The organism is Serratia quinivorans, from assembly GCF_946227985.1.
In the GTDB taxonomy this organism is placed as follows: domain Bacteria; phylum Pseudomonadota; class Gammaproteobacteria; order Enterobacterales; family Enterobacteriaceae; genus Serratia; species Serratia quinivorans_A.
On the sequence record NZ_CAMKGL010000006.1, the window covers coordinates 114623 to 229965 of the forward strand.

Annotated in this window: 107 protein-coding genes, 1 tRNA gene and 1 CRISPR repeat array (3 of these 109 only partly in view); of the genes, 53 read left to right on the forward strand and 55 right to left on the reverse strand. The window is 53.6% G+C overall.

Annotated features, from left to right (window positions below):
- Positions 1-10 carry the end of an HlyD family secretion protein gene (locus OCH02_RS16360; RefSeq protein WP_261432087.1) on the forward strand. It extends 962 nt beyond the left edge of the window, so the window shows 10 of its 972 coding nt (coding positions 963-972); the start codon falls outside the window, past its left edge; the stop codon is at positions 8-10.
- Positions 1-1146, forward strand: partial view of an ABC transporter permease gene (locus tag OCH02_RS16365; protein WP_261432088.1) — the 3' portion only. It extends 9 nt beyond the left edge of the window; only the last 1146 of its 1155 coding nucleotides appear in the window; the start codon falls outside the window, past its left edge; it ends in the stop codon at positions 1144-1146. The genes OCH02_RS16360 and OCH02_RS16365 overlap by 19 nt, the downstream gene beginning before the upstream one ends.
- Complete coding sequence (locus tag OCH02_RS16370; RefSeq protein ID WP_261432089.1) at positions 1143-2282, forward strand: ABC transporter permease; 1140 nt, start codon at positions 1143-1145, stop codon at positions 2280-2282. The genes OCH02_RS16365 and OCH02_RS16370 overlap by 4 nt, the downstream gene beginning before the upstream one ends.
- 399 nt (positions 2283-2681) lie before the next feature.
- Positions 2682-3080, forward strand: a complete 399-nt coding sequence (locus tag OCH02_RS25500) for a DUF2778 domain-containing protein (RefSeq protein WP_410001263.1) — start codon at positions 2682-2684, stop codon at positions 3078-3080.
- Between the two features lie 598 nt (positions 3081-3678).
- Here the strand turns inward: OCH02_RS25500 and OCH02_RS16375 are convergent.
- Together OCH02_RS16375 and OCH02_RS16380 are read right to left on the reverse strand one after the other, a co-directional pair.
- On the reverse strand, positions 3679-4557 hold the full coding sequence (locus OCH02_RS16375; RefSeq protein WP_261432090.1) for a U32 family peptidase: 879 nt from the start codon (positions 4555-4557) through the stop codon (positions 3679-3681).
- Positions 4558-4568: 11 nt separating this feature from the next.
- A complete protein-coding gene (locus OCH02_RS16380) occupies positions 4569-5564 on the reverse strand; it encodes a peptidase U32 family protein (protein WP_261092220.1) in 996 nt (331 codons plus the stop codon).
- Between the two features lie 222 nt (positions 5565-5786).
- Here OCH02_RS16380 and OCH02_RS16385 point away from each other — a divergent pair, with 222 nt between their 5' ends.
- Together OCH02_RS16385 and OCH02_RS16390 are read left to right on the forward strand one after the other, a co-directional pair.
- Positions 5787-6308, forward strand: coding sequence for an SCP2 domain-containing protein (locus OCH02_RS16385; RefSeq protein WP_261432091.1), 522 nt, complete (start codon positions 5787-5789; stop codon positions 6306-6308).
- Positions 6302-6805: a GNAT family N-acetyltransferase gene (locus OCH02_RS16390; protein WP_261432092.1), complete on the forward strand. Its 504-nt coding sequence runs from the start codon at positions 6302-6304 to the stop codon at positions 6803-6805. The genes OCH02_RS16385 and OCH02_RS16390 overlap by 7 nt, the downstream gene beginning before the upstream one ends.
- Here OCH02_RS16390 and OCH02_RS16395 read toward each other — a convergent pair.
- Positions 6792-7097, reverse strand: a complete 306-nt coding sequence (locus tag OCH02_RS16395; RefSeq protein WP_261432093.1) for a GIY-YIG nuclease family protein — start codon at positions 7095-7097, stop codon at positions 6792-6794. The genes OCH02_RS16390 and OCH02_RS16395 overlap by 14 nt on opposite strands.
- 562 nt (positions 7098-7659) lie before the next feature.
- Here OCH02_RS16395 and OCH02_RS16400 point away from each other — a divergent pair.
- The 8 genes from OCH02_RS16400 to cas6f all read left to right on the forward strand — a co-directional run bounded on the left by OCH02_RS16400 (position 7660) and on the right by cas6f (position 16882).
- The gene (locus tag OCH02_RS16400; protein ID WP_261432094.1) at positions 7660-7971 is read left to right on the forward strand and encodes a type II toxin-antitoxin system HigB family toxin; all 312 of its coding nucleotides are present in this window, start codon (positions 7660-7662) and stop codon (positions 7969-7971) included.
- On the forward strand, positions 7968-8411 hold the full coding sequence (locus OCH02_RS16405) for a type II toxin-antitoxin system HigA family antitoxin (protein WP_261432095.1): 444 nt from the start codon (positions 7968-7970) through the stop codon (positions 8409-8411). Before OCH02_RS16400 ends, OCH02_RS16405 begins: the two co-directional genes overlap by 4 nt.
- Positions 8412-8763: 352 nt before the next feature.
- On the forward strand, positions 8764-9744 hold the full coding sequence (cas1f, locus tag OCH02_RS16410; protein WP_261432096.1) for a type I-F CRISPR-associated endonuclease Cas1f: 981 nt from the start codon (positions 8764-8766) through the stop codon (positions 9742-9744).
- Positions 9741-12998: a type I-F CRISPR-associated helicase Cas3f gene (cas3f, locus tag OCH02_RS16415; protein WP_261432097.1), complete on the forward strand. Its 3258-nt coding sequence runs from the start codon at positions 9741-9743 to the stop codon at positions 12996-12998. Before cas1f ends, cas3f begins: the two co-directional genes overlap by 4 nt.
- A gap of 29 nt (positions 12999-13027) precedes the next feature.
- Positions 13028-14392 carry a type I-F CRISPR-associated protein Csy1 gene (gene csy1 / locus OCH02_RS16420; protein ID WP_261432099.1) on the forward strand — a complete coding sequence of 455 codons (1365 nt, stop codon included), beginning with the start codon at positions 13028-13030 and terminating at the stop codon, positions 14390-14392.
- Complete coding sequence (gene csy2, locus OCH02_RS16425) at positions 14380-15303, forward strand: type I-F CRISPR-associated protein Csy2 (protein WP_261432100.1); 924 nt, start codon at positions 14380-14382, stop codon at positions 15301-15303. The genes csy1 and csy2 overlap by 13 nt, the downstream gene beginning before the upstream one ends.
- Positions 15304-15315: 12 nt before the next feature.
- Entirely contained in the window at positions 15316-16317 is a 1002-nt protein-coding gene (gene csy3 / locus OCH02_RS16430; RefSeq protein WP_261432202.1) for a type I-F CRISPR-associated protein Csy3, read from the forward strand.
- A gap of 10 nt (positions 16318-16327) precedes the next feature.
- Complete coding sequence (gene cas6f, locus OCH02_RS16435) at positions 16328-16882, forward strand: type I-F CRISPR-associated endoribonuclease Cas6/Csy4 (RefSeq protein WP_261432101.1); 555 nt, start codon at positions 16328-16330, stop codon at positions 16880-16882.
- Between the two features lie 130 nt (positions 16883-17012).
- A CRISPR array of direct repeats spans positions 17013-19141; the repeat unit is 28 nt; unit sequence GTTCACTGCCGTACAGGCAGCTTAGAAA.
- 97 nt (positions 19142-19238) lie between these two features.
- Here cas6f and potE read toward each other — a convergent pair.
- From potE to speFL, 3 genes are all read right to left on the reverse strand, one after another.
- Positions 19239-20564 carry a putrescine-ornithine antiporter gene (gene potE, locus OCH02_RS16440; protein ID WP_261432102.1) on the reverse strand — a complete coding sequence of 442 codons (1326 nt, stop codon included), beginning with the start codon at positions 20562-20564 and terminating at the stop codon, positions 19239-19241.
- A gap of 63 nt (positions 20565-20627) precedes the next feature.
- Positions 20628-22790 (reverse strand): ornithine decarboxylase SpeF, encoded by a 2163-nt coding sequence (speF, locus tag OCH02_RS16445; RefSeq protein ID WP_261432103.1) that lies wholly within the window; start codon positions 22788-22790, stop codon positions 20628-20630.
- 277 nt (positions 22791-23067) lie between these two features.
- Positions 23068-23172, reverse strand: coding sequence for a leader peptide SpeFL (speFL, locus tag OCH02_RS16450; RefSeq protein ID WP_261432104.1), 105 nt, complete (start codon positions 23170-23172; stop codon positions 23068-23070).
- A 431-nt stretch (positions 23173-23603) separates the two neighbouring features.
- Here speFL and OCH02_RS16455 point away from each other — a divergent pair, with 431 nt between their 5' ends.
- On the forward strand, positions 23604-24038 hold the full coding sequence (locus OCH02_RS16455; protein ID WP_261432105.1) for a YhbP family protein: 435 nt from the start codon (positions 23604-23606) through the stop codon (positions 24036-24038).
- Between the two features lie 245 nt (positions 24039-24283).
- The gene (locus tag OCH02_RS16460; protein WP_261432106.1) at positions 24284-24922 is read left to right on the forward strand and encodes an NAD(P)H-binding protein; all 639 of its coding nucleotides are present in this window, start codon (positions 24284-24286) and stop codon (positions 24920-24922) included.
- Here the strand turns inward: OCH02_RS16460 and phnP are convergent.
- The 11 genes from phnP to phnF all read right to left on the reverse strand — a co-directional run bounded on the left by phnP (position 24873) and on the right by phnF (position 33311).
- The gene (gene phnP / locus OCH02_RS16465) at positions 24873-25655 is read right to left on the reverse strand and encodes a phosphonate metabolism protein PhnP (protein ID WP_261432107.1); all 783 of its coding nucleotides are present in this window, start codon (positions 25653-25655) and stop codon (positions 24873-24875) included. The genes OCH02_RS16460 and phnP overlap by 50 nt on opposite strands.
- Before the next feature lie 150 nt (positions 25656-25805).
- Positions 25806-26408 (reverse strand): DapH/DapD/GlmU-related protein, encoded by a 603-nt coding sequence (locus OCH02_RS16470; protein ID WP_261432108.1) that lies wholly within the window; start codon positions 26406-26408, stop codon positions 25806-25808.
- Entirely contained in the window at positions 26405-26974 is a 570-nt protein-coding gene (phnN, locus tag OCH02_RS16475) for a ribose 1,5-bisphosphokinase (protein ID WP_261432109.1), read from the reverse strand. The genes OCH02_RS16470 and phnN overlap by 4 nt, the downstream gene beginning before the upstream one ends.
- Positions 26974-28110 (reverse strand): alpha-D-ribose 1-methylphosphonate 5-triphosphate diphosphatase, encoded by a 1137-nt coding sequence (phnM, locus tag OCH02_RS16480; protein WP_261432111.1) that lies wholly within the window; start codon positions 28108-28110, stop codon positions 26974-26976. The genes phnN and phnM overlap by 1 nt, the downstream gene beginning before the upstream one ends.
- Positions 28110-28814 (reverse strand): phosphonate C-P lyase system protein PhnL, encoded by a 705-nt coding sequence (gene phnL, locus OCH02_RS16485; RefSeq protein WP_012004974.1) that lies wholly within the window; start codon positions 28812-28814, stop codon positions 28110-28112. The genes phnM and phnL overlap by 1 nt, the downstream gene beginning before the upstream one ends.
- Positions 28815-28830: 16 nt before the next feature.
- Entirely contained in the window at positions 28831-29619 is a 789-nt protein-coding gene (gene phnK / locus OCH02_RS16490) for a phosphonate C-P lyase system protein PhnK (RefSeq protein WP_129939647.1), read from the reverse strand.
- Positions 29619-30479, reverse strand: a complete 861-nt coding sequence (locus OCH02_RS16495; RefSeq protein ID WP_017891399.1) for an alpha-D-ribose 1-methylphosphonate 5-phosphate C-P-lyase PhnJ — start codon at positions 30477-30479, stop codon at positions 29619-29621. Before OCH02_RS16495 ends, phnK begins: the two co-directional genes overlap by 1 nt.
- On the reverse strand, positions 30472-31557 hold the full coding sequence (locus OCH02_RS16500) for a carbon-phosphorus lyase complex subunit PhnI (RefSeq protein ID WP_261432112.1): 1086 nt from the start codon (positions 31555-31557) through the stop codon (positions 30472-30474). The genes OCH02_RS16495 and OCH02_RS16500 overlap by 8 nt, the downstream gene beginning before the upstream one ends.
- Positions 31557-32138, reverse strand: coding sequence for a phosphonate C-P lyase system protein PhnH (phnH, locus tag OCH02_RS16505; protein ID WP_261432114.1), 582 nt, complete (start codon positions 32136-32138; stop codon positions 31557-31559). The genes OCH02_RS16500 and phnH overlap by 1 nt, the downstream gene beginning before the upstream one ends.
- Before the next feature lie 3 nt (positions 32139-32141).
- Positions 32142-32585 (reverse strand): phosphonate C-P lyase system protein PhnG, encoded by a 444-nt coding sequence (phnG, locus tag OCH02_RS16510; RefSeq protein ID WP_261432117.1) that lies wholly within the window; start codon positions 32583-32585, stop codon positions 32142-32144.
- Positions 32586-33311: a phosphonate metabolism transcriptional regulator PhnF gene (gene phnF / locus OCH02_RS16515; RefSeq protein ID WP_261432203.1), complete on the reverse strand. Its 726-nt coding sequence runs from the start codon at positions 33309-33311 to the stop codon at positions 32586-32588.
- Between the two features lie 226 nt (positions 33312-33537).
- Here phnF and OCH02_RS16520 point away from each other — a divergent pair, with 226 nt between their 5' ends.
- Positions 33538-34596: a permease gene (locus OCH02_RS16520; RefSeq protein ID WP_261432119.1), complete on the forward strand. Its 1059-nt coding sequence runs from the start codon at positions 33538-33540 to the stop codon at positions 34594-34596.
- Between the two features lie 71 nt (positions 34597-34667).
- On the opposite strand, the gene nrdG is transcribed toward OCH02_RS16520, so the two are convergent.
- The 3 genes from nrdG to OCH02_RS16535 form a co-directional block, all read right to left on the reverse strand.
- Positions 34668-35132, reverse strand: a complete 465-nt coding sequence (gene nrdG / locus OCH02_RS16525) for an anaerobic ribonucleoside-triphosphate reductase-activating protein (RefSeq protein WP_261432120.1) — start codon at positions 35130-35132, stop codon at positions 34668-34670.
- A gap of 60 nt (positions 35133-35192) precedes the next feature.
- Positions 35193-37331: an anaerobic ribonucleoside-triphosphate reductase gene (gene nrdD / locus OCH02_RS16530; protein ID WP_261432122.1), complete on the reverse strand. Its 2139-nt coding sequence runs from the start codon at positions 37329-37331 to the stop codon at positions 35193-35195.
- A 272-nt stretch (positions 37332-37603) separates the two neighbouring features.
- Positions 37604-38512: a LysR family transcriptional regulator gene (locus OCH02_RS16535; protein WP_261432123.1), complete on the reverse strand. Its 909-nt coding sequence runs from the start codon at positions 38510-38512 to the stop codon at positions 37604-37606.
- A 104-nt stretch (positions 38513-38616) separates the two neighbouring features.
- On the opposite strand from OCH02_RS16535, the gene OCH02_RS16540 reads away from it, so the two are divergent.
- Complete coding sequence (locus OCH02_RS16540) at positions 38617-39141, forward strand: NAD(P)H-dependent oxidoreductase (protein WP_261432125.1); 525 nt, start codon at positions 38617-38619, stop codon at positions 39139-39141.
- A gap of 27 nt (positions 39142-39168) precedes the next feature.
- Here OCH02_RS16540 and treC read toward each other — a convergent pair whose 3' ends face one another.
- Together treC and treB are read right to left on the reverse strand one after the other, a co-directional pair.
- The gene (gene treC / locus OCH02_RS16545) at positions 39169-40833 is read right to left on the reverse strand and encodes an alpha,alpha-phosphotrehalase (protein ID WP_261432126.1); all 1665 of its coding nucleotides are present in this window, start codon (positions 40831-40833) and stop codon (positions 39169-39171) included.
- 45 nt (positions 40834-40878) lie between these two features.
- On the reverse strand, positions 40879-42294 hold the full coding sequence (gene treB, locus OCH02_RS16550; protein ID WP_135314897.1) for a PTS trehalose transporter subunit IIBC: 1416 nt from the start codon (positions 42292-42294) through the stop codon (positions 40879-40881).
- Positions 42295-42612: 318 nt separating this feature from the next.
- Here treB and OCH02_RS16555 point away from each other — a divergent pair, with 318 nt between their 5' ends.
- Positions 42613-43029 (forward strand): Exc2 family lipoprotein, encoded by a 417-nt coding sequence (locus OCH02_RS16555; protein WP_261432127.1) that lies wholly within the window; start codon positions 42613-42615, stop codon positions 43027-43029.
- A 95-nt stretch (positions 43030-43124) separates the two neighbouring features.
- Here OCH02_RS16555 and OCH02_RS16560 read toward each other — a convergent pair whose 3' ends face one another.
- The 4 genes from OCH02_RS16560 to treR all read right to left on the reverse strand — a co-directional run bounded on the left by OCH02_RS16560 (position 43125) and on the right by treR (position 47841).
- Entirely contained in the window at positions 43125-43388 is a 264-nt protein-coding gene (locus tag OCH02_RS16560; RefSeq protein WP_261432128.1) for a colicin immunity domain-containing protein, read from the reverse strand.
- Positions 43385-45376, reverse strand: a complete 1992-nt coding sequence (locus OCH02_RS16565; RefSeq protein WP_261432129.1) for an S-type pyocin domain-containing protein — start codon at positions 45374-45376, stop codon at positions 43385-43387. Before OCH02_RS16565 ends, OCH02_RS16560 begins: the two co-directional genes overlap by 4 nt.
- Positions 45377-45459: 83 nt before the next feature.
- Entirely contained in the window at positions 45460-46596 is a 1137-nt protein-coding gene (locus OCH02_RS16570) for a tail fiber domain-containing protein (protein ID WP_261432130.1), read from the reverse strand.
- A 297-nt stretch (positions 46597-46893) separates the two neighbouring features.
- Positions 46894-47841, reverse strand: coding sequence for a trehalose operon repressor TreR (gene treR / locus OCH02_RS16575; protein ID WP_261432131.1), 948 nt, complete (start codon positions 47839-47841; stop codon positions 46894-46896).
- 475 nt (positions 47842-48316) lie between these two features.
- Between treR and mgtA the strand changes: the two genes are divergently transcribed.
- Complete coding sequence (mgtA, locus tag OCH02_RS16580) at positions 48317-51025, forward strand: magnesium-translocating P-type ATPase (protein WP_261432132.1); 2709 nt, start codon at positions 48317-48319, stop codon at positions 51023-51025.
- Between the two features lie 62 nt (positions 51026-51087).
- Here mgtA and OCH02_RS16585 read toward each other — a convergent pair whose 3' ends face one another.
- From OCH02_RS16585 to OCH02_RS16610, 6 genes are all read right to left on the reverse strand, one after another.
- On the reverse strand, positions 51088-51564 hold the full coding sequence (locus tag OCH02_RS16585) for a hypothetical protein (protein ID WP_261432133.1): 477 nt from the start codon (positions 51562-51564) through the stop codon (positions 51088-51090).
- A 41-nt stretch (positions 51565-51605) separates the two neighbouring features.
- On the reverse strand, positions 51606-51884 hold the full coding sequence (locus OCH02_RS16590) for a hypothetical protein (RefSeq protein WP_315899228.1): 279 nt from the start codon (positions 51882-51884) through the stop codon (positions 51606-51608).
- A 291-nt stretch (positions 51885-52175) separates the two neighbouring features.
- Positions 52176-52904 carry a proteasome-type protease gene (locus OCH02_RS16595; RefSeq protein ID WP_261432134.1) on the reverse strand — a complete coding sequence of 243 codons (729 nt, stop codon included), beginning with the start codon at positions 52902-52904 and terminating at the stop codon, positions 52176-52178.
- 75 nt (positions 52905-52979) lie between these two features.
- Positions 52980-53774 (reverse strand): transglutaminase N-terminal domain-containing protein, encoded by a 795-nt coding sequence (locus tag OCH02_RS16600; RefSeq protein WP_012004996.1) that lies wholly within the window; start codon positions 53772-53774, stop codon positions 52980-52982.
- The gene (locus OCH02_RS16605) at positions 53771-54700 is read right to left on the reverse strand and encodes an alpha-E domain-containing protein (protein WP_012004997.1); all 930 of its coding nucleotides are present in this window, start codon (positions 54698-54700) and stop codon (positions 53771-53773) included. Before OCH02_RS16605 ends, OCH02_RS16600 begins: the two co-directional genes overlap by 4 nt.
- Positions 54694-56130 carry a circularly permuted type 2 ATP-grasp protein gene (locus tag OCH02_RS16610; RefSeq protein WP_261432135.1) on the reverse strand — a complete coding sequence of 479 codons (1437 nt, stop codon included), beginning with the start codon at positions 56128-56130 and terminating at the stop codon, positions 54694-54696. Before OCH02_RS16610 ends, OCH02_RS16605 begins: the two co-directional genes overlap by 7 nt.
- Before the next feature lie 281 nt (positions 56131-56411).
- Here OCH02_RS16610 and OCH02_RS16615 point away from each other — a divergent pair, with 281 nt between their 5' ends.
- Both OCH02_RS16615 and OCH02_RS16620 read left to right on the forward strand, forming a co-directional pair.
- Entirely contained in the window at positions 56412-57050 is a 639-nt protein-coding gene (locus OCH02_RS16615; protein WP_261432137.1) for a hypothetical protein, read from the forward strand.
- 8 nt (positions 57051-57058) lie between these two features.
- A complete protein-coding gene (locus OCH02_RS16620; protein ID WP_261432138.1) occupies positions 57059-57325 on the forward strand; it encodes a hypothetical protein in 267 nt (88 codons plus the stop codon).
- Positions 57326-57402: 77 nt separating this feature from the next.
- On the opposite strand, the gene OCH02_RS16625 is transcribed toward OCH02_RS16620, so the two are convergent.
- The 8 genes from OCH02_RS16625 to OCH02_RS16660 form a co-directional block, all read right to left on the reverse strand.
- Entirely contained in the window at positions 57403-60384 is a 2982-nt protein-coding gene (locus OCH02_RS16625) for an amino acid adenylation domain-containing protein (protein ID WP_261432139.1), read from the reverse strand.
- 214 nt (positions 60385-60598) lie between these two features.
- Entirely contained in the window at positions 60599-60985 is a 387-nt protein-coding gene (gene ridA, locus OCH02_RS16630; protein ID WP_012004999.1) for a 2-iminobutanoate/2-iminopropanoate deaminase, read from the reverse strand.
- Between the two features lie 98 nt (positions 60986-61083).
- Positions 61084-61548, reverse strand: coding sequence for an aspartate carbamoyltransferase regulatory subunit (gene pyrI / locus OCH02_RS16635; RefSeq protein WP_012005000.1), 465 nt, complete (start codon positions 61546-61548; stop codon positions 61084-61086).
- 12 nt (positions 61549-61560) lie between these two features.
- Positions 61561-62496 (reverse strand): aspartate carbamoyltransferase, encoded by a 936-nt coding sequence (pyrB, locus tag OCH02_RS16640; RefSeq protein ID WP_261432140.1) that lies wholly within the window; start codon positions 62494-62496, stop codon positions 61561-61563.
- A gap of 303 nt (positions 62497-62799) precedes the next feature.
- The gene (locus OCH02_RS16645; RefSeq protein WP_261432141.1) at positions 62800-63804 is read right to left on the reverse strand and encodes a FecCD family ABC transporter permease; all 1005 of its coding nucleotides are present in this window, start codon (positions 63802-63804) and stop codon (positions 62800-62802) included.
- On the reverse strand, positions 63804-64760 hold the full coding sequence (locus OCH02_RS16650) for an ABC transporter substrate-binding protein (RefSeq protein WP_261432142.1): 957 nt from the start codon (positions 64758-64760) through the stop codon (positions 63804-63806). Before OCH02_RS16650 ends, OCH02_RS16645 begins: the two co-directional genes overlap by 1 nt.
- Before the next feature lie 121 nt (positions 64761-64881).
- Positions 64882-65679 (reverse strand): ABC transporter ATP-binding protein, encoded by a 798-nt coding sequence (locus tag OCH02_RS16655; RefSeq protein ID WP_261432143.1) that lies wholly within the window; start codon positions 65677-65679, stop codon positions 64882-64884.
- A gap of 19 nt (positions 65680-65698) precedes the next feature.
- Positions 65699-66940 (reverse strand): amino acid deaminase, encoded by a 1242-nt coding sequence (locus tag OCH02_RS16660; protein ID WP_261432145.1) that lies wholly within the window; start codon positions 66938-66940, stop codon positions 65699-65701.
- Between the two features lie 192 nt (positions 66941-67132).
- Between OCH02_RS16660 and OCH02_RS16665 the strand changes: the two genes are divergently transcribed.
- The 6 genes from OCH02_RS16665 to OCH02_RS16690 all read left to right on the forward strand — a co-directional run bounded on the left by OCH02_RS16665 (position 67133) and on the right by OCH02_RS16690 (position 73047).
- Entirely contained in the window at positions 67133-67996 is an 864-nt protein-coding gene (locus tag OCH02_RS16665; protein WP_261432146.1) for a MurR/RpiR family transcriptional regulator, read from the forward strand.
- Positions 67997-68035: 39 nt separating this feature from the next.
- The gene (locus tag OCH02_RS16670) at positions 68036-69475 is read left to right on the forward strand and encodes an N-acyl-D-amino-acid deacylase family protein (RefSeq protein WP_261432147.1); all 1440 of its coding nucleotides are present in this window, start codon (positions 68036-68038) and stop codon (positions 69473-69475) included.
- Between the two features lie 17 nt (positions 69476-69492).
- Positions 69493-69891 (forward strand): RidA family protein, encoded by a 399-nt coding sequence (locus tag OCH02_RS16675; RefSeq protein WP_112347961.1) that lies wholly within the window; start codon positions 69493-69495, stop codon positions 69889-69891.
- A 137-nt stretch (positions 69892-70028) separates the two neighbouring features.
- On the forward strand, positions 70029-71519 hold the full coding sequence (locus OCH02_RS16680) for a sodium:solute symporter family protein (protein WP_261432148.1): 1491 nt from the start codon (positions 70029-70031) through the stop codon (positions 71517-71519).
- 15 nt (positions 71520-71534) lie between these two features.
- A complete protein-coding gene (locus OCH02_RS16685) occupies positions 71535-72446 on the forward strand; it encodes a 2-dehydro-3-deoxygalactonokinase (protein ID WP_261432149.1) in 912 nt (303 codons plus the stop codon).
- Positions 72433-73047 carry a 2-dehydro-3-deoxy-6-phosphogalactonate aldolase gene (locus OCH02_RS16690; RefSeq protein ID WP_261432150.1) on the forward strand — a complete coding sequence of 205 codons (615 nt, stop codon included), beginning with the start codon at positions 72433-72435 and terminating at the stop codon, positions 73045-73047. Before OCH02_RS16685 ends, OCH02_RS16690 begins: the two co-directional genes overlap by 14 nt.
- Positions 73048-73065: 18 nt before the next feature.
- Here the strand turns inward: OCH02_RS16690 and OCH02_RS16695 are convergent, their stop codons facing one another.
- Positions 73066-74634: an ABC transporter substrate-binding protein gene (locus tag OCH02_RS16695; RefSeq protein ID WP_261432151.1), complete on the reverse strand. Its 1569-nt coding sequence runs from the start codon at positions 74632-74634 to the stop codon at positions 73066-73068.
- Positions 74635-74845: 211 nt separating this feature from the next.
- Positions 74846-75865 carry an ornithine carbamoyltransferase gene (gene argF / locus OCH02_RS16700; RefSeq protein WP_261432153.1) on the reverse strand — a complete coding sequence of 340 codons (1020 nt, stop codon included), beginning with the start codon at positions 75863-75865 and terminating at the stop codon, positions 74846-74848.
- Positions 75866-76028: 163 nt separating this feature from the next.
- Between argF and rraB the strand changes: the two genes are divergently transcribed.
- Both rraB and miaE read left to right on the forward strand, forming a co-directional pair.
- Complete coding sequence (gene rraB, locus OCH02_RS16705) at positions 76029-76457, forward strand: ribonuclease E inhibitor RraB (protein WP_012005011.1); 429 nt, start codon at positions 76029-76031, stop codon at positions 76455-76457.
- Between the two features lie 55 nt (positions 76458-76512).
- A complete protein-coding gene (gene miaE, locus OCH02_RS16710) occupies positions 76513-77277 on the forward strand; it encodes a tRNA isopentenyl-2-thiomethyl-A-37 hydroxylase MiaE (protein WP_012005012.1) in 765 nt (254 codons plus the stop codon).
- A 21-nt stretch (positions 77278-77298) separates the two neighbouring features.
- Here the strand turns inward: miaE and OCH02_RS16715 are convergent, their stop codons facing one another.
- Positions 77299-78906 (reverse strand): GMC family oxidoreductase, encoded by a 1608-nt coding sequence (locus OCH02_RS16715; RefSeq protein ID WP_261432154.1) that lies wholly within the window; start codon positions 78904-78906, stop codon positions 77299-77301.
- Positions 78907-79258: 352 nt separating this feature from the next.
- Between OCH02_RS16715 and OCH02_RS16720 the strand changes: the two genes are divergently transcribed.
- Positions 79259-80263 (forward strand): acyltransferase family protein, encoded by a 1005-nt coding sequence (locus OCH02_RS16720; RefSeq protein ID WP_261432156.1) that lies wholly within the window; start codon positions 79259-79261, stop codon positions 80261-80263.
- Between the two features lie 47 nt (positions 80264-80310).
- Here the strand turns inward: OCH02_RS16720 and OCH02_RS16725 are convergent, their stop codons facing one another.
- The 4 genes from OCH02_RS16725 to pepA form a co-directional block, all read right to left on the reverse strand.
- Positions 80311-80814, reverse strand: coding sequence for a GNAT family N-acetyltransferase (locus OCH02_RS16725; RefSeq protein ID WP_261132217.1), 504 nt, complete (start codon positions 80812-80814; stop codon positions 80311-80313).
- A 196-nt stretch (positions 80815-81010) separates the two neighbouring features.
- Positions 81011-83887 (reverse strand): valine--tRNA ligase, encoded by a 2877-nt coding sequence (locus OCH02_RS16730; RefSeq protein WP_261432157.1) that lies wholly within the window; start codon positions 83885-83887, stop codon positions 81011-81013.
- Between the two features lie 13 nt (positions 83888-83900).
- Positions 83901-84350: a DNA polymerase III subunit chi gene (locus OCH02_RS16735; protein ID WP_261432158.1), complete on the reverse strand. Its 450-nt coding sequence runs from the start codon at positions 84348-84350 to the stop codon at positions 83901-83903.
- A gap of 84 nt (positions 84351-84434) precedes the next feature.
- On the reverse strand, positions 84435-85946 hold the full coding sequence (gene pepA / locus OCH02_RS16740; protein ID WP_037424420.1) for a leucyl aminopeptidase: 1512 nt from the start codon (positions 85944-85946) through the stop codon (positions 84435-84437).
- A 280-nt stretch (positions 85947-86226) separates the two neighbouring features.
- Between pepA and lptF the strand changes: the two genes are divergently transcribed.
- A complete protein-coding gene (lptF, locus tag OCH02_RS16745; RefSeq protein WP_261432159.1) occupies positions 86227-87321 on the forward strand; it encodes an LPS export ABC transporter permease LptF in 1095 nt (364 codons plus the stop codon).
- Positions 87321-88391, forward strand: coding sequence for an LPS export ABC transporter permease LptG (gene lptG, locus OCH02_RS16750; RefSeq protein WP_135314927.1), 1071 nt, complete (start codon positions 87321-87323; stop codon positions 88389-88391). Before lptF ends, lptG begins: the two co-directional genes overlap by 1 nt.
- Positions 88392-88457: 66 nt before the next feature.
- Here the strand turns inward: lptG and OCH02_RS16755 are convergent, their stop codons facing one another.
- From OCH02_RS16755 to OCH02_RS16765, 3 genes are read right to left on the reverse strand one after another with little or no spacing between them, the layout of a single operon-like run.
- Entirely contained in the window at positions 88458-89846 is a 1389-nt protein-coding gene (locus OCH02_RS16755; RefSeq protein WP_261432160.1) for a GntP family permease, read from the reverse strand.
- On the reverse strand, positions 89846-90811 hold the full coding sequence (gene denD, locus OCH02_RS16760) for a D-erythronate dehydrogenase (protein ID WP_261432161.1): 966 nt from the start codon (positions 90809-90811) through the stop codon (positions 89846-89848). Before denD ends, OCH02_RS16755 begins: the two co-directional genes overlap by 1 nt.
- Before the next feature lie 45 nt (positions 90812-90856).
- On the reverse strand, positions 90857-91624 hold the full coding sequence (locus OCH02_RS16765; RefSeq protein ID WP_261432162.1) for a DeoR/GlpR family DNA-binding transcription regulator: 768 nt from the start codon (positions 91622-91624) through the stop codon (positions 90857-90859).
- 434 nt (positions 91625-92058) lie between these two features.
- Between OCH02_RS16765 and OCH02_RS16770 the strand changes: the two genes are divergently transcribed.
- The 7 genes from OCH02_RS16770 to OCH02_RS16800 all read left to right on the forward strand — a co-directional run bounded on the left by OCH02_RS16770 (position 92059) and on the right by OCH02_RS16800 (position 101264).
- A tRNA-Leu gene (locus OCH02_RS16770) sits at positions 92059-92143 on the forward strand.
- A gap of 186 nt (positions 92144-92329) precedes the next feature.
- On the forward strand, positions 92330-93586 hold the full coding sequence (locus OCH02_RS16775; protein ID WP_261432163.1) for a tyrosine-type recombinase/integrase: 1257 nt from the start codon (positions 92330-92332) through the stop codon (positions 93584-93586).
- Between the two features lie 250 nt (positions 93587-93836).
- Complete coding sequence (locus OCH02_RS16780) at positions 93837-94847, forward strand: DUF4917 family protein (protein WP_261432164.1); 1011 nt, start codon at positions 93837-93839, stop codon at positions 94845-94847.
- Positions 94848-94890: 43 nt separating this feature from the next.
- On the forward strand, positions 94891-95466 hold the full coding sequence (locus OCH02_RS16785) for a restriction endonuclease subunit S (protein ID WP_261161778.1): 576 nt from the start codon (positions 94891-94893) through the stop codon (positions 95464-95466).
- A gap of 20 nt (positions 95467-95486) precedes the next feature.
- Complete coding sequence (locus OCH02_RS16790) at positions 95487-97094, forward strand: type I restriction-modification system subunit M (RefSeq protein WP_315899229.1); 1608 nt, start codon at positions 95487-95489, stop codon at positions 97092-97094.
- Positions 97091-98290 (forward strand): restriction endonuclease subunit S, encoded by a 1200-nt coding sequence (locus OCH02_RS16795; RefSeq protein WP_261432166.1) that lies wholly within the window; start codon positions 97091-97093, stop codon positions 98288-98290. Before OCH02_RS16790 ends, OCH02_RS16795 begins: the two co-directional genes overlap by 4 nt.
- Positions 98291-98348: 58 nt before the next feature.
- Positions 98349-101264 (forward strand): type I restriction endonuclease subunit R, encoded by a 2916-nt coding sequence (locus OCH02_RS16800; protein ID WP_261432168.1) that lies wholly within the window; start codon positions 98349-98351, stop codon positions 101262-101264.
- Between the two features lie 67 nt (positions 101265-101331).
- Here OCH02_RS16800 and OCH02_RS16805 read toward each other — a convergent pair whose 3' ends face one another.
- Together OCH02_RS16805 and OCH02_RS16810 are read right to left on the reverse strand one after the other, a co-directional pair.
- Positions 101332-102444 (reverse strand): helix-turn-helix domain-containing protein, encoded by a 1113-nt coding sequence (locus tag OCH02_RS16805; protein ID WP_261432169.1) that lies wholly within the window; start codon positions 102442-102444, stop codon positions 101332-101334.
- 9 nt (positions 102445-102453) lie between these two features.
- Positions 102454-103173 carry a hypothetical protein gene (locus OCH02_RS16810; protein ID WP_261432170.1) on the reverse strand — a complete coding sequence of 240 codons (720 nt, stop codon included), beginning with the start codon at positions 103171-103173 and terminating at the stop codon, positions 102454-102456.
- Positions 103174-103411: 238 nt separating this feature from the next.
- On the opposite strand from OCH02_RS16810, the gene OCH02_RS16815 reads away from it, so the two are divergent.
- The gene (locus OCH02_RS16815; RefSeq protein ID WP_261432171.1) at positions 103412-104404 is read left to right on the forward strand and encodes a toll/interleukin-1 receptor domain-containing protein; all 993 of its coding nucleotides are present in this window, start codon (positions 103412-103414) and stop codon (positions 104402-104404) included.
- Between the two features lie 75 nt (positions 104405-104479).
- The gene (locus OCH02_RS16820; protein ID WP_261432172.1) at positions 104480-104788 is read left to right on the forward strand and encodes a hypothetical protein; all 309 of its coding nucleotides are present in this window, start codon (positions 104480-104482) and stop codon (positions 104786-104788) included.
- A 477-nt stretch (positions 104789-105265) separates the two neighbouring features.
- On the opposite strand, the gene OCH02_RS16825 is transcribed toward OCH02_RS16820, so the two are convergent.
- The 3 genes from OCH02_RS16825 to OCH02_RS16835 form a co-directional block, all read right to left on the reverse strand.
- Positions 105266-105922, reverse strand: coding sequence for an inovirus Gp2 family protein (locus tag OCH02_RS16825; protein WP_261432205.1), 657 nt, complete (start codon positions 105920-105922; stop codon positions 105266-105268).
- A gap of 388 nt (positions 105923-106310) precedes the next feature.
- Positions 106311-106907 carry a hypothetical protein gene (locus OCH02_RS16830; RefSeq protein ID WP_261432173.1) on the reverse strand — a complete coding sequence of 199 codons (597 nt, stop codon included), beginning with the start codon at positions 106905-106907 and terminating at the stop codon, positions 106311-106313.
- Positions 106908-107003: 96 nt separating this feature from the next.
- Complete coding sequence (locus OCH02_RS16835; protein WP_033853003.1) at positions 107004-107210, reverse strand: helix-turn-helix transcriptional regulator; 207 nt, start codon at positions 107208-107210, stop codon at positions 107004-107006.
- Positions 107211-107859: 649 nt separating this feature from the next.
- On the opposite strand from OCH02_RS16835, the gene OCH02_RS16840 reads away from it, so the two are divergent.
- The 11 genes from OCH02_RS16840 to OCH02_RS16890 all read left to right on the forward strand — a co-directional run.
- Positions 107860-108810: a hypothetical protein gene (locus tag OCH02_RS16840; protein ID WP_261432176.1), complete on the forward strand. Its 951-nt coding sequence runs from the start codon at positions 107860-107862 to the stop codon at positions 108808-108810.
- A gap of 133 nt (positions 108811-108943) precedes the next feature.
- Complete coding sequence (locus OCH02_RS16845) at positions 108944-109819, forward strand: GTPase family protein (RefSeq protein WP_261432177.1); 876 nt, start codon at positions 108944-108946, stop codon at positions 109817-109819.
- Between the two features lie 212 nt (positions 109820-110031).
- A complete protein-coding gene (locus OCH02_RS16850) occupies positions 110032-110733 on the forward strand; it encodes a helix-turn-helix transcriptional regulator (RefSeq protein ID WP_050116774.1) in 702 nt (233 codons plus the stop codon).
- Between the two features lie 5 nt (positions 110734-110738).
- On the forward strand, positions 110739-111371 hold the full coding sequence (locus OCH02_RS16855) for a hypothetical protein (RefSeq protein ID WP_033853260.1): 633 nt from the start codon (positions 110739-110741) through the stop codon (positions 111369-111371).
- Positions 111372-111496: 125 nt separating this feature from the next.
- The gene (locus OCH02_RS16860; RefSeq protein WP_050116830.1) at positions 111497-111949 is read left to right on the forward strand and encodes an IrmA family protein; all 453 of its coding nucleotides are present in this window, start codon (positions 111497-111499) and stop codon (positions 111947-111949) included.
- Between the two features lie 119 nt (positions 111950-112068).
- Complete coding sequence (locus tag OCH02_RS16865) at positions 112069-112890, forward strand: DUF932 domain-containing protein (RefSeq protein WP_261432181.1); 822 nt, start codon at positions 112069-112071, stop codon at positions 112888-112890.
- A gap of 70 nt (positions 112891-112960) precedes the next feature.
- A complete protein-coding gene (gene radC, locus OCH02_RS16870; protein WP_050116777.1) occupies positions 112961-113431 on the forward strand; it encodes a RadC family protein in 471 nt (156 codons plus the stop codon).
- Positions 113432-113443: 12 nt separating this feature from the next.
- Positions 113444-113767, forward strand: a complete 324-nt coding sequence (locus tag OCH02_RS16875) for a type IV toxin-antitoxin system YeeU family antitoxin (RefSeq protein ID WP_261432184.1) — start codon at positions 113444-113446, stop codon at positions 113765-113767.
- A 35-nt stretch (positions 113768-113802) separates the two neighbouring features.
- A complete protein-coding gene (locus OCH02_RS16880) occupies positions 113803-114123 on the forward strand; it encodes a TA system toxin CbtA family protein (protein ID WP_050116779.1) in 321 nt (106 codons plus the stop codon).
- A gap of 113 nt (positions 114124-114236) precedes the next feature.
- On the forward strand, positions 114237-115070 hold the full coding sequence (locus OCH02_RS16885; protein WP_033852203.1) for a DUF4942 domain-containing protein: 834 nt from the start codon (positions 114237-114239) through the stop codon (positions 115068-115070).
- Positions 115071-115165: 95 nt separating this feature from the next.
- Positions 115166-115343, forward strand: the 5' portion of a protein-coding gene (locus OCH02_RS16890; RefSeq protein WP_004155191.1) for a CopG family ribbon-helix-helix protein. Its footprint extends 71 nt past the window's final position; only the first 178 of its 249 coding nucleotides appear in the window; the start codon lies at positions 115166-115168; its stop codon lies off the right edge, out of view.

Genomic DNA, 115343 nt, shown 5'->3' on the forward strand with positions numbered 1-115343 from the left:
GAAAGAGTAAGGGCCGGTTGGCGCTGCTTCAGTCACGCGTTTGACAACGAGTGCCGCGTCGCCTTCCGCAGTCCGGTAATACACTGGCTGAGCTGGATTTTCCCGCTGATGCTGTTTGGTCTGGTCAGCAGCAACTTTTCGGAAGGGACCTTGCTGGATCTGCCGGTGTCGGTGGTGGATAACGATCACAGCTCGTTGTCCAAATCGCTGACGCGTCGACTGGATGCCGGCTCTCATGCTCACGTCGAGCTGTATGACGGCGGGCTGAATGAATCGCTGTATCGTCTGCGTAGCGCGCAGGATTACGCGCTGTTGTACGTACCGCCGGACTTTGAAGCCAATGCGCTGGCGGGCAAGCAGCCGAGCGTCGTGATGTATTACAACGCATTGTTCTACGGCGCCGGGCTGTATTCCACTCAGGATTTCAGCGGGCTGATGACCGAAATCAATGCCAACTACCGCAGCATTATCGCCGCCGAGATGGGCAAGACGCTGCCGCCGTTGGCGAACGTGACGCTGTCGTACGGCAGTCTATTCAACGCCAGCGGCAGTTATATTTATTATCAGCAGTTTGCCGCGACTATCCATTTGCTGCAGCTGTTTGTGGTGACCTGCATGATCTACGTGTTGGCGCGCAGCAAATCGCTGTTGAAGGCCCGGCCATTCAGCCTGGCACTGTTGGGTAAATTGGCACCATATACCCTGTGTTTCACCAGCCTGCTGATGGTTGAAATTGCCGCGCTGGTGGGCATTTTTGACGCCCGCGTCAGCGGCAATCCGTTGTTTATGCTGATGATAGCCTTCTTCTACGTGATGGCGGCGCAGAGCATCGGCCTGCTGCTGTTTACCTTTACCAGCAGCATTATCACCGCCTACAGCCTGATCGCCATCCTGGTCAGTATTGCGCTGACCTTCTCGGGTATGGCGGTACCGGAACTGTCGATGCCGTTGCCGGCGCGAATTATCTCCAATATCGAACCCTTAACCCATGCGCTGTACGCGATGTTTGACGTATTCCTGCGGCAGGTGCCGGCCAGCGCCATCTTCAGCGTTTGCGCATTACTGTCCGTCTACCCGTTGGTGACGGCATTCCTGGTGCGTAACCGGCTGTTGCCGCGGCTGCTGAAGGAAGGGGGCGCGGGATGAAAATCTACTGGCAAACCTTCGTCCGGGTGCTGCTTGGCATGCTGGAGAGGCCGATGTGGCTGATGCTGATCCTGTCGCTGTGCGTCATGAGCATGGTCTATGCCAACCGGACGGTGTGGGATCTGCCGGTCGGCGTGATTGATCAGGACCACAGCACCGCCAGCCGCCAATTGATCCGCCAACTGGACGCTACCTCTAAAATATCCATCGTGACTTACGACAGTCTTGAACAGGCGAAGCTCGATCTCGGCTGGCGCAAGCTGTTCGCGGTGATCATCATGCCGGTGGATCTGGAGAAGAAGATCCTGAGCGGCCAAAATATCGTGGTGCCGGTCTATGGCGATGCCACCAACCGGCTGGCCAATGGCCAGATCCAGCAGGACGTGGTCGCGGCCTATCAGCAACTGCTGAACCAGTACAACAACGGCTTACTGCTGCGCAGCGGTTTCAGCGAACGTCAGGCGCAGGTGATCCTGACGCCCACACAGGGGCAAACGCTGGACGTGTTCAACCCGGGCATCAGCTTTGCGGCGATCATCTTCCCCGGCTTGCTGGTGATGTTGTTGCAGCACTCGTTATTGATTGCCTGCGTTCGCGTCAGCATTGCCATGAAGAGTATTCCCGGCGGCAAGCCACCGTTGGCGGCCCATTTGGGCGGGCTGACGGCGCTGCTACCGATCTGGCTATTCCTGTCTATCGTGCTGTTTGTTCTTTGGCCATGGGTGTTGGGCTATCGTCAGACGGCGGGTATTGCAGAAATTTTGCTGCTGACCTTCCCGTTCCTGTTGGCGGTACTGGGGTTGGGCAAGCTGGTCACCGAATGCCTGCGCAGCGTAGAGATGATTTACCTGACGCTGGCGTTTATCACCACGCCGATATTCTACCTCTCCGGTACCATCTGGCCGCTGCAGGCGATGCCGGCCTGGGTGCGGGCGATTTCCTACTGTATTCCCTCCACCTGGGCCACCAAGGCCATTGCCGGGGTGAACCAAATGGGTCTGTCGCTCAATGAAGTCTGGGGCGACGTAGTGATGCTGCTGGTGTTGGGGATTATTTACACCCTGCTGGGTGTCGGGGTGGGCTTCATGCGTAACAGTGTGGCGCTGCGCAGCCTGCTCCGCAAGCGGAGTGCATAGCGCGGGGGGAGTCTCGTCGCAATAGCAGCGTTTTTCGGTGAATTTGGATTTTTGCAAATGCGTGGTTTTTTATTTATTAAGCATCAAATGATTAGGTTTTTTCAAAATGGCCTAATTGTTGGTGAAATTTTATAGTCTTAAAAAATAAAATTAATTCAGTTAGATAGTTTTAGAGTGTTCCCCGCGCCAGCGGGGATAGAGATAAACGGCAACAATGGGTTGTGCCAACACGCTTGTCTGACTACAGTTTGTCGATTATTCATCCAGCAGTTATACAGGGAGCACCATGATTCACGGACGATTCAAGTTAAATCGAGATACCGTTACTTTGTTAGAGTGCGGAGCAAACGGAAACTATCCCGCGTTCTCCGGCAACGACAAATACACCAATCAACCGGGATGCACACACACAGGCCGAATGACGGCGCGCTACCTGCCGGGCGCTACTGGATTGTTGACCGACCGGAGGGTGGCATTGGTTCACAATCGCTCACTTGGGCGAAAGACTTTGTTAACCGTACCGACCACACAACATGGTTCGCGCTGTACCGTGATGATCACCGCATTGATGATATCACCTGGATCAATAGCGTTAAGCGCGGGCAATTTCGCTTACACCCGATCGGGCCGGCCAGACTTTCTCTGGGCTGTATCACCTTATATAACTTCGAGGATTTTGTACGGCTCCGGCAGAGATTTCTCAGAACTTCACGAGTTGGGGTTCCAAGGACGAATAAAAAACTGATGGCTTATGGTTCCATCGATGTGAGCGGCTATGAGAGGCGTTGCACCGTATGAGAAAGCTAGTGGCCGTCGTGGCCTTTGTTGTGTTTATGGCCATCTTGCCAAATGTGATCCAGTCTCAGCTGCTGTTAACAAACAGCATGGCGATTAAGATGGCCCACCAGTCCACAGAGTGGGGCCTCAGTGACCCGGAAACCCTATCAACGGCCTATCTGCTAATTAACTATGCTGCGATTGCAGTCGTTGCCACCTGCTCGTTTTGCGCCTGGTTCCCGGAAAATGTTCCCCGCGTTAGCGGGGATAGATCCTAAAAATAGTGCTACAGGTGAGGAGCATGCAGAGCGCCGACACGTCGTGAATCCATCCATGGATGGCTCGTATCACACGTCCATGCGCTCAACGGTCGGCTAACCTCCGTTTCAAGCTTGGGCTGATGACAACCATGCAGTTGCTTTATCACCCGGTATTAATCGCTGCTTCCCCAAGAGAACATTTAGCGAATGCGGCTATTTCTATGGGGTTAGGTGTCAGAAGCTTTGGCCTGATGTACGGGAGTTTTTATCATTGGTACAACGGAAAGTAATGCTATTTAACATGAACAAATAAGATGCCGGCAGCGGAAAATTTACCTGCATCCCTTTGATTTATCTCGCTACGGCACCAACTCCAGCCCGGCAACCCGCCGCCAGTAACCGTTGCAGTCGGCCTGATCGGTGAGCGTTAACGGTTGAGTACCTTGTTCATTGGCGCGGAAGCGCTCGACCAGTGCCAGCGTCTCGGTACCCTGTGGTGAAAGACGCACAATGTCCACCAACCCCTGCATGCTGGTCAACTCGTTGCCCAGGTTGTAGCAGTAGCCGCTCATGGTCTGAATGCCGTTAAGCACAAACACCTGCTGCTGTTCTTGCGAACGCATCACTCGCCCCTGCGGGTATTTGATGCAGCAGGTTTCGCATTCGTCTTTGGCGCGGTCTTCCGAACGTGCGGTGAAGCAGCGCGCCGAATAGGCCAGTGGCAGGTGACCGTAGCTCAAGACTTCCACTTCAAACTGCTGGCGGAAACCCAGTTCGTCGCACTGCTCCAGCAGTTTGGCCAGCCAGTCGCGGGAAAGCTCGACCGGCATGCACCAGCGCGTCATGCCCTGGCGGTGCAGCAGGCGCAGGGTGTAGGCGTTGTAGCAATTCAGCGCATGACCGGCAACAAACGGCAGGCTGCGCTCGGCCGCCATGTTCACGGTGCCCAGATCGTTGGCTTCAATCAGGAATTCCCCGTTTTCCACATAGCGCTTCAGTTCGTTCAGTTCGGACGGTGCCTGCAGCAGTGCCAGGGTGGAGAGCACCACCTGTTTGCCGCTGCGGGCAATCTCTTGCGCCAGCGCCAGCCAGTCGCCGACCTTCATCTCGCGCCGCTTGGTGCAGACGCTTTCACCGAGGTAAATAATCTCCGCGCTGCTGCTTACCGCCTGCCGGTAGAACTCTTCGACCTCGGTTTTCGGCCAATAATACTGCACCGGGCCTAATGCGTATTTCATATTCCCTCCTGCTACTGCCATTTACGGTGATAAGCACCGAGCGTGGTTTGAGTGCCTTCTGACACCGCACCCAGGGCTTCCATCCAGCCCGCGTCGGCCTGATAGGCGGCCGGGTCTGCCTGGCAGCGATCGATGGCCTGGCGCCAAACGCGGGCCACCTGGCTCACGTAGGCCGGGCTGCGCTGGCGACCTTCAATCTTCACTGAAGCGATATTGGCAGCCAGCAGTTCCGGCAGCAGTTCCAGCGTATTGAGGCTGGTAGGTTCTTCCAGCGCGTGGTAGCGCACGTCATCGACCAGATAGCGGCCTTTGCACAGCGTTGGGTAACCGGCATTTTCATCGTCGCGATAACGGTCGATCAGCACGCCATTCAGGCGTGACTCCATGCCCTGCGCGGTTTGCTGCCAGCGTACATAGCGTGCCGGTGAACAGGCTCCAACGGTATTGGGGGACTCACCGGTCAGATAAGAGGAGAGGTAGCAGCGCCCCTCGGCCATAATGCACAGGCTGCCGAAGGCGAAGACTTCCAGCGGCACCGGGCTGGTACGTGCCAACTGCTTGACCTGGTGCATCGACAACACGCGCGGCAGCACTACCCGGCTGACATCGAAATGGCGCTGGTAGAAGCGGATCGCTTCTTCGTTGGTGGCGGACGCCTGCACCGAGACGTGGCGCTCCAACTGCGGGTAACGTTCGGCGGCGTATTCCAGCATCGCCAAATCAGCCAGGATCAGCACGTCAGCCCCCAGTTGTGCCGCCATATCTACCGCGCGTTGCCAGCGGACATAGCCGTCAGGGTGGGCGAAGGTGTTGATGGCGATATGCAGTTTGCGGTTATGGCGATGCACATACTCGACCGCTTCCTGCAGCTTTTTCTCGGTAAAGTTGAGGCCGGCAAAGTGGCGGGCGTTGGTATCATCTTTCAGGCCGATATACACGGCGTCGGCACCGTTATCCACCGCAGCCTTCAGGGCCGGCAGATTACCGGCGGGACAAAGCAGCTCCATAGATTTATCCTGACTCAAAGGGTTGCCGGTGACCCTTTCAACCGGCAAACGCTAATCGGGAGGCAATTTTAGTGAAAGCGTACTTAACAGGTTTTGATTTGAGGCAGCTTCTGGCGTATTGATAAAGCTGGCGGTGAAATACACTATTTGTTGATATAGAGCGCGGCAGCCGCACATCGCTGTGGCAAAATAGCGTATCTGTGTTGAAAGGAGTGAACGACAGTGTTGGAACAATTAAGAGCGCGCATTGTGCGCCAGGGGCCGTCGTTGCTGCGTGTACCGCTAAAATTCACGCCGTTTGCCCTGCAGCGTCAGCTTCTGGAACAGGTACTGGGCTGGCAATTTCGTCAGGCGCTGGCAGATGGCGATTTGGCGTTTCTCGAATCGCGCTGGTTGAAGATCGAAGTTCGCGATCTGGCGCTACACTGGTTTATGACGGTAGAAAACGACAAACTGGTTGTCAGCCAACACGCCGAAGCTGATGTCAGCTTCAGCGGCGACGCCAACGATCTGATTCTGATCGCAGCGCGTAAGCAAGATCCCGATACGCTGTTCTTTCAGCGTCGGCTGCAGATTGAAGGGGACACCGAATTGGGCCTGTATGTAAAAAATCTGATGGACGCCATCGAGCTGGAAGCCATGCCTGCGCCGTTGCGCATTGGCCTGCTGCAACTGGCCGAATTTGTGGAAGCAGGGCTGCAGGAGGGCACGGTGCAAACTTCCCGTGTGCCGGCAACATGTTAATCCGCGTGGAAATTCCGGTAGATGCGGCGGGCATTGATGCCCTGCTGCGTCGCGCCTTTGGGCGAGATGATGAAGCCGATCTGGTGCAGCAACTGCGCGAAGACGGCCTGCTGACGCTGGGCATTGTCGCCACCGATGACGAAGGCGGCGTGGTGGGTTATGCCGCGTTCAGCCCGGTGGACGTGGCCGGTGAGGATCGCCAATGGGTCGGTCTGGCACCGCTGGCGGTGGACGAAAGTCTGCGTCGCCAGGGGCTGGGCGAAAAGCTGATATACGAAGGGCTGGATGCGCTGAACGAGTTCAGCTATGCCGCGGTAGTGGTGCTGGGTGAACCGGCTTACTACGGGCGCTTTGGCTTTAAACCGGCCGCTGACTATGGTCTGCAGTGCCGCTGGCCAGAGACTGAGGCCGCGTTCCAGGTTTACCCACTGGCGGAAGATGCATTGGTTGATGTTAGCGGGGCGGTGGAATACTCCGCGCCGTTTAACCGGCTTTAACCGCAACCTCCGGCAGTAAATAATCCAACGAAAGAGGCGGGTGACTCACCAGCCTCTCTTTTTGCGTTTTACTCAGTTGCTTGACCCGGTATTCCAGCCTCAGCGCTTTTGAGCGATCCCCCGCCTGACAGTGAAACGCCAGCACCAGTTGGCCTTTCCCCCGTAGCGCCTTGGCCCCTTTGCCAGCCTGATGCTGCGCCAGCCGCCGCGCCACGTTGGTAGTAATGCCGGTATACAGCATGCCGCTGGGCATGCGCAGCATGTAGAGATGCCAGACACTGGTGTTGGTCATATAAGTTCCCGCAAAGAATTGAGCATTACTATAGGCAACCCGGCCCCATCGCTGAACCCTTTTCTTTGTGGGTTGATTTAATCTATTGATTTTAAATGTTTTTAATTGAATATGGGAAAAAGCCTTTTTGAGCCAATCGTGAAGTTACTCTTCAACAATCAGTTAATTAGCGCTAATCTCCAACGGTTCACTGCCGTACAGGCAGCTTAGAAAATTACCTGCAGCGGGTGTGAACTTAAAAGTTTGTTCACTGCCGTACAGGCAGCTTAGAAAGGCAGCGGAATATTCGCCATTTCCCTGGGAAAGTTCACTGCCGTACAGGCAGCTTAGAAAGAACAGAAATGTTCCTCTGTATTGGTGTTGGCGTTCACTGCCGTACAGGCAGCTAAAGCGGTGCGGATATTCAACGCGTTATTGCTCCCAAACAAACGGCTACGTAAAGCGTGAGAGAAATGAAGGTGAAAACGTGTACGGTGTGGGAAAATATTGGTTTTCAACTTGAAAACAATCCCGTCAGAGGCTACATTGTTTTCAAGATGAATACATAGGCGAAGGATTCGCGGTGCATGTGATCAGTAGACAGCCCTTTAACGAGGCTGCCGGAAAATACCCTAATAGCGCATTGGCGCTTCTGGATTTGATGCGGGTTCTGGAAAAAAGGACCTTCAACAGCCCGGATGAAATGAAAAGAGCGATCCCGTCACTGGATAACTTCAAGTACCGTAAAAAGTGGTGGGTTATCGATGTGTCCGGCAATACGTTGCGACTTATGGCCTTCATTGACTTTGAAAAGCAAAAGGTTTTTGTAAAGCACATTGGGACTCATGCCGAATACGACAAGTTAACAAAGTATTATAGGGAGCATAAAGAATGACTGTTGCCACTCATATTGACGCCGACAGTGCCGAAGGCATGATCGCGACATTTGCCAACGCGGTGAAATGCATTCCTCTGATGACGGGCAATAAAAGCGAGGCTGAATATAAAAAAGCTCTTGAGTTGATTGAATATCTTGTCGATCACGACGAGTTGAGCAACCCGCTTTTTGAACCGCTTGCGGCCAAAATTGCAGAATATGAAAACAGTGCTCCGGAATTTGAGGCGTTTAACCGTCGCTTGGCGGAGATCCCCACCGGGATCGCCGCGTTGCGTACCCTGATGGATCAGCAGGGTTTAAAAGCCGCAGATCTGGAAGAGGAGTTGGGGTCTAAAAGCAATGTCAGCAACATTCTCAACGGTCGCCGCTCATTGACTGTGCAGCACATCAAGGCGCTGTCGACGCGTTTTGATGTCCCTGCTGATTTGTTTATTTGATGGGGAGGGCGGGTTCCTGGTGACCTGCCTGACCAAACCCTAATGATTGAAATCACGAGGCGGTGCCTGTGGCGCCGTTTCTGTTCCCATTCGTCCAGTCTGGAATTTCCTTTTTCGCTGCCCTGTTCCTTAGCGGGTATGTTGCCGAAATATCGTTCCTGAGTCTCTGTTCTAAGCCAATCAAGAACCAGGGTTACAGGCAGCATAATTCTCCATCAATAATGATATTTTGTCGGTTGGTAACGGTTTTTCCATGTTGGGTATGATAAAAGCGTAACTTGTTCAGTTAGTTGGCGATTCATTCGCTCTATTGACCAATTTCGAATCATTTAAATTATGGATAATTCAAGACATGAATGACTCATTCTCGCCGTCCGATTTAAAAACAATCTTGCATTCCAAAAGAGCCAATCTTTATTACCTGCAATATTGCCGTGTTTTAGTCAATGGCGGGCGAGTTGAGTATGTTACTGATGAAGGGAAGCAGTCTCTTTATTGGAATATCCCCATTGCCAATACTTCAGTTGTCATGCTCGGGACCGGCACTTCAATCACTCAAGCCGCAATGCGCGAGTTTGCCAAAGCGGGAGTCTTGGTTGGCTTCTGTGGTGGTGCAGGCACACCTTTATATGCGGGCAATGAAGTGGAAGTCGCCGTTTCTTGGTTATGCTCACAAAGCGAATATCGGCCAACAGAATATTTGCAACATTGGGTGAGCTTCTGGTTTGACGATAACCAGCGCTTAGCTGCGGCGATAGCTTTTCAACGTGTACGCATCGAACAAATCAAAAAACACTGGTTAAACGCCAGAATGGAACGGGAAACCGGTTTTGCCGTAGACGAAAACCGTTTGTCGGCCTTGCTGGATAAATATGAAAATAATCTGGCAGCATGCCGTAATAGTACCGACTTGCTCGCGCAAGAAGCGGTGATGACCAAAGCCTTATATAAGCTGGCTGCCACGGCGGTGGGGTACGGTGATTTTACCCGTGCCAAACGCGGTGGTGGTGTAGATATAGCAAATCGTTTTCTGGATCACGGTAATTATCTGGCCTACGGTTTGGCGGCCGTAGCAACCTGGGTGATTGGGTTGCCACATGGGCTGGCGGTACTGCATGGTAAAACGCGTCGCGGTGGCCTGGTGTTTGACGCCGCAGATCTGATCAAAGACGCGTTGGTATTGCCGCAGGCGTTTATTGCCGCGATGCAGGGAGAAGAGGAGCAAGAGTTCCGCCAGCGCTGCATTAATGGATTTCAAAGGGCAGATGCCCTGGATGTCATGATTGAGGCATTGCAAACGACGGCTCAGCAACTAAGTCAGGTGGGGCGGTGAATATTCTTTTGGTGGCTCAGTGTAATAAACGTGCCTTAACAGAAACTCGTCGAATATTAGATCAATTTGCTGAACGTAAGGGTGAACGCACCTGGCAAACTGCCATCACCTACGAAGGTTTGAAGACCTTGCGTAAACTGCTACGTAAAAGCGCCCGGCGTAATACGGCGGTGGCTTGCCATTGGATTAAAGGGGCGAACCAAACGGAATTACTTTGGATCGTCGGCAATCAACGTCGTTTTAATACCGAAGGCGCGGTGCCCACTAATACCACTGAACGTGATATTTTGAAAAGCCACAGTGAAAACCAGTGGCACAATCTGGAAAGTATTAGCTTACTGGCGGCAATTGCGGGTCTATTCCATGATTTTGGCAAGGCTAACCAGTTATTCCAGAACGGTTTACGTGGTGTGAGCAAAAGCTTCCAGCCCTATCGTCATGAGTGGGTCTCATTGCGGCTGTTTTGTGCCTGGGTAGGTAAACGAAACGACAAGGAGTGGCTCGCAGCCCTGGCAATGATTGAGGCGTGCGATGAAGAACTGATGCTGGAAAGCCTGGTCAAAGATGCCATCGATGAGTCTATAAATCCTTTCATATCATTGCCTCCTCTGGCAACTACCATTGCCTGGTTGATCGTTTCCCATCACCGTTTACCGGCCTACCCAACGCGTGTTGAAGGGAATCCACCCGAATTGACGGCAATCGACACTTGGTTGACACAGCAACTCACCGCTGATTGGAACTCGACTAACCACCAGATTGAATGCTGGACACCAGATGAGCGCGGTGCGGTATGGGTTTTCCCTCAAGGCACACCGATGCGCAGTATTATCTGGCGGGAAAAAGCGCATAAGTTTGCTCAACGAGCGTTGCAACAATCGTCATTGATGGATTTTGGCGTATTGGAGCAGCGTTTCACCAGCCATATGGCACGTCTGGTGCTGATGTTGGCGGACCATCACTACTCATCCTTACCACCAACGGTGGGCTGGCAAGATACCGGGTATCGGGTATATGCCAATACCGACCGCCAAACCGGTGAATTGAAGCAGCAACTGGACGAGCACAATATCGGCGTAGGGCAAAATGCACTATTGCTGGGACGTAGCTTACCGCATATCCGAGCCACGCTACCGGCTATTACGCGCCATAAAGGGTTTAAACAGCGCAGTAAAACCGAAAAGTTTCGTTGGCAGGATAAAGCTTACGATCTCACGTATGCAGTGCGTGAACGTTCGGCTAAACAGGGTTTCTTTGGCGTTAATATGGCCTCCACCGGTTGTGGCAAAACCTTTGCCAACGCGCGCATTATGTATGGCTTGGCCGATGAGAAGGCAGGTTGCCGTTTTTCTGTGGCATTAGGGCTACGAACCTTAACGCTGCAAACCGGCGATGCGCTTAAAGCTAAACTCACTCTGGAGGAAGACGATCTGGCGGTGTTGGTTGGCTCTGCGGCGGTGCGGCAATTACATCAACTCAACAATGATAAATTGGAGCGGCGCGGCACCGGCAGCGCTTCGGCAGATGAGCTGTTCGCGGAGCATCATTATGTCAGTTATGGTGGCAGTCTGGATGATGGGCGTTTAAGCCGTTGGCTACAAGATAGCGACAAATTGCACAAATTACTGAGTGCACCGGTATTGGTGACTACTATCGATCATCTGATTGGTGCGACGGAGGGTGTGCGCGGTGGTAAGCAAATAGCGCCGATGCTGCGTTTATTGACCGCCGATTTAGTGCTGGATGAGCCAGATGATTTTGATATTGCCGATCTTCCTGCGCTATGCCGAGTGGTCAATTGGGCGGGAATGTTGGGGGCCCGCGTTTTACTTTCTTCTGCAACCCTACCGCCTGCGCTGGTTCAGGCTCTGTTCAATGCTTATAAATCCGGGCGAGCAGATTATCAACAAGGGTGTGGCCTGCCGGGCACAAAATTGAATGTCTGCTGCGCCTGGTTTGATGAGCATGATGCCGTGCAACATGATATTCAGGATGCCAAAGGCTTTAAGGCGGCGCATGAGGCCTTTGTTGGCAGGCGAGTGGAGAAATTGCAGAATGTGCCAGTGCTGCGTCGTGCACAGTTGGTAGCGGTTCAACCGACTGGCCTGCATGAAAGCGCGGTATTGGATAGCGTCTCGGAAACGCTATTCGCGTCGATGCAACAATTGCACTCACTCCATCATCAAATGCACCCAACGGGTAAAACCGTCTCGTTGGGGTTGATCCGTATGGCCAATATCAATCCGCTAGTGGCAGTAGCACAGCGATTATTAAATACGGCTGCGCCTGACAATACCCGCATCCATTATTGCGTTTACCACAGCCAGCATCCGTTGGCGATGCGTTCGTATATAGAACAGCGGTTGGACGAAACTTTGACGCGTTATTCTGAACCCGCACTGTGGCAAATGGCGGAGATTGATCGTGCACTGACTGATTTTCCGCAGCAGCACCATCTGTTTGTGGTGCTGGCCACCTCGGTTGCCGAAGTGGGGCGCGATCACGATTACGATTGGGCGATTGCCGAACCGAGCTCAATGCGCTCGCTGATCCAATTGGCCGGACGTATTCAACGCCATCGGCAGCAACCCTGCGAGCATCCGAATCTGCATATTCTGCAAAAGAACGTTAAGGCGCTGAAAGGCAACCAACCGGCTTATTGTCGACCGGGGTTTGAATCGACGTTCTATCAGCTCCAGCTACTGAGTCATGATCTGACGGAAATATTACCGCCTGAACAATATAAAGTGATCAGTGCGATCCCACGAGTTCAGGAGGCATTGGTACTAAAGCCGCACCATAATCTGGTCGATCTTGAACATGCCTGCCTGCGAACGGTTTTACAGGGACGAAAGCAGCTTGATAAATACTACGCCGCGCTTTGGTGGCGTAAACAGGCAACCTGGTGCGGTGAACAACAGCGTTTGACGCCATTTCGCCAGTCCACCGAGGAGGAACCACACTACCTGTGGATAGCGGACGAAGGGGATTCGCCGTGCTTTAAATTCCCGGATATCGCGCCAGGCCAATGGAAAACCAGCGATAATTTCCGTCAGGTTAAAGTGAACTTCGCTGCAGGTGTAGGTGCCTGGCTAACCGCAGACTATGGCGCTATTTACCAAGGGTTGGCCGAAAAGCTGGATATGGAACTGACAGAGGTTAGCCAGAAGTTTGGTGAAATCAATCTGAGGAAAGATGAGGCCGATCAGTGGCGTTTCCACCCGCTGCTAGGGGTGTTTGGCGCACTCGAATAGAATGGAATAACGATGCAATAAGGAGGCGTATGAGTAAGAACGGATTTAGCCAGTTGATCGTCGAATATATCGCCAGTCGCAAACAGCCCAAACTGGAAGCACTGGAAAAGGATTTTGCGAAAAGGCTGACGGGGCTGACTGAGGCTGAAGAGATCGCTGTTGCGAAGCAAACAGCCTTAGAACAGCGGCAAGAATTAGAGAAAAATTATACCCCACGCCATTGGCTGACCGATGCAGCCAGCCGTGCAGGGCAAATCAGTCTTGTCACTCACGCCCTAAAATTTACCCACAGCGATGCCAAAGGCAGCAGTATTTTTGCTGCGAATGGCGAGTCGCTCGCTACAGACCGGCTTTCGAGTGCGAGCTTACCTCAACAGGCTATCGACGCCGTGGGCAATGCCGCTGCGCTGGATGTGGCGAAGTTGCTGCAACTGGAAGATGAAGGCGAATCGCTGATTGCGTGTTTGAGTCGTGGCGATAGTACCCCTTTAGCGGCGTTTGCCGAAAACCCAGAGCAACTGGAGCTGTGGGTGGCGGGCTTCAAACAGGTGTTAGCGAATAAAAACCTCTCTTCCCATACCTTGGCTAAACAGCTTTACTTCCCGGTTGCCCCGAATGAATACCATCTGCTTAGCCCGTTATTCTCCTCCTCGTTGGCACAGGCGATGCACCAGCGCATCAGCGATGTGCGCTTTAGCGATACCGCCAAAGAGAGCTATCAGGCTCTAAAGGCCGGTGAGTGGTACCCGGAACCGCGGGTGATCTACCCCAAAACCGCAGTGCTGAATATGGGGGGTACCAAGCCACAGAATATTTCCTACCTCAACAGCGTACGCGGTGGCCGCGTTTGGTTGCTGCCGTGTTCTGCGCCAGTGTGGTTAACCGTCAGCAAGCTGCCGTTAAACCAGCATTCTATTTTCCAGGAGCGGAAAGCGTTCTCCGCGTTGGCAAGGGATGCGGTATGGCAACTAAAACAGTATCTGCGTGATGTTAACAAGTCTTCAGGGAACAATGTAGAGATCCGTCAGCAGCGTAGTGCTTACGTCGATGAGGTTATCGATATTCTGTTTAGTTATGTGGCCGGCATTCAAAACCGGCAAGAATGGCAATGCTGGAGCCAGCGTGAGGCGTGCCAACTTTCCCGCGCACAACAACTGTGGCTCGATCCCTGGCGGATGAAGCAGGATGAGGATTTCCGCTTTGAACGTGAAGGCGGTGGCTGGAAAAAGGAAATTGCTCTGGATTTCGGCGTTTGGCTCAATCACCAGCTAAAAAGCGAAGAGATGAAATTCAGTGAAGTTGAACGGCGCGAATGGTCGACTGCCCCCTTGTTTAAACGTCGCCTGCGTGAATTTGAAGCAGAGTTTAAGGGAGATTTTTCATGGGAGCTTTGATCGTACTGCGTCACGTACGGGTTGAGAGCGCCAATGCCATCGCTGGCCTAACTTATGGTTTCCCGGCAATCACCCATTTTCTCGGCTATACCCATGCGCTATCCCGCAAGTTGCAGCAGAGCCACGGTTTGACCCTGACTGGTTGCGGCGTCATTTGTCATCAGTATCAGCTTCATGCTCATTCCTCCGGACGTGATTATGCTTTTGCGTTAACACGTAATCCCTTGACCAAAGAGGCTAAAACGGCGGCGTTCAATGAAGAAGGCCGGATGCATATGACAGTATCCTTGTTGCTCGAGTGTCATGGAGCCATCGCTAATGGTGATGAGGGCGCCAGAGCGCTGGAAAAATATCTCGCCGATCTGTGCCCAGCTCAGCGTTTGGCTGGTGGTGTGATTACCGACATCGGTACGATCAAAGTTATGGGCACCCCTGAAAAACCAGAAGATTTGCGCAGGTTGATGCGTCGTTTGCTGCCCGGTTTTGCTTTGCTCGATCGCAGCGAGCTGTTGGCCAACCATTATCAAACGCTGCAAGAGAGCAACCCGCAGGCCGAACTGCTGGATGCCTGGCTGGATTTTGCCGCAGTAAAATATCAACCCGCCAGCGAGCAAGAGCCCCAATGGAATTATGTGCCGAAACCGGCTTCGGGTTATTTGGTACCGATGCAAACCGGCTATCGGGGGATCTCTTCGCTATATGCACCGGGTGAGGTAGCAAAAACGCGCGATCCTTCAACACCTTTCCGTTTCGCCGAGCCGGTTTACGGCATTGGCGAGTGGCGCAGCTTGCACCGTATTACCGAACTGAATCAGTTGTTATGGCAATACCATCATCAAGGCGATGACTACCTATGTCGCAGTGCCGTACCTGCCGTGATGGAAACTTACGAATTTAACGATGAAGAATAATTTAAAGGATTAATAAATATGGCTACTGTAAAGACCGCTTCTGTATTGGCATTTGAGCGTAAATTGGCAAACTCGGACGCCATCATGTACGCCGGTAATTGGCAACAACCTGAATGGACGCCGATTGCTATTCAGGAAAAAGCGGTGCGCGGCACCATTTCTAACCGTTTGAAAAATGCTGTCGCTAGCGATCCCACTAAATTGGATGCCGAAATTCAAAAACCTAATTTGCAACGGGTGGATGTAGCGGCATTGCCGTTTGACGCCGATACCTTGAAAGTGAGTTTTACCCTGCGTGTATTGGGTAATTTGGCACAGCCATCGGTATGTAACGATCAGGATTACCAGGCTGAATTAGCTAATGTGATTCAGGGGTATATCAAGGAGCAGGGGTTTAAAGAACTGGCCGGGCGCTATGCTGAAAACCTGGCGAACGGGCGTTTCTTGTGGCGCAACCGTGTCGGCGCAGACGAAATTGCTATTACCGTTAAAGGCAAAGAGAAAACCTGGCAATTTAACGCTACCGATTACAATTTGCGTGAGTTTAGCCAACCGAATAAGGCACTGGCTGAACTGGCCAAGGAAATTGAGCAGGGCTTGTCAGGGGAAAGTTTCTCTTTCTTCAGCGTCGATGCTGAAGTGCGTTTGGGCAAAGGACAGGAAATTTTCCCTTCGCAAGAATTGGTATTGGACAGTAACAGTAAGAAAAGCAAGGTGTTATATCAGGTCGATGATATTGCCGCCATGCACTCACAGAAAATTGGTAATGCACTGCGCACCATCGATAGCTGGTATCCCGAAGCGGAAACGTTGGGATTGGGACCGATCGCGGTGGAACCTTATGGTTCTGTGACCAGCCGTGGGCAAGCCTACCGCCAGCCAAAGCAGAAAATGGATTTCTACACTTTGCTGGATAATTGGGTCACTAAAGGCAAAGTCCCCGATGTGGCGCAACAGCACTATGTGATGGCGATTTTAATCCGCGGCGGTGTGTTTGGCGAGAAGGGTGAATAAGGGGGCTTACATGGATCATTATCAGGATATTCGCGTATTGCCCGATCCTGAGTTCAGCGAACCCATGTTGATGGCTGCGCTATTCGCCAAGCTGCATCGGGCTTTGGCTGCCTATGCTCAGGGGAATATCGGCGTCAGCTTCCCAGGCATGCAGCGTACGCCAGGTGCCGTTTTACGGTTGCACGGTAGCGGTAAGGCGCTGACGGAACTTCAGGAAAGCGGCTGGCTGAAAGGGTTGCGCGACTATACCGGCGTAGATCCCATCCAGGCCGTGCCGACCGGAGCTCAATACCGAACGGTCAGCCGGGTTCAGGTCAAGAGCAGTGCAGAGCGCCTGCGAAGGAGAGCGGTCAACAAAGGTTGGTTGACTGAGGAACAGGCCAGAGAAAAGATCCCGATGGCCAATGAACAACGCTCTTCACTTGCATTTATTGCGTTGAAAAGCCTCTCTTCGGGGCAAAGTTTTCGTCTGTTTTTAAAGCAGGGAGAACTGCGGAAAACGCCGGTGGAAGGAAAGTTCAGTTTCTATGGCTTAAGCCCATCAGCCACGGTGCCATGGTTCTGACCCTTTTTTTTGGGGTTGAGATAACTGATTGATTTTATTATTTTTTCCCCATGTCGGAAAAATTAGGGTTAAAGCGTGAAATAACCAATATTTTCTTTAAGAGTCAGTTGGTTACTGGTTTATTTTTACAGTTCACTGCCGTACAGGCAGCTTAGAAAATCAGTGCCACGCAGTCGGTCAGCGCTTCCTTGTTCACTGCCGTACAGGCAGCTTAGAAAACCGACCTTGCCATCTTTCGCAGGCCACAGCTGTTCACTGCCGTACAGGCAGCTTAGAAAAAGGTGCCGGGCAAGGCTCTGGGCGGCTCTGAGTTCACTGCCGTACAGGCAGCTTAGAAATGTACGGCGATGAAGTCTTTTGGATACCCAAAGTTCACTGCCGTACAGGCAGCTTAGAAAGTGGTCAGCCACTGGGCGGGCAAGGGCTATGAGTTCACTGCCGTACAGGCAGCTTAGAAATCATGGTAAAAAGAGAAGCGGGCTAACGGTTTGTTCACTGCCGTACAGGCAGCTTAGAAATCGGAGTCCTGTCAATAACTGTGGGTTGGTCGGTTCACTGCCGTACAGGCAGCTTAGAAAGGCATCAGCGGCAGCGCGTACAGCTTCCACGCGTTCACTGCCGTACAGGCAGCTTAGAAAACACACTTGAAGCCAGCGGCGCGAACGCAATCGTTCACTGCCGTACAGGCAGCTTAGAAAGAAGTGATGTTGCTGAATGAATCAGACAGCGAGTTCACTGCCGTACAGGCAGCTTAGAAATGTGCATACAATACCGGTAATGGGCTGGATATGTTCACTGCCGTACAGGCAGCTTAGAAATAAAACCATCATGGCACCCCCGGCAGCTAAGGGTTCACTGCCGTACAGGCAGCTTAGAAAATTTGTGTCGTAATACGCAACACACTGCCACTGTTCACTGCCGTACAGGCAGCTTAGAAAAATGTCATCGATACCGACAAGCGGTAGCGGTAGTTCACTGCCGTACAGGCAGCTTAGAAATAGAAATATCGACGCCTTGAAGCGCAGTTTAGGTTCACTGCCGTACAGGCAGCTTAGAAAGACATCTGTAGTTACGGCAACTCAAATTGAGCGTTCACTGCCGTACAGGCAGCTTAGAAATCTTCAGCAATGCGGAACCGGGGAAACCACCGAGTTCACTGCCGTACAGGCAGCTTAGAAATCTAATTCTCGTTGCAGAAAGCCGACCGCATCGTTCACTGCCGTACAGGCAGCTTAGAAAATCAGGAAGCGTCCCAGCAACAACATGGGTGTGTTCACTGCCGTACAGGCAGCTTAGAAAAACATCCTCCAGTTTGCAGAGCAATTCGAATTGTTCACTGCCGTACAGGCAGCTTAGAAACAGTAGAGCGTGAGCTTGGCCTGCGTATAGCCGTTCACTGCCGTACAGGCAGCTTAGAAATAATATCGTCTGAAATACCCCCGACTTCTTACGTTCACTGCCGTACAGGCAGCTTAGAAATAAGTGACGAGATAGCATTGCCACACCGTATTGTTCACTGCCGTACAGGCAGCTTAGAAATGCAGGCTCAGCTTGGCCATGGGGATTACGCCGTTCACTGCCGTACAGGCAGCTTAGAAACTATTCCTCCGATGCTTAATCACTGTATGCATGTTCACTGCCGTACAGGCAGCTTAGAAAAAGCGTACCACCACTTTTATGTCTTCAGGTATGTTCACTGCCGTACAGGCAGCTTAGAAAGTCGCGCTGTACTTGTTGCGCAGCCGGTCGATGTTCACTGCCGTACAGGCAGCTTAGAAATGATTGGACTTGCTCCACCACCAGCCCTTTTCGTTCACTGCCGTACAGGCAGCTTAGAAAATTACCAGGCCTCCGCAGGGTCATGCATTGCGGTTCACTGCCGTACAGGCAGCTTAGAAAGCATTCCACTTCTGAGCAGGCGCAGTACAGATGTTCACTGCCGTACAGGCAGCTTAGAAAATGAACTGAAGATCATCAACTGGGTTACCGACGTTCACTGCCGTACAGGCAGCTTAGAAAACGCAGGAACACTCTGAAAGATATGGGGAAGTGTTCACTGCCGTACAGGCAGCTTAGAAATTCGACATAGCGCTGAACCTTCACATATTTGCGTTCACTGCCGTACAGGCAGCTTAGAAATGCGATGAGCAATTGCTTAGCCTGCTGGCGTAGTTCACTGCCGTACAGGCAGTTTAGAAAAACTCGAAAATTGGCTTAGCGATGGGAATAAAGTTCACTGCCGCACAGGCAGCGTAGGAAAGCCGTTCTGGACAAGGATATGCAGCAACGTTGGTGGCCAGGGACGGAATATGATGGCATGTTCTCCAGCGTAATCCCATCCCCGGCGCTCAAGGTGTTACTGCGGTGAGCCTTTTTTCCCCGCCATTTCAAAACGCGGTGAAACCATACCGTACAGCGTCCAGCCGAGGAAGGTGGCGATAGCGCCCCACATCATCGCTTCCTCACCGGAACTGTAGAGGGCGTAGAAACTGTACAGTGCGCCAATGCCGGCAATGATGTTGGCAATTCGCGCTTTTTTCTCCGGTACTTTCGCCACTTTCTGAATAATGATCAGCGCTGCCATCGACAGAATGTAAGGGATGATATTGGTCACCACCGCCAGATTCACCAGCACGTTGAACTGTTTATTCAGCGACGGGCTGATGGTCATCAAAGACAGCACGCTCTGGATCACGACGATGGTCAGCATGCCTTTGACTGGTGCGTCGGCCTTGCTGAGCTTGGAGAAGATTTTCGGGAAGAAGCCGCTGTCGGCTGAGGATTTGAACACCTGGGCGATAGTGAACTGCCAGCCCAGCAGTGAGCCGACGCAGGACATGATCATCAGGGCCATGATGATCTTGCCGACCGTTGGGTTGAACATGTGGGAAAACGCCAGCCCAAATGGCGCGGTTGAGTTGGCCAGGTCCATATTCGGCACGATACCGGCAATGACGTTGGTTGAAACGATATAGATGACTGCCGCGCTGAGGGTACCGCCCAAAACGGCGATCGGCACGTTACGTTCCGGGTTTTCCACCACATCGGTATTGGCGCAGGCGGACTCCAGGCCCAGGAATGCCCACAGCGTCATGGAGATAGAAGCGCCGATGGCTTCAAAGGTCGGTACCGAGTGCGGATTCCAGGCGGCAATATAGGCGCTGCCGCTGAACCAGTGCCAGCCGATGATCGAGATCCCCACTACCGGGATAATCACGCCCCAGACGGTGATGCCGCTGATTTTCCCGGTCAGGCGCGCTCCGCCGAAGTTGGCGACGGTAGCCAGCCATAACACGCCAATGGTGGCGATACAGATCCCCAGCGGCGACAGGTTGGCGCCAAACAGCTCGGTGCCGTAACCGACGGCGGAAATGGCGATGGCGATATTGGCGATCAGCAACGACACCCCGTAGGTGTAGTTCGCCATGAAATTGCCCGATTTACCGAAAGCGTATTCGGCATATCCGCCCATACCACCGGATTTGCGGCTGAACATGCCGCATTTGGCGAAGGCGTAGGCCAGCGCCATCGAGCCCACGGCGGTAACCAGCCAGGAAACGATAGAAATAGTACCCACTTCGGCCAACTTGGTGGGCAGCATAATTATGCCGGATCCCATCATGTTTACCGCCGTCAGGATCGTTAGCTGCACGACCCCCATTTTATTATTGGACTTACTCATGATCATTCTCTCTTTTATAATGCGATCCGGGCGGTGAATAAAATTCACCGCCTTGTAAGGTGATTAATTTTTCATTACATAACCGTAAGCGCGGTTCCAGCCATCTTCATCCTGTTGGATATACACGCCCTGTAATTCCGGTGCGAAGCCGGGCAATAAGTTAATGCCTTCTTCTAATGCCAGGAAATAACGCTGCGCAGCACCGCCCCACACTTCCCCTGGCACGACGCACAATACGCCTGGGGGATAAGGCAAGGCACCTTCGGCGGCAATTCTGCCTTCGGCTTTCGCCAGAGAGACCAATTCCACATTACCGCGTACAAATTCGGTGTTGGCGTCTTGCGGATTCATTGCTACACGAGGGAAATAACTCTTCCTGAACATTTCTTTTTGCAGTTCTTTAACGTCGTAGCTGACATAAAGGTCGTGCATTTCCTGGCAGAGTTGGCGCAGGGTATAATTTTCATAGCGCTGCTGATTGTTTTTATAAACGGCAGGCAAGACTTCACTAATTAAAGAATCTTGCTCAATATGTTTTTCAAAGCGGGCAATCAACGCCACCAAATGCTGCATTTTGGCGATGTCTTCGGCCGGCGTCAGCAGGAACAGGATCGAATTGAGGTCGCATTTCTCCGGCACTATGCCGTTTTCACGCAGATAGTTGGCCAGAATGGTCGCCGGAATACCGAAATCGCTGTAGTTACCGCTTGCCGTATCAATGCCCGGCGTGGTGAGCAACAGTTTGCAAGGGTCGACAAAATACTGCGATTGGGCATAGCCTTCAAAGGCATGCCATTTCTCACCGGGAACGAAGTTGAAGAAGCGCAAATCGTTGGCCATGGTTTCGGTGTCAAAGGATTGCCAGGCTTTGCCCTCGATTTGGTCCGGCACAAAGGGTTTGATTAAGCTGCAGGTCTCCAGCAGCATTTTGCGCGCCTCAATGCCTACGCGAACACATTCTTTCCACAGGCGTCGGCCGCTTTTGCCCTCATGCATTTTGGCGTTAACGTCCAGTGCGGCGAACAGTGGGTAAAACGGGCTGGTGGAAGCGTGCAACATAAAGGCATTGTTAAAGCGTTTGTGGTTGCAATAGCGATCTTGTCCCTTGATATGTTTGTCTTTCTTATGGATCTGCGAGGTCTGCGAGAAGCCGGCCTGCTGCTTGTGGACGGATTGGGTCACAATGATCCCAGGGTCGTTTTCGTTAAGCTCAAGCAGCAACGGAGAGCAGTCTTTCATCATTGGGATGAATTGCTCATAGCCGACCCAGGCCGAGTCAAACAGGATGTAATCGCACAGATGGCCAATTTTATCGACTACCTGACGGGCGTTATAAATGGTGCCGTCATAGGTGCCCAACTGAATGATCGCCAGGCGGAAAGGTCTGGCTTCATTGGCGCGGTCCGGCGCGACCTCGCGGATCTGCTGGCGTAAGTAGCGTTCTTCAAAGCAGTGCGCGTCAATGCCGCCGATAAAGCCAAACGGGTTGCGGGCGGTTTCCAGATACACCGGGGTTGCCCCCGCCTGGATCAGCGCGCCATGGTGATTGGATTTATGGTTATTGCGGTCGAACAGCACCAGGTCACCGCGCGTCAGCAGGGCGTTGGTTGCCACCTTGTTTGAGGCAGAGGTGCCGTTGAGAACGAAATAGGTTTTATCGGCGTTAAACACTTTGGCGGCATGTTGCTGCGCTGCGCAGGGTGCGCCTTCATGGATCAATAAATCACCCAGTTTGACGTCCGCGTTGCACATATCGGAACGGAAAAGGGTTTCGCCAAAGAAGTCAAAAAACTGACGCCCGGCCGGATGCTTACGGAAGAATTCGCCCCCCTGATGCCCAGGACATGCAAAGGTGGCGTTGCCCATTTCGACGTACTGGGTCAGCGTATTAAAGAAAGGTGGCAGCAGTTCGCTTTCATATTTTACTGCCGCCGCTTCCAACTGCTTGCCATAGAACTGAGTGTTCTTGCCACAGAGTTCGAATACGCCATGCAGGGCAGGCAGTATGGCGTTGTCCAGCTCTTCTTCGCAGCAAACCGCCACGAACAACGGGATATTCAGGCCGATCTCTTCGAGGTGTGCCACCATACCTTGCGTGACGTCTTCCACCGACAATACGATGGCGGCAATATCATTAAAATCACTCTGGTGTACATCGACAACTTCGCGAGTGGTTTCAAAGCAACTTAATGTTTTGCTATTAGCGGCAATTTTTAATTTATTCATTTTAATCATTCTTCAGGCAAAGGCATCCCGCCGACAGGTTAATAACCCTATCGCTAATGCCCTCACTAAAATAAAGGCGTGAGAAGAACGCAGTCATGCTTAACAGCAGGCCTGAGTTCATTCGGATTTTTGTTTTATGTCGTGTGTACTATAAACAGTAATTTACTTCTGCTATTTCACGGAAAAATCAAATAGAAATCCGTCCTGATATATCAGGGGAAATAGTTCAGGCGTAATAGTGACAGGCTGTTTTGAGTAACAACGAGAGAGGTGAGGGTTATCTGAAGTTAAAGAAGGCAAAGCTAAAGCAGCTACGATGAGACATCATCATAATATGGGTTGTGCGTCTTATATGCGCCATTTTTCGATTGTTGTTTTCCATTTCTAATCCACCTTATGGAGTGAAAAGATGGCGTTATTTTAACGTGCTTCAAAGTTAAATATGTGACATCAATCACGTAATGTGGGTTATTGATAAATAATTATTCACTTGTTATGCAGTGATGTGCATAAAAATGAATAATGGTGCTTTTTAGATATGTAAAGGGTTTGATAAAAAACCAGCGAATTGAGCGCTGAATTTTTTCTGTGTTGGGCTGACAACAAAAAAGAGCATTTAAACTGTTCGCATAACACCCAGATAAAGCCAATTTGTTTTTTATATGTTATAAACTCATTTATTCACTAATTGAATATAAATTCAATCTATTTGGTTGGTTAATCATCTTCGTAAAGTGGTGGCATTATCGTTATTTGTGACCGACCTCAACAACGCAGGTAAGATGACGCGAGCAAAGGGAAGGAGAATTGACGTTGAACACGACCGAAGAGCAGCAACAAATTGCGCATTTCCTCAGCAAACAACATGTGCTGACACTGTGCGCCGGCAATGGCCTGGACATGTGGTGTGCCAACTGTTTTTACGTCTTTGATGCCGGGCTGATGGCGCTGTGGCTAATGACCGAAACCCATACTCGCCACGGCGAGTTGATGCTGCAAAATAGCCGGGTGGTTGGCACTATAGCGCCAAAGCCGAAGACCATCGCGTTGATCCGCGGCGTGCAGTATCGCGCCGAAGCGGTGATGTTGAGCGGTGATGAAGAGCGGCTGGCACGGGCGCGCTACTGCAAGCGTTTCCCGATAGCCAAAGTGATGAAAGCGCCGGTATGGCAACTGAGTCTGCAGGAAGTGAAAATGACCGACAACACCCTCGGCTTCGGCACGAAACTGCATTGGACGCGGACCTGACGCAATAAACTCTAGCCTATAGCTTTCAAGTTGCAGCTAGGCGGCCAGCTCGCTCATCCCCAGGCGCTTACTCGAGTAAGTAACTGGGGTGAGCGACAAATCTGTCGGGAGCAGATTTGAACGCTGCTTGCAGCGGCCCTGAAAGGGCAAGGACCATGGATGGGCCTTGTAAGCAGGTAACAACGCTGCAACTTGAAAGATGACGGGTATATACTTTTCATAGAGATCATTCGGCGGGAGGGTATATGGCACGGGTATTTATGGTAGGGGCTACCGGATTGGTGGGGCGCGAACTGTTGCGCCTGCTGCAGGCCGATCCGCAGGTCACGGCGATCGTGGCACCAACGCGTAAGCCACTGCCGGCGCATGAAAAATTGGATAACCCGGTGGGGGATGATCTGTTTGCGCTACTGACCGAACAGGAGCAGCCGGTCGATATGGTGTTCTGTTGTCTGGGCACCACGCGGCGTGAGGCGGGCAGCGACGCCAATTTCCACTACGTCGATTACACCCTGGTGGTGGAAAGTGCGTTGACGGGGCGTCGTCTGGGGGCGCAGCACTGTCTGGCGGTCAGTGCGCTGGGTGCCAGCAGGCGTTCGACTTTCCTTTACAACCGGACCAAGGGTGAAATGGAACAGGCGCTGCGTGAGCAGGACTGGCCGCGCCTGACGCTGGTGCGGCCATCAATGTTGATGGGCGAACGCGCTTCACCACGCTTACTGGAGCGCCTGAGCGCACCCTTGTTCAAATTGTTGCCCGGAAAATGGCGGGCAGTTGCCGCCAAAGACGTGGCGCAGACTCTGTTGGAGCAGGCGTTCAGCCCTGGTCAGGGTGTTAAGGTGCTGGAATCCGATCGGCTGCATTGTTACCGCAGTGCACGCTGAGATTATCAAACGCCAGCTCCAGACCCGGTGGCAGTTCGTTGTCCATCAGCCACAAATCGAGATGATGGCTGATGTGTGTCAGCAGGGTGCGGCCCGGTTGCAAGCGTTGTTGGGTTTCCCGTGCGCGGGTCAGATCGTTGTGATTGCGCGGAGCCTGCGGCTGGGGCGGCAGGCTGCAGTCGAGCACCATTAAATCCAATGTTACTGCACGCAGAAAAGCCTCGGTATCCGGCGGTAAACCGACGGTATCGGTCAGATAGGCCAGAGATTTGCCCGCGGCCTGGATCAGGTAACCCAGCGTGAGTTTCGAATGTTGCAGCGGCAGCGGGGTGATGTGGAGCCCGCCCAGTTCAACCGTTTCGAAGGGGGTAAACGGCGGCTGAAACGCCAGAATGCCCGGGTGCTTGAATAAATCGTCGCAGCCCTGTTCATCGGCCGGGCCATACACCGGAATAAAATTTCCGCAGCCCCAGCGTAAAGGAAATAACCCCTGTACATGATCCATGTGGTAATGTGTCAGTAAAAAACGTTGAATTTCCCCCGCCGAAAAACGCCGTTCCAACGACGGTAACCCCGCATCCAGCAAGGTCGTTTCCCCCTGAAATTCAAGCATTGCGCTGCAGGCTCTGCGCCGGAATGCAGGCTCGCGCCGCGCCCGCTGACAGACCAGACAATCACAGCCGAACGCCGGGATCTGCTGGGCACCGCCGGTGCCGAGAAACGTCAATTGCATGAGTTGCTCCTTTACCCTTCGCCTTTCACGCCGCAGCGTTGTTGGCTGCATACGTGCACCTCAGTCACTTACTTGAGTAAGCTCTTGAGGATTCACGCATTTGCCGCCTAGCTGCAACGCGAAATTCATTGGGTAAGATTAATAAGGGTCTTAAAGATACTTCTCCGCAAAGGCGTTGATATCACTGAAATCCGTCAATCGCTCCTGCAATGTCTGATGATCCCAGTGCCACCACTGGCTGCGTTCAATACGTTCAATCAGTGCGTCGTCAAACCGCATGCCGATCTTTTTGGCCGCCACGCCGGCGACAATCTCATAAGGGGCCACATCCTTGGTCACCACCGCCGCGCTGCCGATCACCGCGCCGTTGCCGATGCTGACGCCGGGCATCACGATGGCGTTATGGCCGATCCACACGTCGTGGCCGATGGTTACGTGGTGTTCGCGCCGCCAGTCGAAGAAGGCCTCATCATCTTCCCCCAGGTCGTACTCCGAAGCGCGATAGGTGAAATGGTGCTGGGCGATGCGTTGGTAGGTGGGGTGGTTGCCGGGATTAATGCGTGCGTAAGAGGCGATCGACACGAATTTGCCGATGGTGGCGTAAAAAATCTGGTTATGTCCGGCGGTGTACGAATAGTCGCCCATTTCGACTTCTTCGAGGATCGCATCGTCGGCCAAATGAACATACTGGCCGAGGCGGCTACGGTTAAGCGTCACGTTGTCGCCGATTTTCGGCTGCGCCAAGTCACTCATGGCATGGCATCCTGTGGTTGTTTGGTTGAGGCGGGCAGCAGCGCCAACAGCGCTGCCAGGGTGTCATCAAGATTGCCGTCGTTATCCAGTCGGCAGCAACTGGTGGGCAACTGTTGCTGATATTCCGCCGCCCGCGCCAGCCGCTGCGCTATCTGATCGGCGTTTTCACGCCCGCGGTTTTGCAGGCGTTGGCGCAAAATATCGCTGCTGACCTGCAGGCACACCGGCAGCAGTTGTGCGCCATAGCGTTGCTGTGCCTGTGTCAGGTGGGCACGCGAGCCGTTGACCACCACATCGATCCCCTGCAGTAACCACAGATCCACCTCGATGCCAAAGGCGTAATGGTGCTGATGCGCCTGCCAGTCGAGGGCAAACAACCCTTTGGCTCGGCGGCGCAGGAACTCCGGTTCGCTGAGCGCAATATGGTTCTCGCAGCCGGCGTCTGCCGGCCGGGTAATATAGCGATGCGCCACCAGTGGGGCGCTGTCGACATCGACGCGCAGTGCGGCCAACAGGCTGTCTTTGCCTGAGCCGGATGGCCCCATCAGATAGATTAGCTGCGCCATCAGAACACCTGCTTGCCCTGGCGCCACACGTTCTGCACGTAAACGTGCTCGCCGTGCGGTCGTACCAGCACCAGATCTGCGCGCAAGCCTTCGGCGATGGTGCCGCGATCCTGCAAATTCAGCGCCCTGGCCGGATTGCGGGTGATCATCTGCACCGCCTGCGGCAGGCTGTAGCCGTTGCGTTCATCGGCGGCGATACGAAACGCCGCATCCAGCAGGCTGGCCGGGTAATAGTCGGAGGACAGGATATCCAGCACGCCCAATGCCGCCAGGTGGTGCGCTGCCACGTTGCCGGAATGTGAGCCGCCACGCACGATGTTCGGCGCGCCCATCAGCACCTGCAGTCCTTGTTGGTGCGAAGCCAGGGCTGCATCTTCGGTGGTGGGGAACTCGGCAATCACGCTACCCAACGCGCAGGACTCGCTGACGTGGGCGGCGGTGGCATCGTCGTGGCTGGCGAGCGAAATTTTACGCGCCCGGCAATGGGCGGCAATGGCTTCGCGGTTCGGCGTGGCCCAGCGGGCAGAAAGCTCGACCTGACGCTCTTCATACTCGCTCATTTGCTGGTCGTTGAGGTGATATTTGCCCTGATAATACTCGCGGTATTTTTCGCGTGAGGCGAACTGGCGCTGACCCGGCGAATGGTCCATCAACGACACCAAAGACACCCCTGGCTTGTCCATCAACTGTTCGAACAGCGACAGGGTGCTCTCGTTGGGCAGTTCGCAGCGCAGGTGCAGCCGGTGTTCGGCGCGGTTGACCCCGGCGCGCTGGCTGTGGATCACCGCGTCGATCATTTTTTGCAGGTTTTCCAGCCGATGGCCGCCGTCGCGAACGTCGCCAATCGCCACCGCGTCCAGCACGGTGGTGATGCCGTTGGCCACCATCAGCGCATCATGGCTGCTCATGGCCGAATGCGCCGGCCAGTCGACGTTCGGGCGCGGGGTGAAAAACTTGTCCAGATTGTCGGTGTGCAGTTCAATCAATCCCGGCAGCAGCCAGCCGCCTTCACCGTTCAATGCCTGCGGCAACTGGCTGGGCGTATCGGCAAAGCTGCGGATCATGCCGTCGCTGACCTCCAGCGATCCTTCGACGGTGTGATCTTCCAGCACCAGTTTCACGTTATTGATGATCATCAGAGGATCTCCAGCGCCTGTGGCGCCTGCATGTCATATAACCGGTCGGCGACCTGCTGACGGACGCCTTCATCATGGAAAATACCGACGATCGCCGCGCCACGTTGTTTGGCCTGTTCGATCAGTGCGACCACTGCCGCACTGTTACGGCTGTCGAGGGAGGCGGTGGGTTCGTCCAGCAACAGAATCGGGTAATCGACGATAAAGCCGCGTGCGATGTTCACCCGCTGTTGTTCACCACCGGAGAAGGTGGAGGGGGCCAACTGCCACAGGCGTTGCGGTACGTTGAGCTGGTTGAGCAGCGTCTCGGCGCGTTCGCGGCATTCGGCGCGGTTGACGCCCTGTTCCAGCAGCGGCTGCATCACTACGTCCAGCGCGCTGATACGCGGGATCACCCGCAGAAACTGGCTGACCCAGCCGAGGGTATGGCGGCGCACCGCCAGGATCTGACGCGCTTCGGCCTGCACCATATCCAGCCATTCACCCTGGTGATTAACCCAGATATGGCCGCTGTCAGGCAGATAGTTGGCGTACAGGGAGCGTAGCAGCGTGGATTTTCCGCTGCCGGAATGCCCGTGCAGCACCACGCATTCGCCGCTGCTGACCGTCATGTTGGCATCGTGCAGTACCGGCAGTTGCGTGCCGTGCTGCTGGTGGAGCACAAAGGTTTTGCTGAGGTGTTCAACCCGGATTTGAATAGTCATCTGTAATTACCTTGCGTTACGACAGCACCGAAGAAACCAGCAGTTGGGTATAAGGATGGTGTGGATCGTCCAGCACCCGGTCGGTCAGGCCACTTTCCACCACCTCGCCCTGTTTCATCACCAGCAGCCGGTGCGCCAGCAGACGCGCCACGCCAAGATCGTGAGTGACGATCACCGCCGCCAACTGCATTTCCACCACCAGGGTGCGCAGTAGATCGAGCAGCCTCGCCTGTACCGAAACGTCCAGCCCGCCGGTGGGCTCGTCCATAAACACCAGCTTCGGGTGGGTCACCAGATTGCGGGCAATTTGCAAGCGCTGTTGCATGCCACCGGAGAAGGTGGTCGGCAGGTCATCCAGGCGTGATACCGGGATCTCGACGTCCTCCAGCCACTGGCCGGCCTGACGGCGAATGTCGCCGTAGTGACGCTGGCCGATAGCCATCAGCCGCTCGCCGATGTTGCCACCGGCAGAAACCTGGGGGCGCAGTCCGTCGAGCGGATGCTGATGCACCACGCCCCAGTCGGTACGCAGCAGGCGGCGGCGATCGCTTTCCGCCATTGCGTACAGGTCGTGCTGTTGCCCGGCCTGCGGACGATAAAGAATCTGCCCTTGCTGCGGCGCCAGCCGGGCGGAAATCGACTTCAGCAGGGTGGTTTTACCGGAGCCGGATTCGCCAACGATGCCCAGCACTTCGCCGGGATAGATATCAAAAGAGACATCGCTAAAGCCCTTGCCTGGCGCGTACAGATGGGTGAGGTTAGTCACCGACAGCAGCGGTGTGGTGCTCAGAGGGGTGGAAGTCATCAGTGCTGCGCCTCTTGCGAAGGTTGCGCCAGCTGCTGCTGGCAGTAATCGGTGTCGGAACAAACGAACATGCGGCTGCCCTGATCGTCGAGCACCACCTCATCGAGATAGCTGTGGCGTGAGCCACACAGGGCACAAGGCTCGTCCCACTGCTGCACGGTGAAAGGATGGTCGTCGAAGTCCAGGCTCTCCACCTTGGTGAACGGCGGCAGGGCGTAGATTCGCTTCTCACGGCCAGCACCAAACAGCTGCAGCGCAGGCATCATGTGCATTTTCGGGTTATCGAATTTCGGGATCGGTGACGGATCCATCACGTAGCGGTCGTTGACCTTCACCGGATAGGCGTAGGTGGTGGCGATATGGCCGTAGCGCGCGATGTCTTCATACAGTTTCACCTGCATCACGCCGTACTCCTCCAGCGCGTGCATTTTGCGGGTCTCGGTTTCACGCGGTTCGATAAAGCGCAGCGGCTCCGGGATTGGCACCTGATAAATCAGGATCTGGTCTTCACGCAGCGCGGTTTCCGGGATGCGGTGCCGGGTCTGGATTAGCGTGGCCTCCGGTGTGCGCTCAGTGGTGGCGACGCCGGCAACGCGCTGGAAAAAGCGGCGGATGGAAACCGCATTGGTGGTGTCATCGGCCCCCTGGTCGATCACCTTCAGCACGTCGGCGCGGCCAATCACGCTGGCGGTCAACTGAATGCCGCCGGTGCCCCAGCCGTAGGGCATTGGCATCTCACGACCACCGAACGGCACCTGATAGCCGGGGATGGCCACCGCCTTCAAAATAGCGCGGCGGATCATGCGTTTGGTCTGTTCGTCCAGATAGCCCAGGTTATAACCGGTTAATACTTCACTCATCGCGGGCCTCCTGACGTTCGCTGAATTCCTGCCGCAGGCGCTTGAGCAATTCCAGTTCGGCCTGGAAATCGACGTAGTGCGGCAATTTAAGGTGGGAAACAAAGCCGGCGGCTTCGACGTTGTCGGCGTGGGCCAGCACAAACTCTTCATCCTGCGCCGGGCTGGCGATGCCTTCCTGGTACTCGGGGCTTTGCAGTGCGCGATCCACCAGCGCCATCGCCATCGCCTTGCGTTCGGCACGGCCAAACACCAGGCCATAGCCGCGGGTGAAATGTGGCGGCTGGTCGACCGGGTCGATAAAGCCGTTGACCATTTCACACTCTGTCAACAGGATCTCGCCGATATCTATCGCGAAACCCAGCTCTTCAGGCACTATCTCCGTCGAAACATAGCCAGTGCGGATCTCGCCGGCGAACGGGTGGGTACGGCCGTACCCACGCTGGGTGGAGTAGCTCAACGCCAGCAGAAAACCTTCGTCACCGCGTACCAGCTGTTGCAAGCGTGCCGAGCGGGAGCAAGGGTAAACCGGCGGATTGCGGGTGATATCATCCGGCGCGGTGCCGTCATCCTGTTCTGCCAGCGCCAGTTGCTGCTGACTGAGCAAGTCGAACACATGGGCGCAGTTTTCCGGCAGCGGTTCGTCGGCCTGTGGCGCGCGTGGCGCTTCGCCTTCGGCCAGCAGGGCAAAATCCAGCAGCCGATGGGTGTAATCGTAGGTCGGTCCCAGCACCTGCCCACCGGGCAAGTCCTTGTAAACCGCCGAGATACGGCGTTCCAGCCGCATATTTTCGGTTGCCAATGGCTCACTGACCGCCAACCTTGGCAGGGTGGTACGGTAGGCGCGCAGCAGGAAAATGGCTTCGACCAGATCGCCGCTCGCCTGCTTGATGGCCAGCGCCGCCAACTGAGGATCGTAAATACCGCCTTCGGTCATTACCCGATCCACCGCCAACCCCAATTGCTGTTCAATCTGTTGGGTGTCGAGCGCGGGTAGGCTGTCGTCGCCGCGCCGCAGCTGTTCCTGTAACTGATGGGCGGCCTCAATGGCTTTTTCGCCCCCTTTAACGGCAACGTACATCAGCACACCTCCACATGGGTGGTCCGTGGCAGCGCCAGCAGGCGCTCACCGCAGGTCAGCAGGAAATCCAGCCCCAGCGGGAAACGCTGCGGGCGGTTAATCAGGTAATCCAGTACGGCCTGTGGCAACGACGGTGAGATAACCCGTTGATGTTCAATGCCGGGGCCGGTCAGGCGTAGCGCAGTGCCCTGTTCCAGACTGTCGAGCTGGACGACTACCGTGGCGCTGAACTCGGGGGAAATCTCACTGCCGTGCGGTAACGCGTGCAAATCAGCGGCCTGCAGTTGCGTATCGAACAGGGCAAAGCACACTTCTTCGCTGCTATTGGCCAGCGGAGCACCGCTGTGGAAGCGAATGTTTATTAGCACTTGCTCACTTTCTAGCGCCAGACAGAGTTGAATCGGCGTTTCCTGGTCTGCCAGGGTCAGCAGTGCGGCGGTGCTGGCGGCGTTCAGCGCGCCCCAGGCTGGGCTCGCCGGCAGGGTGACGATATGGCCCGGTTCACTTAATGCCTTGAGGATCAGGCGGAAAGCCTGTTGCGATTGTTCGATCGGTTGCGCAAAACCTGTCAGTAGGCTCATCGGTTAATCTCCTCGCACCAGCGTAAAGAAGTCCACCCGGCTGGAGGCTACCGCCCGGGCACGGAGTTGGCGTTGCTCATGCTGCAAGGCCGCCAGTGGCTCAATCAGCTGCTGTTGCAGCAATTCGGCCTGCTCCGGCAACTGCAGCAGGGCATCCGCCAGCGCACAGAGTTCGGCATGCGCCTTGTCACGTCCGGCGATATAGCTGTAGCCGTAACCGCCGTTTTCCAGCTGCACTACCGCGCGGGTGACGGTCATGTCGCCCAGCACAAAGCGGCGGCCGGTGGCCCCCATACGGCCCTGTAACTGCGCCAGGCCAATCTCCGGCGCGCGAATGGTTTGGTAGCGTGGGCTGAGGTTCAGCGCCTGCCAGTGGCTGCGTAACTGCTCCGGCTGGCTGTGCGCCAATACCGACATCCAGCGTTGTCTCGGCTGTAAGGCTTGCATTCAGTGCTCCATGGTCAGTTCAATCATGTCGGCGCGTGCCAGGCTGACGGAGTATTCCGCCACGCTGTCACTGCCGCTGCAGACGTTCAGGGTGCGCACGCACAGCAGCGGCGCGTGGGTGGCTATTTCCAGCAACCGGCTTTCTTTAGCCTGCGCGCGGCGTGCGCTGATGCGCGTCTGCTTGCGGGTCAGCGGCTGGTGGATGTTGAGCTCGATAAATTCGTGCAATGAGCCGCTGTGGAACTGCTGCAGCGCCGGCCACCAGTCCAGATCGGGCAGATAATGGTCGATCAGGCTCATCGGCACGCCGTTGACCCGGCGCAGGGTGCGCAGGTGGATCACCGTTTCGCCTTCTTCACGTGACAGTGCGCTGGCCACATGCCCATTGCACGGGCGTAATACAGCGAGTAAGCGCTCACTGGTGGGGTGGCTGCCCTGCTCGAACAGGTTCTGGCTAAAGCGGGTATTGGCATGCAGCGGATAGTCATAGGGGCGCATCAGCACCAAAATGCCGACGCCGTGCCGACGTTGCAGCCAACCGCGCTCTACCAACTGGTCGACTGCGCGGCGCAGGGTATGGCGATTAACCTGATAACGCTCTGCCAGTTGTTGTTCGGAAGGCAGATAGTCACCGCAGCGGTATTGGGTACGCAGCTCTTGCTCAAGCTGCGCGGCGATTTGCTGGTAGCGGGTAGGGAAACTGGTCGGATGTCTAGATAAGTCCATCATAATAAAAACCTCGGCGTGCCGAATACCCACTTGCAGGATGCTGATGGTTGGCGTTGCATGATGTGTACCCTTTGGTGAAGTTGGCGTTATTCTGCCGGGGTTAAATGACAATCTGGTTACGCGTCAGTGGCGAACAGATGAACTATTTTGGACAGGCTGATGATGCACACGGGGCTGCGGCGCGCTAAGCTGACGTCATTGTTCACCGAACCGAGCCAACCCCATGCCACAGCCCCTGACCGCAACCGAACACCACAGCCGCTCCTGGCCGCTGTGGAAACCGATCCTGTTTCTGCTGGTGGTGGCCGTCGGCCTCTACTACGTCAAATGGCAACCCTATTACGGCAAGGCTTTTTTGGCGGCGGATACCCACTCGATCGGCAAATCGATACTGGCTAATGGCGACAGCAGCCCGTGGCTGGCGGCCTGGCACTATGCGCTGGTCTATTTCACCGCGGTGTGGAAGGCAGCAGTGCTCGGCGTGGTGTTGGGCTCGCTGGTACAGGTGTTAATCCCGCGTGACTGGCTGATGCGTACCTTGGGTCACCCGCGCTTTTCCGGCACCCTGTTGGGTGCGGTGCTCGCACTGCCGGGCATGATGTGTACCTGCTGTGCGGCACCGGTTGCCGCCGGGCTGCGCCGTCAGTCGGTATCCAGTGGCGCGGCGATGGCATTCTGGCTAAGTAATCCGGTGCTGAATCCGGCGACGCTGATTTTTATGGGCTTCGTGCTTGGCTGGCAATTTGCCGCTATTCGGCTGGTGGCCGGGGTGATTATGGTATTGGGCATTGCCTGGCTGGTGCAGCGCGCTACCGCCAACGACCCGCAACCCGCCGCACTGCAAATGCCAGTGATACCGCTGGAGAAAACCGAGGCACAACCCTTCTTTGGCCGCTGGCTAAAGGCGCTGTGGTCGCTATTTTGGTCGACCATTCCGATCTACATTCTGGCGGTGCTGGCATTGGGGGCGGCGCGGGTCTGGTTGTTCCCGCATGCTGACGGTGCGATAGACAACAGTTTGCTGTGGATTATTGGGCTGGCGATCGCCGGTTGCCTGTTTGTGATCCCCACGGCAGCGGAAATCCCAATCGTGCAGACCATGATGCTGGCGGGTATGGGCACCGGCCCGGCGCTGGCGTTGTTGATGACCCTGCCGGCGGTCAGCCTGCCATCACTGCTGATGCTGAACAAAGCCTTTTCCGCCAAGGCCCTGTGTCTGACAGCCGCGCTGGTGGCGCTGTGCGGGATAGTCACTGGCGTGGTGGGAATGGGGCTGGTGTAAGCGAAGATATGCGACAATGGTTAGATGCCCATCTCCCTCTCCTGAGGGAGAGGGCCGGGGTGAGGGGATCCTCAACGCAGCTTATGCACCACCTGATTAGCGCTGCCGCGCCAGATCAGCGCCGGGTCTTTTAAATCCTGCACAAACTTGCCGTCAATCAGCACGTTAATCCGATCCACCACCTGCATTTGTTGTTCATCCAGCTCCGCCAGTCGGTAACCGGTCCACAGCCAGATATCCTTGCCGGGGCACTCGGCATGCACTCTTTTCACCAATTGCAGCACCGCCGGGACGTTGGCCGGATGCAGCGGATCGCCGCCGGACAGCGACAGACCCTGGCGCGGAATACGCCTGTCGTTCAGATCGGTAATCAACCGGTCTTCCATCGCCTGGGTAAAGGGTTGCCCGGAGTTAAGCCGCCAGGTGCTTTTGTTGTAGCAGCCGGGGCACTGGTGTACGCAACCGGCGACAAATAGCGTACAGCGGGTGCCGGGGCCGTTGACCACGTCGAGGGGGTAATACTGGTGGTAGTTCATATTTCGCTTTCTGATGATAGGGGCTCAGCACGCTGAGCCCTGATGCAGAGCGGCCCGGCGTTAGCCGATCTGCCCATTCCCCAGATGTTTCACCCGGCGTTTCACTTCTTCCTGCTTACCGGCATTGAACGGCCTGGCGTCCGGACTGCCGAGGTAACCACATACCCGACGGGTGACGGACACCTTGGACGGCTCGTGGTTGCCGCATTTCGGACAGGTAAAGCCCTTGCTGGTACAGGCAAACTCGCCGGTGAAGCCGCACTCGTAACACTCATCGATCGGCGTATTGGTGCCGTAATAAGGTACGCGGCTGTAGCTGTAATCCCACACGTCCTCCAGCGCTTTCAGGTTGTGCTGCAGGTTCGGATATTCGCCGTAACAGATGAAACCGCCGTTGGCCAACGGGGGATAGGGAGCTTCAAAATCCAGCTTGTCGTAAGGATTAACCTTTTTCTCCACGTCGAGGTGGAAGCTGTTGGTGTAATAGCCTTTGTCGGTGACGCCCGGCACCACGCCGAAATCGGCGGTATCCAACCGGCAGAAGCGGTCGCACAGGTTCTCACTCGGCGTGCTGTACAGGCTGAAGCCATAGCCGGTTTCTTCTTTCCAACTGTCGGTGGCGGCCCGTAAACGGGCCACAATGGCAATCGCCTTGGCGCGCAGTGCTTCGTCGTCGTAGACGTGCCGTTGGTCACCGAACAGCGCGTTGATGGTCTCATGCAGGCCGATATACCCCAGCGAGATTGACGCGCGACCATTCTTGAAGATATCGGCGATATTGTCGTCCGCCTTCAGGCGTACACCGCAGGCACCTTCCATATACAGGATTGGTGCGACCCGGGCCTTGATGCCCTCCAGCCGGGCAATGCGCGTCATCAGCGCTTTCTTCGCCAACAGCAAACGTTGGTCCAGCAGTTGCCAGAAACGGCCTTCATCGCCGACCGCCTCCAGCGCAATGCGCGGCAGGTTCAGGCTGATCACGCCGATATTGTTGCGGCCGTCGTGCACCAGTTCGCCCTCTTCTTCGTAGGTACCGAGGAAGCTGCGGCAGCCCATCGGGGTTTTGAACGAACCGGTGACTTTCACCACCTGATCGTAATTGAGGATGTCCGGGTACATGCGCTTGCTGGCGCACTCCAGTGCCAATTGCTTGATGTCGTAGTTCGGATCGCCGTACTGGTGATTAAGGCCGTCGCGGATGGCGAACACCAGTTTGGGGAACACCGCCGTCTTGCGGTTCTTGCCCAGCCCGGCGATGCGATTTTGCAGGATTGAACGCTGGATCATCCGTGATTCCCAGCAGGTGCCCAGGCCAAAACCGAAGGTCACGAACGGCGTCTGGCCGTTGGCGGTGTGCAGGGTGTTGACTTCATATTCCAGCGACTGGAAGGCGTCGTAACACTCTTTCTCGGTGCGAGCCATGGCGTAGTCTTGCGCGTCCGGGATCTGCCACTGTTCGGCGACCTGACGATGCTTGTTGAAGCTTTCACTGACGAACGGGGCCAGGATCTCGTCGATGCGGTTAATGGTGGTGCCACCATAAATATGGCTGGCAACCTGCGCGATGATCTGGGCGGTGACCGCGGTGGCGGTAGAGATCGACTTCGGGGGTTCTATCTCGGCGTTGCCCATCTTGAAGCCGTTGGTCAGCATGCCTTTCAGGTCGATCAACATGCAGTTGAACATCGGGAAGAAGGGCGAGTAATCGAGATCGTGGTAGTGGATCTCGCCGCGTTCGTGGGCCAGCACTACGTCACGCGGCAGGATGTGTTGCTTGGCATAATGCTTGGCGACGATCCCGGCCAGCAGATCGCGCTGGGTGGGGATCACTTTGCTGTCCTTGTTGGCGTTTTCGTTCAGCAGCGCCATGTTGCTTTGCTCCACCAGGCCGCGGATCTCCTGGTTCAGCCGCCCGCGCAGTTCACGTGCGACGTCGCGATCGTGACGATATTCAATATAGGCGCGGGCCAGTTGCTTGTATTCGCCGGCCATCAACTGGTTTTCTACCGCCTGCTGAATTTCATGGATATCAACGCGCTGCTGCTGTGACATCCGTTGAGCGACTACGCGGGCGACGGTAGCGCAGTAGTCGGCATTGACAATACCGACGGCCAGCGCGGCGCGCTCGATAGCCTGCCCAATACGTGCCTCGTCAAAAGGTACCTGACAACCGTCCCGTTTAATCACTACTGGTTTCACGTTGTTACTCCTTGTTCCCCGAGGGAGCGCTGATGCCCGGCAGGCTAAAAGCCGTTGGGTATCGGTATGATTTCGGCTTATCCACAGGGCAATGCCGCAGCGCACAAGGGCTGAAGCGACGTGTGGATGATTTTGTGGATAACTACTACATATAGGCATTGGTGTTTCTTAATGCACTATATATAGATGTTGGCGAGATTCTTTTGACGTAGAACAAGGAAATGGAAAGAGCGGGCGTTAGCTGTACAAGCCCGAATTTTTGGCCTGAAAATTCAGGCCGGGCGGTGACGGAAATGCTCGAGCAGGAACTCAACCCAGACGCGCACCCGCGGTGGCAGGTCGGCGGAGGCATAGTACAACCAGAGTTGGGTTGGCCGCGGCCAGCAGTCCGCCAGCACCGGCTGCAGGGTGCCTTGTGCAAAATGAGATTCCGCATACCAGCGTGCCAGGCAGACGATGCCCAGCCCGGCCAGCGCCGCATCCAGCAGCATTTCCGGGCGGCTGGCGACCAGACGGCCCTGCAGCTCCAGCGTTTTGGCTTCGCCGTGCTGTTGCAACGGCCATTTTACGCTGCGACCGGTGGCCGGGTTGCGGTGCAACAGGCAGTTGTGTTGCAACAGATCTTGCGGATCCTGCGGCGTGCCATGCTGCGCCAGATAGCCGGGCGAGGCCGCCAGCACCATCTGCATCGGGTACAAGGATCGCGCTACCAACCGGCTGTCGGGATCGACCCGGCTGCCGATCCCCACATCAAAACCTTCCCCCACCAGATTGACCACCCGCGCATCCAGCGAAAGATCCAGGTCGATCTGCGGGTAGCGCTCAAGGAACTGCGGGATCAACGGCATCAGCATCCGGCGGCCGAAACCGGGGATCATGCTGACGCGGACCGTGCCGGAAGGGGTTTGCTGTGCGCTGCCGGCGGTTTCCAGCGTGGCGGACAGTGCCTGCCACAACGGCGCTACCTGTTGCAACAGCGCCTTGCCCTCATCGGTCAGCACCACGTTGTGGGTGTTCCGCTGGAACAGCCGCAGCGCCAGTTTTTCTTCCAGCACGCGGATATTCTTGCTGATGGCCGCCGGCGTGACGCCCAGCTGGCGTGCGGCAGCGGAAAAGTTCTGCGCCTGGGCGGCAGCCAGGAATGCCGGCAGCAGGCGGTGGACATCAAAGGGCAGCGACATGGTGGTTGATACTTTCAGTTGAAATTAAAGTGACAACCAACAGCCTACACCCGGCGCGTGAGAAATGGAAAAATGCGATATCAAATTTAAATCAAGGATCGCTTATGTCGCGCATTTTAGTGTTAACCGCCCACCGTTTTCCCGATAACTCACGTATCAACAAAGCGTTGATCGAAGCCCTACGTCCTTTGCCGAACGTGACTCTTCACGAACTGATGCGAGCCTACCCGGACTATCAAATCGACGTGGCGCGTGAGCAGGAATTGCTGCAGGGCCATGATGCAGTGGTGATGCTGTTCCCCTTCTACTGGTACAGTTCCCCGGCGATCCTCAGTGAATGGCAGGATGCGGTATTAACCCACGGTTTCGCCTACGGCAGCGAAGGCACTAAACTGCAGGGTAAACCGCTGCAACTGGTGGTCACTACCGGTGGTAATCAGCAGGCTTATACGCCAGAAGGTTATAACCGTTATCCGGTGGCAGATTTGCTGCGCCCGTTCCATGCGGTGGCCAATCTGACCGGCATGGATTACCTGCCGCCGCATCTGGTTCAGGGGGTGTCTGATATGAGCGATGAACGCCTGGCGCAAGAGGCTGCCGGCGTGGTGGAACTGCTGAAAAAAGGGTAGGGCGCAGCCGGCCACGCCCCGACAGCATTAGTCTTCCAGCAGCCACCACACCGCTTCGAACGGGCGTAGGCTGGTGGCCTGCGGCTGGGCAGGGGCGTCAGCGTAGTTGCCCATCAGCGGTCGCCATAAGTCAGCCGGCTCCACGCCTTCGGCCTGCCAGGCAAGCGGCTCGCGGCTGAGGTTGGCTACCACCAGCAGGCGTTGGCCGTTCCAGCTACGTTGGTAGCACCACAGCGCCGGGTGAGTGGGGGCCAGGTCACGGTAGTCGCCGTGAGTCAGCAGCGGATACTGCTTGCGCAGGGTGATTAACTGGCGGTAGGCGTAAAACACCGAATCCAGATCGGCCAGCGCCGCTTCGGCGTTGATCTGCGGATAGTTTTCCGCACAACTCATCCACGGCGTGCCCTGGCTGAAACCGGCGTTCGGCGCGCTGCTCCACTGCATTGGCGTGCGGCCGTTATCGCGTGATTTGCTGGCCAGGATGGCCAGCAGCTCGGCGTCACTTTTCCCCTGCGCGCTGAGTTCGGCGTACATGTTCAGACTTTCCACATCGCGATACTGCTCTATGGCGTTAAAGCCCGGATTGGTCATGCCGATCTCTTCGCCCTGATAGATATAAGGCGTGCCCTGCATGCCGTGCAGTACCATCGCCAGCATTTTGGCGGCCGGTACCCGCAGTTCGCCTTCATCGCCAAAGCGTGAAACGATGCGCGGTTGATCGTGGTTACACCAAAACAGCGCGTTCCAGGCCTGATTATGCATGCCCTGCTGCCAGTGGCGGAAAATCTGCTTGAGTTCGACGTAATCCGGCGCCGCCAGCGTCCATTTTTCGCCGCCGGCATAGTCCACCTTCAGGTGGTGGAAGTTGAAGGTCATCGACAGCTCTTCACCGCTTTGCGCCGCGTACTGCCGACAATGTTCCAGGGTGGTGGAAGACATTTCACCGACGGTCATCAGGCCACGCGGCTGAAACACATCGCGGCTCATTTCCTGCAAAAATTCATGAATGCGTGGGCCATCGGTGTAGAAACGGCGGCCGTCACCCTGGTTATCGGACGGGAAATTCTGCTGCTTGGAGACCAGGTTGATCACGTCCAGACGCAGGCCGTCGACGCCTTTGTCGGCCCAGAACTGACACACTTTCTTCAGTTCTTCGCGCACCGGTGGGTGTTCCCAGTTGAGATCCGCCTGTTCGGTGGCGAACAGGTGCAGATAATACTGGCCACTGTCGGCGTGCCACTGCCAGGCGTTGCCGCCAAACTTGGAGCGCCAGTTGTTCGGCAGGGCATCGCCTTCGCCGTCGCGCCAGACATAAAACTGGCGGAACGGGCTGTCAGGATCCTGCGAGGCTTTAAACCACGGGTGCTCGGTCGAGGTGTGGTTGAACACCATGTCCATCACGATGCGGATGCTGCGCTGGTGGGCGGCAGCAATCAGGCGATCGAAATCCTTCATGGTGCCGTAGGCCGGGTCGATGGCGCAGTAATCCGCCACGTCATACCCGTTGTCCACCTGCGGCGAGACATACACCGGCGTCAGCCAGATGGCGTCGATGCCCAGTTCCTGCAGGTAGTCCAGCCGCTGCGTCACACCGGCCAGATCGCCGTAGCCGTTGCCGGTGCTGTCCTGAAAACTCTTCGGATAGATTTGATAGATGACGCCGTTCTGCCACCAGGGGATTGGATTGCTCATATAAATACCTTAACAGGCCCGGCGTACCGGGCCCCGACATTTCAATCAGACCGGCAGCTCACCGCGGCTGGCCTTGCGTTTGTAAACCATGATGGTCAGTACCAGCGGGATCACCACCGCTACCAGGATCGCCACCGTGTAAATCATCCAGAACTGCGGTTTGATCGACAGAATGCCCGGCAAACCACCAACGCCGATACCGTTAGCCATCACGCCGTCCAGGCCGCAGATCAGCCCGGCGAAGGCGGAGCCAATCATCGCGCACAGCATAGGGAAACGGTATTTCAGGTTGATCCCGTACATCGCCGGTTCGGTGACGCCGAGGTAGGCGGAGATGGCCGCCGGCACCGAGATTTCACGCTCGTTGGCCTTGCGGCTGACAATGATAATGCCCAGCACCGCCGAGGCCTGCGCAATGTTGGACAGTGCAATCAGCGGCCAGACCGGGGTGCCGCCCATGCTCTGGATCATCTGCATATCGATGGCCAGCGTGGTCTGATGCACGCCGGTAATCACCAGCGGCGCATACAGGAAGCCAAACAGCGCGGCACCAATAGGGGCGAAGCTGCCGGTCATCACGGCTTTCACCGCCCAGGCTACGCCATCGCCAATCATGCGGCCGAACGGCCCGATAAACGCATGCGCCAGGAACACCGCCAGCAGCAGGGAAACCACCGGCACCACCACCAGATACAGGTAATCCGGCACGATCTTTTTCAAGCGGGTCTCAATCCAGCCCAGCGCCATACCGGCCAGCATTGAAGGGATCACCTGTGCCTGATAGCCGACTTTCTGAATGGTGAACCAGCCGAAGTTCCACACTTCCGGGATCTGCTGACCGAGCTGATAGGAGTTCATCAACTGTGGAGAAACCAGCGTGACGCCCAGCACGATACCCAACACCGGGGTACCGCCCATTTTTTTCACCGTTGACCAGCAAATGGCGACCGGCAGGAACATGAAGATGGCTTCACCGAGCAGCCACAGGAAGTCGTAAATGGTTTTCCACGCCGGGTGCATCTGCGCCAGCGTTTGGCCGCCGGACATCGGGATGTCGCCGATGACGTTACGGAAACCGAGGATCAAACCACCGCTGATCAAGGCAGGCAGCAGGGGGAAGAAGATTTCGGCGAAGTGCGAGATGGCGCGTTCGCTCCAGGTCATGTTCTGGCGTGCTGCGACCTTGGCCTGCTCTTTGTCCGCTTCATTGACGCCGGTGGTGGCGATCAGGGCCTGATAGTAATCCCCGACCTCGGGGCCGATCACCACCTGGAACTGCCCGGCGTTGGTAAAGCAGCCTTTGACCATCGGCAGCTCTTCGATTTCTTTCGGTTTGGCTAGGGCTGGATCATTGAGAACAAAACGCAGCCTGGTAATGCAGTGGCTGACAGTGGCGATATTCTCGCGACCGCCCACCAACACAATCAGGCGATCGATATCCTGCTGTTTTACTTTGCTCATTATTAGATACCTTTCTTGGTATGAGACTGCCGCAGAGGTGTTGTTGGAGTAATGATCAAAGCTTAGTCACTCCGCTTTTTTTATGAAATGGGAACGTTCCCGGTTTGGGGCGAGGATCACAAAACGATAAAAAAATGACCATTTATCCAGCAGGGGATTTTGCGAGCCGGCCGAAGCATTCAGCAATATTCTCTTGAATACGCGCAACACGGGCTATACTGTCACCCTTAACAATCAATAAGTTGATTGAAATTAGTTGCACCCATTACTTCAAGGCGTAAAGCGAATGCCGCTACCACGCACTTTTTTCAAGGAAGAATGATGACTTTGACATTGCCCCGGATCCTTATTGTCTTCACCGCGCTGTTGCTGAGCGCCTGCTCCAGCCAAAAAAGCAGCCCGGAACGCCACGCCAGGCATGCGATTTATCAAATGGCGCGAGAGGATTTTTCCCCAGAAATACGAACCCAAATTCCGGACTCGATAAAAGCCTCTATTCCGTTTTTTGACCAGTTCTATCAAATGGGGAAGGCCGATCGGGCCAAGGGATTGACGCGCCAGCAGGCAGAGCAGCAGGAAGCCTATTTCCGCAGCCCTGAATTCCTTAGTGATTTGGGGAAGAAAGGAAAATTTATCAATCAGCATTATTCAGTAGATAACCCGCAAAAACAGCGGCAGATCCTGCTGGATTCCGCCGTGGCTACCTACTGGGACGGCTATGACGGCCGGCCTTGAGGGGGATAGATAAATACGCTGTTAATGAAAAAGCCCAATAAACGAGAGTTTATTGGGCATTTGTTTAAATAATCCTGTTTAGAAATGGTGGAAGATTAAAGCAGATTAAATTTATCTAGGGTCGCTTTTACTTCTTTTCTCAACTCAGACTCATCCAGTTCATAATCAGCACGATCTGAATCTGGATTATAAATCTCAGCCACCATAAATAGCTCTTCACCACAGTTTAAAATATTCTTTTCTTGTTCGATACCATATAATTTACGTCTTTCAATACATATTTCTTCAGAGAACTGAAGCGCATTAATTTTTGATTCCAAAAAACTTCTAGCTAATTCAATTATCGCCATTTTGTTCATAAATCACCTGTCTCTAAATAGATTCTACCATTATCTGCATCGGGGTTTATTTTCCATCCGGAGAGAAAATCACCGTTGGCTTTGATGATTACAACCCTCATGCTTTTGGGATTGAAGTAAACTTTAGATCCCTTTTCCCGTCGATAAGTTCCTTTTTCCACAGTGTCTCTATCCTTCAAGTGTGCTTCAACTGCATCACGATATTGAGTCAACGTTACTCTATTTTTTTTCGTATCGGCAATACCAAAGTCACTGGCGTGCTTAAATTTCTTGTCCAGCTGTTTGCGGGTAAAGCGACCCGAATCAAGCGGATCACTCAGCATCACATAAATTGGCTCGACGCCGCTGCCAGTGGCGTCCGGCTGCCAGTAAATGAAGTCTTGCAGCTCTTTAAGGTCATCGGCCGGGAAACTGGTGGTAACTATACTATCTGCCTGTTTTACTGTCGTGCCAGTATGCACCGGTGTGACGGGGGCAGGCGAACTGTTTCCTGTATGGGGAGGTGCTGTCGGGCCAGCCGGAGCTGGGTTAACCAGGATGGTTCGCGACGGTGCCCCTCCCACTGCAGGAATCGTAATCCTATCCAACCCGGTTTTCTCATCACGTGCCGCCTTTAGAACAGGCACGCTCGCGGGTACGCCACCCATACCCGTTTTAACCAGCCTGGCCTGTTGCTGACCATTCTCCATAACTAAAGAGCCACGGACCGGTAAGTCGACAGAGTGCATGTCCGGCGAAATGCTGACTTTGCCGGCAGCGATTAGATTGGCCTGAAAGCCAAACATGACAATGTCGCGTCCGTAAAGCTTGTCGCTGCCTTCCCCTGCTTTTGTGGGCCAGAAGCCCATAACTAAAGCGCCAACAGTTGCCCCTGCGGTGCTGACGGTTGCGGCTTCAGCTAACGCAATAGCTCCTCGCCACACAGCCCCGGCTATCGAGCCCGCCAACTCGCTGGTGGTGGTCAAAACGCCTTCGGCGGCGGTTGATAGCTGTAACATCCCTGGGGCACGATTCAATACCATTGAACCCATTGCGCCGAGGGAAGTCTCTGCAGCTTTCACCTGTGCGGGCGTGTAAGCTGGAGCGTCCAAAACCCCTGCTTTTGCGAACAGTATTTTTCTGGCTTCTTCAGCCTTATGCACTGCTTCGGCTTTCCGTGCCTCTTCCGCTTTTCTTACCTCTTCGGCTTTCGCCTGGGTTTCAGCATCTGCTTTTGCTTTAGCTTCTGTTTCTGCGTCAGCCCTTTCTTTCTTAACTTGATTCGCCACTTCAGTCAGAGTGCTTGCTTTAGACACGACATCCTGAATAACGAAAGCGATATTATCCAGTGCAGCGAGCAAACGCTGTTTGGCATTAAATTCTTCTACACGGGGTTTTACCGAAAACTCCTCCCAATAGGTTCGCGAAACAGGTTGGAATACTTGAGTTAGGAATGTGTCATAATCTTCTGGTGCCACCCCAGACAGTCCTAATTTCGATTTGACGTCATTCAGTGCTTTCTCTGCTGCTTCATGCTTTTGCGATACATTACCTTCAGACAGTTGCACTTCACTATTGGCTACTTGCAGACCATAGTTCGCTTCACGTAAAAGTTTTTCAGGACTAAAAATACGAGGGTCATTACCCACCTGGGTATTCATCACCAACTGTAAAACCGCATTGGTACGCTCAATAATCTGGTTAACGGGTTCCGCTATGCGGCTCCTGGCTGCAGCTATCTGGTCGTCAAAAATCTTTTGTAATTGGGTCAGTTGCCCATATGGCGTGAACTGTCGCCCTTTTCCGGGAACATACTTAACACTCATTCGGTCCTTCAAATAAACGGGTGCCACATTAGGCGGGAGCATCGACACATACAAACCACCATTAGACGGTGGATGTGCGGGAATAGTCCCGCTAGGCGGGGTCGGCCCGCCGGTAATGATAATAATGGGTTCTCCATTAGCATTGTAAGGGGTGCCATTTTGGTAATATGTTGGTCCCGACATAAAAACATCTCCCTGATTCTTTATCTATTATCGGATGTATTTTTCTGTACTAGAATGCGTGTGCCTACAGTGCATTCTAGGCATCAACCATGTTTGGTTGTGGCAGAGTTTTCCAAAACTGTTAACCGAGTTTCCAGCGCAAGCCGGGCCCCACGTTCTTCCTTTAACGCCTCGACCAGAAGGGCGACCACGCCATTGATATTAATTCCGCGGGCGTCTTTCAAAACGCTGCCGTCATTTAATTTCAGTTCGGTGGTGGTGACGGATTGAGGTAATACGTTCTCTACTTCCTGGGCTATTACCCCGGCTTCCGGAACGCCCTGTTTCAGGTAGGTATAACCGCCAATTTTCTCCAGCTTCTCCAGTGCGCCTTCAATTTTCTCGATGTCGGTTTTCATCCGGGCATCGGAGCTGCTGTTCCAGGTGCCGTTGGTGTACGCATTACCTTTATCCCGGAATTCATACCAGCCGTCGCCGCCTCCATTGGCAACGTGCAGCGCCAGCATGTGGTGTTTGCCGATACGTTCATAGTGGTATAGGTCGGCGGACAGGTTTCCCGCTCCCTGTACATGCAGGCCGTTGGTAGTGCGGTCGGCATTATTGTTAACGTTTTTATTGCCAGCAGCCCAAATCCAACCATCGGCATTGCGTTTGATTAATTGCCCGACCGAAAGCTCGCTGTTGGCTCTGACCTGTAATTCGTTCCAGTGTCCCTGCCAGTCACGGTAAGACAGCAGGCCATAGTCTTCTTTGCCAGCGATAACCCTTGTTCCCATCATCATGGTGGTGGTCACGTTGCCGCTGGTGAAATCGCTATGCACCGGCGCGGAATTATAGATTTGCCCGTTGATAAGCTGCGCTGGGCCGGTGGTTGCCGTAGAGATGCCTGCATTGTGTGACACCATAGCGCCGCCGGAGATATCGACGCCGTTACGAAGTGCAACCCGGCCACTTGAGAGGTTAAAAGAGAAGGGGCGTAGGGTGTTCCACTGCCCGTCCTGAGCCTGGCCGCTTGGCGTGGTCAGGGCGTAAAAGTCCTTACCGTCGTTACGCAGCATCACGCCGGTATTGCCGTTTGCCAGGCGAAAACCGTTTGCTGCCTTGGTCACAATTTCATCGTCACTGATGATGCGTTTACGCAGGGTGGTCAGTGATTTCAGCTCAGTCACATCGTCATTAACGCCGTTAGTCACCTGAGCATTTTTCTTTTCTTCAGCCATGATTATCTTCCTTTTCGACATTCTGTTTCCTGATGGTTAACAGCGTCCGGTACCCTCCGTTGCTCCTGAATGGCAGGTCTGGGGAGGGACACATTCCGTGTGCTGAAAAACCGCTAAAACACACAGGGAGTACTGTGTGTATAAACAGTAATTTACTTGGCTGGGTGAAGACGGTCGATTAGCGGTTGTTGTGTGGTGGCGGGCACAAAAATAGCGATGAATTGACGCTCACGGGGTGTGAGCATCAACAGGGGATTTCAGACTGGGGAATGTATGCGGATAAACAAAGAACCGCTATCAGGCGAGTTGGCTGGGTACGATGATCTGGCGGATGCCCTGTTCGCCGCTGAGCTGGCCCAGCAGCTGTTGTGCGGCCTGCAGCCCGGCCGTGCCGTAGCCCAGATCAACCGAAAAGGTTTCGGGGAACAGGAAGTTTAGCAGCGGGGTATTACCGATACCGCACACCTGCAGCGGGGCAATATGCTGCTGTTGCAGGTATTTGATCGCACCCAGGGCGATAGTGTCGGAGGCGCACACCAGGGCGGTAGTCTGGGCATCGATCACCGAGGCGGCCAGTTGGTAACCGCTCTGATAGCTCAGTTCGCCCAGCGCCACACTTGGGCTAATCTGCTGTTGCCGGCAGGCGTCGAGATAGGCCTGATGGCGGCGCATACCGGTGGTGGCATCCGACAGTTGCACCCCCAGGTAGCCGATATGCCGGTGGCCCTGCTGCTGCAGGCGTTCCATCAGCAGCCGCACGGCACCGTCGTCGTCGTAGCAAACCGAAGAAAACCCCTCGTATTCGCGCGCCAGCACCACCATTTTATCCTGCCATGGGCTGAGCATCGCCGCCGTCAGGCCGGTGAAACCGAACAGGATCACCCCGTCGACGTTGCGCTGCTGCAGAACGTGCAAATGCTCTTCCACCAGCCGGGTCTCGAACTGGCTTTCCATCACGATCGGGTCGAAGCCGTGCTGATACAGCAGCGGCAACATGGTGCGTACCGCCTGGTTTTCAGACGGAGAGTCGAGACGGGAAACGATAATGCCGACCACTTTGTCGCTCTGGCCGCGCATGGCGCGTGCCGACTTGGAGGGGGTGAACCCCTGCTGACGGATCACCGCTTCCACCCGTTCGCGGGTCTGCGGGCTCACGCTGCCTTCGTTGTTCAACACGCGTGATACGGTGGATTTACCTACGCCGCTCAGGCGTGCGATGTCCTTGATGGTCAGCCGGTTTTGCATGGTTTAATTTTCATTGAGGTTAAAAGGCGTAAACTGGCGGCCTACGCTGAATGCCCGTCAGCATAGCCTATTTTCCGCAACGGATCTTGGCGCTGTATCCATCATCTTTCAAGTTGCAGCCAGGTGACCAGCTTGAAAGCTATAGGCTAATGCAGGGATTTACGTACCGCGCTGAACGGCCGCTCTTGTCGTTTGATCTTTTCATTTACCGGAGGTTATCAACCCTATGGATCCCGATCCGACCCCGTTAGACCCTGACTCGGCTCCCCGGTAAAACCTGCCTGCTTTGCGCTGCTGTTTTACCGGTGAAGTAATAAACGGTAACCGGTAGCGCGCGCCCGTCGTTCGCTCCTGCTGCTATAAAAATGTAAGGATCTGCCCCGGCAGAGGCTTTTTGGCGTGTCCGAAAGCCTGGCCGGGGGCGATCCCGTGTTCACCCACTGCCGTGAGGCAATGGGCGACGAGGTGCGAAAAAATGAAACTGAAAAATATCCCCCGTCAGCTGCTGGGCCTGCTCAGCCGCAATTTACCGCGCCGTTTGGTGCACCGTGACAGCCTGTTGGACGGCCTTGGCGGCAAAGCGCAGGGGTTGCCCGCCGGTTTGGCACAGCAGCGGCTGGAATGCGCTGCCGCGAACACCACCGAGCTTTATCTGCGCTTTCAAAGTCATCCGGAAGGCATAACCGACCATGAGGCGGAGCGAGTACGCGAACGCTGCGGTGAGAACGTTATTGACGATCAGCAGCAAGAGGCCTGGTGGCAGCACCTGTGGCACTGTTATCGCAACCCGTTCAACCTGTTGCTGACCGCGCTTGGCATGATCTCTTATGCTACCGAGGATCTGACCGGGGCACTGGTGATCGCCCTGATGGTGGTGATCTCCACGCTGCTGAATTTCATTCAGGAAGCGCGCTCCAACAAGGCGGCGGATGCGCTGAAAGCCATGGTCAGCAATACCGCTACAGTAATTCGTAGTGACGCACTGACCGGTAAAAGCGAGCATCTGGAGCTGCCGATCTCGCAACTGGTGCCGGGCGACATCATCAAGCTGGCGGCGGGCGACATGATCCCGGCGGATCTGCGCGTACTGTCGGCAAAAGATCTGTTTATCAGCCAGGCGGCGTTGACCGGTGAGTCTCTGCCGGTGGAGAAAGTCGCCGAGCTGCGTGAGCAGGCGGAAGATCCGCTGGAATGCCAGAATCTGTGCTTTATGGGCACCAACGTGGTGAGCGGCACCGCGTTGGCGATGGTGATTGGCACCGGCGGCGACACCTACTTCGGCCAATTGGCGCAGCGCGTGATCGGTCAGGATCAGCAACCCAATGCCTTCCAGAGCGGGATCAGTAAAGTCAGCTGGTTGTTGATCCGTTTCATGATGGTGATGACGCCAATTGTGCTGTTGATCAACGGCTACACCAAGGGTGACTGGTGGGAAGCGGCGCTGTTCGCGCTGTCGGTGGCGGTGGGGCTGACCCCGGAAATGCTGCCGATGATTGTCACTTCTACCCTGGCCAGAGGGGCGGTGAAACTGTCCAAACAGAAAGTGATCGTCAAACGCCTGGACGCCATTCAGAACTTTGGTGCCATGGACATTCTGTGCACCGACAAAACCGGCACCCTGACCCAGGATAGAATCGTGCTGGAGCGCCATACCGACGTGTTCGGCGTCGCCAGCGATCGGGTGCTGCATTATGCCTGGCTGAACAGCTTCTACCAGACCGGGCTGAAAAACCTGCTCGACGTGGCGGTGCTGAGCTGCGCACAGCAAAGCCAACAGCCGGACGCGTTGCAGCATTACCACAAAGTGGATGAGATCCCGTTTGATTTTGAACGCCGCCGTATGTCGGTGGTGGTGGCTAAAGACGCGCAATATCACGAGCTGATCTGCAAGGGCGCGCTGGAAGAGATGCTGGCGATTTGCAGCCATGTGCGGCAGGAAGATCAAGTGATCCCGCTGACTGAGGCGTTGTTGGCACGCATACGGCGCGTTACCGACGATCTTAACCAGCAGGGGCTGCGGGTGGTGGCGGTAGCCAACAAGATCCTGCCGGCGCAGGCTTATGAATACGGCGTGGCCGATGAAATGGATCTGATCCTCGAAGGGTATGTGGCCTTCCTCGATCCGCCAAAAGAGAGCACCGAACCGGCGCTGGCGGCGCTGAAAAACAGCGGCGTAACGGTGAAGATCCTCACCGGCGACAACGAGCTGGTGGCGGCCAAGGTGTGTAAAGACGTTGGGCTGGCGGCGGATCATGTGCTGCGCGGCAGTGAAATTGAACAGATGGACGACCAGCAACTGGCGCAGGTGGCGGCGCGTACCACGGTGTTCGCCAAGCTGACGCCGTTGCATAAGGAACGTATCGTCAAGCTGCTGCGTCAGCAGGGCCATGTGGTCGGCTTTATGGGCGACGGAATTAACGATGCCCCGGCGCTGCGTGCGGCGGATATCGGGATTTCAGTGGATTCTGCGGTGGATATCGCCAAGGAAGCCGCGGATATTATCCTGTTGGAAAAAAGCCTGATGGTGCTGGAGCAGGGGGTGATTGAGGGGCGTCGCACCTTCGCCAATATGCTCAAATACATCAAGATGACCGCCAGTTCCAACTTCGGTAACGTCTTCAGCGTGCTGATTGCCAGTGCCTTTTTGCCGTTCCTGCCGATGTTGCCGCTGCACCTGCTGATCCAGAACCTGATGTATGACATTTCGCAGATCGCCATTCCGTTCGACAATGTCGATGACGATCAGATAACCCAGCCACAGCGCTGGAACTCCGGCGATATTGGGCGTTTTATGGTGTTCTTTGGGCCGATCAGTTCGATTTTCGACGTGCTGACCTTTAGCCTGATGTGGTGGGTGTTTAAAGCCAATACGCCGGAAATGCAGACGTTATTCCAGTCCGGCTGGTTCATTGAAGGGCTGCTGTCGCAAACGCTGATTGTGCATATGATCCGCACGCGCAAAATTCCGTTTATCCAGAGCCGTCCTTCATGGCCGCTGTGCATCATGACCTTGCTGGTGATCGCCACCGGTATCGGCCTGACCTTCTCGCCGCTGGCCAGTTTCCTGCAGCTGCAGGCGCTGCCGCTCGGCTACTTCCCATGGCTGGTGCTGATCCTGGGCGGTTATATGGTGCTGACCCAGTGTGTGAAAGGCTGGTTTGTGCGCCGTTACGGCTGGCAGTAATCTCTCAAGCCCTCTCTGCACTGCAAGAGAGGGCATCTGTGATCCATCCCGTCGGCTCACATTCATTTGCTTTTTCGGCTGCCATTCACCGTCATTTTGTTAGCGTCCAATTGCGATGTGAAGTTGTAGACAACCTGCACAATGACACCTTTTTCGCTCTTTAAGGTTCTTACCATCACGGTTTCCGTGAGATCTGCACCGCGCCAGCATACATTGTCAATATTGCAGTTGCCCTGGCGTTCGTAGCCGATTGATGTCAGGTAATCGTCAATTTTATGGGTATCCTCGGTACCGTAAAATTTCACTGCATACACATGCGTTGCAGGGCCCGTGATGTTGGCGAAATCGAAGTCATAACGGGGGGTAATACGGGGAATTTTTCTCAGAATCTCGGGCGTATAAAAATCATACTCCCGTTTATTTTGCTCGGTATAGTGCGCGCTGCCAGCAAACTCCATCTGCATATAGGGCCAGATATACGCGAGCGCAGCAGCACTCACGATAACAACGACGCTGAGTAGCTTAAGTGATCTACGCATAGGGTAATGTTCCCCCTTTCGCTTTATCAATGTATGAGCCATCAGCGCTGGCGTTCGAAATATGAACGGCCTCTTTTAATGCGCCAGATAATAAATTTACCCATTTTTATGGTGTAAAACGGATCAACCATAGACTGTGAATAGGTAATATCGTATCGATCCTGACCAGAAGATTCTCCGGTCTCAAGACTTCTCAACACGGTTTTGATGTCAGTACCCTGAGCATGGCCCAGATCAATCCATCCAAGAACCTCTGTGTAGATCAATCCATAGGGACTGCCATATTCCCGCCCATCAATGATGTCGCGACGCTTACTCATCCTTGACCCTTTTTCCCGTTTGATTAACTGATGAATATTAACAAGTCAGCCGGTCATTACATGGCGGGGATATCTTTTTAAGAAAAGTGGCCGAAGTAGCATCCATTACGCGTTACGGATGTCAGTTTGTGCAAAAAACAGGTTTGATGCCGGATGCAGAGAGAGACGAAGTGGTGATTGCGGCGGTCTACCCGCTGGAAGCCCTGCTGCGTGCCAGCGCGATCGAATAATTTTCTGCATCGCCGGGCTCAGCATGCGTAGGGGCTCTGCATGCTGAGCCCTCACAAAAACCTACAGCTGCAGCGGCGGCAACTGTTTGAAAATGCTGACCAGCCCTTCGCCCCAGCCTTTGCGGATGGCGTTGAAATGCGGATGATCCTCGGTGATGCGGTATTGTTGTGCGCTGCTGAAACTGTCGCGCGGGTAAATCATCACGTCGAGCGGCAGGCCGACCGACAGGTTACTGCGTAGCGTAGAATCGAGGGAGATTAGCGCGCACTGCATCGCCTGTTCCAGCGGGGTATCGTAGTTCAGCACTCGATCAATAATTGGTTTACCGTATTTGCTTTCGCCAATCTGGAAATAGGGCGTATCGCGGGTGGCTTCGATAAAATTACCCTGCGGATAGATATGGAACAGCCGCATCTCTTCGCCATGGATCTGGCCGCCGAGCAACAGGCTACAGCTAAAATCGGTGGTGCTGCCGCTCTGCTGGGCTTCGCTGTCGCGTTGGATCACTTCTCGTACCGTTTCGCCCACCAGCGTGGCGGCTTCGTACAGGCTGGGGGCATTGAGCAGATTGGGGCGTTCGGCGTCTTTGCAGCGCCGTTGCAGCAGGCTGATGATGCTTTGGGTGGTCGCCAGATTGCCGGCACTTTGCAGCACCAGCAGGCGCTCCCCCTCCTGCTGGAACACGTGCAGTTTGCGGAAGGTAGAAATATGGTCCACTCCGGCATTGGTGCGTGAATCAGAAGCAAAGACCAGCCCGGATGACAAGCGCATGGCCACACAATAGGTCATTCCACATTCCCTCAAAACAAGACTGGCACGCCGCCAAATGCCAGCGTGCCGTAAACCTTCATTTTCGGCAACAGGCTATTGCCCGCTGGGCATCATTTGCACTTCGGCGATGGTCTGCATATTCTCGCAGCCGCCGCCCAGCCGCATGCCGCGCACCGGGCAGGCGTCCAGATAGTCGATGCCTACCGCCAGCTTAAGGTGCTGATTCGGCAGACGGGTGTTGTTGGTCACGTCAAAACTGTGCCAGCGTTCGTCGACCCAGGCTTCCGCCCAGGCATGGGTGGCGACGTGGGTAGAGTCCTCGCTGTAAAGATAGCCGCTGACATAACGCGCCGGAATATTCAGGCTGCGGCAGCAGGCCAGAAATACGTGGGTGTGATCCTGACAGACGCCGGTACCGGTGGCGAACGCCTGGGCCGCGCTGTCGGTAACGCTGGTGGAGCCAGGGCTGTAAGGCATTTTCAGCAGCAGTTCGCCCATCAGGTTTTCCAGCCCGGCAAGCACCGCCTGCGGCTGGTAATAGCGCAGGGCAAAGGCCTGGATCGCGCTGTCGGGCTGGGTCAACGGGCTGTGGCGCAGGAATACCAGCGGTGACAGATGCCCCATCACCTGATCCTCTACGCCGTCTTCAATCTCCACCACGCCGTGGGCCTGAATGGTGATCGCCTGATGTGGGTGATCCAGCGTCAGCACGTGCAGCACGTTACCGAAGGCATCGGTGGTACACACCGCATCTTCCGGCAGCGTCAGTTGCCAGGAGATCACGCGCTGGTGCCGGGAGTTCTGTGGCGTCAGGCGCAGATACTGGGTGCTGCGCTGCACCTGCTGGGCGTAGGTATAATGGGTATTGTGCTCAATGTTGAGTTTCATTGTGCCTCCAGATAGGTGTGATGGATGCTTTCCGCAATGCCGCCAATTTGCCCAAGAAAGGCGTCCAGCCAGTCGTTCAGCCCGACCCGGTTCAAATCCTTCATGCTGCTGAAGCGCAGTTCGGCGTGCAGCGTATGTGCCAGCCGGCGTGGTTGATTGGCGCTGTTGCCACCAATCTGCTCCAGCTGTTGCACCATATCGCCGACGCAAGCCAGCAGGGAACGCGGGATCTCATTACGCAGGATCATCAGTTCGGCAATGGTGTCGCGGCTGAGCTGCTGCTTGTAGATGCTGTGATAGGCCTCGCGGGCGCTGACCGCCCGTAGCAGCGTATCCATGCGGTAATACTCGCGTACCGGGTCGCCATCGCTGTCCATCAGCGCATTTTTCACCCCCAGCAGGCGGGCGGTGCTGTCGGCCCGTTCCAGCAGGGTGCCGAGGCGGATAAAGCACATGGCGTCGCTGCGCAGCAGGGTGCCGAACATGGCGCCGCGAAACAGGTGTGAGCGTTCTTTTACCCAGTCGAAGAAGGCATCGGCGCCCACCGAGCCAATGCCCTGGCGGCGGATCAGCTTCATCTCGATCCAGGTGGAGTTAATGCACTCCCAAACCTCGGAAGACAGGCTGCCGCGTACCGCGTGGGCGTTGTTCCAGCCCATCTGCAAACAGCTGTAAATGCTGCTGTGGTTGCGGCTGTCGAGGGCAAAAAAACTGACCAGATTGGCCATGGTCAGGTCAGGATAGGCTGCGGCATACAGCTCCCCGGTGCTGGTCAGGTTGAGCGGCACCTGCAGATCCTGATCTTCGCTGTCGCGGATCGGCATCATCGACAGCTTGTTGGTGACGTCGAGTACCCGGGCGATGCTTTCTGCCCGCTCCAGATAGCGGGCCATCCAATAGAGTTCACTGGCAGTTCGGCTCAGCATGCGTCGTCCTCCAATACCCAGGTATCCTTGGTTCCCCCGCCTTGCGACGAGTTGACCACCAGCGAGCCTTGCGCCAGCGCTACGCGCGTCAGGCCGCCCGGCACCAGGCGGATTTCCGCGCCGCTAAGGGCAAACGGCCGCAGATCGATATGCCGTGGTGCCAGGCCGTCGTTGACGAAGGTCGGGCAGGTCGACAATGCCAGCGTGTTTTGCGCAATGTAGTTATGGGGCTTGGCCAGCAGTAGGGCACGGAAGTGGGCGATTTCGTCTTTGGTCGCCGCTGGGCCGATCAGCATGCCGTAGCCGCCGGCACCGTGAACCTCTTTTACTACCATCTGTTCCAGGTTGGCCAGCACGTACGACAGCTCATTTTTGTGACGGCATTGCCAGGTCGGCACGTTATTGAGGATCGGCTCTTCCTGCAGATAGAAGCGCACCATCTCAGGTACGTACGGATATATCGACTTGTCGTCGGCCACGCCGGTGCCAATGGCGTTGGCCAGCACCACGTTACCGGTGCGATATACCGACAGCAGCCCCGGCACGCCGAGCATTGAGTCCGGGCGGAACGCCAGCGGATCGAGAAAGGCGTCGTCGACCCGCCGATAGATCACGTCCACCTTGCAGGGCCCGGCGGTGGTGCGCATAAACACCGCGCCGTCCTTGACGAACAGGTCGGCGCTTTCCACCAGCTCAACCCCCATCTGCTGCGCCAGGAAACTGTGCTCGAAATAAGCGCTGTTAAAGCGGCCAGGTGTCAGCACCACCACGGTCGGATCGTTAATCGGCGAGCTTTCACGCAGGGTTTGCAGCAGGTGCGACGGGTAGCGTTCCACCGGCGCAATACGCTGTTGGGCGAACAGTTCCGGGTACAGGCGCATCATCATCTTGCGGTTTTCCAGCATGTAGGACACGCCGGACGGGGTGCGAAGGTTGTCTTCCAGTACGTAATACTGGCCGTCGCCGCCGCGCACCATATCCACGCCGACAATGTGCGCGTAAATATTGCGGTGCAAATCGACCCCTTGCATGCAGGGTTGATATTGATCGTTGGCCAGCACCTGTTCCGCCGGAATGATCCCGGCTTTCAGAATATGTTGTTGATGGTAAATATCGTGCAGAAAGGCGTTCAGCGCCTGGACGCGCTGGCGGATGCCGCGATCGAGCATCGCCCATTCGCCGGCGGGAATGATGCGCGGAACGCTGTCGAACGGGATTAGCCTTTCGGCACCATCATCCTCACCATAAACGTTAAAGGTAATTCCCACCCGATGAAACAGCAGTGCAGCCTCTTCCCTTTTACGCTGAATGGCCTTGTGATCGGCCTGTTGCAGCCAATGCCAGTAAGCTTCGTAATGACCTCGGTGTTTACCCTCAGCCAGAAGCATTTCATCAAAAAACGGTGAAGCGGACAGATCGATATTTAGCATCGTCACCTCGTCGACATTGCAGGCTGTAGACGGATCCAGCATAAAATGTGCCAAGGTGATAAAGGGGCGAAAATGGCGCGAAAACGCCAGGTCGTGGCAGGAAACGGCCCGCTTTGGGTGCAACCCAACCGGGCGCCGCCTTAAAATGGAGCAAAACTGCGGTGCGTGCCTCAGACTCTAAACCCAGCAGTGGATGTCTCGAAGACAGAATGAAAAGTGCGTTATAAAATTGAAGTCGTATTTCTAACGTCTTAATTTATAAAGCATTCAAGGGACTGATAATGCCGCATGATTTTAATGTTCAGGAGCTGGGACAAAGGGTATTAGCTACAACCAATGAAATCTTTGCTGCCGGTGAACATAACATTCGGGTGCAAATGTTAACCGCCGAGGATTTGGAATGGTGCATAGTGCAGACGCGTCGGCTGCCTGAAAATCAGCGTATCCCTTGGGAGTTGAGTGGTGCCGCGCTGAATAACCCAGATGCTTTCAAATTTAGCTTTAAGATTTTGGATGCGAATCAAAGGCCGGCTGGTGCCTGTATATGTCAGTTTTGCCCCGCGACAGGCAATATGCCTGCGGTGCTCAATGTTGAAATGCTGCAAAATTTCCACATCCAAGACTCGCGTCTTGATGGCAATACCTTTCGCTTTGCTCTCTATGCAGCCGTGTTGTTCATGGTCGAAACCCAATGCGTAGGCTTGCGGCTAATATCACCGATCAATGCGAGAGTCGCTGATTACTACATCAATGAACATCACTTTATTGATATCACCTCAGGTGATAATGGCATTCTCTATCGTGATGCACAGGCTTTATTCCAATGGTTTATCGAAGACTCAATCCGTCCAGAGTCATCGGCCTCGGTTGATGCTGAACAATATTTGAGCGACAATGATGACCTGCTGACGGGATTATAGGGGGTGATATGGTCATTAAAACTACAGGTCGGATTGTAGCGGAAACTGCTTCCTATGAGCTGGAAGTGTACAAGGCCGAAGGGGAAGGGCTGACAGTTGTAAAAACCTATACTTCTGAAGAGATTAACAACCTGACGCCCCGAGGGATGCCGATTAGCGCTTCACGTGAAGAAGTGTTAGCCGTGTTGAAACAGGCCGCAAAGCGCATTAAACCTCAAACTGCTCCGATCATGGAAGCCGCCGGCGGTGTCCGTCGAAACCGAACCCATAAGTAATCAGCAATGGCCGCAATAGCGGCCATTGGATTATTCAGTTCAATAATCACCTTTCACATTTCCGGGCGCCCTGGTCTTTATACCTGCAATGACGGCTGTGGCGCGCCGATGGACTGCTGCAGATAATTCAGTAGCACTTGCCGGGTAAAGCGCGGTTCTTCGATCCCGCTGTGCTGCAGGAAATGCTGCAGGTTGCTGCAATCCCACTGGTAGGTATTTTGGTAGAGCTGCACCGTCGATTGCCCATTCACCATATTGTCCCTGAACAGGCTGAGCAACGGGTAGAGCGGTGCATCGGCGTTGTGTTCCCACTGTGCCCGCCATTGCTCGAAGGGCAGCGGGTGGAAGTGATAGCCAAACTCACGCTCCAACAGGCCGAAGAAGTCTTGCAGCGTCAGGTTGTTGCGGTGCTGGTGGATCAGGTTGAATTTCTTCCCCAGAGCCTGCGGATTACGGGTGATATGTGCAATGGCCTGGGTCATATAGTCCACCGTTGTCAGGCCCTCGCGCAAATCCTGCAGCGCAGGCCGCGTGCCACTGGCAATACAGGTTTTCACCAGTCGCCCCCACCATTGATAGCTGGCGCTGACGCCGGTTCGGCTATGGCAGGTGGCGTACCCCAGACGGAAGGTCATCAGCGGCAAGCCTTGCGATGCCGCCAGATCGGCAATTTTTTCCATTACCCATTTGCTGCGGACGTAGCCAATATCGCTGATCACCGCCGGCAGGTTTTGATCGATGTCGTCACTTTCCAGCATCACCCGTTTGCCGGTGTGCAGATGCCCCCAGCTATAGACCGAAATCGTCGACATCAACATCAGGGGTTTGGTGCGCTGGTGCGCGGCAAAGCGAATCATTTCGCGCAGGCCCTGCACATTGTCGCGTTTCATATATGAATAGGGTTGGATAAAGTTCACCGCGCTCGCCGAATGATAAATGATATCGACCCGCTGGCTGAGTTCACGGTAGTGTTCAGGTGACAGGGCGAAATCATGCTCGGCCACGTCGCCGGGGATCAGATGGATGCGTGCGTACTGCTCGGCGGATAAAGTAATCTGATAGCGAGTCAGGATCTCGTCGAGTCGTTGTTGCGGGGATATCCGGCTGCGCTCCCGCACCAGGCAATACAACTCGGCACAGGTGGTACTCAGCAGCTCTGCCAGCAGATGCGCACCGATAAACCCGGTGGCACCGGTGAGAAAAATGGCCCTGGGCGAGCTTATCTGCCGTGTATCGTATTGTGGATTGATGGTGATGTCTGCGGGCAACCAGACGTCGTCCTGCAGAGCACGCACCGGTTCGCTGTCCACCGTCGGCAGCGCATGGCCGCTGCGTTCATCCAGCGCCTGCGCCAGACGATTTATCGTCGGGTATTCATAAATATCGCGGACATAAACCTTCCCTCCAATTTGCTGGGCGATGGCCGTCGCCAGCTTTGCCGCCAGCAGTGAATGGCCACCGATGTCGAAAAAGTTGTCTTCGGCGCGGATATGCTCCGTTCCCAACAGCCGGCACCAAATAGCGGCAAGGGCCTGCCGGCTGCCGGTCAGCGTTTCTGCTGCCGGAGGTTGAAGCGTGCGGGAAAGGGCCAGCAGCGCAGCCTTATCAGTTTTGCCGTTGGCATTGATCGGCAGACGATCCAGCAGCCGGTACTCGGCGGGCAGGAAGTAAGATGGCAATGTGGCTTTCAGATGTTGCTTCAAGCGTTCGATCACCCCAGCGTCGTTCTGGTCGGCCACCAGAAAGGCCACAATCTGTTTGTTGGCGGGATCCTGCGGCTGGGTAACGGCCGCAACGGCGGCCTTCACGCCTGTCACCTGTGCCATGACGCTTTCTATCTCGCCCAGCTCCACGCGGTTACCACGGATCTTGATCTGGTCGTCGATACGGCCGAGGAACTGGATCCGATGATCCGGCAGCCAGCGTGCCCGATCGCCGCTGCGGTAGAGCCGTTTGCCGGCAAAATGCGCGGGGGTAATAAATTTTTCGGCGGTGAGCTGCGTATCATTCAGGTAGCCGCGTGCCAGGCAGTTGCCGCTGATGTAAAGCTCGCCGGGTTGCTGCCCGCTGACGGGTTGCAGATTATCATCGAGAATGAATATCTCGGTATCTGCCACCGGCCGACCGATAGTGGCAGGGGCGTGTTGTGTGGCGCAACTGACCAAATTCCAGGTGGCGAAGATGGTTGCTTCTGTCGGGCCGTAGTAATCCACCAACGGGTAGCTCACCCCGCTGAGATCGACCGGGTTGAGCTTTTCCCCTGCGGTAAACAGGTAGCGCAACGCCAGATTTTCCGGCTGTGGCGCACTGACAATTTCAGCCACCAACACTGTGGGCACAAAAGCATGGGTGATGTGATGGTGCGCGAAGAAGTCGAGCAGGGCAGAAGGCTGCAAGCGGGTCTCTTCCTCGGGCAAATACAACGTACCGCCGCTGGTCAATGCCGCCCAAATTTCCCACTGCGCCACGTCAAAACCAATACCGGCTATCAGCGTTGAACGGCTTGCGCGATTCATGGCGAACTTTTGGTTATGCCAGAGGACAATATTCAGCAGTGAATGATGGGCAATCATGACCCCTTTGGGATTGCCGGTGGTGCCGGAGGTGAAAATAATATAGGCAGTTGTATTACCCTGCGGTTTTATTAATTCAAAGGGTAACGGTTCACTCGAGGTAATATTATCAATCGCAAAGACTTTTACGTCAGGGGACCTAATTTCGAGATCGATTGATAAGTTGCTTAATATTATTGTGTTAGCTGCACTTTGTCTGAGGATATCCTGAATTCTTTTTTCAGGATATCGGGCATCAATGGGAATATAACGGGCTCCGGCTTTCAGGATTGCCAGTATACCGATCGGGAATTCTGCGGTACGTAATGCGATGAGCGGCACGCAGTCACCGGGGCGGACGCCTTGCTGTTGCAGGTATCCGCACAGCTGGTCACTGGCATCATCCAACTGCCGGTAAGTGAGGCGCTTATTGTGACTGACGATCGCCAGTGCTTCGGGGGAATAGGTCACCTGTTGGATAAAATAATCCAATACGCTTTGAGCCATGGGGTTATTCTCCTGAGATTATTAGTCTGATTAACAAACTGCAAAGAGTCATGTCCCGGCCGGGTGAAAAATAATTATAGATGCATTTTTATTGTGGAAATGTAAATATGTTGAAAGTGAGGTTATCTTTATAAAATAACTGGAATAATATTTTTTCCTAAAATAAAAACGGCCAGCCGATGGCTGACCGTTGGGCGCTTGCGCGGTCGTGGAATTAACGACGAACGGCGATGGCTTCGATTTCGATTTTCACGTCTTTTGGCAGACGGGCCACTTCGACGCAAGAACGGGCCGGGAACGGTGCGTTGTGCTCGGTGAAGAAGCTTTCGTAAGCGGCGTTAACGGTGGCAAAATCGTTCAGGTCTTTGACGAAGACCGTGGTTTTCACGATGTCGGCGACTTTCAGGCCGGCAGCTTCAACGATCGCTTTAACGTTTTCCAGTGACTGGCGTGCCTGAGCGGCCACGTCGTCGGCAACGGCGCCGGTTTTAGGATCGACCGGGATCTGGCCGGAAGTGATGATCATGCTGCCCAGATCAACGCCCTGCACGTAAGGACCAATGGCTGCCGGGGCGAGTTCAGTGCTGATGTTACGTGACATTTTTTCTCCTGCTAATCGAGGGTTGTTCTATCCAGAAACCCCATTATAGGGCGTCGCCGGGAGAATAACAGCGCCGTCTCCCGGCGAAAACAGCAGATTCAGTCCGCCTGCAACACCACCTGATGTTCGAACTCTTTCTCGCAGTAGCGGCACTTCAGATGTACGTCGCCGTCGCGGGATTTCACGCTAAAGCTGGAGGACACCGGCTCACTGCGGCTGATGCAGTTGCTGTTCGGGCAGGTCAGCACGCCGTCGATATGGTCCGGCAGGCTGAGGGTCAGTTTGCGCACCACTTCGTAATTGTCGATGCGGTTAACCGTGGCTTTAGGTGCATACATCGCCAGCTGGTTGGCCTGCTGTTCGGTCAGGAAGGTGTTCTCGATTTTGATCAGGTCTTTGCGGCCCAGCTCGCCTGAAGGCAGGTTCAGGCCGATGGTGATGCGCTGGTCGGTGGCGGTCAGCTTGAACAGCGTCAGCAGCTTAAAGCCTATCTGCGCCGGAATATGGTCAATCACCGTACCGCACTTGATCGCTTCAACCTGCAGTTTGTTATCGTGAGTCATGACGGTTCCCCCTTAAAGAGCCAAATCTGCGTTTAATACCAGCGCCAACAGCGCCTGACGGGCGAAAATGCCGTTGCCCGCCTGCTGGAAATAGTAGGCGTACGGCGTTTTATCCACGTCGGTGGTGATCTCATCAATGCGCGGCAGCGGGTGCAGCACCTTGAGGTTGTCACGAGCCCCGGCCAGATCCGCCGCGCGCAGCACGAACTGCGCTTTCACGTTGGCGTATTCGGAAGGGTCCAGGCGTTCTTTCTGCACCCGGGTCATGTAGAGAATATCAAGCTCCGGCACCACTTCTTCAATGCTGCTGTGCAGGCTGTATTGAATGCCTTTCTCTTCCAGCATCTGCAGGATGTAGGCTGGCATTGCCAGCGCGTCCGGGGCGATGAAGAAGAAGCGGTTGCCTTCAAACTTGGCCAGCGCCTGAGCCAGCGAGTGTACGGTGCGGCCGTATTTCAGGTCGCCGACCATGGCGATATTGAGGTTGTTCAGGCGGCCCTGGGTTTCCTGAATGGTGAACAGGTCGAGCAGCGTCTGGGTCGGGTGCTGGTTGGCGCCGTCACCGGCGTTGAGCACCGGAATGCCGCCGGAGAACTCGGTTGCCAGCCGCGCCGCGCCTTCCTGCGGGTGACGCATGACGATGGCATCGACGTAGGTACCAATCACCGAAATGGTGTCGGCCAGGGTTTCGCCTTTCTTGCCCAGCGAGGTATTGCTGCCGTCGGCGAAGCCCACTACCGAAGCACCCAGACGGTGCATCGAGGTTTCAAACGACAGGCGGGTACGGGTGGAGGCTTCAAAGAAGCAGCTGGCGATCACCTTGTGCTTTAGCAGCTCGGGTTGTGGATTGGCTTTCAGGCTGGCGGCGGTGCGCAGCACCAGCTCCAGATCCTCGCGGCTGAGATCGTTAATAGAGATGATATGTTTGTGATACAGCGGGTTGGCCATTTTTCACTCTCCTCGACTCGTGCCCGTGGCGCGGGACTTTTCAGGCAAAAAAAAGCCCCTCAACGAGGGGCTTGAAACGATCGGTTTAGCAACAGGAGAAACAACGGCAGTTGGCTGCCGATTGGCAGTCGGTTTTGTCGGTTGTGGCTAACAAAACAAACGTCGTTTTTCATGCTTTCTCCTGGCAAATTGTCGCGCATTATACTCGCGCTTTTGATCACTGCAAGCGCTAAAACGCCGATTTTTGCCCTTTCGCAATCGATTGGCTGGTGGCCTTTAGAGACAGGCCGTATCAATTGACGATCACTGGGTTCGTCGTAGCAAGATAGCCAGCACGAAAATACCGCCAAGACCGGCAGTAATAATGCCGATAGGCAGTTCCTGTGGCGCGGTAATGATCCGGCTGAGCAGATCGCCGGCGCAGAGCAGTATGGCACCCAATATGCCAACCAGCGGCAGCAGACGCCGGTGACGTACGCCGGTAAAGGGGCGAGCCAGGTGGGGAACCATTAAACCGACAAACCCAATCACCCCGGTTAATGCCACCAGTAATGCGGTCGCCAGCGAACAGCACAGGAAGACTTCGGTGCGTAAGCGGCCGGTGTTGATGCCCAGGGTGCCCGCTGTCTGTTCGCCTGCCAGCAAGCCATCCAGCGATCGCCAACGCAAGGCAATCAATACCACCAGTATCAGTAGCGCCAGCAAGGCAAAAATCAAATTATCCCAACGTGCCAGCCCCAGCCCGCCCAGCGTCCAGAACAGCACGCTGCTGGCGGTGCGTTGATCGCCGGAAAACACCAGATAATTGGTGAAGGCCCCGAATAAAAAAGAGACCGCCAGGCCGCAGATAATCAGTTTCTCGGTGCCTTTCTGCGATTGAGTCATAAAAATAATCATCACCACCGCAGCAGAGAGTATTCCACCGACAAAGGAGGATACCGGTAATGCCCAGGCCCCGAGGCTATTACCGAGGCGGGTAATTACCATGACCACGCCGGCGGAGGCACCTGAGGAAAGGCCGAACAGAAAAGGATCGGCCAGGTCATTGCGGGTGGTGGTTTGTAATAGCGCACCGACCAGCGCCAACCCGGCACCGGCCAGTAATCCCAACAGCATGCGGGGCAAGCGCAGATCCAGCACAATGCTTTTAATCATCGGCGGCACTTCGCCAGGGGTGAGACCCAGAGCGCTTACCACCTGAGAGAAAGAGAGCGGCACGCTGCCTTGTGCGACATTGGCGAACATCAACCCCGCCAGCAACACTGGGGCGATTGTCCATGCCAGCCTGAAACGCATTTTTTCCGACATTAGGTAAAGGCTGCGGGGTAAAGGGCGTGCGCCAGTTTGTGGATGGCGTCAATATTGACCGGCCCCGGCGTCAGCTCCTGATATTTCAATTTCAAATAACGATGATTGAGCACTGCTCGCGTGTGTTTCATCAATGGGTGTTGTTCAAGAAAAAGCTGCCTTTGGTCGGTATCGCCGGTCGTCCCTGCCTGGTAATCCACCAGAATGATAAATTCAGGCTCTGCCGCCGCGACACTTTCCCAGTTGGTGGTTGCCCAACTGGTGTTTAGGCTATCCATCACATTCTTTGCCCCGGCGGCTTCAATAATCGCCGTCGGCATCGCGTAAGCTCCGCTGGTGTAGGGCTTATCTTCGCCAGAATCATAAAGAAACACCTTTATCGGCTTTTGCGTCGCAACTTTGCGATGGATATCGGTCACTTGCTGCTTCCAGCCATTGACCAGCGTTTCCGCCTGCTCCTGTTTGCCAAAGACTTTGCCGAGCCTAATCATGTCGTCGTATAACAAATCCAGACTGGCACGTGGGCGATGGTTGTCTACGTGGATGCAGCTTTCACTCAGTATCAGCGTTTTGATATTAAATTTTGCCAGTGCCTGCGGAGTGACGTCACCGCGCAGGCCATAGTTCCAGCCAGCGAAAAACAGGTCAGGATTAACGGCGAGAAGATTTTCGATGGTCGGATATTTCGGTGCCAGCTCAGGGATGGTTCCCCGCTGTTGCGTAAATTCAGGGATATTTTTGTACCAGCCGGAGATGCCGGTCACGCCAACCATGGCAGGCTGTAGCTGCAGGGCAAAGGCCATTTGCGACATATTGATGTCCTGGATCACCACCCGTTGCGGGGCCTGGGCAAAGGTCAGTGGCTGACCGCAGTTGTCCACGGTGACAGGAAAACCAGAGGCTCCGGCACTTCCTGAGGCGAATGTCAGTAAGGCGGCGAGGATTAACTTTTTCACATCGACTCCAGGTTGATAAACCGAAGTCAGTAACCCGGCTCATTGGGAACCGGGGCAACATACCTGAATAATTCATATGACAAATGTAGTTAGATCAAACAACCGTCGATTTAGATAAATTTCAGCAGGATGATGTTGGCAACGCCTCGAAAAAACGCAGGGCTTTGCCGGTTAGCGGATGGCGGGCTTGCAGCGATTTCATACCAAACACCTGTTGCAGGTGTGTTGACTCCAGCACCACATCGGGGGGCCCGTAACAAAGGATTTTCCCTTGATGCATCATGATGACCTGGTCGGAAAAGGGTTGAACCAACTCAAGATCATGCAGCACTTTCAAGCTGGTTATCTTTTTTTGATGGACCAGTGACAGCAGTTGGTGCCGGGCCAGGGGATCGAGATGGTTGGTAGGTTCATCAAGTAATAACAACACCGGCTGCTGTGCCAGTACCCGGGCAAATCCGGCCCGTTGGCGTTCGCCCCCCGAAAGCCTGGCCAACGGAAGATGTTGCAGATGGCGGATACCTACGTCATCCATCGCTTGTGCAATTATGCGTTGGTGCTCGGATGGCTCGCGATCGGCCTGCCAGGGCAGGCGACCCAGGGCCACGTACTCGTTAACTTTAAGCCGCAAATCTGCATTATCGTGTTGGCTAAGCAAGGCGATGGAACGGGCACGCTGCTGGGGCTTGATGGCCGATAAGGGCGTTCCCTGAAAGAGAATTTCACCTTCGCTCGGTTTTAGCTCACCGGTAATGAGCCGTAACAGCGTGGATTTTCCACTGCCGTTTGGGCCGATGATGGTGACGGACTCATCTTGCTGCAGGGTAAAGGTGACCCGATTAATCCGTGGGGCTTTCCCTGGGCCGGCCAGGGAAAGATTCTGCACCGATAAAAGACGGTCGGTGGGCAGGTTATTCATCAGGTATCCTTTTCCGTTATCAGAAAAACGTCTCAATGGTCTCTATAACGTTGTAATTATCATCAATCAAAAACAGCGTTTTCCATTTATCAAAGGTCAGGCACGGGTGAGACGTGGCGAACACCAGAATATCACCGACCTGCACCGGGAACTCTGCCGGACAGCTTAACATGGCGTGCTGATCCATAATGCCATGGGTCATCAGGTGCTGTGTGTCGCTCTGCTGGCGAACCCCATTGCGGTAATGGGCGATCGGTTGCGGCAGACCGGCGTCGAAGGCGGCATCCCGTTTGCCGAAGTTGACGATAACCCGGCCCGGCTCAGGCACCGACTGCACCAGCGCCACCAGTTCCAATGCCGAGATTAATTCCCCCGCCAGATCGCAGGCGTAGCTGTCACGGGCCAGCACCGCATTTTGCGCGTCCTGGTAAATTCCCCGATCGTGGGTGATGTAACAGCCGGGGCGGATCACGACGCGACAGTTTGCCGGCAGCGCCTCTTCACGCCAGACGTTGCACACCACGTCATACCAGGAGGAACCGGCACCGGTGAGGATTGCTTGCTCAGCGTTCAATAAACCTTGCTGGTGTAGCCCGCGTAGCAGACCGGCGGCCTCACGCAGGAATTGTTCGATTTTGTGCTGGGCATCGTCGCCGTGCATCACGCCTTCATACAGTTCGATACCTTGCAGACGCAAACCCGGCAGTGCGGCTATCTCCTGCGCCAGCCGTTCCGCCTGCGCCACGCTGCGGCAACCGCAGCGCCCGCCGGGGACACCCAATTCCACCAACACATCCAGCGTTTGCCCGTGCTGGCTGAAAAATGCCGCGAGGGTTTGCGCATTGCTCAGGCTGTCGATACAGCAAAAGAAACCGCTAGCGGGGTGCTGCGCCTTGAGTTCGGCGATCAGTTGCATATTGGCCTTGCCGACCAGTTGGTTCGCCATCAGTACCCGAGGCACGCCGGCTTCCATGGCCACTTTTGCCTGCCAGGCGGAGCCGACGCCAATTGCCCAGGCGCCTTGCGCTACCTGACGCTGGAAGATCCACGGCGTCATGGTGGTTTTACCGTGTGGGGCTAAAGAAACGCCGCGCGCATCGGCATAGTTTTGCATCCAGGCAATATTGTTTTCCAGGCTGCTGGATTTAATGGCGGCGGCCGGCAGGCAGACATCCTCATTGAGCAGGTTTACCGCGGCACCGGGGTGATTGTGCATCACGGCGGCTTTGTGGGTAACGGAGAAGTTTTTTTGGTATTTCATAACATTATCCTTTAAGGGTTCTATCTTTTTTAAAATGAGTATCGCTATTAAAATTATTGATTTAACTGTGTTTTAATTATTTATTTTCGTGAGTTGGGTACAAAGTATCATTTTTAGAACTGTTTTTTGTGTAGTCTTCCACTGTTTTCTTGCATTGTAAATGACAAAATTTAACCACTATGAGGTGAGGCGATGGGTGTTGAAATCGACATTATCTCGCGCATTACGGAGCGTTTTATCGAGCTGAGCAGCGCCGAAAAACGTATCGCGCAATTTATTTTGGACGACGCCGACGCGGTAACTGCGCTGCCGATCGCCGAACTGGCCCGGCAGGCCAACGTTAGCCAGGCTTCGATTACGCGATTTGCCAAAACGCTGGGCTGCCGGGACGTGCGTGATCTCAAGGTCAAGCTGGCGCAGTCGTTGGCGGTGGGGCAAAGGTTTATTCATGAAGAGCCTGACCTGGAAGGGATCCAGGGGATTTATGAAACCATCATCAATGTCCTGAATATTAACCGGCGGACCATTGATGAAGCGGCGTTGGGCAAAGCGGTAGGCTGGCTCAGCGATGCGCGGCAAATTTTGGCGATTGGCATGGGCGGCGGTTCGACCATTTGTGCGGCAGAAGTGCAGCATCGTTTGTTCCGGCTCGGGCTGCCGGTGAACGCGCAAAGTGACGGTCTCTTGGTACGCATGATGGCGGCGGCGGTGAGCAAACAGGATGTGGTGGTGGCGCTGTCACTGGGCGGCTATACGCAGGAAGTGGTGGAAAGTGCCGCCATTGCCCGCCAGTACGGGGCCAAAGTGGTGGCGATTACCCCCGCCGGAACACCGCTGGCGGCACAGGCTGACGTACTGCTGGCGCTGGTGGTGCGGGAAAATGACTACATCTACAAACCCAGCACCTCGCGCTACGCCATGCTGGCGATGGTGGACGTGCTGGCGACGGCATTGGCCATGGCGAATAAACGCCAGTCCAGGGATCGGCTACGCCGCATCAAGCTGGCGTTGGACAGCCATCGCGGAGGGGCCGATCGGCAGCCGTTGGGTGACTGAGCCGGTATCCCACAGACAATAACGGAAGGATGATGATTCATGCGGTATCAGTATCTGTTTAAAAATGTCACGGTGATCGACGGCAGCGGTGGGCCGCAGTACCGGGCGGATGTTGCGGTCAAAGACGACCGCATCGCGGCGATTGCGCCTGCCATCGAGGCCGACGCCGAGGTGGTGATCGATGGCCGGGAGCGGGTGCTGTCTCCGGGGTTTATCGACGTGCATACCCATGATGATACCAACGTGATCCGCATGCCTGAAATGCTGCCGAAGATTTCACAGGGTGTGACGACGGTGATTGTCGGCAACTGTGGTATCAGCGCGGCCGGAGCGACGATCAGGACCCAGGTGCCGGATCCGATGAACCTGCTGGGTGAGAAAGAACATTTCGTTTACCCGACGATTGCGGCCTACCGTCAGCAGGTGGAAGCCGTGACGCCTGGGGTGAATGTCGCGACGCTGATCGGGCATACCACCTTGCGCAGCAACCAGATGGATGACCTGTTCCGCCCGGCCAATGCCGGGGAGATCGTCGCCATGCGCGAGCAATTGCGCACGGCATTGCTACAGGGCGCGTTGGGGTTGAGCACCGGTCTGGCGTACGCCACGGCGTTTTCAGCCCCCACCGAAGAGGTGATGGCACTGGCGGAAGAGTTGGCGGGCGAGCAGGGTATTTACACCACTCACCTGCGCTCGGAGTTTGAACCTATACTCGAGGCGATGGATGAGGCCTTCCGCATTGGCCGTCATGGCCGGGTACCCGTGGTGATTTCCCATCATAAATGTGCCGGAGCCAAAAACTGGGGCCGCACCCAGGAAACGTTAAAACTGTTCGACAAGGTGCGCCAGACGCAGGATGTGTCCTGCGACTGCTATCCCTATTCCGCCAGCTCGTCGACGCTGGATTTAAAACAGATCACTGATGAATTCGACATCGTCATCACCTGGTCCGAACCGCACCCGGAGATGGCGGGGCAGTCTTTGCGGGACATCGCCGGAACCTGGTCGATGAGCCTGCATGAGGCCGGCAAGCAGCTGATGCCGGCAGGCGCGATTTACTACAACATGGACGAGCAGGATGTACGCCGGGTGTTGAGTTATCCACTGACCATGGTGGGATCGGATGGCCTGCCAAACGATCCGATGCCGCATCCGCGCCTGTGGGGCGCCTTCCCGCGCGTACTGGGCCATTATAGCCGCGACGAAGGACTCTTCCCCCTGACCGTGGCGGTGCACAAAATGAGCGGCATGTCCGCGGCGCGTTATCAACTGCCGCAGCGTGGGCTGATCAAAACGGGTTACTACGCCGATCTGGTCTTGTTCGATGCGTTGAAAGTGAAAGACAGCGCAACGTTCAGCCAGCCCCAACAACCCGCCGCCGGGATTGACGCGGTGTGGGTGAACGGCGTACTGAGTTATGAACATCAGGCCGTTACCGGCCTGCGCGCCGGGCGGTTTTTATGCCGCCAGGGCAAATAAATCGACAGGAGCAAGGCATGACGATCAAAAGATACGGTATTGATGGCGGCACCGGCACGGGTGGGCAACATCTGCCCTTTTCCAGGGCGGTAGAAGCGGGTGGCTGGCTGTATATCTCCGGCCAGACGCCGATGAAAGACGGTGAAGTGGTGGAGGGCGGTATTATTGAGCAGTCCCGCCTGGCGATCCAAAACTGCCTGGATATTATGCTGGAGGCGGGATATGGCCTGGAGGATGTGGTACACGTAAAGGTCATTCTGACCGATGCCCGTTATTTCCAGTCATTCAATAAAGTGTTCCGTGAATTTTTTGCCGCTCATCCACCGGCGCGTATTTGCGCTGTTGCCGATTTGGTGGTGGATTGCAAAGTGGAAGTTGATATTACCTGTTATAACGCAGCACGCATTACCCGATAGTCCCTTTCTAAAAATATAAAATGTAATAGGGTGGTTTAACCACCCTTAATAATAAAACGCCTGATTTATTTCAGGCGAGATAACGCTATTTTTATTTTCTTATTTTACTGCTACCCAACACTGACAGGATGTGAGATATGAATAATTTATCTTTCCTTATCTGGTTCGCTATCTATGCCCTCGCCATGATTGCACTTGGCTGGTATGTTTCGCGCCACCAAAAAAACGGCGATGACTTTCTGCTGGGTGGCCGATCCCTGCCGATGTTCCTGACGCTCGGCTCGACGGTCGGTACCATGGTTGGCACCGGCTCCAGCGTGGGCGCAGTGGGCTTTGGTTATGCCAACGGCTGGGCCGGCATGCTGTATGGCATTGGCGGGGCGACGGGCATACTGCTGGTCGCCTGGTTATTTGCACCGGTCAGAAAAATGCGCTTTATGACCATGAGTGAAGAAATCTCTTATTATACCGGTGGCAGTAAAATAATTAAAAACGTCGTCGCGCTGCTGATATTTATTGCCTCTATTGGTTGGTTGGGCGCCCATATTCTGGGGGGCGGATTATATTTGGCCTGGGCCAGCGGTATTGATATTAACGTGGCTAAAGTAATTATTGCCCTGGCCTTTGTGGTTTATGTGGGTATTGGCGGGTATTCTGCGGTGGTTTGGATCGATACGGTGCAATCTATTGTGCTGTTCCTCGGCTTTATTTTGATGGCGGTGCTGGCGGTACAGCATGTCGGTGGTTGGGCTAACATTCAGCACGCGGTAGATCCCGCTGCGCAAAGCCTGTTTGCCATCGACAAACTGGGCATGTTACCGGCGTTCTCACTGGCCTTGGTGATCGCCGTCGGCGTACTGGCCACTCCTTCTTACCGTCAGCGGATTTACTCGGCGAAAACCGTTTCGTCAGTGCGTCAGTCATTTACCATTACCGGCATTCTTTACCTGTTTTTCTCCTTCCTGCCGGCGATCATCGGTATGGCTGTCTGGACCATGAACCCCAATCTGGAAAACAGCGGTTTCGCTTTCTTGTTCGGCACCCAGGTACTGCCGCACGTGGTGGCAATGGTGATCCTGGTGGCCGGAATGTCGGCGAACATGTCCTCGGGCAGCTCGGACGCCATCGCTGGGGTGTCGATCATCCTGCGTGATCTCTACACCTTGTTTACCGGCCATATGCCGGCGGAAGACAAGGCTATTCGCCTGTCGCGGATCTTCCTGGTGCTGGTGATTGCGTTGGCGCTGGTGTTTGCCCTGACCTCCAACGACATCATCAGCTACATCACCAAAATGATCTCGATGATCATGTCCGGCCTGTTTATTTGCTCCATTCTGGGCCGTTTCTGGACCCGCTTTAACTGGCAGGGGGCATTGGCGGCGCTGATCGGCGGGGCGGCAACCTCAATGGCGGTGCTGATGAACAGCGATTGGCTGGCGTTTTGGGGCAACCCTTGCTTCCCTTCGGTGATGTTCAGCCTGATTGGCGCGGTAGTGGTGACGCTGGTGACACCGGCGAACAAAATGAGCCGCGAGCAGGCGCTGGAGATGATTACCCGCGAGCGGGAAAACCGTCCGGCGGTCAAGGTGCCGTTGGGTAAAAGCGCTGCCGCCGGCCGTAACGCGTAAGCGCGGGAGAACAGCATGACCGCAAATTATATAGCCATTGACTGGGGCTCCAGCCACCTGCGTGCCTGGCGCATAGAGAACGGGGCGTGTGTCGCGCAACAGCACACGGCGCAAGGGGTAAAGTTTGTCGAAGCGGGCAGCCATGATGCCGTCTTGATGGCGCTGCTGGCACCGTGGCGGGCGTGGATCGAAGCGCGGCAGATCCCGGTGTTGATGGCCGGCATGGTCGGCAGTGACAGCGGCTGGCTGGACAGCGGCTATCAAAGGTTGCCACTGCAGGTGGAAGCGATTGCCGCCGGGTGCATTGTCGTGCCGTCCTCGTTGCGCAGCCCGGTGTGGTTGCGTCCGGGGCTGGCACAGTGGGAGGAGGAGGGTGCCAACGTGATGCGCGGTGAAGAGGTGCAACTGCTGGGGGCGCTGGCCTGCCGGCAGGCCGATATTTATTTGTTCCCCGGCACGCACAGCAAGTGGGTCAAACCCAGTATTCAGGCCGATGGCGTGCTGATAGAAGATTTCTCCACCGCCATCACCGGTGAGCTGTATCAGTTGCTGCTGCAACATAGCCTGTTGGGCAAAGGTTTAGCGGAGGGTGAGAACGACCCGCAGGCGTTTACCGACGGCGTACAAGCGTCGCTGCGGGGGGAAGATAGCCTGTTGAATCGCCTGTTCTACGCCCGTTCGCGACGGGTGCTGGGTTATTTAGCGGCGACCAGCGTGGCGTCCTGGTTATCCGGCGTGTTGATTGGTGAAGAACTGGCGCAGCTGGTGCGGCGCTGGCCGCAAAGCGAGAGGCTGGCGCTGGTGGGGGATGCCCCGCTGGTGACGCATTATCTGGCCGCGTGTCATATCGCCGGGAAAAAAGCCGTGGTTATCGAGGCGCAGGTCGCCATGTTGAACGGATTCGGGAGAATTTATGCAGCCTTATAAATTACCGCTGGTGGCTATTTTGCGTGGTATTACACCTGCAGAGGTACTGGAGCACGCCAGTGGGCTGCTCGAGGCCGGGTTTGAAATGATCGAAGTGCCCACCAACTCACCCGACTGGCAGCAAAGCGTGCGGTTGTTGCAACAGTACTACGGTGCGCGAGCGCATATCGGTGCCGGGACGGTGATCGACGACGAAAAGCTGGAGGCGCTGATCGCCAGCGGTGCGACGCTGATGGTGACACCCAATACCGATCCCGTGTTGATCCGCCGAGCCAAAGCCGCGGGATTGATGAGCTGCGTGGGGGCGATGACGCCGAGCGAGGTCTTTGCGGCGCTGGCGGCGGGCGCGGATATTGTGAAAATCTTCCCGGCGGGCGCGTTGGGCACAGGCTACATCCGGGCACTGGTGAGCGTGCTGCCGAAAAGCACCCAGCTTTATGCGGTAGGTGGCATCACGCCGGAGAACCTGGCGGACTATCTTGCCGCCGGTTGCACGGGCGCAGGGTTGGGGTCAGATCTGTATCGTGCAGGCCAAACGCCGGAGGAAACCTGGCGTAAGGCCGGGCGTTTTGCCGCCGCCTTGCGCAGGGCGGTGGAGTAATCCTGCGCCGGACAACGCTTACTTGCTGACGCGATCGTAGTAAACCATGTCGGCATTCAGGCCCTGCTGGTAGCCTTTGACGTTATCGCGCAGCACCACTTCGGTTTTGGCCTGATCGATAAACACATACGGCGAACTGCGCTGCAGCTCCTGCTGCATGGCGGTATACAGCGCGGTGCGCTTGGCCGGATCGGCTTCGGCCACTGCTGCCAATGTTTGTTGACTTAACTGTGGGATCTGCCAGCCATTGAGGCCCGCCACCGTGCTGGTTTTGCCGTCGTTATAGGCAAAGGCGCTGGCGTTGGAGTGGGCGTCAAAGTAGTCCGGGATCCACAGACGGATCGCGGCCTGATGCTGGCGGGCGCGCACCCGTGAATAGACCTGGCTGCCGGCGGCCGGCAACAGCTCCAACTTCACACCGCCCTCGGCAAAGCTGGCCTGCAGCGCCTGAGCGATGGTGATAAACGGCGGCTTGTTCTCCACGTCCAGCGTCAGCGCGGCGTTGGTGATACCGGCCTTGGCCAGGATCGCCTTGGCCCTGGCGGGATCAAAGCTGAACGGGTTGTCTTTCAGCGCCCCCGGCAAGCCGATCGGCAGGAAGCTCTGGTGAACAAAGTACTGGCCCTTCAGCAGATCTTTGGTGATGCCCTGATAGTCGATCAGATAACGCGCCGCCTCCCAGAAGGCCGGATTTTTCAGCAGCGGATTGGCGGTATTGCCGGTGTTGAACACCAGATAGTTTTGCTCGGCGGATGGGATCTCCAGCACCTTCACACCCGGCTGAGTCTTCAGCGCCACGGTTTGGTCCGGGCCAAGCTCGCGTGCCACGTCAGCGTCGCCCTGCTGGATCAACAGGCGACGGGTGGCAGAGTCCGGCACGCTTTTAATGATGATGCTTTTCAGCAGCGGCTTGCTGCCCGGCGACGTCGGGTTGGCATCCAGCACGATCGCCTGATGCGGCTGGTAGACGCGCATTGTGAACGGCCCGCTGCCGGCGGAGTGCATTTTCAACCAGGCGTTGCCGTAGTCGCCGTCTTTGGCGTTGGGCTGCACCGCCTTGCTGTCGACGATCGAGGCGATCGGCGTGGAGAGAATGTTCAGCGCCACCGCCGGGCTGACGTCTGCCGTCCAGCTCAGCTGCAGACTATGCTCGTCGATTTTTTTCAGCTGTGCATCGATGTTATCCGGCTGCCAGCCGAGTACGTTGAGGATAAACGCCGGTGACTTGTTCATCTTAACTGCACGGCTGTAGGAAAAGATCACGTCATCGGCGGTCAATGGGTTACCGGAGGCAAATACCGCCTGTGGGCGAAGTTTGATGGTCAGGGTTTTGGCTGCCGCGTCGCCCTGCCAGCTTTCTGCCAGCACCGGTACCACCTTCGCCGGATCGTCGCGATCCGCCTGTACCAGCCGTTGATACAGGCTCGGCACGGTCTGGATGCTGGACAGTTCGTTGGCTTCCGCCGGATCGAGGCTGACGATATCGTCCAGCGATTGTACTACCACCAATGTATTGGACGGAGTGGCAGCCAGCGCGGCGGTGGACAGTGCGGCAAGAATTAACAGCGGCAGGACTTTGGCTTTCATTGGTATTTCCCCTGAATGCACCGCGGGCTCCGGTGCCGAGAAGTCATTGTTATCGTTAGTCTTCGCGGCTTTTCGCCGTCAGCATGCACGGTAGAACCTTTGGCGGTGACTGACAAAGGTTAATCGGCTATTTGATATGCTTTAAACATCTTAGACGTAATGCCTGGGATTGGCAGAAAGGAGGGCGCGGGTCTGTAAACCCGCGCGGGTGTCAGAAGGTTTCGCTGAGGGTGGCGACCATCACGGCCTTGATGGTGTGCAGGCGGTTTTCTGCCTGATCGAACACCACGCTGTGCGCGGACTCAAACACTTCATCGGTGACTTCCATGCCGCCGTGCAGCCCGTATTGCTCCGCCATCTGCTTACCGAGAGTGGTTTGGTCGTCGTGAAACGCCGGCAGACAGTGCAGGAATTTAACGTTCGGATTACCGGTCAGTTTCACCATCGCCATATTGACCTGATAGGGTTTCAACAGCCCAATACGCTCATGCCAGGTTTCTTTTGGTTCACCCATCGACACCCAGACGTCGGTATACAGGAAGTCCGCATCCTTCACCCCTTCGGCAATGTCTTCGGTCAGGGTGATCTTGGCACCGGTCTGTTTCGCCAGCGCCTGGCACTCCGCGACCAGCTCCGGTTGTGGCCAGCAGGCCTTCGGTGCGACCAGACGCAGGTCCATCCCGGCCAGCGCGGCGGCTTCCAGCAGGGTGTTGCCCATATTGTTGCGGGTATCGCCGAGGTAGGCGAACTTCACCTCACTTAGCGGCTTGCCCGGCAGCTGTTCCTGCACCGTGAGCAAGTCTGCCAGCAACTGCGTCGGGTGGAACTCGTTGGTCAGCCCGTTCCACACCGGTACGCCGGCATGCAGCGCCAGGGTTTCCACCAGATGCTGGCCGTAACCGCGGTACTGAATACCGTCATACATCCGACCCAGCACGCGGGCGGTGTCTTTCATCGACTCTTTATGGCCAATTTGGCTGCCGCTCGGGCCGAGATAGGTGACCTGAGCACCCTGATCGAATGCGGCAACTTCGAAAGAGCATCGGGTACGGGTCGAGTCTTTTTCGAAGATGAGCGCGATGTTTTTACCCTGCAGATGGCGAGTTTCCTTGCCTTGTTTCTTGGCCAGCTTCAAATCTGCCGACAGTTTCAGCAGTGCTTGCAGTTGTGCCGGGGTGAAATCCATTAACCTCAGGAAGTGACGTTTGTAGAACGGGTTTATGCTACTCATTGCCGTATATCCTTATCGCTTAAATTGAATTTAAATTCACTTTATATGTATGAATATTCAATTTCAACCCCAGGGTGGAAATCTTTCACGTTTATCGTGGAAGCAATGCCGACGGTGTGTGAAAATAGGCGCAATACAGGCCATTTGACTTGAGGATATAGGCATGGCAAACAGCGAACAGCTAGACGAACAACGTGAAGAGACCCGCCTGATCATCGAAGAACTGCTGGAAGACGGCAGCGATCCAGAGGCGCTCTACACCATTGAACACCATCTCTCAGCCGAGAAGTTTGAAGTGCTGGAGAAAGCCGCTGTCGAAGCCTTCAAGTTGGGCTTTGAAGTGACCGACGCCGAAGAGCTGGAAGTGGAAGACGGTACCCTGGTGATGTGCTGTGACGTGATCAGCGAAGTGGGTCTGAACGCCGAAGTGATCGACGCTCAGGTCGAGCAACTGGTGGCGTTGGCGGCACGTTGTGGCGTTAACTACGACGGCTGGGGCACCTACTTTGAAGATCCGAACGGCGAAGAAGGTGACGATGATGAAGAAGAAGGTGACTTCATCGACGAAGACGACGACGGTAAACGCCATTAATTAACTTCTGCTTAATTCCTGTGGGCCAGCGCTTGTTGGCCCCTGATAAGAACACATGAAATACCAATCCCTGCTAGCCCCGATTTTAAACTTCCTGCACTGTGAAACCCCAGACGCCTGGATTGATGCTGCGCGCCGCCCGGAAAACCTGCCGCTGTTGCTGACTGACCATATGGTGTGCGAGCTAAAAGCCGCGCAGACCGGTATGTGGCTGATCCGCCGTTACGTAGCGGACAAAGAGAGCGGTGACGCACTGCTGGCGCTGCTCAGGCCCTACGAGGCATTTTTGCATGAAGCGCAGGGCGTGCCGGAAGCGCTGTTCCAACAGAACAATTTCACCCGCAAGATCCTGCCAAAAAACGGCTCGGCCTACGGTCAGGATCTGGCAGACAGAATGGTGCTGCTGATCAAAGAGGAGCTGCATCATTTCTCGCAGGTGCTGGAGATCATGCTGGCGCGGCAGATCCCGTATAAGAAAATCACCGCCAGCCGCTATGCCAAAGGTATGATCCGTGAGATCCGCACCCACGATCCGGCCACGCTGATTGATAAACTGATTTGCGGCGCTTATATCGAAGCACGTTCCTGCGAACGTTTTGCCCGCCTGGCACCGCACCTGGACGACGAACTAAACCGCTTCTACGTTTCGCTGCTGCGCTCCGAAGCGCGTCACTATCAGGACTACCTGACATTGGCCGAACAGATTGCCGGTGGCGATATCAGCGAGCGGGTGGCCCATTTTGGCCGTATCGAAGCGGCGCTGATCCAAACCCCGGACAGCGAATTCCGCTTCCACAGCGGCGTGCCCGCCATCGCCTGACAGCCGGGCACCCAGATGATTTTATTGTGGCGTGCCCAGCAGTAAATCCACCGCTTTCTCTGCCAGCATGATGGTCGGTGCATTGGTATTGCCGCTGGTCACCTGCGGCATCACCGAACAGTCGATCACCCGCAGCCGTTCAAATCCGTGTACCCGCAGTTGTAAATCGGTTACCGAGTCCTGCGGAGATTGCCCCATGCGGCAACTGCCCACCGGGTGATACACCGTTTTGCAGAAGTTGCGCACGAACTCTTCCAGTTGCGTCTCATCGTTCAGCCAAGCCGGCTGTGGCATCAGCAGATCTTTGATAATCGGTTTGAGGGCGGCGGTTTGCAGAAAACGCAGGCCGAACTTCACCGCACGCACGCTGCCGGCCAAATCTTCCGGGTGGCCGAGGTAGTTGGCGTGCAGCTTCACCGGATCCTTGGGATCGCGACTGCGCAGCAGCACTTCACCGCGCGCCTTGGGTTGCAGGTAGCCAACCTTGAGCGTGAAGCCGTGGATATTGGGCAGCGGTTCGCCGGGCACGTCGTCCCAGCTGTCGAGCATCGGCAGGAAGTGGATCTGCACGTCCGGCCGGCCGTCGCCCAGGCTGTCGGTGAAGGCGGCCCCTTCCAGCACGTTGGAACTCAGTACGCCGCTGCGAAACGCCAGCCATTCGGTGCCGTGGCGTAGCGCCTGCAGGCCGCGATCGGCACCGTACAGGCTGATGGGTTCGCGGGTGCTGACGTTGATCGACATATGCAGATGATCGTGAAAGTTCTTGCCGACCGGCAGATCCGCCAGCGGCTCGATACCCAATTGCTGCAGGTGTTCGCGTGGCCCGATGCCGGACAGCATCAGGATCTTCGGCGATCCTACCGCGCCGGCGCTGAGGATCACTTCCTGGGTGGCATGAGCGGTGACCTCGGTGCCGCCGTTCTGGCTATACACCACGCCGGTGGCGACGTTATTGTCGAGTACCACCTGGTGTACCAGCGCATTCAGTTTCACCACCAGTCGCTGCTCGTTTCGCACCGCTTTCAGGTAAGTGCGTGCGGTGCTGGCGCGTTCGCCATTGTGGGTGGTGGTCTGGTAGAAGCCGACGCCGTGCTGGCTGTCGCCGTTGAAATCGTTGCGGTAGGGGAGATCCAGCTCCTGGCCGGCGCGGATAAACGCCATGCTGAGCGGGTGACGATAGCGGTTCTCGCTGACCGGCAGCAGCCCCTCGCCCCCATGATAGGTATCCGACAGACTCTCGTTGGCCTCGGCGCGTTTGAAGTAGGGCAGCACGTCTTGATAGCCCCAACCAACACAGCCATAGCGTTCGGCCCACTCGTCGTAATCCTGTCGCTGGCCGCGAATATAGATCATGCCGTTGACCGAGCTGCTGCCGCCCAACACCTTGCCCTGGGCTATCTGCATGCGGCGGTTATTGGCATGCGGCTCCGGCTCGGTTTGATACGGCCAGCTTTTCTTGGCGATGATCTTCGCCACGCCGGCCGGCATCTTGATGAACAAATTATTGTCGTCGCCACCGGCTTCCAGCAGCAGTACCCGTGCCTGGGTACGGCGGATCAATTGTGCTGCCAACACGCAGCCGGCGGAACCTGCACCGACAATGATGTAATCAAAAGCGTTTTCCGACATGACTGCTCCCTGTGCGATTGCGGCATTAGCCTGTTCTGGCAGAGTATCCCAAGCGGGGTAGAGGTCAATTTGTAATCGTTAATTTGTTAATGAATATCACAAAAAATATTTATATTTTTTATTATTCATATGATTTTTATGAATAAAAAATAATGTAACCATATTAATGTTTTGGCGTTGTCTTTCTGCGGGCATGGGCTGGCGAGAGAAAATGCGGTTTTATAAACAAACGGCGCATTGTTTCTTAAAGGAATATTAATTATGAGACTTATCCGAGCAGGAAAGAGAGTGTCAGAGCAAAAATGCTGCTATATGATGAGCCAATCTATCATCGGATAAGATATTAAGAAATATGGAAATTTCGATTAATAAATCTAATTATTTAAAAGGGATTGCCATCATCCTGATGTTAATCCACCACCTGTTTGCCTACCCAAGCCGTATTAGCCCGGATATCCCGGTTTATCATATGGTTAATAGTGTTGATATTGAGATGTTTGTTGGCCTGTTCGGCAAGATTTGCGTTTCGATGTTCCTGTTTTTATCCGGCTACGGATTTTCGTTAAAAAAAGAAGTCACGTTTAAATATATCTGGGGCAAGCTGAAGAATTTATATATCAGCTACTGGATAGTGCTGTTTATCTTTGTGCCGATTGGCATCATTTTCTTTCCGGGCGAGAGATATTCCCTGTCGCCGTCGCTGTTTCTCGAAAACCTGATGGGCATAAAATCCACTTATAACAGTGAGTGGTGGTTCTTTAAACTCTATGTATTGTATGTGCTTTCTTTGCCGTTGTTGTCGCGGCTGAATATCGGCCCATTACTGGGACTGCTGTTTCTGGCGGCACTGTGCGGCAAGGGGCTGCAGTATGTTGGCTGGGCGCCAGAGGTGTTAATCGAATATTGCACCTGGTTGCTGCCGTTTGGCTTCGGCATGGTGTTTGGCCGTAGCCAGAAAATGCCGGCGAACTCGTGGCTGGTGAAACTGATTGCGACCCTGAGCCGTACCCATCCACTGATCTTGCTGATGGTGACGCTGGCGGTGTTTATCGTCGCCCATAACCCGGGGCTGCTGCTGGTGACGCCGCTGTTTATTATTGCGCTGATGAATACGGCCGATGGGCTTGGCAGCAGGGTGAACCGGGTGGTGGGTGAGTTGGGCAAGCATTCAATGTACATGTGGCTGACCCACAGTTTCTATTGCTATTACTTCACCCAGAAGCTGATCTTTGCGCCGCGCTATACGCCGCTGATCCTGCTGTTGTTAATTGCCGTATCCTACCTGACCAGCCTGGTGCTGAGCCGGATTGAGTTGACTATCAAGGGCGGGGTGACGGAGAGGGTGCGATCCCAGTAGGGGCGCTGCATGCTGCGCCCGTTATTACCGCGGGCGCAGTAGCAAGATTACAGCGTTTTCAGCATGGTGACTTCGCAGTCGACGTGGCCGGTGGTGCCCATGGCCTGGTCGATATGCTCAAAGCCCAAATGCTCATACAGGCCGATAGCCTGGGTCAGACTGGCGGTGGTTTCTAAATAACAACAGCGGAAACCCTGTTGACGGGCGAACTCCAGTGCCTGCAGCGCCAGGCGTTTTGCCAGGCCCTGGCCGCGTAAAACCGGCAGGAAATACATTTTCTGTAATTCGCAAATATCCACTTCACCGCCCTGCAGCGGCGCAATACCGCCACCCCCGGCAATCTGGCCGTCGACTTCTATCACCCAATAAGCGCTGCGAGGCAGGCTGTAGAGCTGATACAAGACGTCCAGATTGGGGTCGGAAACGGTATAGCCTTTGTCCGCCGTCAAACCGTGCTCGGCGGAGACTTCGCGAATGACATTGGCAATAGCGGCATTATCGTCAGCCGTTATTGGGCGCACCAGAAGACGTACTGGGGTTGCTGTTGTCATGTTTACACTCGCCATTAAAGGGAACCACATTCGTTTTTATCGCAGCACAAACCGCGCCTGGGTTGATTCCCCGGCGGCGTCCATGCGGCATATATTAATATATTGTAATAACATCTTAAGCGGGCCAGATGCAACGGCGATAAAAAAACAGCGGGGAAATCCCCGCTGTTTTCAGCTGTTGCAATGAACCGACAGATTACAACGCGGCGATGGTCGCCTGCTGTTCCTGCAGCTTCACTTTGCCTTCTTTGCAGGCGGTCAGACGTTCGCGCTCTTTGGCGACTACGGCTTCTGGCGCGCGCGCCACAAAACCTTCGTTAGACAGCTTGCCTTCGATTGAGGCGATTTCCGCATCCAGCTTGCCCATCTCTTTCGACAGACGCGCGATCTCGGCGTCCTTATCGATAAAGCCGGCCATAGGGATCAGCAGCTCGGCACCGTCCACCAGTTTGGTGACCGATAACGGGCCTTTGTCACCGGCAGGCAGCAGGGCGATAGACTCCAGACGTGCCAAACGCTGAATAAAGCTCTGGTTCTCCTGCACGCGGCGCTCGGCGTCGGCATTGCAGTTACGCAGCAGTACTTCCAGCAGTTTGCTTGGCGCGATGTTCATCTCGGCGCGAATGTTACGCACCGCGGTGATCGCCTGCTTGATCCACTCCAGGTCGTTCAGCGCTTGCGTATCTTCCAGCGTGGCGTCGTACTCTGGGAAAGGCTGCAGCATGATGGTGTCTGCGGTTTCGCCGGTCAGGGTTTTCACGCGCTGCCAGATGGTTTCGGTAATGAACGGGATCACCGGGTGCGCCAGACGCAGCAGGGCTTCCAGCACGGTGATCAGCGTATGGCGGGTGCCGCGCTGTTCCGCTTCGCTGCCGTTGGTCACGACCGGCTTGGTCAGCTCCAGATACCAGTCACAGAACTGGTTCCAGGTGAATTCGTACAGAATGTTAGCGGCCAGATCGAAGCGGTAGGTGTCCAGCGCTTCGCGGTAAGCTTTCACCGTACGGTTGAATTCAGCCAGGATCCAGCGGTCTGCCAGCGACAGCACTTTCTCGCCGCCGTTGAAGCCACAGTCCTGACCTTCAGCGTTCATCAGCACAAAGCGGCTGGCGTTCCACAGCTTGTTACAGAAGTTGCGGTAACCTTCCAGGCGCTTCATGTCCCAGTTAATGTCACGGCCGGTGGAGGCCAGTGCCGCCAGGGTGAAGCGCAGGGCGTCGGTACCGTGCGGCTCGATGCCGTTCGGGAACTGCTTCTCGGTGCGCTTGCGGATTTTTTCCGCCAGCTGCGGCTGCATCATGTTACCGGTGCGTTTTTCCAGCAGGTCTTCCAGCGAGATGCCGTCAACCATGTCCAGCGGGTCGATCACGTTACCTTTCGACTTGGACATCTTCTGCCCTTCGTCGTCGCGGATAAGACCGGTCATGTAGACGGTTTTGAACGGAACCTGTGGCTTGCCGTTTTCATCCTTCATGAAGTGCATGGTCAGCATGATCATGCGCGCAATCCAGAAGAAAATGATGTCGAAGCCACTGACCATCACGCTGGTCGGGTGGAAGGTTTTCAGCGCGTCGGTCTGCTCTGGCCAGCCCAGGGTAGAGAAGGTCCACAGGCCGGAAGAGAACCAGGTGTCCAGCACGTCTTCGTCCTGGTTCAGCACCACGTCAGGGCCCAGGTTGTTCTCGCTACGCACTTCTTCTTCGCTGCGGCCCACATAGACTTTACCGTTCACGTCGTACCAGGCCGGAATACGGTGACCCCACCACAGCTGACGCGAGATACACCAGTCCTGAATGTCGCGCATCCAGCTGAAGTACATGTTTTCGTACTGCTTCGGCACGAACTGGATCTCGCCTTGCTCAACCGCTTCCACCGCCACTTTCGCCAGCGGAGCGGTACGCACGTACCATTGGTCGGTCAGCATAGGTTCGATCACCACGCCGCCGCGGTCGCCGTAAGGCACCGTCAGGTCGTGCGGTTTGATCTCTTCCAGTAAACCAAGCTCTTCAAAGGCAGCCACTACCGCTTTACGTGCCGCGAAGCGCTCCAGGCCACGGAACTGGGCCGGGATCTCGTTGCAGTAATCGGTGCAGATTTCGCCGAGGGTGTTGAACACTTCCGCTTCCTGACGGATATCGCCGTCGAAAGTCAGAATGTTGATCATCGTCAGGCCGTGACGTTTACCGACTTCGTAGTCGTTAAAGTCGTGCGCCGGGGTGATTTTCACACAGCCGGTGCCTTTTTCCATATCGGCGTGCTCGTCACCGACGATGCGGATGCGGCGGCCAACCAGCGGCAGAAGGATTTCTTTGCCAATCAAATCTTTGTAGCGAGGATCTTCCGGGTTCACCGCTACGCCGGTATCACCGAGCACGGTTTCCGGACGGGTGGTGGCGACCACCAGGTAATCTTTGCCTTCGGCGGTTTTTGCGCCGTCGGCCAGCGGGTAACGCAGGTGCCACATGGAGCCTTTGGACTCGCGGTTTTCCACTTCCAGATCGGAGATGGCGGTGCGCAGTTTCGGATCCCAGTTCACCAGGCGTTTGCCACGGTAAATCAGATCTTCTTTGTGCAGACGAACAAACACTTCGCGTACCGCGTTGGACAGGCCTTCGTCCATGGTGAAGCGCTCGCGCTCCCAGTCCACGGAGTTGCCCAGACGGCGCATCTGACGGGTGATGGTGCCGCCGGATTCTGCCTTCCACTGCCAGATTTTGTCGATGAACGCATCGCGGCCATAGTCATGGCGAGTTTTGTTTTCTTCTGCGGCGATCTTGCGCTCAACCACCATCTGGGTGGCGATACCGGCATGGTCGGTACCCGCCTGCCACAGGGTGTTTTTGCCCTGCATGCGCTGGTAACGGATCATGGTGTCCATGATGGTCTGCTGGAAGGCGTGGCCCATGTGCAGGCTGCCGGTGACGTTCGGCGGCGGGATCATGATGCAGAAGCTTTCCTGGCTGGTATCACCATTTGGCTTGAAGTAACCCTGGTTTTCCCAGTGATCGTACAGCTTCTGTTCGATCTCTTTCGGGTCGTAGGCGGTATCGAGGTGACTGTTTGTCTTTTCCATTTTATATCGTTGTTCAGTGAGTTGGCGGCGTGGCCGTGGTCAAATGGAAGCCGACGCTGCGATAAGCTTTATATCGGTCGCGCGCCAACTGTTTTAAGGTGTCTTCGTATGGGACGAAGTCTACCACTTCATGGAAAGCAGTAGCAAAATCTGCAAACTGCGGCAGCAGGGCGATCAGCAGGTCACGCGGGGAGTTGCCGCGTTTGCCGGGCCAACACAGTTCGACCGGGGCACCGTAATGCGGGCCTTCACCGGCCAGGTTGTGCGGCACGAACTGGTGCGGATCGCGCTGCCATAGCGCTTCGTCCAACCGTTCGGCCTGTTTCTGGCTCTCGCAGGCGATCAACACCCGCTTGCCGGAGCGCCAGCGTTCGGCGGCAACGGCGCAGGCCACGGCCTCATGCGCGCTGAGCGCACCTGCGGGTTCCGCGTGTTCGATTAGATAGAACGTTGCCTGTTTCATGGTCTGATTCACCGCTGCCTATAAAAAGTGTAGGGGCACAGCATGCTGTGCCCCTCGGGATTATACCTGAATTACCGCTCAGATTTAATCGTCGCCGTTCAGCCCCGCACGGTTCAATAGGAACTGCGACAAGAGCGCTACCGGACGACCGGTGGCCCCTTTGGCCTTGCCGGAGCGCCAGGCGGTGCCGGCGATATCCAGGTGCGCCCAGCTGTACTTGCGGGTAAAGCGCGACAGGAAGCAGGCCGCGGTGATGGCCCCGCCCGGACGGCCACCAATGTTCGCCATATCGGCAAAGTTGGAGTCCAGCTGCTCGTAGTACTCGTCGGACATCGGCAAGCGCCACGCACGGTCGCCGGCCTGTTCGGACGCGCCGATCAGTTCGTGCGCCAGCGGGTTGTGGTTCGACATCAGGCCGGTGATGTGGTGGCCCAGCGCGATCACGCAGGCACCGGTCAGGGTGGCAACGTCAATCACCAGCTCTGGATCGAAACGCTCAACGTAGGTCAGGGTGTCGCACAGTACCAGGCGGCCTTCCGCGTCGGTGTTCAACACCTCGACGGTCTGGCCGGACATGGTGGTCAGCACGTCGCCCGGACGATAAGCGCTACCGCCCGGCATGTTTTCACAGCCGGCCAGCACGCCGATCACGTTCAGCGGCAGGTTCAGTTCCGCCACCACACGCATCACGCCGTACACGGTGGCTGCGCCACACATGTCGTACTTCATCTCGTCCATGCCATCGGCAGGTTTGATCGAGATGCCGCCGGCATCGAAGGTCAGGCCCTTACCGACAAGCACAATTGGCTTAGCGTCCGGGTTAGGATTGCCCTTATATTCCATCACCGACATCAATGATTCGTTACGCGAGCCGGCGCCAACCGCCAGATAGGCGTTCATCCCCAACTCTTTCATCTGCTGTTCACCGATGACGCGGGTGGTGATGTTGGTGCTGAAGGCGTCCGCCAGTTGGCGAGCCTGTGAGGCCAGGTAACCGGCGTTACAGATGTTCGGCGGCATGTTGCCGAGATCTTTCGCCGCTTTGATGCCGGAAGACACCGCCAGACCGTGCTGGATCGCACGTTCACCGCTGGTGAGCTCACGACGGGTTGGCACGTTGAACACCATCTTGCGCAGCGGACGACGTGGCTCCACTTTGTTGCTTTTCAACTGATCGAAGGTGTAGAGCGTTTCTTTCGCGGTTTCCACCGCCTGACGCACCTTCCAGTAAGTGTTGCGGCCTTTCACGTGCAGCTCGGTCAGGAAGCAGACCGCTTCCATGGAGCCGGTATCGTTAAGGGTATTGATGGTTTTTTGAATCACCTGTTTGTACTGGCGTTCATCGAGCTCGCGCTCTTTGCCACAGCCAATTAACAGGATGCGTTCGGAGAGAATGTTAGGTACATGGTGCAGCAGTAACGTCTGCCCGACTTTACCTTCCAGTTCGCCACGGCGCAGCAAAGCGCTGATATAACCATCACTGATTTTGTCGAGTTGTTCTGCGATAGGGGACAAGCGGCGCGGTTCAAAAACGCCGACTACAATACAGGCACTGCGCTGTTTTTCCGGGCTACCGCTTTTTACACTGAACTCCATGCACTCTCCTGAATCTTAAAGACAAAGGCAGGCGCTACGGCTAGAATGACGCACTCCGTAACGATCTCCCGCCATTGAGTTAACGAGTTATGTTAACCTGAACGGCGTAAATTGCTCTGTTTTGGCGACTATAGGCAAGTTCCTATAGGACACCCAAATGCTAGATGTTGTAATACTATTTTAGCTGTGTCGGTTGCCATATGATGAGAATAAATGGCGGATTAGCGATGAAACTATCGATTTTCCTGCAAAAAGACAAGTTTTCACAGGCGTAATAAGCGTGATCATCATAAGATATCTGGTACGGGAAACGCTAAAGAGCCAAATCGCGATTTTGTTCATCCTGCTTCTGATCTTCTTTTGTCAGAATTTAGTCAGGGTGTTAGGCGATGCGGTGGACGGCGATGTCCCGACAAATTTAGTTCTTTCTTTGCTCGCATTGGGTGTGCCGAAGATGGCGCAGCTAATCCTGCCATTAAGCCTGTTTCTTGGCTTATTGATGACGCTTGGGCGGCTGTATACCGACAGCGAAATCACCGTGATGCATGCCTGCGGGCTGGGTAAACGAACCCTGATCATTGCGGCCATGGTATTGGCACTTTTCACTTCCGTTATTGCGGCGGCCAACGTGTTTTGGGTCGGGCCCTGGGCTTCGCGCTATCAGGACGTGGTGGTTTCCGAAGCCAAAGCCAACCCAAGCATTGCCGGGCTGGCAGAAGGGCAGTTCAAAACCTCGCAGGACGGTAACGCGGTGCTGTTTATCGGTAACGTTAAGGGCAGCACCTTTAACAACGTGTTCCTGGCGCAACTGCGGCCGAACGGCAACCAACGCCCTTCCGTGGTGGTGGCTGAACATGGCCAGATTAACCAGATGAAAGACGGTTCGCAGGTGGTGACGCTGGACAAAGGCACCCGCTTTGAGGGCACTGCGCTGCTGCGTGACTTCCGCATTACCGATTTCAACGACTATAAGGCGGTGGTAAGCCACCGTGCGGTCGCCGTGGAGGGTAACCAGGCCGAACAGATGTCGATGAAGACGCTGCTGGAGTCTGACGATCCGGACGCGCGCGCCGAGTTCCACTGGCGCCTGACGCTGGTGCTTTCCGTCGTCATTATGGCGTTGCTGGTGGTGCCGCTCAGCGTGGTGAACCCGCGTCAGGGCCGCGTGCTGAGCATGCTGCCGGCCATCCTGCTGTATTTGATATTCTTCCTGCTGCAGACCTCGCTACGTTCCAACGCCGGTAAAGGCAAGCTGGACCCAATGCTGTGGCTTTGGCTGGTCAACGCCGTGTACTTTGCGATCGCGCTGGCGCTGAACCTGTGGGATACCGTGCCGATGCGCAAGCTGCGCGCACGCCTGAGAGGAGCGGCCTGATGTTTGGGGTTTTAGACCGATATATCGGTAAGACGATTTTCAACACCATCATCATGACGCTGTTCATGCTGGTGTCGCTTTCCGGCATCATCAAGTTCGTCGACCAGCTGCGCAGAGTGGGCCAGGGTGACTATACGGCGCTGGGCGCCGGAATGTTTACCCTGCTGAGCGTGCCGAAGGACATCGAGATCTTCTTCCCGATGGCGGCCCTGCTGGGCGCACTGCTCGGGCTGGGGCAACTGGCGACGCGCAGTGAACTGGTGGTGATGCAGGCTTCCGGCTTTACCCGCATGCAGATTGCCGGTTCGGTGATGAAAACCGCCATCCCGCTGGTGCTGTTGACCATGGCGATTGGCGAGTGGGTGGCACCGCAGGGCGACCAAATGGCGCGTAACTACCGCGCACAGCAGATGTACGGTGGCTCGCTGCTTTCTACCAAGAACGGCCTGTGGGCGAAAGACGGTACCGACTTTATCTACATCGAACGCGTTGCGGGCGAGAAAGAGCTTTCCGGCGTGAATATCTACCACTTCAACGACCAGCGCAGGCTGGAGACGGTGCGTTATGCCGCCAGCGCCAGCTTTGAAGACGGCGTATGGAAACTTTCGCAGGTGGATACCTCTGATCTGACCAACGAAAAACAGGTTACCGGCACCCAAACCCTGACCGGCGAATGGAAAACCAACCTGACCCCGGACAAACTGGGCGTCGTGGCGCTGGACCCAACCTCACTCTCCATCAGCGGCCTGCACAACTACGTGAAGTACCTGAAGCAGAGTGGCCAGGAAGCCAACCGCTACCAGCTGAACATGTGGAGCAAGGTGTTCTCGCCGCTTTCCGTTGCGGTGATGATGCTGATGGCGCTGTCGTTCATCTTCGGCCCACTGCGCAGCGTGCCGATGGGCGTGCGTGTGGTGACCGGTATCAGCTTCGGGTTCCTGTTCTACGTGCTGGACCAGATATTCGGCCCGCTGAGCCTGGTGTACAACATGCCGCCGGTGTTGGGCGCGTTGCTGCCAAGCATGCTGTTCTTGTTGATCAGCGTGTACATGCTGCTAAAACGCAAGTAGCGCAACGAGAGAGTTAATTAAGAAGGGCGCAGCCAGCGATGACTGCGCCCTTGCTGTTTCTGGCGGTTATAACACCCAGTCCAGCACCAGCACGCCGCATAGGCTGATGGCCCAGGCGATGGTGGTAGGTACCGACCACACCATCATCTGCTGACGGACATCGGTGATCCCCATCATACGGTTAACGACCCAGAACATGCTGTCGTTGAAATAGCTGAAGAACAGCGCCCCCAGTGTGGCAGCCTGCGCCGCTGCCAGCATATTAATGCCTGGCAATTGGCTGATTATGGGGGCAGAGATCGACGCGGCGGTTATCATTGCTACGGTACCAGACCCCTGGATCACCCGCACCAGCGTGGCGATCACAAACGGGATCAGCACCGGTGAGATTGGCAGATTAGCGACGTGCTGGGCCAGTTGGGTGCCTGCGCCGCTTTCGCGCAACACCGCCCCTAGCGCCCCCCCGGCACCGGTCACCAGCAGAATGATGCCTGCAGTTTGTAGCCCTTCCTCCAACCTTTCCAGCGTGGTGTTCTTGTCGACCTTCGGCATCAGTGTGTACACCGCCAGCAGTGTGCTGATCGCCAGCGCAATCATCGGCGCGCCGAGGAAGGCGAACGTTTGTCCCCACAGGCTGTCAGCCAGCCAACTCAGTTCGTCGGTTTTAGCCAGCATGTTGTTCAGCGCATTGATGAAAATCAGCACTATCGGTGCGACAATCGGCAGTAAGGACAAGCCCAGCCCCGGTAACGACTTACCTTCTTTTTCCGCCAGATAACGCTGGTGTGCAGCCTGTAAATCTTGCGGTTCGTCATCAAACCCCGCCGGTTGAAAATTGGGATAGCGCTTACCCAACCAACGGGCATAGAACACTACGCCGATCACGCAAGGGATCGCCAGCACCAGCCCAGCCAGCATCATCGCGCCAATATCCACCCCGAAAATACCCGCCACCCCGAGCGGACCTGGCGTTGGCGGCACCGCATGGTGAGTGATGATTAACCCCCCGGCCAATGCCACACCGAGCGTCAGCACATTGCGTTTACCTTTCTTTGCCAGCGCTTTCACCAACGGGTAGAGGATCACAAAAGCGGAGTCGACAAAGATAGGGATACTGACGATATAGCCGGTGATGGCAAGCGCCCATTCCTCGCGCCGTTTACCCAGCCACTTGATAAAGCTGTAGGCGATCTGCTCTGCGGCGCCGGACACTTCCAGCACCCGGCCCATCATCACCCCCAAACCAATGACAATGCCGATACTGCCGAGCGTGGAGCCGAAGCCTTTACTGATGGCTTCTACCGTTTGCAGCGCGCTCAGGCCGCCACTGATACCGGCGATAGAGGCGGCGATCAGCATCGCCAGCAGCGCATGCACTCGGGTACGCAGCACCAGAAAAATCAGCACAAACACGGCCACCGCCAGACCGATGATTGGAGTATAGAGCGCCATCATCAGCCTCCTCCCTGCGACATGTCGTCACGGATAAAGGCGCGGATCACCTGCTGGAAGGTTTCATCGGCGCTAAAACCGAGCGCCACTGCGCGCTGAGTGTCAAAATTGCCGGGCCAACCGGCGACAATGCGGTTGATGCGTTCGTCTTCAACAAAGCGCACGCGGGCGCTGACCTGTTCACCAGCCACTTCGCGCAGCGCATCTAACATGTGCTGCACCTTAACGCTGATGCCGGGCAGGTTGAGGGTGCGCGTTAGACCAAACGCACTCAGTGGCAGGGTGGCTGCGTGGATGAGATTGCGCACAACCGTCCCGGGGCTGGAGAGCCACAGTGCCAGTTCCGGTGAGACAGGACAGACGGCGGTTTCCCCCTGCAGCGGTTCGCGGATGATGCCGCTGGCGAAGGACGAGGCGGCCTGATTCGGTTTGCCCGGGCGCACGCTGATGGTCGGCAGGCGCAGCACCCGGCCGTCGACAAAGCCCTTGCGTGCATAGTCGTTGACCAGCAGCTCGCACATCGCTTTTTGCGCGCCGTAGGAGGACTGTGGCGCCACTGCACAACCATCGTTGACCACTGGAGGTAATTCACCGCCGAACACCGCCAATGAACTACTGAAGATGAACCGTAGCGCAGGCGCATGTTGCCGCGCCGCCTCCAGCAGGTGGCGGGTGGCATCGAAGTTAACCTGCATGCCGAGATCAAAATCATTCTCTGCGTGGCTGCTGACGATTGCCGCCAGGTGAAACAGCACCGTACAGTCGCTGTCGATCAGGCTATTTGCTGCCTGCGGATCGGTGAGATCGAGCGCCACGCAACGCACTCGGGGGTCATTGCCCGGTGCCTGCGGCAGGTGGATGTCGGCCAGCACCAACTGACTGGCGGCGAGAGGACTATCGTTTTGCAGTAACGCCTTGGCCAGCCGCTGGCCGAGAAAGCCCGCGCCGCCGGTAATAATTATCTTCATGTTGTGATCCTTGTTCCCCGTAGGGGTTGTGGTTGTTCGTTGTTATTAGAAAGTGATGCTGTGTAGATGCAGCCCGCGTTCCCTGAGCTGTTGCTGCACGGCTGGCGGCAGTGCGGCATCGCAGAGGATGTCGTCGAGTGCCTCCAGCGGGCAGACGCGGAACATGCCGTATTTGCCGAACTTGCTGCTGTCGGAAACCAGCACCCGACGGCGGGCGACTTCCAGCAGCGCCTGTTTGACCAACACTTTTTCCTCGTGCGGCGTCGATACGCCGTGTGCCAGATCCCAGGAACTGGTGCTGATAAAGGCGATGTCGATATTCAGCGTGCGCAGCAGCATGGCGGCGCTGTTGCCGACGCAGGAGTAGTTGCGTTGGTCGACCTGACCACCGGTGTGAAACAGGCTCAGCTGCGGCTTATTCATCAGGTGCTGGAGGATGGAGAAATCGTTGGTGACGATGGTCAGGTTGAAACGCTCTGCCAGGCTGCGGGCGATTTCGAAGGTGGTGGTACCGGCATCCAGATACACCACCTGCCCATCTTCCACCAGAGATGCTGCGTATTTGCCTATCTCACATTTGTGACGGTGGTGCAGTCGAGCCTTCTCGCTATAGGCCAGCTCTTGGCGCAGTGTGTCGCTCAGACGTACACCGCCACTGACGCTGACCACCTTGCCCTGCTCCTCCAGCACGCGGATATCCCGGCGCACTGTCATATGCGAGACACTCATCAGCTCGGCCAGCGCGGGGATAGCCGCCAGTTGGTATTCGTGTACGTGGCGATAGATAAAATCACGGCGTTCGGAAGGGATCATCAGCACTCCTCTGCCGGGCTGTCAGTGGCAGGGGCACCACAGCACAGGCGTTGTTATTTTTTGTTATTGAGCTGAATTTTTAACCATATGACTTCACAAAGAAACGAGAGTTGTCACAGATGCGAAGATGGATGAAGGGCGTTGAGTTGAAAGTTAAATTTATATTTTTCAATGTGTTGTTTGTTTTGTATGAGGCGATTTGAAGGAACAAGATCTTGTGATAAGTACTGTGATGGAGGTTGAACTTGTGAGGGGAGAAGAAGAATGGCGGCGATAAAGGTGCTGAGCTGTTGTGCTCATATTGTGTTCGCAGAAGGTTTAATATGACCAGGTCGGCGCTTTTTTCAGCACTTAACTCATTGAACAACGGATAAGTGTTGCACGAGGATCGCTGAAAGGTATAATGCACCCGTTTTCCGCATACTACTTGCAGTGCCGAAGTGGCGAAATCGGTAGACGCAGTTGATTCAAAATCAACCGTAGAGATACGTGCCGGTTCGAGTCCGGCCTTCGGCACCAACAGTATGTAAATAGACCTCAACTGAGGTCTTTTTTTATGCCTAAAATCCAGCAATTACCTAGTTTTCCCGCTATATTAATTCTCCTCAGGGTATCCGGCACCCATGTACATCTACCAACAGATGTTGGTACAGATGATGGTATTTACGGTTCGATAATGCTTGTACCAACAGGGAGGGGATAAGCATGGCGCTCACAGATATCAAAGTCAGAACAGCCAAGCCAACAGATAAGCAATATAAGCTGACCGATGGCAACGGTATGCATCTTCTCGTCCACCCAAATGGTTCAAGATACTGGCGTCTGCAGTACCGCTTTGGCGGGAAGCAAAAGATGCTGGCTTTAGGTGTTTATCCTGAAGTGTCTCTTGCAGATGCCAGGGCTCGTCGTGATGAGGCTCGTAAGCTGTTGGCGAACAGCATCGATCCGGGAGACAAAAAGAAAAATGATAAGGTTGAGCTAGAAGAAGCGCGCACCTTCGAAGAACTTGCTGTTGAATGGCATGCCACAAATAAAAAGTGGTCGGAAGAACATAGCCGACGAGTGCTCAAAAGCCTGGAGGACAACCTCTTTCCTGCCATTGGTAAACGCAACATTGCCGAGCTAAAAACGCGGGACCTTTTAGCCCCTATAAAAGCTGTAGAGATATCGGGGCGACTTGAAGTGGCTTCTCGGCTACAACAGCGCACCACGGCAATAATGCGTTATGCCGTCCAGAGCGGTTTGCTTGACTACAATCCCGCGCAGGAGATGGTCGGTGCCGTTGCTTCAGGTAACCGGCAACATCGACCAGCTCTTGAATTGAAACGGACTCCTGAACTGCTTCAGCGCATAGACAGCTATACCGGTAGGCCGCTGACTCGCCTTGCCGTTGAGCTAACCCTCCTTGTCTTCATTCGTTCCAGTGAATTGCGTTTTGCTCGTTGGTCCGAGATCGATTTTGAAACATCAATGTGGACGATTCCAGCCGAGCGGGAAGCTATCGAAGGAGTAAAGCACTCACAGCGAGGTTCGAAAATGCGAACACCTCATCTGGTTCCACTTTCCCGACAAGCTCTGGCGATTCTCGAGCAGATAAAGACGTTCAGCGGTGATCATGAACTGATCTTTATTGGCGATCATAACCCTCGTAAACCGATGAGTGAAAACACGGTTAACAAATCTTTACGGGTGATGGGATATGACACGCAGGTTGAAGTCTGCGGCCACGGTTTCAGGACCATGGCGTGTAGTTCGTTGATTGAGTCAGGGTTGTGGTCGAGGGATGCAGTCGAACGGCAGATGAGCCATATGGAGCGTAACTCTGTGCGTGCGGCTTACATTCACAAAGCCGAGCATCTTGATGAGCGCAGACTGATGCTGCAGTGGTGGGCAGATTTTCTGGATGTGAATCGAGAGAAGGGGATTAGTCCTTTTGATTTTGCAAAGCAAACAGCAGGATAAGCCCTCTTAAGAAGTATAACTCCTTGAAAATATGGTTTTTAAAGTCGTTCTTTGCGCTTTGGATGAAATGCATCCAGGTAATTTTTAAAAATTACATAGAAAAGAATTGACGGCAATTCTATCTCGTAGTTTAATGGCCTTAGTTTTTAGTTCAGTAATTTTCAAAAATTACTGATTTGAACATGAGTGGGCAAGTTCTTGGCGGAATCCCCACAAAGCTAAAAAAAATTTGAAGACGAGGGGTTTAAACATGGTGACAATTAAACAATGGGCCGATATCGAGGCCAACTACGATGATACTTTACTTTTGGGGAACGGCGCAAGTATCGCTGTTAATAGCGATTTTGCCTATCGTAGCTTACGCCAGAAGTTGACAGAGCTCAGTTCAGATGGGCGACTGACAGCTTTGTTCGAACAATTTGATACACAAGATTTTGAGTTGATTCTGCATCGTCTGTGGATTGCTACTCAAGTAAACCGACAGCTCGGTGTGCCTGAAAATGCAACGACAGAAGGGTATAAGTTACTTAGAAATCTATTGATTCAATGTGTGAGCCAAAATCATCCTGAACATCATGACATATCGGATGTGCTAATAAAAATCCGTGCTTTTATTGGCAGATTTAGGACGGTTTTATCCCTGAATTACGATCTAATTGTGTACTGGGCATCTTTGCTGGAAGATACAAATACTGGAAAATTAAAAGATTGCTTCATTAACCGTTTGTTTAATGAACAGTTAGATTGGAGTGATTTTAGAGACTTACATTGGAAAGATCGTGAAAGAGGTTACGAGACGGCAAGCTTAGTTTTCTATCCACATGGTTCTCTGATTTTGGCCCAAGACTTCAGTGGTCAAGAGTTAAAATTACACACTAATCCTCGTGGTGACGGAAATTATCTTCAGCAAATATCCCAGCAATGGGATTCTGCAGCCGTTACACCAGTTTTTGTTTCTGAAGGGACAAGTAAGCAAAAACTAAGTGCGATTGCTCGTAGTCGTTATCTTGACACTGTCTACCGTGAAGTGCTTCCAGAGAAAAAGGAAAGTATCGTGATTTATGGATGGAGTATGGGGGAAAATGACACTCATATACTCGAAGCATTGAAAAAAAGTCAGCCATCAAGGATTGCAATTTCAATGTATGGCGCTGATACGTCTGGCTGTGATGCAATTGAAAGAATGTTAAAAGTGGTGTTTGGTCAAGGTTTGCTCGTCGAATTTTTCGACAGTGAGAGCGCCAACTGCTGGTGCCATTAAACAAGCGAAAGGGGGCGCAGCCCCCGATTTTACGAGCATAAAAATGGAAAAAATCGTCTATAGCGACATCGCAAATTTTATCCCCGGAGTTAACTTATCACGCATAGCCCCTGAGGAGTCTGGTGAAGAGTATCGTTTCTATACAGCGCAATTACATCAGGAAGATGACTGGCAACCTGTAGTGCCTATTTCGGATAAAGAACAGGTGGTAGTAAGTACCCAGAACTTGAAGGTGACTTGTGCGAATGATGTCGTTATTAACCTTGCTAATGCGAAAGCTGTCATAGTCAAGGAAGCTCACGCAGGTCGAGTTATGGGCAATAATTTTGTGAGAGTCGAACTTGATGTAAGCAGAGTATCTCCACTTTTCTGGATTTGGCACTTCAATGAAAGTAAAGCTGTTGCCCAACAAAAATTATTCCATCTTCAGGGATCAACTGTCCCTAAGTTATCTCTACAGATGGTGCGTCAATTTGAGATGGATTTGCCTGCTTTAAAAAAGCAGCAAGAAATTGGTGGGCTATATCTCCATCTGCGGATGAAGAGTTACTTTCAATACCGCTTAATAGAGCTGAAACAGCAATCCTATCTTGCTCAGATAGAAACTATATTAAAATAATCAATGGATAAGGTTAGATGATGTCTCAACAAATTGAAGCGCAAAATTTAAGTGAACTACAAGGCCGCCTGTGGAATATCGCAGATACCCTGCGCGGTAAGATGAATGCCGATGAGTTCCGTGATTACTGCCTCGGCTTTGTTTTCTATAAGTATCTTTCTGAGAAGTTTGTCGCCTACGCAAACAAAATCCTTGCTGAAGACGGGATTCAGTACAACGAACTGACATCTGAACATCCGGCGTATCAGGACATTGTGGACGCGGTAAAAGAAGACAGCATCCGCACATTAGGCTACTTCCTGCCACCGACGGATTTGTTCCACACCATGGCGGAACGTCTCGCCAACGATCCTAAAGGCGCTGGTACCGGTTTTATTCTGGAAGATCTTGCTTCGACGCTGCGCAATATTGAGCAAAGCACTCTGGGTACAGATTCGGCTGATGACTTCAGCAACCTGTTTGAAGACCTGGACTTAGGCTCCAGTAAACTGGGCAACACTGCAAAAGCAAAAAACGAGTTAATCGGCAAAGTCATTACCGAACTCGACAAACTAAGCTTTAACCTGAGCGAAGCCAGCTCCGATATTCTCGGTGATGCCTACGAGTATCTGATTGGGCAATTTGCTTCGGGCGCAGGGAAAAAAGCCGGTGAGTTCTATACACCACAACCTGTTTCAACACTGCTGGCGAAAATCGTTACTACTCACAAGCTGAAACTGAAAAACGTTTATGACCCGACCTGTGGCTCCGGTTCATTGCTGCTGCGCGTAAAACGTGAAGCGTCGTCAGTGGGTAAAATTTACGGTCAGGAGATGAACCGTACTACCTATAACTTGGCACGTATGAATATGATTCTGCATGGGGTTCACTATGCAGATTTTGAAATTATCCAGGAAGATACGCTGGAGCACCCGCAGCATACGCACTTGAAGTTTGATGCCATTGTCGCCAACCCGCCGTTCTCTGCCAAATGGAGCGCCAGTTCGCTGTTTATGAATGATGAGCGCTTTGCCCAGTATGGCAAATTGGCTCCATCCAGCAAAGCAGATATGGCATTTTTGCAGCATATGTTCCACCACCTGGAAGATGACGGCACCATGGCAGTCGTTCTGCCCCACGGTGTGTTGTTCCGTGGAGCTGCCGAAGGTCATATTCGCCAGTTTATGATTGAAAAGTTGAACTGTATTGATGCCGTAATCGGCCTGCCAGCCAACATCTTTTACGGTACCAGTATCCCGACCTGCGTGCTGGTACTACGCAAATGCCGTAAGCATAACGATAGCATTCTGTTTATCGACGCCAGCAACGAGTTTGAGAAGGTCAAAACTCAGAACCGTCTGCTGCCGGAACATATCGACAAAATAGCTGATACCTACAACGACTGGAAAGACATTGAGAAGTATAGCCACGCTGCCTCGTTGGAAGACATCCGCGCTAACGATTACAACCTCAATATCCCGCGCTATGTCGATACCTTTGAAGCAGAGGATGAGATCGATCTAAATGCAGTGGCGAAAGAGATTCGTGAACTGGAAGGGAAAGTGGCGGAAATTGATAAAACTATCGCTGGGTTCTGCCAAGAACTCGGAATTGAAGTGCCATTTACAGCGGTGGAGGTAGGTAAGTGATTGCGCCGAAGTTAAGGTTTGCCGGTTTTAATTCCCCATGGGAAAAGCAACCGTTAGGGAAGGTTTTTGATATCACATCTGGATCTACTCCATCAAGGGGTAAAATAGAGTATTTTATTGATGGTGATATTCCGTGGGTTAAAACTACCGACTTAAATAATAGCTTAATAATATCGACTCAAGAAAAAGTAACAGGAATAGCAATCAGAGAAACATCTTCACTCAAGATACTTCCTAGAGATACCGTTTTTGTCGCTATGTACGGTGGCTTTAATCAAATAGGAAGAACGGGTTTGCTGATAAATGAAGCTGCATGTAATCAGGCCCTCTCTGCTGTTAAGCCTAATAAGGGAAAAGTCGTTCCTTACTTTTTATTACTATATCTGAATTTTAAGGTGGAAGATTGGAAGTTAATTGCTGCGAGTAGCAGAAAGGATCCAAATATCACAAAAAAAGATGTGGAGAAATTTCAGTTTATTTATCCATCAATTAATGAACAAACCAAAATCTCCGATTTCTTGTCCTCTGTTGATGAAAAAATCACGTTAATGAATAAGCAATACGACCTGCTGTGCCAGTACAAAAAAGGCATGATGCAGAAGATTTTTAGTCAGGAAATTCGATTTATGGATGAGAATGGGGAAGAGTATCCAGATTGGGAGCTAAAACTTATATCTGATATAGCTATTGTAAATCCTAAAAGCAAAACATTGCCGACAGAATTTATATATATTGACCTTGAAAGTGTTGAAAAAGGAATTTTAAAGAAAGAAAATCTTATTTATAAAGATAATGCACCGAGCCGGGCACAGAGATTACTTCAACTTGGTGATGTGCTTTTTCAGCTAGTCAGGCCTTATCAGAATAATAATTATCTTTTCCTACTTAGTGGAAATTATGTTGCCTCAACAGGCTATGCACAGCTTAGAGCAAAATATTGTTCTAAATTCTTATATCAATTGCTTCATCTGGAGAGTTTTATATCAGAGGTAATGAACAGATGTACTGGTACAAGTTATCCAGCAATAAACTCTTCTGATTTGGCTTCCATAGAAGTTGGGGTTCCATGCGAGTTAGAACAAATCAAAATTGCCAATTTCCTCTGTGCCATTGACGAGAAAATCGCCACAAAAAAAATAGAACGCGACAAACTAAAAACCTGGAAGCAAGGCCTGCTTCAGCAAATGTTCGTTTAATTATTTTTCAGCCCGGTCGGTATCGGGCTTCTATCACAGCAGAAGGCATTAAACACTGATGGCAACGCAAAGCGAATACGAGTTAGAAACGCAGTTGGTGGAACAACTGATTGGCATGCACTACGAACCGGTAAACGTTACCGACGAAGCTAGCATGAAAGCCAACTTAAAAAAACAGATTGAGATCCACAACCGTCTGGAGTCTGTGCCACTGACTGACAGCGAGTTTAACCGTATTTTCCTGCATCTGACCAAAGGTAACGAAGTTATCGATCGCGCAAAAACCCTACGTGATCGCTACCAATTACTGCGTGAAGACGGCACAGAAAAGTGGCTCAGCTTTATTAATAAAGAGGAGTGGTGCCAGAACGAGTTTCAGGTCACCCGCCAAGTGAAGCAGTTTAATGCCGAGCAAAACACACGCAAAACTCGCTTTGACGTAACCCTGTTAATCAACGGCCTGCCGCTCGTACAAATTGAGCTTAAACGCCGTGGTTTAGGCCTGAAAGAAGCCTTTAACCAGATTGACCGTTACCATCGAGATGCTTTCTGGGTCGGCAGCGGCCTGTTCCAGTATGTGCAGATTTTTATCATCAGCAACGGCGTGGATACCAAATACTACGCCAACAACCGCGCCAATCACTTTGAACAGACGTACTTCTGGACCGATGAAAAAAACGAGCCGATAAAAGCGCTGGATAAATTCGCCGAAGCGTTCCTGAAAGTTTGCCATATCGCCAAAATGATCACTCACTATACGGTGCTGAACGAAACCCGTAAGTGCCTAATGGTGCTGCGTCCGTATCAGTATTACGCCTGCGAAGCGATGATCCGTCATGTGAAGGAAAGCCTGCATCTTCAGGGCAAGCCACATAACGGTTATATCTGGCACACCACAGGTTCAGGTAAAACGTTGACCTCGTTTAAAGCAAGCCAGGTAATCATGGAGATGCCCGAAGTGGATCGGGTTATTTTTGTGGTCGACCGTCGTGATCTGGATTACCAGACAGCTAAAGAATTCAACAGCTTTGCCAAAGACAGCGTAGATACAACTAATAACACCAGCGCGCTGATTAAGCATCTGAAAACCACTAGCAGCAAACTGACGCTGACCACTATTCAAAAATTGAATAATGCCATTACTCACGATGGCTATAAAGCGCAACTGGAACACCTGCGCAAAGAGCGCATCGTGTTTATCTTCGATGAATGCCACCGCAGCCAGTTTGGCGACACCCACAAAGCAATTGTGAATTTCTTTGAAAATGCTCAATTGTTTGGCTTCACCGGTACGCCGATTTTCGCCGATAACGTCAATATCACCAACGGCATCAAGCAGACCACCGAAATGCTGTTTGATAAATGCCTGCACAAATACGTGATTGTCGATGCCATCCGTGACGAGAACGTGCTGCGTTTTGCAGTGGAGTATGTTGGCACCTACAAACGCAAAGAAAGCAGTAATGAAATTGATATCGAAGTAGAAGATATCGATACCAAAGAGGTGATGGAAAGCGACATACGGCTGGGGAAAATCACCGACTATATTCTGGCGCACCACGACGCCAAAACCCGCAACCGTGAATTTACAGCCATGTTCTGCGTCGGGTCAGTGGATATGCTGATCCGTTATTACAAACTGTTTAAAGAAAAACAGGCCGCCATGATCGCGGAGAATCCTGAATACAAACCGTTGAAAGTGGCGACCATCTTTACCTACGCCGCCAATGAAGCGGACAAAAGCGATAAAGAAGCGGTTAACGGCCTGTTGGATGAAGAAGACATTAGCCTGCCGCAGGGGGCGAAGATTGACACATCCAGCCGCGACCACCTCGACAGCTTTATCAAGGATTACAACGAACTGTACGGTACCAGCTATTCGGCCAATGATTCACAAAGTTTTTATAACTATTACAAAAATATCGCCCAGCGCACCAAAGAAAAAGGCATCGATATTCTGTTAGTAGTGAATATGTTCCTTACCGGCTTTGACAGCCCCACACTGAATACGCTGTATGTGGACAAGAACCTTCGCTTCCACGGTTTGGTGCAAGGATTCTCACGTACCAACCGCATCCTTAACGAGAAGAAAAGCCACGGGAATATCGTTTGCTTCCGTAACCTGAAGAAGGCAACAGACGAGGCGATTGCGCTGTTTTCCAATAAAGATGCGTCTTCCATCGTCTTGGTAAAACCGTTCGAAGAATATTTGAGTGATTATCAGGATGCTGTTGATCGCCTACTGACGTTAACCCCAACAGTTGAAAGCGTGGACCGTCTGCCGGATGAAAAAGCGCAGCTGGAATTTGTGACTGCCTTTCGCGACGTGATGCGCCTTAAAAATATCCTTGAAAGTTTTGCTGATTTCGAGGATGCGGCAAAACCATTGTCCGAACAGACACTGGCAGATTACACCAGTAAATATCTTGATATTCACGACAAGGTGAAAAAGCATTCCAGCAAAGAGAAAGTCTCCATCCTCGATGATGTAGATTTTGAAGTGTCGCTGATCCGCCGCGATGAAATTAACGTTGGCTACATTTTGAAGCTATTAGCGGGTATCCAGGCAATGCCGCCGAAAGAGCAGCAAGAGCAGAAGAAAAAGATCATGGATATCGTCGATAGCGATGTCACTCTGCGCAGCAAACGTGAGTTGATTGAAAACTTTATTGAAGAAAATCTGCTAGATGCTGCCCATGATGAAGATGTCGCTCAGACCTTTGAAACCTATGTTGAGCGCGAAAGAAGTAGAGCAATTATAGCGCTGTGTGAAGAAGAACGGTTGGATGCTGTTAAGCTCACAGGGTTACTGGAAAATTACATTTTCACCGATGTACTCCCGCGTGAGGATCAGGTTGCCGATACCCTCACCTGGCAACCAAAAATTCTGGAACGTAAAACGGTTCGTACGCGCGTTTACGAACGTGTGCGTAGCGTGATTGATACGTTTATTGATGGCATGCGCGGTTTTTAATATTCAGGGGCCAATTTGTAGCTGCTGTTGAATGAATATGGTATCTGTTTACCATATTCATTCAAATCTACTTAACCAAACTCAAATGTGGAGGGCGTTTGCCTGAGGTTTGCTCAGTTAAGCCTTCCCCATTGATGGAGCCCATAAAGAAGCTATTGCTGAAGGTAAGAGCACTTACTTCATCTGCAGGAAACCGTAGTTGTTCGAGGATCGTACTACGCTTGATCCCATTTGAACGTAATGCTGAAAACACTTTTTCTAATACAAGTGATCTCTCACGATCGTCCATGCCTTGTGGTTCGCTGGTCCGATACCCCCGTCGAGCTAACTCAATTGATAACTGTCGATAATGCCATTCGGTAGATAAACCCAAATCGAATGTGCGACGGACCAAAGCTGCGAGTGATACTTTCCAATTTTTTTTCATTGAGATAAGTAGATCCAGCGATGGCATTCTTGGGACTGTCGCTAAAACACTACGTTCAGGCATCAAAAAAGCTGATGCAAAGCGGTCGGCATCTAGCTCAGCTTGCCTGCCATTATTGCTCGAATGCTTGTGAAGAACTAAATGACCTAATTCATGAGCTGCATCGAAGCGGCTACGTTCCGGTGTTTTCATTGTGTTCAGAAGAACAAATGGTTTTTCGTCAATCCAAAACGAAAAAGCATCAACTTCAATGCAATTTTCAGCGAGCGAGAACACACGTACTCCATTAGCTTCCAGAAGGTGAATTAAGTTAGAAATCGATAATTCACCGACTCCCCAGTGTTCTCTCACTGCTCGAGCGGCACGATCAGGTTCCGAATAACCATCGAAGCTACAATCAGGAATATTGGGTTTTGGTAGTTTGAATTTTTCTTCAATCCAGATCGATAACTCTTGGGCAAGTTTGCCTGCACCAAGCGCGGAATCTCTCTTTTGTGCGCTTAGCTTAGTCATTGCTCGAAAACTAACCGATTCAGGAGAAAGAGAAGGGACGTCTCTGTCGAGGAAAAACTCAATAGGGTAACCAAGAACAGCAGAGATTTTATCCATGCTGTCACTGGCTACAGCGTCAAAGATACCTGCCTTCTCATAGTTCGAAATCGTTCTGCTGGTTAATTCAGCTGCTTCGGCTAAGGCTCTTTGTGTCAGACCTCTTCGTTCTCTTGCTATACGTAAACGCTCTGAATTAAACATGATTCATACTTAGCCTACTTTTAAAATGTCGAGGTCGATATCCGGCGTAAATTGCGGTACATCATTACTCTGGATAATCGGCTCAGGTCCGTGAATATCAAGTATCAAACGCGTAGAAAAGCTATTAACTACATTTTTATCGTTGTACGAGATAGGTCTAGAAAGTTCTGCACGGATCCCTACACGGTGAAAGTCATCGATTTCATAAAAATCGTAGAGTAAAAACCATAAGTCCATTCCGATTTTATTCGGCAGGAGAGGAACAACATCGCCTTCGGGTAGATCAAGATCCAACTTAAGTTGATTGTCGTCGAACTTCAGATCTCCTTGTCCTGGGGTATTGTTGTGAATCAACCCCATCAGATCGCAAGTAAAGTCACCTTTCTTTAGGCGAGATTCGGGGTATCCATGAAGAAGCCCAGTTTGATCGCAGCCACGGCATAGGTAAATTGCAACATTATCGCTAACGGTCAATTCAACATTCCGAATAGATAGCCGTTTGTACCCTTTTGGCGCAAGAATCTCACGAGCGCCGCTTACCCCCTCACCATAAAAATACTGCCCACGTGAAATTGCAGGGTGGTTTTGAGTCGTTGAGTAACGGCCTGATAAACCTCGTTCGAGGATACGGCCAAGATCACTTTGACTGAGATTCATAGGCTGCAGATACGATTCAACGTCATCAGGGTCAGCTAGCACGATAGTTTTTGCGAGATTATGGGAGTACATCGGTAGCGCCTCTTATAGATTTTCTGTTTTTTATACCTCATTCGAGGATTAAAAACAAGAAAATTACTGGATGCAATGCCAGTGTAAGCGCATTGGTCACCTGACAATTAAAGCGCGTGAAAAGCAAAAAAATCTAGAAAGCAATAACCCTAAAAAAATAGTGAGAAAAGTGACCTTTATCCATATCTGAGGCAGAATAGAACTAGTCAATTGCTGCGCCCCAGGAGTCTTCACCGTTATGATTAGCCTTGTTTTTTCTTATTCCCATGTAGATGAAGCACTACGCAATGAGCTCGAGAAACATCTTTCGCCCCACAAGCGGATGGGGAAGATCACTACATGGCACGATCGCCGCATCGATCCTGGGTTGGAATTTGAACACCAGATTGATCATTATTTTTCCGAAGCCGATATTATTCTTTTGCTCATCAGTAGCGATTTCATCGCCTCCGATTACTGCTATCAGGTTGAAATGACCAACGCGATGGAACGTCACAAGCGGGGTGAGGCAGTGGTCATTCCGGTGATCTTAAGAGAATGCGCTTGGCACCAGTTACCGTTCGGCAGCATTATGGCGGCGACAATCGACGGTAAGCCCATCACCAAATTTGCCAGCCACGATGAAGGTTATGTTCAGGTCTTTGATGCCGTCTCTCGCGCTATTGCCAGTATGGAAGCGAAAAAACCACAACAGAGTGTGCATGTCTCTTCTCCAGCTCCGGGGAATCCGGGGAATCGGGTGTATCAGGCAACAGAGATGGTTTTTACTCCACGTTCCAGCAATCTTTCTCTACCAAAGACCTTTACCGACCTTGATAAAGATCGAGCCCGACGTGAAGGTTTTGAGTATGTCGCCCGTTATTTTGAGAACTCGTTGGATGAACTCAAGAAACGCTATGCAGGGTTAGACGTCGATTTCCATCGGCTTGATGCGAATTCATTCACTTGCGCGGTGTATATCAACGGTAGCAAGGTTGGTCAATGTGGCATCTGGCGTGGCAATCAACATCATGGAATGGGGGGCATCTGCTATAGCCAAGAGAACGTTATTCGAAACAGCTATAACGAAAGCTTGAGCCTTGCTGATAACGGCCAGACTCTTGGTTTTCGTGCCTTGATGGGTGGATATAGTAGTGGCAACTTACGAGAACAGTTGCTGACAAACGAGGGGATGTCAGAACATCTTTGGGGAATGTTCTTCGGAGTAATTAAACAACGTATGTCCCGGTGATTCACAGCGGTCAAATCGAGTATATAGTCTGATTTGACCGTTGTCTCACTGGTAAGTGACGATAAGGATTTAGAAATGTTGCAACTTAATCTTGCTAAGGTCTTCCTGCTTGGGGACGACAACAATGGATATGTCCGTTATGAAATATTCTCAAAAGAAGGAGAGCACCCAGAATATCCAGAAAAAATTGTGGTTTATCGTGAGAAGGTATTGGAGACGAACGGCGATAAGTATTGGGCCAAAACGGATGAAATTATCAGTCTGGACCATCTCGGATTCCATAAAGGTGGATTTCAAATGGCGATTACTTATCAGATGCGTCCTGCGCGGGATATGTTTTCAGCGATAGATGAATGCAAAAAACATTATAGTAATTCCCGGTGACCAAAAGATTATAGAACAGACTAATCCAGCATAGTTGATTTCAGTTCTACTTCACTGCTGAAGCTCCAGTGTGGTAGCCCTGGCAGCGACTGGCCCTTAATAATTAGTGCCAGATTGCGTACCGTGCCGATCGTCTCTGTTAACCATTGGGAATGAGATGTTGCAGATGATGAATCAGCTGGATTTCACTGGTATCTGGCTTTGCATAAGGGCAGTCTTGCAACATACAGCCACAGAGAAGACAGATATAGCTGTCGTTAGGCGCGGCCTGTGTGGTTATGGCCCCTTTCAGACGACCATTAACGTTGTGGAACATAATCAGACTCCAGCAGGTAGGCGTAAGCCGTCCCTGAAGGGCAGACAGACGCCATGCTGTTGAATGGATTAAAAGGATTGAGAGGGCATAGCGGTACGGTTGTCACACTATGGAGTTATGGCGTAAATAAACCACCATCAGCAAAAACGATGTATGGAATATCAGCCCTGACTACATCCGAATGAGCGTTCAATACTGCTATAGCGTTTGGTACGATGCTTTGCCATGTAGCTCAGACGGAAAGTCAGTGCATCCAGTTTATCCATGAATTCCGGCTTATTGAGCTCCAGGAAAGCCAGAGGATTATCAACAAAGTGCACCAGCGTCAGATATTCAGGCCAGTCACGCTTCTTCATTGCACTTAGCCACGCGTTCTGAACAAGAGAGGCCAGACCTTTCCCCTGTTCGCCGTAGCCTCCCAGAGCATTGAACGTGTCGGTATTGACGAAAAGGGCCATGTGGTAATGCTTCTTGCCACCCAGCTCTGGTTGCTCCAGCACCCAGACGTAGCGAACTGAAGAGCGATGGCAGCGTTTACCTTCCCTGGCTTTTCTTTGTCGGTAAGCGACTATCTGAGCTTTCAGTGAGTCGATAAAGCGGGACATTAGCCCCGGGCTTAAGTCTGCATCACTGACAATACTGTCACCCACATCTCCGGCTTCCGGTAAGTGTAAATCCACCCTGATAACCGTGGTTTGTGGATGGTCCTGCAGTGCGTTACAGAGTACCCCTTCGATACGCTGTAGATATTTCTCGTTGAAAGGTTCATGGCGTTGGTCCACTACCATTGGATGGATGATGTCATCGAACAAAAACATAATGGATTCCTCCACCTGTCGGGAAACAGCAGGCATAGAGCTGCCTTCCTGAAACACAGACAGGCATAGTGATTGGGAGATTCAGGAATTAACGCTGACGGGGATACTGGTCAGGCGTTGTTTATGACTCAGCATACGGCTCTGGTTATTACAGCCTTATGCCCTGCAGAGGTTTATTTAAGTGTTTGTATTATATTGTTATTGACAGATTGTTAGGTCCTTGCCCACAGGTAAATATTACCTATCCGACATTAATTCCGCTTAGCGGAACCTTTTGGGGCAAGGCTTAACTTATTGTTTCAATGACAATAATTACTCCGAAGTTAGCAGTTCCATAAAATATGTATTTGCCCTGGAATGGTTATGTATCCGTCGCATTTCGAGCGGCTCAAATCAGCGGATCGAGTACAGTGCGGTAGGAAAAGCAGACGTACTCATCCATCATGCTGGTAAGCATGTGGTTCTCAGCCTGACGGTCATTAACCCAGCTACCAACCTCCTCACTTGATTTGAACTTTAGACTTTCAATCCAGTCAGCAAGACAATTCCCCAACATCAAATCGTACCAGCACAGCCAGACAAGCTTTAGACGCAACTCAGTCCCTCTAAACTGCTGAAACAGGCTGGTGAGCTTATTTGCCAGTGGACGTTGTTTTAAACGGACACATTCGGAAAGCAGAACACCTTCAAGCATGGGATGGTGGGCCAACAAGTGCTCCTGCGTTAATAAGCTTACGCTCAGGTCATCATCTATCGATAATGATGCTGCCGCTGCCTTTCCGTAAAGAAGCCGGTGTAGCCAGTGGGGCACAATAGCAATAACAGCTTCTTTTCCGGGGAATTTAAGACAGCCAACCGTCAGGCTATGATAGTGATATATATTTTGATGACACATACCTTGGCGAACGGTCAGCTTTGTAAAATCCAGTAGCCAGGTCTGATAATATCTGTGGAGCTCTTCGTAACGCGCCTTATAGTCTTTCATTGTTCTTGTTCCTTCTTGCTTAAATTACAGGCAGCAGAAAGCCTCCGGGTAGCCGGATAATTATTTTCATGCTGCGGGTTTAGTTAGGGGAGAGGCTTATTTGCGGGACTGGTTAATGCGTTCCTGAAGCCAGGTTTCAACTTCACTTTTTAACCAGCGGGAGCTACGACCCATTTTTATTGGTTTTGGGAAAACATCATCTTTAATTAGCTTATAGAACCACTTGTCCGTTAAACCAGTCAGGTTGGTGATAAATGCCATATTGACAAACTGGTCTTCTAAAAGAGATGGATGGGTATTCATTGTTCGATTCTCCGGTTAAGAAAGGTAAGCCGGACTCGTGATGTTTGATAACGACCACGTGCTTCGGCATACCAACCCGGTAATCTGTAAAAAAAGTTGAAGGTCATTGACCTCTATGCCATTACGGGCCTACAGGCAAATTGAATTGCTAAGTGCTACCTCAGAACGATCCGCCATCTATCAGCTACCGAGTTCCCTGAACGCTACTACATACCAATCTCTTAGCTGCCATTGAGCACTGCATTACGCGAAGTTTTTGACATTTAATCTCAAGGGGCCGCTATGTGCAGGAGTGAATAAAACGTCTACTCCTTTCCTTGCTAGTTACTGAACAGTCGATCGAATTGATAGTAGAAGGACATGATTGCTAAATCTGGCTACGATTTTGTGCAGAACATCATAAGGGTTGATTTCGTCGTGTGTTATAAAGAGAAAACTGTAGTTTTGATGCGGGAAAAATTGGGTTGCATCGTTAACTAATTGATATTATAGATTGTGAATGAATTTTAAACCTACACTTTAACTACGTTATTACACTTTTTTTGTATCGTTTTTTATTCAAAAAAAGTATGATTTACATCTGCGTTGTCATCATTTACTCTTGAGTGAAATGATGGAAAACAAGCGTTTTTGGATCAGGAGGGGAGTCATGGAAGAGTGTGAGTTCGATGAGCGGGAGATACGAAAAAAAAGACAGATACATGCAAGTCGCCTGAAGTGGTTAAGGAAAAACCCCAGGGCAAGGCATTTCTTTCTCTTTCATTTACTAACGAAGAAAACCGTAGCGCTTGCTAGTACGAACATCCGAACTACTCCCGATGAGCCAAAGCTTCATGTCCATGATCCTAAAGTGGTCATGTCCCCTCAAAATACGGGAGAAATGAATAATAAAAGCGAGATAAATATTCAGGATTTAGACCTGGGCTTAGAGGAATTAGATATAAATTTGGTTCTACCAAAATGTGATCAGGCTAATGGATTAGACTTCTCAAGGATAACAAATACTGATGTTATTCCAGATGTAATGGAAAAAATAATCGATGTCATTTTGAACATGTATCTATCGCCAAGACTGGCGGACCAAGTGATTACGGAAGTGGTGGTAGCTTGGGCTAATGCCAGCAATCAGTTCCCTAGTGCATTTTCATGGCTGGACAAGGATAACGAAGAACAATGTTTGTGGGTTTGGGAGCAAATGAGGAAAAAATATATTTCTATTGATACCAAACCTATTTCCTGTGAACAACGTTACCATTTCATTATTGCCATATTTGATAACTGGAAAGGCTGGAGTAACGAGCAACTGGGTTATCTGAAGGAAAATAAAAGAAGGAAGGGTGAGAAATTAATTTCTCATGGTTTGGGAAGTGCAAGTTCATTAAATCACAAAGAAATATTGCTCGAAGAACTGGGTAAAGCTTGGGAGCAAAAATCCCGTAGGAAAAAGATAAAAGATACAGTCCCACCTTTAAAATTAAATAAATTATACCAAAAGAAGTTGAGCCAGATTGCTGAAAGTAAAAGCATAACGCTGGATGAAGCACTCAAATGTCTTATCGACAGTGAGTTATCACGTTTGAGCATGCTGAAATCTGGATAGTGTACAATCAGATGTGATGTAGGACACATGTCTGCACATCATTCCAAATAATTTCAGACAGATATTATTCCAGAGAATCACCCCCGAAGCCTTCCAGGCTCAGGGGTTTTGTTTTTCTGTCTGAGGTTGTTTCATGAAAAAATCAGAAGGTCAACAGGCCATCGAAAAACCACTGGCGTTACTCCCCCATGCCATTGGAAAACATATTCTTGACCATATTCAAAAGCTCACTCACTACGAACCGGTGATCGGTATCATGGGCAAAACAGGTGCGGGGAAATCGTCGCTCTGCAATGCGCTTTTCCAAAGTGAGGTCACGCCCGTAAGTGATGTCCACGCCTGCACCCGTGAAGTGCTGCGATTACGACTGAACAGCGGTGAACACAGCCTGATACTGGTAGACCTACCCGGAGTAGGCGAGAGCGAGCAACGGGATAAAGAATATGAATCTCTATATCGCAATATTCTCCCTGAGCTAGATCTCATCTTGTGGGTTATCAAAGCCGATGATCGAGCCTTCTCTGTGGATGAACGCTTCTACCGGCAAGTGATGACTGGCTACCAGCAACGGGTACTGTTTATCGTTAACCAGGCTGACAAAATAGAACCCAGCCATGAGTGGTATGTCACCGGCAATGCACCATCACCGCACCAGTTAGTGAATATTGAGGCCAGGCTGGCATCCATTCGTCAGTTATTTTCACCACTCCATCCGGTGTGCGCTGTCTCTGCGAGAACAGAATGGAATCTGCCATCAATGGTAGAAACCATGATGTGCTGCCTGCCAGACCGAGCCACCAGCCCATTGGCGACACAACTGCACGGGAGGTTATGCGGTGAACCGATAAAAAAGCAGGCTCGTGAGGGCTTTGGCAACGCAGTAGGAGAGGTGTTTGATTCTGCGGAAGCGGCATCATTTATTCCTGCGCCATTAAAAGCGATTATTCGTACTGTCCGCGATGCCGTAGTATCCGTTGCCCGTGCCGTTTGGGACTGGATTTTCTTCTGAGCTGGCTTACCTGCCATTATCTTCGGGACATACCCTGTCCGTTCTGATGTTTTATAATCTGCTGAATTTCGAAACTTTCCCCTTTACGCCCCGTCACGGTTGATTTCAGCAACAGTAAAAAATACGTCTTCTTGTGTCCACTCCCTGTCCCACCCCTTCGTTAAAATAACTTTTTAATTTTCAGCTAATTATCTCACTGGAGAACCTGTCTCATGACTCAGGCTGAACGCCGTCATGACCGGCTTGCCGTCAGGCTGTCGTTAATTATCAGCCGCCTGGTGGCGGGTGAAACTCTGGATTTGCGAAAGCTGGCAACTGAATTCGGTGTGTCGGTTCGTACCCTGCGCAGGGACTTTCGGGAACGTCTGATGTATCTGGATCTGGAGTATCGCAAAGGTCAGTGTCGCTTGCTGTCCGGAGGTCGACAGAGAGAGTTAGCGGTGATGACGTTTGCTCGCCAGTCGGGTGTTGAAGCGCTGTTTCCTGATATGGATAACCATTTGGTTGCTTCACTGTTGAGCGGTCCCGGTGAGTCTCCCTGCCTTATCTGGCAGGGAGTGGCCCAAGTGTCATCCCCAGACTCGGGCGTGTTCACGCGACTGGTGAGCGCGGTATCGGAACACCGGAAGGTGACGCTACTGGGAAGCGGCTGTCGTTGCACAGACCTTGCTCCCTATCGCTTGGTTCTGCGTGAGGGAGAATGGTATCTGACGGGTGAGCATCAGGCCCGGATTGCCGTTTTTCCCCTGACTGATATTCGGGCGGTCACGCTCCACAACGGCAGCTTCGTTCCAGATATAGCGATGCGCGACATCCTCTCTCACCCGGATTTTCTTCAGGCTTTACCCCACTTTCGCTTTTTCCATTCATTGCTTGTCGCAACTGACGGCGGGCTTATACCTCAGAAGGAATAATCACAATGAAATTGCTTACCACTACAGTGCTGGCCGCCAGTTTTTGCTTTGGTGTTGTGTTTCCGGCTGACGCTGGAAACACTGTCGGCACAGTCAAAGCCTGGCAATACATGCAGGCTGACGGCTGGAAATCCGCCGATGGTATGGATGACAATAAGCTGCACAACATGCTCTATCAAGCCAGCGTGATTGATAACTACCCGTGGACGAAACAGTTTCTGCTACGTGTCCGTGGCGGCGGTGCCATTTTCCTGGCCGACAAGAAAACCCACACCATTCGCCAACTAAAACTGAATCCACTTAGCGGTAATTACAACGATATTGAAACGGTCTACCAGGGAGAGAATAACGGAAATGGATGTTATTTCGCCATTATTGATAATAAATTCTGGGCAAGAGACGAGGCCGAGCAGAATGTTCTCTATGGCTATCCTCGCGTCGATAATGTGGAAAACGAGCTGGCTAAAATCAGGCAGCAATTCAGCCCACAGGTAGTTATGGTCATGCCGGATAACTGTGTGAATAAACAGCAGCAGGCCGTTTTGGCTGCTAAACGTTCGGAAGAAGACCGAAAGCTCCAGCAATGGGTGGCACAGCAAAGTCTCGCTGAATTATGTCGCCGCACAGGAAACTGCTGATCTCTTCTCAATACCACTAAAGGCAAAGATCGATGGAAAAGGATTATCAGAAGGTTATTGCGATACCGACTCTCACGACGGCAAGGGTATGGGCAAAGCCTATTTACCGCAAAATCGCGCCACCCATGAGCCAATTTGTTAAAGCCTTACCTGTCATCGCCGGTTTAATGCTGTGCCACCTGTCATCCGCTTATGCTGATGAACAACGCTATATCAGCATCCGCAACACCGATACCATGTGGACGCCCGGTAATATCTGCGTGTATCAGTTCCGCCTGGATAATGGTGGTAGCGGAGTGGGTTTCGGCCAACTGGCTGTTTCACTGCGTTTGAAAGACAAAGCAGGCAACACACTGGCGACAGGTACCATGGACGTAGCCCCCTTTGGTGATAGCGACGCTACCCGTTCTCAGGAGGTTTTTCTGGAGCATGAATGTGTTGAAAACGTCAACGCTGTTGAAATCATGAAGGCGACCGAAGAGCGCAATGGCCATCAGGTTAGGCTGCCACTGTCCGTTTTCGACCCACAGTATTACCAGCCATTGCCGATATCGGTTGCCGGGAATAAGGCATCATAACTGGCTTAGCTTTGCATCTGCCAAACATCAACTTAGCACAATCCTTCACTACACATCAGGCCATGCCTCCTTCGGGAAGCATGGCCTTTTCGTTTTTAATCTCTAAATAAGGAATAGCCATGACCCGATTAGCATCTCGCTTTGGATCGGTGAACCTCGTTCGCCGCGATCGCCCATTAACCCGTGATGAACTGGCGCATTACGTACCGAGTGTATTTAGTGAAGAAAAGCATGAATCACGCAGCGACCGATACACCTACATCCCGACCATAACCCTGCTCGATAACCTGAAGCGTGAAGGCTTCCAGCCGTTCTTTGCCTTTCAGACCCGTGTGCGGGACCAGAGCAAGCGTGAACACACCAAACACATGCTGCGCCTGCGCCGCGAAGGCCAAATCACCGGCAAGCAGGTGCCAGAAATTATTCTGCTTAACAGCCATGACGGCTCCAGCTCATACCAGATGCTGCCGGGGCTATTTAGATCGGTTTGCCAAAATGGACTGATTTGCGGTGAGAGTTTTGGTGAGGTGCGCGTACCGCATAAAGGCAATGTGGTGGAGAAAGTCATTGAAGGGGCTTACGAAGTACTGGGGATATTTGACCGAGTGGAAGAGAAACGCGATGCCATGCAGTCGCTGCTGTTACCGCCACCAGCCCAACTGGCAATGGCAAAAGTAGCATTAACCTACCGCTTTGGCGAAGAGCATCAGCCGGTGACGGAATCACAAATCCTATCCCCACGCCGCTGGCAGGATGAAAGTAACGACCTGTGGACCACTTATCAACGCATTCAGGAAAACCTGATTAAAGGCGGTCTGTCTGGACGAACCACCAAAGGTAAACGCGCTCATACACGCGCTGTTAAAGGTATCGACGGTGATGTAAAGCTTAACCGTGCTCTGTGGGTGATGGCTGAGAATATGCTGCAGCTTGCCTCATGAACCTTTTTATTATCCCTTCCCTCAGGCCTTGCCAATAAACCGGCGAGGCTTTTTGTTTTAAGGAACAAATATGTCTGTATTTAATTTATCCCCGGTATTTCCTGCAAACGAGCAACGCGTCATTCGTCGGGCATTACGCCTGCTGGAGAAATATCAGCGTCAACCGAGTGAGCCATTTACCTCCACCAGCTTCACTAAGACCTGGCTGCAATTACAGATGGCTCATCAGGAGCGTGAAGTTTTTATCGTGATGTATCTCGACAATCAGCACTGCCTGCTGGGATGCGAAACACTGTTTACCGGCACACTTAGCCATACCGAAGTGCATCCCCGCGAAGTGGTTAAATTGGCTCTGAAACACAATGCCGCTGCGATAATTCTGGCGCATAACCATCCGTCAGGTACGACAGAAATCAGTCAGCAGGATAAACACATCACTCAGCGGATAGTGAAAGCGTTAGCACTGGTAGAAGTGCGAGTGCTGGATCATTTGGTTGTTGGGAACGAAGTGGTGTCTTTTGCTGAGCAGGGTTTGCTTTAAACGGAGGTTTTCATGTCAATCACACCACCTCATGAATGGGGTCTACAAAGCGATATCACCCCACGATTTGGCGCGAGATTAGTTCAGGAAGGCAATCGACTGTACTACCTGGCTGACAGGGCTGGATTGACGGGTAACTTTACCCCGGAGCAATTGCAGAAACTGGATCTGGTTTTCCCGCTGTTTGTAGAACAACTGGAAAATATGCTGCGTGCTGGCGAACTAAATCCACATCAGCAACATCAGGTGACCATTCAACTTGCGAGTTTAACCTGTATAGCTGATACCCGTGGTAGCTGTGGCTACGTTTACATTTCTATCTATCCAACCCAGTAACACCTTCTCTCTTCTCTTTTATCAGGATTCAACTCATGCAAATTTCATCTGTACCGGCCACGGTGCCGGTTTTGTCACGCCTGTCGCCCGTACAGGTCTGGCAGCAACTGTTAACGTATCTGCTGGAGCACCATTACGGCCTGACACTTAACGACACGCCATTCCACGACGACGCGGCCATTGAGGAGCATATCGACGCAGGAATCACGCTCGCCGATGCTGTTAATTTTCTGGTGGAACGTTATGAACTGGTACGCATCGACCGCAAAGGATTTACATGGCAGGAGCAGACGCCATTCTTGACCGCCACCGATATTCTCAGAGCCAGGCGAGCTACAGGATTAATAAATACCTGAATTCTTCGAGCCTCATTCCTGATTTTTACCTCTGAACTTCCAACCTTTTTTATTCATCGCATAATGCGCCTGCCACTCCCGGCAGGCGTGTTTGCTTTAATGGACGATTAACGATGCAAACAGAACCCGACGTGTTAACGGAACACAATGAACTCATCTGTTCGACCAGTATCGAACGAGTAGTCTCTTGCCGCGATTCCGCACTTAAACAGATTGAACAACTCATTGAGCAGCTTGATACCATTTCACGACTAACCTCAGAAATCGGTGGTGGTACAGCGCAAGACTGGGCGATGAAATCCGGGCACCGCTACGATAGCTGGCTGACTGAGAAGACTGACAAAGCGATGCCTGCCGTCACCCGCAATATAGATCGCAGCATCTGGCGAGACCTGATGCTGAAGTCCGGCATGATGGCCTTGATGGATGCACAGGCTCGCGACCAGTGGCATAAGAACCTGGAGGAGGGCGACCTTCCTGCAATCAGCGAGGCGAATATCCTCAGCACCTTTGAACAGTTACATCTCAACAAAATGGATGTCTTTGAACGTGGCATCATCAACGTCTTCAAAGGCCTATCGTGGGACTACAAAACCAACAGTCCCTGCAGCTTCGGTAAGAAGATCATCATTAACAATCTGGTGACGTATAACCGCTGGGGCTTTAGCCTTAACTGGGGTTGGCGACGGGATCAACTGGCGGACCTGGAGAGAATGCTGTTTCTGCTGGATGGCAAACCCATCCCTGACAACCGGGGTGATATCACCACCCGGTTGATGGAGCATATCCGGGATAATCCGGCTAAGGACGTTTACGAAGATGAGTTCTTCAGCATTCGTTACTATCAAAAAGGCACGGCGCACTTGACCTTCAAGCGTCTGGAGTTGATTGAGCGAATGAATGACATCATTGCGAAACACTATCCGGGAATGCTGGCCTCGAGATGATGGAGGACTGGTATTGTCTTCGCCACAGGTAGTTACGCGAACACAAACATGCTATTTTAATAAGTGTTATTAACTTTTATTAAAAGGTGGCGCTCATGAGACAACTCGCGAAACAGACGATCAGTGCTCAGATCCCAGCAGAGCTTGCAGCTGCGGTTGAAAACCTGGCTATTGAACTGGATAGATCCAAAAGCTGGGTTATTAAAGAAGCGTTGACCGCCATGATTGAAGAGAGAGAGCGGCGGCATCAGCAGATTTTGAAAGGGCTTGCTG

Bases quoted from the DNA above. Each gene is read 5' to 3' on its own strand.
- OCH02_RS16390 (WP_261432092.1), top strand. From the start codon at position 6,302: ATGTTAATCCGCGTGGAAATTCCGGTAGATGCGGCGGGCATTGATGCC.
- OCH02_RS16730 (WP_261432157.1), bottom strand. From the start codon at position 83,887: ATGGAAAAGACAAACAGTCACCTCGATACCGCCTACGACCCGAAAGAG.
- OCH02_RS16810 (WP_261432170.1), bottom strand. From the start codon at position 103,173: ATGTACTCCCATAATCTCGCAAAAACTATCGTGCTAGCTGACCCTGAT.
- OCH02_RS16685 (WP_261432149.1), top strand. From the start codon at position 71,535: ATGACCGCAAATTATATAGCCATTGACTGGGGCTCCAGCCACCTGCGT.
- rraB (WP_012005011.1), top strand. From the start codon at position 76,029: ATGGCAAACAGCGAACAGCTAGACGAACAACGTGAAGAGACCCGCCTG.
- OCH02_RS16655 (WP_261432143.1), bottom strand. From the start codon at position 65,679: ATGAATAACCTGCCCACCGACCGTCTTTTATCGGTGCAGAATCTTTCC.
- phnN (WP_261432109.1), bottom strand. From the start codon at position 26,974: ATGGCGCAGCTAATCTATCTGATGGGGCCATCCGGCTCAGGCAAAGAC.
- OCH02_RS16555 (WP_261432127.1), top strand. From the start codon at position 42,613: ATGATGACTTTGACATTGCCCCGGATCCTTATTGTCTTCACCGCGCTG.
- argF (WP_261432153.1), bottom strand. From the start codon at position 75,865: ATGAGTAGCATAAACCCGTTCTACAAACGTCACTTCCTGAGGTTAATG.
- OCH02_RS16695 (WP_261432151.1), bottom strand. From the start codon at position 74,634: ATGAAAGCCAAAGTCCTGCCGCTGTTAATTCTTGCCGCACTGTCCACC.
- OCH02_RS16625 (WP_261432139.1), bottom strand. From the start codon at position 60,384: ATGGCTCAAAGCGTATTGGATTATTTTATCCAACAGGTGACCTATTCC.
- radC (WP_050116777.1), top strand. From the start codon at position 112,961: ATGTCTGTATTTAATTTATCCCCGGTATTTCCTGCAAACGAGCAACGC.
- pyrI (WP_012005000.1), bottom strand. From the start codon at position 61,548: ATGACTCACGATAACAAACTGCAGGTTGAAGCGATCAAGTGCGGTACG.
- OCH02_RS16860 (WP_050116830.1), top strand. From the start codon at position 111,497: ATGAGCCAATTTGTTAAAGCCTTACCTGTCATCGCCGGTTTAATGCTG.
- OCH02_RS16835 (WP_033853003.1), bottom strand. From the start codon at position 107,210: ATGAATACCCATCCATCTCTTTTAGAAGACCAGTTTGTCAATATGGCA.
- OCH02_RS16370 (WP_261432089.1), top strand. From the start codon at position 1,143: ATGAAAATCTACTGGCAAACCTTCGTCCGGGTGCTGCTTGGCATGCTG.
- OCH02_RS16405 (WP_261432095.1), top strand. From the start codon at position 7,968: ATGACTGTTGCCACTCATATTGACGCCGACAGTGCCGAAGGCATGATC.
- phnF (WP_261432203.1), bottom strand. From the start codon at position 33,311: ATGGACTTATCTAGACATCCGACCAGTTTCCCTACCCGCTACCAGCAA.
- OCH02_RS16615 (WP_261432137.1), top strand. From the start codon at position 56,412: ATGCCGCATGATTTTAATGTTCAGGAGCTGGGACAAAGGGTATTAGCT.
- OCH02_RS16725 (WP_261132217.1), bottom strand. From the start codon at position 80,814: ATGACAACAGCAACCCCAGTACGTCTTCTGGTGCGCCCAATAACGGCT.
- lptG (WP_135314927.1), top strand. From the start codon at position 87,321: ATGTTTGGGGTTTTAGACCGATATATCGGTAAGACGATTTTCAACACC.
- OCH02_RS16825 (WP_261432205.1), bottom strand. From the start codon at position 105,922: ATGTTTTTGTTCGATGACATCATCCATCCAATGGTAGTGGACCAACGC.
- OCH02_RS16540 (WP_261432125.1), top strand. From the start codon at position 38,617: ATGTCGCGCATTTTAGTGTTAACCGCCCACCGTTTTCCCGATAACTCA.
- cas6f (WP_261432101.1), top strand. From the start codon at position 16,328: ATGGATCATTATCAGGATATTCGCGTATTGCCCGATCCTGAGTTCAGC.
- pepA (WP_037424420.1), bottom strand. From the start codon at position 85,946: ATGGAGTTCAGTGTAAAAAGCGGTAGCCCGGAAAAACAGCGCAGTGCC.
- OCH02_RS16865 (WP_261432181.1), top strand. From the start codon at position 112,069: ATGACCCGATTAGCATCTCGCTTTGGATCGGTGAACCTCGTTCGCCGC.
- OCH02_RS16610 (WP_261432135.1), bottom strand. From the start codon at position 56,130: ATGCTAAATATCGATCTGTCCGCTTCACCGTTTTTTGATGAAATGCTT.
- phnM (WP_261432111.1), bottom strand. From the start codon at position 28,110: ATGATCATCAATAACGTGAAACTGGTGCTGGAAGATCACACCGTCGAA.
- speFL (WP_261432104.1), bottom strand. From the start codon at position 23,172: ATGGAAAACAACAATCGAAAAATGGCGCATATAAGACGCACAACCCAT.
- csy2 (WP_261432100.1), top strand. From the start codon at position 14,380: ATGGGAGCTTTGATCGTACTGCGTCACGTACGGGTTGAGAGCGCCAAT.
- OCH02_RS16845 (WP_261432177.1), top strand. From the start codon at position 108,944: ATGAAAAAATCAGAAGGTCAACAGGCCATCGAAAAACCACTGGCGTTA.
- OCH02_RS16565 (WP_261432129.1), bottom strand. From the start codon at position 45,376: ATGTCGGGACCAACATATTACCAAAATGGCACCCCTTACAATGCTAAT.
- OCH02_RS16460 (WP_261432106.1), top strand. From the start codon at position 24,284: ATGGCACGGGTATTTATGGTAGGGGCTACCGGATTGGTGGGGCGCGAA.
- OCH02_RS16470 (WP_261432108.1), bottom strand. From the start codon at position 26,408: ATGAGTGACTTGGCGCAGCCGAAAATCGGCGACAACGTGACGCTTAAC.
- OCH02_RS16875 (WP_261432184.1), top strand. From the start codon at position 113,444: ATGTCAATCACACCACCTCATGAATGGGGTCTACAAAGCGATATCACC.
- OCH02_RS16715 (WP_261432154.1), bottom strand. From the start codon at position 78,906: ATGTCGGAAAACGCTTTTGATTACATCATTGTCGGTGCAGGTTCCGCC.
- OCH02_RS16800 (WP_261432168.1), top strand. From the start codon at position 98,349: ATGGCAACGCAAAGCGAATACGAGTTAGAAACGCAGTTGGTGGAACAA.
- OCH02_RS16670 (WP_261432147.1), top strand. From the start codon at position 68,036: ATGCGGTATCAGTATCTGTTTAAAAATGTCACGGTGATCGACGGCAGC.
- OCH02_RS16850 (WP_050116774.1), top strand. From the start codon at position 110,032: ATGACTCAGGCTGAACGCCGTCATGACCGGCTTGCCGTCAGGCTGTCG.
- phnH (WP_261432114.1), bottom strand. From the start codon at position 32,138: ATGAGCCTACTGACAGGTTTTGCGCAACCGATCGAACAATCGCAACAG.
- OCH02_RS16755 (WP_261432160.1), bottom strand. From the start codon at position 89,846: ATGATGGCGCTCTATACTCCAATCATCGGTCTGGCGGTGGCCGTGTTT.
- OCH02_RS16790 (WP_315899229.1), top strand. From the start codon at position 95,487: ATGTCTCAACAAATTGAAGCGCAAAATTTAAGTGAACTACAAGGCCGC.
- OCH02_RS16665 (WP_261432146.1), top strand. From the start codon at position 67,133: ATGGGTGTTGAAATCGACATTATCTCGCGCATTACGGAGCGTTTTATC.
- OCH02_RS16840 (WP_261432176.1), top strand. From the start codon at position 107,860: ATGGAAGAGTGTGAGTTCGATGAGCGGGAGATACGAAAAAAAAGACAG.
- OCH02_RS16775 (WP_261432163.1), top strand. From the start codon at position 92,330: ATGGCGCTCACAGATATCAAAGTCAGAACAGCCAAGCCAACAGATAAG.
- phnL (WP_012004974.1), bottom strand. From the start codon at position 28,814: ATGACTATTCAAATCCGGGTTGAACACCTCAGCAAAACCTTTGTGCTC.
- OCH02_RS16535 (WP_261432123.1), bottom strand. From the start codon at position 38,512: ATGTCGCTGCCCTTTGATGTCCACCGCCTGCTGCCGGCATTCCTGGCT.
- OCH02_RS16645 (WP_261432141.1), bottom strand. From the start codon at position 63,804: ATGTCGGAAAAAATGCGTTTCAGGCTGGCATGGACAATCGCCCCAGTG.
- OCH02_RS16765 (WP_261432162.1), bottom strand. From the start codon at position 91,624: ATGATCCCTTCCGAACGCCGTGATTTTATCTATCGCCACGTACACGAA.
- treR (WP_261432131.1), bottom strand. From the start codon at position 47,841: ATGCAAAACCGGCTGACCATCAAGGACATCGCACGCCTGAGCGGCGTA.
- OCH02_RS16815 (WP_261432171.1), top strand. From the start codon at position 103,412: ATGATTAGCCTTGTTTTTTCTTATTCCCATGTAGATGAAGCACTACGC.
- OCH02_RS16735 (WP_261432158.1), bottom strand. From the start codon at position 84,350: ATGAAACAGGCAACGTTCTATCTAATCGAACACGCGGAACCCGCAGGT.
- csy1 (WP_261432099.1), top strand. From the start codon at position 13,028: ATGAGTAAGAACGGATTTAGCCAGTTGATCGTCGAATATATCGCCAGT.
- OCH02_RS16805 (WP_261432169.1), bottom strand. From the start codon at position 102,444: ATGTTTAATTCAGAGCGTTTACGTATAGCAAGAGAACGAAGAGGTCTG.
- phnP (WP_261432107.1), bottom strand. From the start codon at position 25,655: ATGCAATTGACGTTTCTCGGCACCGGCGGTGCCCAGCAGATCCCGGCG.
- OCH02_RS16605 (WP_012004997.1), bottom strand. From the start codon at position 54,700: ATGCTGAGCCGAACTGCCAGTGAACTCTATTGGATGGCCCGCTATCTG.
- OCH02_RS16495 (WP_017891399.1), bottom strand. From the start codon at position 30,479: ATGAGTGAAGTATTAACCGGTTATAACCTGGGCTATCTGGACGAACAG.
- OCH02_RS16855 (WP_033853260.1), top strand. From the start codon at position 110,739: ATGAAATTGCTTACCACTACAGTGCTGGCCGCCAGTTTTTGCTTTGGT.
- mgtA (WP_261432132.1), top strand. From the start codon at position 48,317: ATGAAACTGAAAAATATCCCCCGTCAGCTGCTGGGCCTGCTCAGCCGC.
- speF (WP_261432103.1), bottom strand. From the start codon at position 22,790: ATGAATAAATTAAAAATTGCCGCTAATAGCAAAACATTAAGTTGCTTT.
- OCH02_RS16590 (WP_315899228.1), bottom strand. From the start codon at position 51,884: ATGAGTAAGCGTCGCGACATCATTGATGGGCGGGAATATGGCAGTCCC.
- miaE (WP_012005012.1), top strand. From the start codon at position 76,513: ATGAAATACCAATCCCTGCTAGCCCCGATTTTAAACTTCCTGCACTGT.
- OCH02_RS16720 (WP_261432156.1), top strand. From the start codon at position 79,259: ATGGAAATTTCGATTAATAAATCTAATTATTTAAAAGGGATTGCCATC.
- potE (WP_261432102.1), bottom strand. From the start codon at position 20,564: ATGAGTAAGTCCAATAATAAAATGGGGGTCGTGCAGCTAACGATCCTG.
- phnG (WP_261432117.1), bottom strand. From the start codon at position 32,585: ATGCAAGCCTTACAGCCGAGACAACGCTGGATGTCGGTATTGGCGCAC.
- OCH02_RS16880 (WP_050116779.1), top strand. From the start codon at position 113,803: ATGCAAATTTCATCTGTACCGGCCACGGTGCCGGTTTTGTCACGCCTG.
- ridA (WP_012004999.1), bottom strand. From the start codon at position 60,985: ATGTCACGTAACATCAGCACTGAACTCGCCCCGGCAGCCATTGGTCCT.
- OCH02_RS16820 (WP_261432172.1), top strand. From the start codon at position 104,480: ATGTTGCAACTTAATCTTGCTAAGGTCTTCCTGCTTGGGGACGACAAC.
- OCH02_RS16785 (WP_261161778.1), top strand. From the start codon at position 94,891: ATGGAAAAAATCGTCTATAGCGACATCGCAAATTTTATCCCCGGAGTT.
- phnK (WP_129939647.1), bottom strand. From the start codon at position 29,619: ATGACTTCCACCCCTCTGAGCACCACACCGCTGCTGTCGGTGACTAAC.
- OCH02_RS16585 (WP_261432133.1), bottom strand. From the start codon at position 51,564: ATGCGTAGATCACTTAAGCTACTCAGCGTCGTTGTTATCGTGAGTGCT.
- OCH02_RS16675 (WP_112347961.1), top strand. From the start codon at position 69,493: ATGACGATCAAAAGATACGGTATTGATGGCGGCACCGGCACGGGTGGG.
- OCH02_RS16520 (WP_261432119.1), top strand. From the start codon at position 33,538: ATGCCACAGCCCCTGACCGCAACCGAACACCACAGCCGCTCCTGGCCG.
- OCH02_RS25500 (WP_410001263.1), top strand. From the start codon at position 2,682: ATGCACACACACAGGCCGAATGACGGCGCGCTACCTGCCGGGCGCTAC.
- OCH02_RS16595 (WP_261432134.1), bottom strand. From the start codon at position 52,904: ATGACCTATTGTGTGGCCATGCGCTTGTCATCCGGGCTGGTCTTTGCT.
- treC (WP_261432126.1), bottom strand. From the start codon at position 40,833: ATGAGCAATCCAATCCCCTGGTGGCAGAACGGCGTCATCTATCAAATC.
- OCH02_RS16680 (WP_261432148.1), top strand. From the start codon at position 70,029: ATGAATAATTTATCTTTCCTTATCTGGTTCGCTATCTATGCCCTCGCC.
- OCH02_RS16660 (WP_261432145.1), bottom strand. From the start codon at position 66,940: ATGAAATACCAAAAAAACTTCTCCGTTACCCACAAAGCCGCCGTGATG.
- nrdG (WP_261432120.1), bottom strand. From the start codon at position 35,132: ATGAACTACCACCAGTATTACCCCCTCGACGTGGTCAACGGCCCCGGC.
- OCH02_RS16780 (WP_261432164.1), top strand. From the start codon at position 93,837: ATGGTGACAATTAAACAATGGGCCGATATCGAGGCCAACTACGATGAT.
- OCH02_RS16375 (WP_261432090.1), bottom strand. From the start codon at position 4,557: ATGAAATACGCATTAGGCCCGGTGCAGTATTATTGGCCGAAAACCGAG.
- denD (WP_261432161.1), bottom strand. From the start codon at position 90,811: ATGAAGATAATTATTACCGGCGGCGCGGGCTTTCTCGGCCAGCGGCTG.
- OCH02_RS16600 (WP_012004996.1), bottom strand. From the start codon at position 53,774: ATGAAACTCAACATTGAGCACAATACCCATTATACCTACGCCCAGCAG.
- cas1f (WP_261432096.1), top strand. From the start codon at position 8,764: ATGAATGACTCATTCTCGCCGTCCGATTTAAAAACAATCTTGCATTCC.
- OCH02_RS16690 (WP_261432150.1), top strand. From the start codon at position 72,433: ATGCAGCCTTATAAATTACCGCTGGTGGCTATTTTGCGTGGTATTACA.
- treB (WP_135314897.1), bottom strand. From the start codon at position 42,294: ATGAGCAAAGTAAAACAGCAGGATATCGATCGCCTGATTGTGTTGGTG.
- OCH02_RS16830 (WP_261432173.1), bottom strand. From the start codon at position 106,907: ATGAAAGACTATAAGGCGCGTTACGAAGAGCTCCACAGATATTATCAG.
- OCH02_RS16885 (WP_033852203.1), top strand. From the start codon at position 114,237: ATGCAAACAGAACCCGACGTGTTAACGGAACACAATGAACTCATCTGT.
- OCH02_RS16380 (WP_261092220.1), bottom strand. From the start codon at position 5,564: ATGGAGCTGCTTTGTCCCGCCGGTAATCTGCCGGCCCTGAAGGCTGCG.
- OCH02_RS16620 (WP_261432138.1), top strand. From the start codon at position 57,059: ATGGTCATTAAAACTACAGGTCGGATTGTAGCGGAAACTGCTTCCTAT.
- pyrB (WP_261432140.1), bottom strand. From the start codon at position 62,496: ATGGCCAACCCGCTGTATCACAAACATATCATCTCTATTAACGATCTC.
- OCH02_RS16500 (WP_261432112.1), bottom strand. From the start codon at position 31,557: ATGTACGTTGCCGTTAAAGGGGGCGAAAAAGCCATTGAGGCCGCCCAT.
- OCH02_RS16560 (WP_261432128.1), bottom strand. From the start codon at position 43,388: ATGAACAAAATGGCGATAATTGAATTAGCTAGAAGTTTTTTGGAATCA.
- OCH02_RS16570 (WP_261432130.1), bottom strand. From the start codon at position 46,596: ATGGCTGAAGAAAAGAAAAATGCTCAGGTGACTAACGGCGTTAATGAC.
- OCH02_RS16395 (WP_261432093.1), bottom strand. From the start codon at position 7,097: ATGACCAACACCAGTGTCTGGCATCTCTACATGCTGCGCATGCCCAGC.